This is a genomic window from Ancylobacter polymorphus, from assembly GCF_030813495.1.
GTDB lineage: Bacteria > Pseudomonadota > Alphaproteobacteria > Rhizobiales > Xanthobacteraceae > Ancylobacter > Ancylobacter polymorphus.
On record NZ_JAUSUI010000004.1, the window covers coordinates 169148 to 279246 of the forward strand.

Below are 110099 nucleotides of genomic sequence, written 5' to 3' on the forward strand. Positions count from 1 at the left end.
AAGGCGGCGTGAAGGCAATTGCCAGAGCGTCATCCCGGACGGCCATAGGCCGATCCGGGATCGCCTGCGGGACGGAGAGCGATCCCGGCTCTCCGCTTCGCTGCGGCCGGGATGACGTTCTGTTTGGAGGTCGCCCGCCTATTCCGCCGCCTGCGAATCCGTGCCTTCCAGCGATTCATGCACCATCGCCGCCTTGTGGCGCAGGTGCAGCTTGAGGATGGCGCCGAGGCGGACGCCGTCGCGGGCCTTGAGGGCGGCCATCATCTCCTCATGGTCGTCCACCGCCTCACGCCAACGCTCGCTCGACTTCTGGGCGACGAAGCGCACCGCGTGGATGCGAACCATCAGCGTCTGGTAGAGCTGGGCCAGCGCATGGTTGCCGGCCATGTCGAAGAACGCCTCATGGATTCGCCGGTTGAGGCGCAGATAGGCGGCCGGGTCGCCGGCGCGGTAATGCACCAGCATCTCGTCATGCATCGCCTGCACGCGGGCGATGTCGGCATCGGTGGCGCGGGCACAGGCGGCCTCGCCGGCCAGCGCCTCCATCGCGCCCATAATGGGGAAAAGCTCGTCCACCTCGTCGGGCGAGACGCGGGCGACGCTGGCGCCGCGATTGGGGGAGAGGATGACCAGCCCCTCATTGGCCAGCACCTTCAGCGCCTCGCGCAGCGGGGTGCGGGAGACGCCGAAACGCTGGCACAGCGCCTGTTCGGAGATCTTGTCGCCGGCCTTCAGATCGCCGCGCATCAGCATGTCGCGCAGCTGCGCGGCCAACTCGTCATGCAGGCTGCGCCGCGGAATGATGGCCGTGTCCGACATCGCCATATGGCGAATCTCCAAATGGCCGCGCACCCGGCGCGGCACCTGCGCAAATCTACCCCTAAATCGCTCCGGCCGGCGAATTTCGCAAGGTCAACGAAGGTTGCGCGGCCGGAGCGTGAGGATCACGCGGCGGCGCTGAGCGTGCCGCGGGCGCAGTCGGTGAGGTAGTCCATCGCCGCTTGCACGCCACCCTTCCTGTGCGGCACGCCGGCGACCGACAGGCCCATCTCGACGCCCGACAGCGCGCCGAGAATGGTGAGGTCGTTGGTATCGCCGAGATGGCCGATGCGGAAGACGCGGCCGGACAGCTTGGTGAGGCCGGTGCCAAGCGACATGTCGAAATGGTTCAGCGTCTTCTCGCGGAAGGCATCGGCGTCGTGGCCCTCGGGCATGAGCACGGCGGTCAGTGAGGACGAGTAGTATTTCGGATCGCGGCAGAGCACTTCCAGCCCCCAGGCGCGCACGGCGCGGCGGGTGGCCTCGGCATGGCGGTCGTGGCGGGCGAAGACATTGTCCAGCCCTTCCTCGTGCAGCATGTCGATGGCCTCGGCGAGGCCGTAGAGCAGGTTGGTGCCGGGCGTGTAGGGGAAATAGCCCTTCTCATTGTGGGGGAGCATCTCCTCCCACGACCAGAACAGCTTGGGCATGGTCGACTTCTTCGCCGCCGCCAGCGCCTTGGGCGAGAGGGCGTTGAAGGAGAGGCCGGGCGGCAGCATCAGCCCCTTCTGCGAACCGGAGACGGTGACATCGACGCCCCATTCGTCGTGGCGGAAGTCGATCGAGGCGAGAGAGGAGATGGTGTCGACCAGAAGCAGCGCCGGATGGCCGGCGGCGTCGATGGCCTTGCGCACTTCGGGAATGAGCGAGATGCAGCCGGTCGAGGTCTCGTTATGGACCACGCAGACCGCCTTGATGTCGTGGTTCTTGTCCTCGCGCAGCCGCGCCTCGATGGCGGCGGCATCGGCGCCGATGCGCCAGTCCGAGGCGATGAATTCCGGGTGCAGGCCGAGCTTGATCGCCATGTTCTTCCACAGCGTGGCGAAATGGCCGGTCTCGAACATCAGCACCTTGTCGCCGGGCGAGAGCACGTTGGCGAGGGCGGCTTCCCACGCGCCGGTGCCGGAGGCGGGGTAGATGATGACCGGGTTGGCGGTCTTGAAGACGCTCTTCATGCCTTCCAGGACGCGCTTGCCGAGCTTCTGGAACTCGGGACCGCGATGGTCGATGGTCGGCATGTCCATCGCGCGCAGGATGCGATCAGGCACCGGCGTGGGGCCCGGAATCTGCAGGAAATGACGACCCGCCACCCGGGCGGCATTGCTGGACATCTTTTTCTCTCCCTTGGTCGGCGCTGATGCGCGCGCCTCTTCACGGCTGCGAGCGGGCGGCTGGTGACGACCCGCTTCCACGCCCCATCTTGCATAAATGAATTATGAATGCAAAATGCGTTTCAGTCCATGGCGGCGCGCCGGCGTCGCGAAAAAGGACATGAGGGAGCGAGACCATCATGGCGGCACGGCTGACGCCCGGACTGGAGCGGCGTCTGAAGGCGGAAGTTTCGGGAGATGTGTGGTTCGACCGCTTCAATCGCGGGCGCTACGCCACCGATGCGTCGTTCTACCAGATCATGCCGCTGGGCGTCGTCGTGCCGCGCACGACCGAAGAGGCCGAACGTGCCATCGCCCTCGCGCGGGCCGAGGGCATTCCCGTCACCCCGCGCGGCGGCGGCACCTCGCAATGCGGCCAGACGATCAATGATTCGCTGGTCATCGACGGGTCGAAGCACCTCAACCGCATTCTCGAACTCGATGTGGCGAACCGGCGCTGCGTGGTCGAACCGGGTATCGTGCTCGACGACCTCAACCGGTCGCTGAAGAAGCACGGGCTGTGGTTTCCGGTCGACGTGTCCACTGCGTCGCGCGCCACGATCGGCGGCATGGCCGGCAATAATAGCTGCGGCGGCCGCTCGCTGCGCTACGGCACGATGCGCGACAATGTGCTGTCCATCGACGCCATGCTGGCGGATGGGGCCAAGGCGCATTTCGGCCCGGTGGACCACAACCTTTCCAGCCTGCCGCCGGACGCACCGCTGGCGCCGCTCGCCCGCGACCTGTTCGACCTCGGCGCGCGCGAGGCGGACGAGGTGGCGGCGCGCTTCCCGGCCGTGCAGCGCCGCGTCGGCGGCTACAATCTCGACGCGCTGGTGCCGAAGGCAAACGGCACCAACCTCGCCCATATTCTCGTGGGGTCCGAGGGCACGCTCGCCTATTCCACGCGGATCGAGCTGAAGCTGTGGCCGCTGATCGGCAAGAAGGTGATCGGCGCCTGCCATTTCGGCAGCTTCTACCAGGCGATGGACGCGGCGCAGCATCTGGTGAAGCTGAAGCCCATCGCGGTCGAACTGGTGGATTCCACCCTGCTGGCGCTCGCCAGCGAGATCCCGATGTTCCAGGCGACGCTCAAGCAGTTCGTGCGCGGCACGCCCGACGCCATCCTTCTGGTCGAGTTCGCCGAGGACGAAGCTGAGAATGAGCGGCGGCTGAAGCTTCTGGACGACACGATGGGCGATCTCGGCTTCGGCTGGGACCGCGCGGGCGCGCGCTGGGGCGGCGTCGTCCCGGTGCGCGAGGCCGGTCTGCAGGCGGCGATTGCCGATGTGCGCACCTCCGGGCTCAACATCATGATGTCGATGAAGCAGGCGGGCAAACCCGTCTCCTTCGTCGAGGACTGCGCCGTGCCGCTGCCGCACCTCGCCGACTACACGGCGCGGCTGACGCAAGTGTTCGAGAAGAACGGCACCAAGGGCACCTGGTACGCCCACGCCTCCGAGGGCTGCCTGCATGTGCGGCCGGTGCTGAATCTGCGGCTGGAGAAGGACGTGAAGGCGATGCGCGCCATCGCCGAGGAAGCCTTCGCCATGGTGCGCGAATACAAAGGCTCGCATTCCGGCGAGCATGGCGACGGCATCGTACGCTCGGAATTCCACGAGACCATGTTCGGCAGCCGGTTGGTGCGCGCCTTCGAGGAGGTGAAGGACCGCTTCGACCCGAACGGGCTCTACAATCCCGGCAAGATCGTCCGCGCGCCGAAATTCGACGACCGCACCATCTTCCGCTACGCGCCCGACTACAAGGTGGCGCCAATCGCGGCGGCGCTCGACTGGTCCGGCTATTCCGGCGAGGGCGGCGGCCTGCAGGGCGCCATCGAGATGTGCAACAACAATGGCGCCTGCCGCAAGGCGGTGGGCGGCGTCATGTGCCCGAGCTACCGCGTCACCCGCGACGAGAAGGATGTGACGCGCGGGCGCGCCAACACGCTGCGTCTCGCCATCTCCGGCCGGCTGGGTCCCGACGCGCTGGCCTCGGACGAAATGATGGAGACGCTGAAGCTGTGCGTCTCCTGCAAGGGCTGCCGGCGCGAATGCCCGACCGGCGTCGACATGGCCAAGATGAAGATCGAGGCACTGGCGGCACGAGCCAAGGCCAAGGGCATCAGCCTGCACCAGCGGCTCGTCGCCTATCTGCCGCGCTATGCCGGCCTTGCCGCGCGCGTGCCCTGGCTGCTCAACCTGCGCGACCGGTTGCCGGGGGCGGCGCAACTGTCGGAGCGGATCGCCCAGTTCAGCGCCCGCCGCTCGCTGCCGCGCTGGCGGGCGGATGCCTTCCGCGAGGAGGCGGTAGCCTTCGGGCCGGAGGGCGGGCGCGAGGTGGTGCTGTTTGCCGACACCTTCAACCGCTGGTTCGAGAAAGAGAACATCGTCGCCGCGCTGGAGGTGCTGACCGCGGCCGGCTATCGCGTGCACATGCCGCGCCCGGTCGACGGCAACAAGCGCGCTTTGTGCTGCGGGCGCACCTTCCTTTCCGCCGGGCTGGTGAATGAGGCCAAGGCCGAGGCGCGGCGCGTGGTGGAGACCTACGCCCCGTTTGTGGCGCGCGGCGTGCCGGTGGTGGGGCTGGAACCGAGCTGCCTGCTCGCCTTTCGCGACGAACTGCCCTCGCTGCTGCCCGGGGAGGGGACGCAGACGCTTTCCGCCCATGCGCTGCTGATCGAGGAATTCATCGCCCGCGAGATCGATGCCGGGCGCTTCGACCTGCCGCTCGCCCCGCTGGGGGAGAAAGCGCTGCTGCACGGCCATTGCCACCAGAAGAGCTTCGGCGCCATGGGCGCGGTGGAGAAGGCGCTGCGGCTGGTGCCGGGGTTGCAGGTCGAGACGGTGGAGTCGAGCTGCTGCGGCATGGCCGGCGCGTTCGGCTATCACAGCGAGACCATCGACACCTCGCTTGCCATGGCCGAGCTCTCGCTGCTGCCGGCCGTGCGCAAGGCGGAGCCGGGAACGCTCATCGTCGCCGACGGCACCTCCTGCCGCCACCAGATCCATGACGGTGCCGCCCGCGACGCGGTGCATGTGGTGCAGGTGCTCGCGCAAAGCCTTGCGGCGGCACGTCTTGGTCTTCCCCATCGGCAGCTGGAGGCGGCGGAGTAGGGGGAAAACTCCGCTTGATATGACGCGTCGATTCTGCATTATGAATGCATAACTCAAAAAATAATACGGAAACGCTGTGGTGCCGGCCCGTTCCGGCTCAACGACAAGAGAGGAAATGTCCATGCTGGAGAAGCTCGTCTCCAAACGCGCCGCGCTGGTCGCGGCCTGCCTGTCCGGCTTCACCGTCTCGTCCGCCATGGCGGCGTGGGAGCCGACCAAGCCGATCGAGATCATCGTTCCCGCCGGTGCCGGCGGCGCCTCGGATCAGATGGCCCGCATGATGCAGGCGGCGATCCAGAACAATAAGCTCTCGCCGACGCCGATCGTGGTGACGCTCAAGGGCGGCGCCAATGGCGGCGAGGGCCTGATGGACATGCAGGCGAGCGCCGGCGACCCCTACAAGATGGTCATCTCCAATTCGGCCATCTACACGCTGCCGCTGGCCAACAAGCTGCCCTTCGACTGGCGCAAGCTGACCCCGGTCAGCATCCTCGCCTTCGACAATTTCGTGCTGTGGGTGAATGCCAATGCGCCCTACAACACGGCGCAGGAACTCGTCGAGGCGATGAAGAAGGAGCCTGCCGGCGCCTTTAAGCTCGGCGGCACCGGCTCCAAGCGCGAAGACCACATTCTCGCTGCCGCCGTCGAGCGGATCTCGGGCGTCAAGTTCAGCTACATCCCCTACAAGTCGGGCGGCGAAGCGGCCACCCAGCTGGTCGGCGACCACATCAAGGTCAACGTCAACAACCCGTCCGAAAACGTCGCCGTGTGGCGCGCCGGCCAGGTGAAGGCGCTGTGCGTGTTCGACAATGAGCCGATGGACTACCCGGCCAAGGTCGCGGGCGACAAGTCGTGGAAGGACATCCCGACCTGCAAGTCGCAGGGCATCGACTTCCAGTGGATCATGCTGCGCGGCGTGTTCCTGCCGGCGGGCGTGACCCCCGACCAGGTGGCCTTCTACCAGGATATGCTGGGCAAGCTGGTCGAGACCAAGGAATTCAAGGAATATCTTGAGAAGCAGGCGCTCAAGCCGTCCGATCTCAAGGGCGCCGAGATGGTCAAGTTCCTGGAGCAGGACGAGGCTCTCTACAAGGACCTGATGACCCAGTCCGGTTTCGTCGCCAACTGAACCTTGCGGCCGCCGGCGCGCCTTCGGGCCGCGCCGGCGCTTGCCTTGATGCGATGACGCCAGCGCCGGGCGCGGCGTCCTGCCGGCTGCACTTTTCTCTGGAGAATACCGATGTCCGATGACCCGAACGTGGGAGTGGATCCCGCGCTGGTGTCGACGCGCAGCGTCGAAGTCGTGGTAATGGCGCTGCTTCTAGGCGTCGCTGTGTTCCTGGGCTGGGACAATCTGCGCATCGGTGCCGGCTGGGCACCGGACGGCCCGCAGGCCGGCTACTTCCCCTTCTATCTCTCGGTGCTGCTCGGCGGCGCCAGCGTCGTCGGCATCGTCTCGGCGCTGCGCCATCCCGACCTGAAGGACGAGATCTTCGTCGGCCGCAGCGCCTTCGGCCGCGTGTTGCGGGTGTTCATCCCGACCATCCTGTTCGTGTTCCTGGTGCAGGTCATCGGACTCTATGTCGCCAGCTTCATCTTCGTGGCGCTGTTCATGATCGTCATCGGCAAGCTCTCGCCGTGGAAGTCGGTGCTCACCGGCCTGATCTTCTCGGCGCTGATGTTCTACGTCTTCGACGTTCAGTTCAACGTTCTGCTGCCCAAGGGCCCGCTCGAAGCGGCATTCGGTTTCTGAGGAGGGCCCGATGGAAGCACTTGATTCCCTGTTCCACGGCTTCGGCGTCCTGCTGACCTTCCACAATATGGTGCTGATGCTGATCGGCATCTGCCTCGGCATTCTGGTCGGCGTGCTGCCGGGCCTCGGCGGCCCCAACGGCGTCGCCATTCTGCTGCCGCTGACCTTCACCATGGACCCGACCTCGGCCATCGTGCTGCTCTCGTGCATCTATTGGGGCGCGCTGTTCGGCGGCGCCATCACCTCGATCCTGTTCAACATTCCGGGCGAGGCCTGGTCGGTCGCCACCACTTTCGACGGCTATCCGATGGCACAGAAGGGCGAGGCCGCCGAGGCGTTGACCGCCGCCTTCACCGCCTCCTTCGTCGGCTCCATCGTCGCGGTGATGCTCATCACCTTCCTCGCGCCGTGGATCGCCAGCTTCGCGCTACGCTTCGGCCCGCCGGAATTCTTCGCCGTCTACATGCTGACCTTCTGTTCCTTCGTCGGACTCGGCAAGGAAGCGCGCCACAAGATCGTCATCTCGCTCACCATCGGCTTCCTGCTGGCGGCGGTCGGCATGGACACGGTGTCGGGCGAACTGCGCATGACCTTCGGCTCGGTCGAACTGCTGCGCGGCTTCGACTTCCTGGTGGCGGTCATCGGCCTGTTCGGCATCTCCGAAATCCTGCTGGCGATGGAAGAACATCTCGCCTTCAAGGGCCAGGAGGCGAAGATCCGCTTCACCGTCGTCTGGCGCACCTGGATGACGCTGCCGCGCTACTGGATGACGCTGCTGCGCTCCAGCGCCATTGGCTGCTGGCTCGGCGTGACGCCCGGCGGCGCCATCGCCGCCTCCTTCATGGGTTATAACCTCGCCAAGCGCTTCTCCCGCGACGGGGCGAGCTTCGGCAAGGGCAAGATCGAGGGCGTGCTCGCTCCCGAGACCGCCGCCCATGCCGCCGGCACCTCCGCGCTGCTGCCCATGCTGGCGCTCGGCATTCCCGGCTCGGGCACGGCGGCGGTGCTGCTCGGCGGCCTGATGGTGTGGGGTCTGCAGCCCGGCCCGCTGCTCTTCGTCGAGCAGAAGGACTTCGTCTGGGGCCTCATCGCCTCGATGTATCTCGGCAACATCGCCGGCCTGATCATCGTGCTTGCCACCGTGCCGCTGTTCGCCTCCGTTCTGCGCGTGCCCTTCGCCACAATCGCCCCGATGATCATCGTGTCCTGCGCGGTCGGTGCCTTCGCGGTGCAGAACGCCATGTTCGACATCTGGCTCATGCTCGGCTTCGGCATTGTCGGCTATGTCTTCAAGAAGATCGGCATTCCGCTGGCGCCGATGACGCTGGCGCTGGTGCTGGGCGACAAGGCGGAGGACGCCTTCCGCCAGTCCATGATCGGGCTCGATGGCGGGCTGGGCATCTTCTGGTCCAACAAGCTGGTCGGCACCATCTCGACCCTGGCCTTGATCATGCTGTTCTGGCCGCTTATCGGAAAAGCCATCGACATGATCCGTGGTTCGGGCCGCTCGGCGCCGGGCGCGGCCAGCAGCGGGAGCAGCCGTCCATGAGTCTCACCCTCGACGCCGCCCAGACCATCCTCTCCACCGCGCTCGGCCATTGCCGCGCCGGCAACTTCAAGCCGATGGCCGTGGTCGTGCTCGACGCGCGCGGCGCCGTGAAAGTGTCGGCGGCCGAGGACGGCACCAGCCTCAAGCGCTTCGAGGTTGCCCATGGCAAGGCCTATGGCGCGCTGGCGCTCGGCATGGGTTCGCGCTCGATCTTCAAGCGGGCCAAGGAACAGGCCTTCTTCGTCGCCTCGGTGACCGATGTGGTGGGCGGCGCGCTGGTTCCGGTGCCGGGTGGCGTGTTGATCCGCGACGAAAGCGGTGCGGTGATTGGCGCTGTCGGCATTTCCGGCGACACGTCGGAGAATGACGAGGCGGCGGCCAGTGCCGGCATCGCGGCGGCGGGCTTTGCCGCGGACCCCGGCGCGGACTGACCTTCGTTCACACGGCCTTGATACCGCCAGTTGAGGGCGCGCGGGAACTCCGCGCGCCCTCATGCGTTTGCGCTTCTGGAATGCCGTGTCTGACTATTCTGAACGCAGGTTCAGAAATCTGAAATCTTGCTGCAGATTTCGTTCAGGGAGCATTCATGGAGCAGCCGCTACATCCTGTGTAACGGTTGTAATTCGGAGGAAGCTACTATGAAGAAGCTCTCTATTGCTATTGCGGCGGCGGCGATGGTCATCACCTCAAGCGTGATGCCGGCAATGTCCGCGCCATTCATTCCGCAGCCGGTGGCCCAGTCGACCTCGAATATCGAGCCGGTGCAGTACCGTCCGGGCTATCGCCAGGGCAACCGACAGGGCTATCGCCAAGGCTACCGTCAGGGTTACAGGCAGGGGAACCGCCACGGCTATTGGCGCAGCGGCCGCAACCACTATTACAATGGCTATCGCGGCTACAATTACTACCGCCCCGGCTATCGCCAGTATAATGGCTGGTGGTTCCCGGCCGGTGCCTTCGCCGCTGGCGCGATCATCGGCGGTGCGTTGGGCGCGGTGGCGAACCAGCCGACCTATTCGGGCGGCGGCAACGCGCACGTCCAGTGGTGCGCCAACAAGTACCGGTCGTACCGGGCGTCGGACAACACCTTCCAGCCCTATAACGGCCCGCGCCAGCAGTGCGTCTCGCCCTACTGAGCCGCGCCAGCACCAAAACGAAAAGCCCGGCTTCGGCCGGGCTTTTTGCGTTTCTGACACATCGTCACAGAGAGGATTGTGGTAGCGGGAGAGGGACTTGAACCCCCGACCCCAGGATTATGATTCCCGTGCTCTAACCAGCTGAGCTACCCCGCCACAGCGAACCGGCGAACCGATGCGCGAAGTGGCGCGATATAAGGAAGCGGGCCGGACGGTGTCAAGGCGGGAAAGCGCATTGCCCCCGACAGTGTCACCAGTGCGCGGCGGCGGGCCGGCTCTCCAGCACTTCCGCAAGGCGACGCCGGGTTGCCGGGGAGGTGTCCGGCGGCAGGGCGGAGACGGGGAAGAAGCCGATCTCGGCGATTTCGAGGTTCGGCCGCCACTCGGGGCGGCGCTCGAAATGCTCGACAATGTAGACCGCGACATGGTCGCGCGCGCCAAGATGGCGGTTGAGCAGCAGGCCGTGGAGGCGGGGCGCGGCGGTGACGGTGATTCTCGCTTCCTCGAACAGTTCCCGCACCACGGCATCGACGGCGCTTTCGCCGCGATCGACGCCGCCGCCCGGCAGGTGCCAGCCCGGCACATAGGTGTGGCGCAGCAGGAGAAAGGCGCCGTCCTCGTTTCTCACCACGGCCCGCACACCGAGGGTGACGCTGCGGGTAAGGCGGGTCCAGCGATGGGCGAGCCGTACGAAAAGCCGCTGGAAAGCCGTCATGCGGGATGGCGGGCTGCCGAAAGCGTGACCGTCGGCGCTTTCCTTTCCCCGCTCCGGGCTGATAAGGATGCCCGCGTGTTTGTTCTCGCCCATGTCACCGACGCTCATCTGGGACCGCTGCCACGCGCTCGCTTCGCCGAGCTGGCGGGAAAGCGGGCGCTTGGCGTGCTCAACTGGCGGCGCGGCCGCCAGCACCGTTTCTCCGTCGCCACGATCGACCTGCTGGTCGACGACATCAAGGCGATGGCGCCCGATCATATCGCGGTGACCGGCGATCTCGTGAATGTCGGCCTCGCGGCCGAATTCGCCACCGGGCTGAACTTCCTCAAATCGTTGGGCGACGGCCTTGATGTGACGGTCGTGCCTGGCAATCACGACGCCTATGTCCGCTCCACCGCTCACCATTCGCTCCTCAACTGGGGCGACTATATGCGTGGCGACGGGGTGAATGGCGATGTGACCGATGAAAGCGCTTTCCCTTTCGTGCGCCGGCGCGGCGAGGTGGCGCTGATCGGCGTGTCCTCCGCCATTCCCACCCGCCCCTTCATGGCGACGGGCAAGGTGGGACGGGCGCAGTGCGAGCGGCTTGGCGCGGCGCTGGACCACCTCGGCGCCGAGGGGCTATTCCGGGTGGTGATGATCCACCATCCGCCTGCGGGCCTGCGCGCCGGGCACAAGCGGCTGATCGACGAGGAGCGCGTGCGCGAGGTTCTGGCCCGCCACGGGGCGGAACTCGTCATTTGCGGCCATGACCATGTGCCGATGGTGGAGATGATTCCCGGCCCGCATTCGGGCCTGATCCCGGTCGTCGAGGCGCCGTCCTTCGCCGCCGGTCCGGAAGACCGCCACTGGCCGGGGGGCTACCACCTCTACCGCATCGAGCGCGTCTCGGGCGCCGGCTTTCCGTGGCGCTGCACGCTGGAGGCGCGCGGCTTCCAGCATGGCGAGACCACCGTGGCCTCGCGCGGGACACGGGTGATCACGGAAGCGATAAGCGGGCGGTGATCTCAGGGTAGAGGCTGGTCAGCGCCAGCATGACCAGCGCGCCGAGAACGAGGCCCAGCAGGAAGGGCAGGGTGCGTCCGCCGCCCTCGGTCCGTCCCGCTTGTATGGCGTCGGGCGGCGCCGGGGCGGGGTGGTGCGGCGCCGGGTGCGGTTCGGCCGCCGCGATCTCCGGCGGCGCGCCGACGCTCACCATCGCCTGTTCGCGCGCGATCAGCCGGCGGGCGATGTAGCGCGTCACCGCGTCGACAATGTCGTTGGGGTTAGGGCTCTCGGCCAGCACATGCCGGCCTGAGCGCGTATCTTGCAGGAAGCGGTAGGTGCGCCGGTCGCGCGCCAGCGTCACATGCGCGACCATGTCGATGAACAGACGCGGGATTTCGCCCGGCATCAGGCCGCGGTCGAACAGGTCGACATGCTCCAGCGGTACCTGGGCGAAGACCGGGTCGAGCAGTTCATTCAGCATGGAAAGGCGGGCGAGGGTGGCGTCGCGCAGCTCGACGATGACGCCGGAACGCTCGGCCGCCTCCATCCGCGCGGCGCGGATTGCCTCGCGCAGCGACAGGCCGGGCGTCTCGCCCCGCAGGCGCTCGTCGTCCATTGCGCTTTCGTCCCCGTTTCCCGTGCGTCCCATCATGGCGGCATCGGGTTAATGGGCCGTTGGCGGGGGCGCCGCTCCGCGCGATTGCGGCCTCAGTACAGCGTGGCGCGATAGCGTTCCAGCATCTCGGCCTGCGTCTCGGCCGTGGCCATGCCGAGCTGGTCGCGCATGATCTCACCCATGCTCGGCAGCCGGTCGCGCGGCAGGAAGCTGTCCGGATTCCACGCGCCGGACCGCATGAAGGCCTTGGCGCAATGGATATAGACCTCCTCCACGGTGATGCGCAGCACCGTCTTCGGTGCCTTGCCGTCGACGATGAAGCGGGCGAGCAGGTCGGCGTCGTCGCGGATTTCGGCGCGGCCATTCACGCGCAGCGTCTCGTCGACGCCGGGAATGAGGAAGAGCAGCCCCACCGCCGGATTACCGATCAGATTGCTGAGTGTGTCCAGCCGGTTATTGCCCGGCCGGTCCGGCAGCAGCAGGGTGGAGGGGTCTTCGACCACGACGAAGCCGGGCGCGTCGCCGCGCGGGGTGACATCGGCGCGCCCATCCGCGCCCATTGAGGACAGCATGACCAGAGGGGAGAAGCCGATGAAGGTGCGCGAGTGCGGATCGATGGCCGGCAGCACCTTGCGGCGGCTGCGCTCGCGCACCTCGCCATAGAGCGCACGGAGGTCCTCAAGGCGTGTGAGGGCGGCCATGATCTGTCCTTTCAGTTCTTCACCACAAGCTGCACCCGGTCGGCGCAGAAGCGGGCACGCGAATATTGAATCGGGCGGCGCTGGGCGTCGCCGTTGATGGCATCCAGTATCATGACGGTGCGCCCGGCGGGGAGGGCGAGCAGGCGGCAATCCTCCTCATCGGCGGGGCGGGCGGTGATGCGGGTTTCCAGCCGGCGGTAGTCGCCGAGGCCGAGCGTTTCCAGCGCCCGCGTCACCGAGCCGGTGGCGGCGACCAAGAGATCGAGATCGCGGCAGCGGTCGGCCTCGTACCAGTGCGAGGCGACGGTGATCGGCACGCCGTCCGCCTCGCGGATCATGTCCACCCGCAGCACCTCGGCGCCGGGGGCGAGCCCCAGAGCCTGTGCGATCTCGGCCGAGGCCGGCTCGATGCGCGAGCCGATGAGCCGGCCGCCGGGTGCGCGGCCTTCGCGCGAGACGATCTCGGAAAAGCGGGTGCGCGGCCCGATCGGGTAGCGGATCGGCGGTTCCTTGACGAAGGTGCCGCGCCCGGGCGTGGCCTCGATCAGTCGCCGCTCGGTGAGGTGGGCCAGTGCCCGGCGCAGCGTGTGGCGATTGACGCCAAAGCGTTCCGCCAGCTCGTTTTCTGTCGGCAGGCGGGCGCCGGCGGCGAGGCGGCCTTCGACGATGTCGGCCTCGATCCGCTCCGCGATCTGTTTCCACAGCGCGACGCCCGTGCCGCGCGCCACGTCTTCCGCCGGGGAGGGGGGCGTCGTCACGGCGCTGTCGTTTGTCGGGTCCATATTTCTACCGCGCTGCAAAACCGCTCTTGCCTATTTGTATAGATGAATATACAAATCCGCCGAAATGTAAACGGCCTTGACGGCAGGTCAGCGGATTTTTCCCATGCAGCCTTCCCCTTCAAAACCCAACAATGGCGCGGCTTCCCGCTCGCCCCGGCAGGACGCGATGGCGTTGATGGCACGGGCCGAGGCGGGCGAGCTTGAAGCCGTTCTGGCCGGCTTCGCCCCGCTGCCGGCGGCGTCCGATCTCAAGCCGCCGGAGGTCGGGCTGGTGATGCTGCGCGGCCGTACTGGCGGCGACGGCGCCCCATTCAATCTCGGCGAGGCGACGGTTTCCCGTGCCGCCGTGCGGCTGGAGGGGGGCGCCAGCGGCTTCGCCTATCGCCTCGGGCGCGATGTGAAGGCGGCCCGCGCCGCCGCCATCCTCGACGCGCTGTGGCAGGACGAGGCGCGCCGGGCTGAGGTTGACGCCGCGCTGGCGCCGGTGCGGGCGCGGCTGGCGGCGGAGGCGGCGCAGGTGCGGGCCGAGACGGCGGCCACCAAGGTCGATTTCTTCACCCTTGTGCGCGGGGAAGATTGATATGTCTCAGATACTTATGGCCGCTGGCTTCGCCGATCCCGTCTTCGACCAGCAGGCGACCTTCCGCGCTGCCATGTGGGCGCTGTCACGCCCCGGGCGGGTGGAGCCGATCCGCGCTGGGCTCGCCCCGCCGGCACCGCTCAATGCGGAAGCGGCGGCGCTGGTACTGGCGCTGTGCGACTATGAAACCCCGCTCTGGCTCGACCCCGCGCTCGCGGGCGCGCCCGCCGTGGCCGACTTCCTGCGCTTCCATACCGGCGCGCCGATCGTGGCGGAGGCGCGCGAGGCGCGCTTCGCGCTGATCGCCGAACCCGTTGACATGCTTGACTTTTACGACTTCGCGCAAGGTTCGCCCGAGTTTCCGGACGCCTCCGCGACGCTGATCCTGCAGGTGGACGCCTTCACCGCCGGGCTGGTGCTGGAAGGGCCGGGCATCAACGGCCGGACGGCTTTCGGCGCGGCGCCGCTGCCGGCGGACTTCATCGAGCGGATGGCGGCCAATCGGGCGGGCTTTCCGCTCGGGGTCGACCTTCTGCTGGCGGGGGCGGGCGGGGTCGCCGGCCTGCCGCGTTCCGTCACCGTGAAGGAGGGTTGAGCCATGTATGTGGCGGCCAAAGGCGGCGAAAAGGCCATCCGCAACGCGCACGCGCTTCTCGCTAAGCGTCGGCGTGGAAACAAGAATCTGCCCTCGATCAGCCTCGCCCAGATCGCGCAGCAATTGACGCTGGCGGTGGACCGGGTGATGGCGGAGGGGTCGCTTTATGACGTGGAACTGGCGGCGCTGGCGGTGAAGCAGGCGCGCGGCGACCTGATCGAGGCGATCTTCCTCATCCGCGCCTTCCGCACCACCCTGCCGCGCTTCGGCTACGCGCAAGCCCTTGATACGTCTGAGATGCTGGTGCGCCGGCGCGTCTCCGCCACCTATAAGGACCTGCCCGGCGGCCAGCTTCTCGGCCCCACTTTCGACTACACCCACCGGCTTCTGGATACCTCTCTCGGCGTGGCCGATGAGGCCGGTGAGGTGGACGATGAGGCCAGACAGGCCGATCCGGCCGACGCGGCCCCCGTGGCCATGCCGCGCGTGACCGACCTGCTCGGGCAGGAGGGGCTGATCGAGGCCGCCCCCGCCGATGAGGGCGCCGAGCCCTTCGACATCACCCGCGCGCCCGTGTCCTTCCCCGTCGACCGCTCCACCCGGCTGCAGACGCTGGCGCGCGGCGATGAGGGCTATTTGCTGGCGCTCGGCTATTCCACCCAGCGCGGCTATGCCCGCTCGCACCCCTTTGTCGGCGAAATCCGCTTCGGCGATGTCGAGGTGATCTTCGAGGCGCCGGAACTCGGCTTCGAACTCTCGCTCGGCACGGTGCAGGTGACGGAGTGTCAGAGCGTGAACCAGTTCAAGGGCTCGGCGACCACGCCGCCGCAGTTCACGCGCGGCTATGGCCTCGTCTTCGGGCAGTGCGAGCGCAAGGCGCTGTCCATGGCGCTGGTGGAGCGGGCGCTGCGCTGGAAGGAACTGGGCGAGGAGCCCGGCGCCCCGGCGCAGGATGAGGAATTCGTGCTCTCCCATTGCGACAATGTGCAGGCGACCGGCTTCGTCGAGCACCTCAAGCTGCCGCATTACGTCGACTTCCAGGCGGAACTCGACCTCGTGCGCCGCATGCGCGCGGAACAGGCGGCCGAGCGGCCGGCGGACGGGATCAAGGAGGCGGCGGAATGAACGCCCACGCGACCGGGGCCATGCCCGAAATCACCTATAATTTCGCCTATCTCGACGAGCAGACCAAGCGGATGATCCGCCGCGCGATCCTCAAGGCGATCGCCGTGCCGGGCTATCAGGTGCCGTTCGCCGCCCGGGAAATGCCCATGCCCTATGGCTGGGGCACGGGCGGCGTGCAGGTCACCGCCGCCGTGCTGGGCCCGGACGACGTTCTCAAGGTCATCGACCAGGGTGCGGACGACACCACCAATGCGGTGGCCATTCGCGGCTTCTTCGAGAAGACGGCGCGGGTCGCTACCACCACCTCGGCACGCGAGGCGACCGTCATCCAGACCCGGCACCGCATTCCCGAAACGCCGCTGACCGAAAACCAGATCCTCGTCTACCAGGTGCCGATCCCCGAGCCGCTGCGCTTTCTGGAACCGCGCGAGACCGAGACGCGGCAGCTGCACGCGCTGGCGGAATATGGCCTCATGCATGTGAAGCTGTATGAGGACATTGCCCGCCACGGCCATATCGCCACCACCTATGCCTACCCCGTGGAAGTGGCGGGGCGCTATGTGATGGACCCGTCCCCTATCCCGAAATTCGACAACCCCAAGCTCGACGACTGCCCGGCGCTGCAACTGTTCGGTGCGGGGCGCGAGAAGCGCATCTACGCCATTCCGCCCTTTACCCGGGTGCGCTCGCTGGATTTCGAGGACCACCCCTTCCGGGTGCAGCGCTTCGCCCAGCCCTGCGCCCTGTGCGCGGCGACGGGCGTCTATCTCGACGAGGTGATCCTCGACGACAAGGGCGGGCGGATGTTCGTCTGCTCCGACACCGATTACTGCAACGAACGGCAGGAAGCCGGGCATCGCGGCGAGATGGCGGGGGAGGCGGGCCGCGCTTCCCCCTCACCCCAACCCTCTCCCCTGCGGGGAGAGGGAGCAGACGGCGCGCTTAACCTCTCCCCGACGGGGAAAGGTCGGCCCGAAGGGCCGGGTGAGGGGACGTGGGGCGTGCCGACCACGCCGTCGTCCGCGGGCGATCCCGGATCGGCGCGTGCCGCGCCGTCCGGGATGACAAAGTAGAGGAGAGGCGCGTCATGATCGAACAACCCCTTCTCATCGCCGAGGGTCTTTCCAAGAATTACGGCGCCCGCATCGGCTGCCGCGACGTGTCGCTGGAGGTCTATCCCGGCGAGGTGCTGGCCGTGGTCGGGGAATCCGGCTCCGGCAAGTCGACGCTGCTCGGCCTGCTTTCCACCGAGCTGGAAGCCAGCGCCGGCCGCGTCTCCTACCGGCTGCGCGACGGGCGGCTGGCCGATCTCGCCAGCCTCGGCGCCGCCGAGAAGCGGCTCCTGATGCGCACCGACTGGGGCTTCGTGCGGCAGAACCCGGCGGACGGGCTGCGCATGGCGGTCTCCGCCGGCGGCAATGTCGGCGAACGGCTGATGGCGGTCGGCTGGCGGCACTATGGCCATATTCGCGATGAGGCGATCGACTGGCTCGGCCGGGTCGAAATCGCCGCCGACCGGGTGGATGACGACCCGCGCGCCTTTTCCGGCGGCATGCGCCAGCGGCTGCAGATCGCCCGCAACCTCGTCACAAGGCCGCGCCTGGTGTTCATGGACGAGCCGACCGGCGGGCTGGATGTCTCGGTGCAGGCGCGCCTGCTCGATCTCATCCGCCAGCTGGTGGCGGAACTGGGGCTGGCGGTCATCATCGTCACCCACGACCTCGCCGTCGCCCGGCTGCTCTCGCACCGCATGGTGGTGATGCGGCACGGGCGGGTGATCGAGACCGGCATCACCGACCAGGTGCTGGACGACCCGCGCGAGCCCTACACGCAGCTGCTCGTCTCCTCGGTTCTGGCGGCGTGAGCATGGCGCCCCCCTCTTCATCGTCATCCCGGACGGCGCGGCGCGCGCCGAGCCGGGATCGTCTGCCGACGGGAGCGCGCGGTCGGCCCGCGATCCCGGCGCTCCGCTTCGCTTCGGCCGGGATGACAAGGAAGACACGACATGGCGACTAAACCCATCCTTTCCGTCTCCGGCGTCGCCAAGACCTTCATCCTGCATCTGCGCGAGGGGGCACGGCTGCCGGTCGTGAACGGCGCCGGCTTCGACCTCTATGCCGGCGAATGCGTGGCGCTGGGGGGGCCTTCGGGCGCGGGCAAAAGCTCGCTGCTCAAGATGGTGTACGGCAATTACCGTGTCGATGACGGCGCGATCCGCGTGCGCGATGGCGACGAGGTGGTGGATGTCGCCACCGCGCCGCCGCGCCGGCTGATCCGCTTGCGCGACACCACGATGGGCTATGTCAGCCAGTTTCTGCGGGTGATCCCCCGCGTCGGCGCCCGCGACGTGGTGGCCGAGCCGCTGATCCATGACGGGGTGGCGCCTGAGGAAGCCACCAAGCGGGCCGGCGAGCTGCTCGCCCGGCTCAACCTGCCGGAGCGGCTGTGGGCCCTGCCGCCCGCCACCTTCTCCGGTGGCGAGCAGCAGCGCGTGAACATCGCGCGCGGGCTCATCGCCCATCGTCCGCTGCTCCTCATGGACGAGCCGACCGCCTCGCTGGACGCGGCCAACCGCGCCGTGGTGGTGCAGCTGATCGAGGAGAAGAAGCGGGCCGGTGTCGCCATTCTCGGCATTTTCCACGATGCGGAAGTGCGCGAGGCGGTGTGCGACCGGGTGATCGACGTGACGAGCTTCGGCCAGATGGCGGCGTGAGCGGCGCAGATGTGACGGGCGGCAGCGTGAGGGAATGATGAACGAGACGGTCTACGCCAACGCGCTTCTGGTGCTGGAAGACGAGGTGCGCCCCGGCCATCTCGTGGTGCGGGATGGGATCATCGCCGAGATCGGCGAGGGCGCCGCGCCGCGCGGCGCCATCGACTTGGGTGGCGACCATGTGCTGCCCGGTTTTGTCGAACTGCACACCGACCATGTCGAGGGCCATCTCTACCCGCGCCCGCGCGTGACCTGGAACGCCTTCGCCGCCGTGACGGCCTATGACGCGCAGATCGCCGCTTCCGGCATCACCACCGTGTTCGACTCGCTGCGCGTGTGGCCGGACAAGCGCGCCGCCGGCATGGATGGCGACGCGGCGCTGCTTACCGCCACGGTGCGCGCGGCGAGCGCGGCCGGCGTGCTGCGGGCGGAACATTTCGTGCATCTGCGCTGCGAGGTGACCGCCGACGGCGTGGTGGAGGAAGCGGGGGCGCTGCTCGACGAGGCCGGCGTGCGGCTGATCTCGCTGATGGACCACACGCCGGGGCAGCGCCAGTTCATGACCGAGGCGCAGTTCCGCAGCTATTACAAGAAGAAGAGCGGCATGAGCGACGCCGAACTCGACCTCATCGTTTCCGAGCGGCAGGAGGCGCATGCCCGCTACGCCCGGCCCAACCGCGCCCGGCTGGTGGAGATGGCCCGCGCGCAGGGCATCGTGCTGGCGAGCCATGACGACGCCACCGACGATCACGTCGCCGAGGCGATCGGGGACGGGGTGGCGATCGCCGAATTTCCCACCACCGACCGCGCGGCGGACGCCTCGCACGAAGCCGGCATCCGGGTGCTGATGGGCGCGCCCAACATCGTGCGCGGCGGCTCGCACACCGGCAATGTCGCGGCCGAGAGCCTGGCGCGGCGCGGCGTGCTCGACATTCTCTCCTCCGACTATGTGCCCGGCAGCCTGCTGCTGGCGGCGTTCGACCTGCCGGCGCGCACGGAGGGCGTCATCACCCTGCCGCAGGCGGTGGCGATGGTGAGCGCCAACCCGGCAGCGGCGGCGGGGCTCAGCGATCGCGGCCGGCTGGCGCCGGGGCTGCGGGCGGATTTCATCCGCGTCTCGGCGGCCGGGGCCGGCCCGGCGGCACGGGCGGTGTGGCGGCAGGGGGAGCGCGTGGCGTGAACGGCGAGGCGGGTGTGGCGCAGGCTTTGGACGCGGGCGAAAAGCTCGGCCCCGGCCTGCTGGTGCTGGTGGTCGGCCCCTCGGGCGCCGGCAAGGACACGCTGCTCGCCTATGCCCGCGCGCGGCTGGCCGAGCGCACCGACCTACGCTTCGCCCGCCGGCGCATCACCCGGCCGGCGGATGCCACCGAGAACCACATCGCGGTGGATGAGCGCGATTTCGCCCAGGGCGTCGCCCTCGGCAGCTTCCCGCTCTACTGGCGGGCCAACGGGCTCAGCTACGCGCTGGGGGCGGAGGTGGCGGAGGATATTCTCGCCGGCTGCACCGTCGTCGCCAATGGCTCGCGCGCGGCCGTGAGCGAGGCGCGCCGCCGCTTCGCCCGGGTGAAGACGGTGCATGTCACCGCGCCGGTGGAGATGCTGGCCGCGCGCATCGCCGCGCGGGGGCGCGAGAGCGCGCAGGACGTGCTCGCCCGGCTGAAGCGCGAGCCCGCGCTCGACGCCCCGCCGGACCTCACCGTGCTGAATGTCGGCACGGTGGAGACCGCCGGCGCGGCGCTGGCGGATTTCCTCGGCGGGCTCGGCTGAGGGATCGGTTTTCGCGAACGATGGCGCGGCTGCGCGGGCTCTCTCACCGCGCCGCTTCCGCTATGATGAGGCCATGATCCGCGCGTCGCTCCTCGATTTCCTCAATACCGGCTGCCTCGGGCCCGTCCGGCCGGGGGCTTCGATGGAGGAGATCGTCGCTCTGCTGGGAGAGCCGACCAAAGCGATCGGGGAGCCGGCGCCGCATGCGACACAGCAGCCCTATTGGCTTTACGGCGATCTTGAAATCAGCTTCGCGCAGCCCGAGGGAGCGGCGCCTTTTGTCGAGTTCCTGCAGATCGACAGGCCGGAGCGGCTGCGCGGGGCGGCGCGGCGCGTGGCGCCTCGCCTCATGCTGGACCTTCACGGGTTCAATGCACGCTCACGTCCCACCGCGTTCATCCGTGCGGTGACCGAGATCGACAAGGTGAGCGTGTGTCTCGTCGACATCGCCCAGTATCCCGCCGTGACGGTCCATGTCGGGGAAGAAATGGAGATTAATTTCGACCTTGGGGCCGACGATCCTGTCGAGACCTTGCCGCCGCTTGCCGCTTACGTGCAACGGCTTGATGGCGACGCCAGGTGGCAGGACCTGTACGTCTACGATCCCCGCTGCCGAACCAGCCAGCGCGCGCGGGAAGAGACCTGGCCCGGCCGCTATGCACCGTTCACGCTGACGGGGCGCGACTATCTCGCGGCGCTGGAGCGCTGACGCGGCGGCTTTGAGGCGGGCTGTCGTGGGAGAAGGACGTCGGGCGGCGGCGGCCGGAAATGTCGGACGCCGTCGCCGCTTTACTGCCGGTATTGCTGGATGCGCGTGGTGCGCAGGCCGGCGAGGCCGTGGCGGTCGATGGAGGCCTGCCAGGACAGAAATTCTTCCGTGGTCAACGTATAGCGGCTGCAGGCTTCCTCCAGGCTGAGGAGCCCGCCGCGGACGGCGGCAACGACTTCCGCCTTGCGGCGGATGACCCAGCGCCGGGTGTTCGGCGGGGGCAGATCGGCAATGGTCAACGGACTTCCGTCCGGCCCGATTACATACTTCACCCTCGGGCGATAGGGTTCTGTCATGTTTCACTCACTCAATACACACGACCAATGAAAGTGAGCATAGCGATGGAGATTTAAATATTCTCCTAAGCGAATCACCACCCTGTGAGCGCTAAGTGATTGCTGCTTCGTTAATAGTTGCGAAGGAGTTTGTTTACTTTTCGTGCCGCAACGGCAATGCCTCCGGTGTCTGCGCCTGGGCAAAATGTTACCGCAGGCGTCAGGGCGTGCCGCGCAGGGTTCATGAAATCGCCGAGGTGCCCTATATAGTGCGTCGCACGCGCCCTTTTTCCTCCCGGTTTCCGCCCCGCCATGATCCGTCTCGACGACACCGACCGAGCCCCCAGCCAGACGCGCGTCGTGGTCGCGATGTCGGGCGGCGTGGATTCCTCCGTCGTCGCCGCGCTTTACGCGCAGGCGGGCTATGACGTGGTGGGGGTGACGCTGCAGCTCTACGACCATGGCGAGGCGATGCACCACCGCCCCGGCGCCTGCTGCGCCGGGCAGGACATCTACGACGCGCGCACCGTGGCGGAGAAGCTCGGCATTCCCCATTACGTGCTGGATTATGAAAGCCGCTTCCGCCATGCGGTGATCGAGCGCTTCGCCGATGCCTATGCGGCGGGCGAGACGCCCATTCCCTGCGTCGACTGCAATCGCACGGTGAAGTTCCGCGATCTGCTGGAGACCGCGCGCGACCTCGGCGCCGACATTCTCGCCACCGGCCATTATGTCGCCAGCCGGACGATGGAAGGCGGGCGGCGCGGCCTGTTCCGCCCGCTGGATGAGAACCGCGACCAGAGCTATTTCCTCTACGCCACCACCCAGGCGCAGATCGACATGCTGCGCTTTCCGCTCGGCGAAACCACCAAGCCGGAAGTGCGGGCGCTGGCGGAGAGCTTCGGGCTGAAGGTGGCGGACAAGCCGGACAGCCAGGATATCTGCTTCGTGCCCAATGGCCATTACACCGCCATTGTCGAGAAACTGCGGCCGGAGGCAGCCGAGCCGGGCGAGATCGTGCATCTCGACGGGCGGGTGCTGGGCCGGCATGCCGGGGTGATGCGCTTCACCATCGGCCAGCGCAAGGGGCTGGGCATCGCCGCGTCCGAGCCGCTCTATGTGGTGGGTATCGATGCCGCCCGCCGGCAGGTCGTGGTGGGCCCGCGCGCGGCGCTCGGCGTTTCCGCCATCCGCATCGACGAGGTGAACTGGCTCGGCGAGGAAACGCTTGATGAGGCCGCCGCGCGCGAGCGCGAGCTTTATGTGAAGGTGCGCTCCTCCCGTGCGCCGGTGCCGGGCCATCTCGCCCCTGCCGAGGGCGGCGGCGTGGAGGTGCGGCTGCACGGCACCGAGGAAGGCGTGGCGCCGGGGCAGGCCTGCGTGTTCTATGAGGATGGCGAGGCCGGCACCCGCATGCTCGGCGGCGGCGTGATCCGCCGCAAGGTGGCGCCGTTCACCACACTGACACGTGACGCGGAGATGATGGCACGTTCGGCCTGAGTCGACGTTACGCTAGAGCCCTTTCCGGTCAGGCGAATTCACCTGATCGATAAGAAAGTGCTCCAAGATCAGGAAGCTGGAGCCGCTTCGCGTCGCGAGAAAGCTGCAGGCAATGGGCGCGCCGGCCCGGGGTTGTGCAAGGGGAACTGCATGAAGACCGATCTCGATCACGCCACCGTTCAAGAGGCTTATGCCGGCTGGGCCCCGATTTACGACATCGTGTTCGGCGCGGTGTTCGAGCCCGGCCGCAAGGCGGCGCTGCAGGCGGCGGAGAAGATCGGCGGGCGCATCCTCGATTTCGGCGTCGGCACCGGCTTCGCGCTGCCGGCCTATAAGCGCACCAACCGCATCGTCGGCGTCGATATTTCCGAGCCCATGCTGCGCAAGGCGCATGAGAAGGTGGCGAAGGAAAACCTCTCCCATGTCGAGGGCCTGTGCCTGATGGACGGCGCCCATATGGGTTTTGCCGACAATTCCTTCGATGTGGTGATGGCGCAGTTCGTCATCACCGTGGTGCCGCACCCCGAAGAGACGCTGGACGAGATGGCCCGCGTGCTGAAGCCCGGCGGCGAGATCATTCTGGTGAACCATCTCGGCGCCGAGGACGGCCCGCGCGCCGCCTTCGAGCGCTGGTTCGCCCGCCGCGCCCGCAAGCTCGGCTGGCGCCCGGAATTCCAGTTCGCCCGGCTGCACAATTGGGCGGTGCGCAACGGCACGGTGGACTTGCCGGTTAAGCGCGACGTGGCGCTCGGCATGTACACCATGGTGCGTTTCCGCAAGCGCACCGAGGCGGAGATGGCCTCCGCCCACGAGAGCGTGGCGCTGGTCGGCTGAGGGTGGTATTTGGCGGGGGCGTGCCGGCGCTCCGCCGGCGCGCGGCCCGCCACCCCCCAGCTTCCGGCAGATCATGGCCCTGTTCACCCGCCGTCGCGGCATCGCCGCGCCTTTCGCCCTGTTCTTCAGCCTGCTCGTTCTCGCCGTCGCCGCGCCGGCGCGGGCGCAGGAGACCGGCGCCGTCACGGTGGCCGGCGGCGTGCGCTATGAGTTTCTCGAACGCTGGGATGTCGCGCGCCTGAACGAGGTGCTGACCAGGGACATCCCGGCCTTTGCCGGCATCGGCGTCACCTACACGCCGGCGAAGAACGCGGTGAAGCTCTACCGCGTGACCTATCCCAGCGTCATTCCCGAACGCGGCAACCGGCCGACTGTGGCCACGGGCCTGATCGCCATTCCCGATGTCGAGGGCAGCCGCTTCCCGCTGGTGTCCTACCAGCACGGCACGGTGTACGGGAAACAGGAGGTGCCGTCCTTCATCGCCCAGTCGCCGGAGACGGCGCTGATGGTCGCCCAGTTCGCCGGGCAGGGCTATGTGGTGATCGGCGCCGATTATTTCGGCCTCGGCCTCTCCACCGAGCCCGAGGGCTACATGGTGAAGGCGAGCCACCAGCAGGCCACCGCCGACATGCTCGCCGCGAGCCGGCAGGTGCTGGCGGCGCTGAAGATCGACACGCCGAAGCTCACTCTCGCCGGCTGGTCGCAGGGCGGCTTCGTCACCATGGCGCTGCTGGAAAAGCTGGAAGCAGAGGGCGTGAAGGTCGATGCCGCCGCCACCGCCAGCGCGCCGGTGGACATCTATGTCGCGCTGAGCGGCTTTCTCGACTTTCCCCGCGCCAATGATGCCAGCTGGGTGACCTCGCTGTTCATCCTCTCCTCCTTCTCGTTCGAGAATTACTACGGCGTGCCGGGGCTGGCGCGGGCACTGCTGACGGAGGAGAGCTATGAGATCGCGCGCAAGGCCTATGCGCGCGAGCCCTATGACCCTGCCGCCATTCCCACCGACCTCAAGAAGCTGATCCGCCCGGCCTATTTCGACCCGCAGTTCTTTGCCGAGTCGGCCTATGGCCGGCTGGTCAAGGCGACCACCGCCTATCGCTGGGTCATCAAGTCGCCGGTGCGGAACTATTATGGCGAGGCGGATGAGGTGATCACCCCCGGCCTCGGCCAGCTGGCCCAGACCTATCAGCGGGCGATGGGCACCGGCAATCCGGCGGTGGAGGCGGTGTCGACCGGCAAGACCACCCACCGCGGCACCTTCGCCACCGCCGTGCCGCAGTGGAAGGCGTGGTTCGACGGGAAGTGAGGGACTAGGGGCGCCCGTCGCTGGCGACCCATTGCTTCATCGCCACCAGCAATTCAGCGGTCGGATAGTCCCTGATGTCGCGCTCGGAGAACCCTGCCGCCAGTTGCTGCTCATAATACCACGTCTGGAAGTCTTCATAGGCAGCGAGTATGCGCGTGGCGCCATCGGCACGGATGTCGGCTTCGCTCACCAGCCAGTTGCGAACCTTCCGGATGGCGGTGGCAAACTGTCCCGCATGAACCTGGATATCGCAGCCGGCGAGATCCGAAATAGCGGCCTGATAACGATAAGGCTTTTCTTCCAAAATGAGGATTCTCTTGGCCCGGTGCTCGCCACCCGAGAACTGCCGGCAGCCATAGTCGAGGCCAAGCTCGAACGGCATGTTGAGTCGAAAATGCTCGCCCCGGCGGCGCGCCTGAATGCGGCTGAGATCGTGGATCGAGTATTTCGACTCCGCGATAAGCGTTTTGATTTTCTCTAGCCGCACCGCTCCAGAATCGGCGCTTTCCGTGGCGATCCGCGGTGTAAAGCCGAGATAGATCGTGCAGAACAGCACCGCCTGAAGGATGGGCTCGAATTCTTCATCGAATGGGCAGTTGATGAAGACGCTTCTGGCGAAGTCCGACAAGGATCACCCCTTAGGCGGGAAGGGATCCTTGCCGTAGGACAAACGCTCGCGAATACGACCATCGGTGCCGTGAATGTAAAGCTCGGTGCCGCGCTCCTTGGCAATCGAGCGTGCGCGCGCAACGGCTTCCTGTTGGGTGGCGAAGGTCGCACTGGCGCGGCCGGCACCCGTCGTCCGGACGATCCACTTGTCGCCACGCGGCGCGACATGTTGCGATTTCGTCGACATGGCCATGCCCGATCTGGTCGATGCGTCTAACGGAAATATAGGCGCCGGTTCGCACCGCGCAATCGAATTCCGGTCGGGGAAGTGGCTCAAGCGGCCCCTCACCCCCACCACATCTCCGGCCCCACCGGCACCACGCCTGTGGGGTTGATGGTCTTGTGGCTCTCGTAATAGTGCCGCTTGATGTGGGTGAGGTTCACCGTACCGGCGACACCGGGCAACGCGTAGAACGCCCGCACATAGCGCGACAGGTTCGGGTAGTCGAAGATCCGCCGGACATTGCACTTGAAGTGGCCGACATAGACCGGATCGAAGCGGATCAGCGTGGTGAACAGGCGGATATCGGCCTCGGTCAGCGCCTCGCCCATCAGCCAGTCGCGGCCGGCGAGCCGGGCTTCCAGCGCGTCCAGCTCCTTGAACAGGGCGGCCACCGCCTCCTCATAGGCGTCCTGCGTGGTGGCGAAGCCGGCCTTGTAGACGCCGTTGTTCACCGCGTCATAGACGCGGGCGTTCAGCGCGTCGATGTCCTCGGCGAGGGCGGCGGGGTAATAGTCGTGCCGGTCCTCGGTGAAGGCGGCGAAGGCGGTGTTGAGCATGCGGATGATTTCCGCCGACTCGTTGCTGACAATGGTGCCGCGCTTTTTGTCCCACAGCACCGGCACGGTGACGCGGCCGGAAAAGGCGGGATCGGCGGCGAGATAGACCTCGTAGAGCCGCTGCTTGCCGAGCACGGCATCGGTGGTGGCATCCTCGCTGCGGCGCTCGGCATGGTCGGCGAACACCCAGCCTTCCGCGCCCATGAAGGGATCGACCACCGAGACGGAGATGATGTCCTCAAGCCCCTTCAACGCCCGCATGATGAGGGTGCGGTGCGCCCAGGGGCAGGCGAGCGAGACATAGAGATGGTAGCGCCCGGCCTCGGCGGGAAAGCCGCCCTCGCCGGAAGGGCCGGGGCTGCCGTCCGCAGTGATCCAGTTGCGGAAGCGGGTCACGGTGCGCACGAAGCGCCCGCCCGTGCTCTTGGTGTCGTACCATTTGTCGACCCAGTGGCCGTCGACCAGCAGTCCCATGCGCGCCTCCCTGTGTGCGGCAGACAATAGGGCGCGCGGCGGATGAGGCCAGCTTTCCCGTTTGCACGAAGGAGAGGGCGGTCTTGCGCGGATGCCCGGCGGTTCAGGCCGGCAGCAGGCGCTTCACATAAAGCAGCGTCGCGGTGAGCCCGCCATGCGGCTTCAGCGCGAAATCCGGGATGGCGCCGACGCGGACAAAGCCCGCCTTCTCATAGAGGCCGGCGGCGCCTTCCTCTTCGGCGGTGTCGAGCACCAGCAGCGTGCGGCCGCGCGCGGCGGCTTCCCGCTCGGCCTCGATGAGCAGCGCGCGGGCAAGGCCCCGGCCGCGAAAGGCGGGGGCGGTCATCATCTTGGCGATCTCGGCGCGGTGCGGCTGGTTCTCCGGCAAGGCGAGCAGCAGCGTCACCGTGCTCGCCAGCACGCCGTCGACAAAGGCGCCGAAGACGATGCGCTCGCCCCGCGCCGCCGCTTCCAGGCTGGTGCGGGCGAAGGCGGCGGCCTTGTCAGGCGCTACCGGGTGCATGAAGCCGACCGAGCCGCCGCCCGCCACCGTCTCGATCAGCAGCGCGGCGAGGGCGTCGATGGTGGCGGGGTCGGTGCTGAGGGGGCGGATATCGGGCGCAGTCATGGGACCAAGCCTATTGCATGCGCTCCGTGCCCGGCAACGGCTCGACCTCGCGCGCGGTCCGTGCTATCGGGCGCGTCCGATCGAGGAAAGCCCGATGTTCCGGTTGCCGGCCCAGCGACGACGAGACGAGCGAGCCCGCCGCGCCCTTGCGCGCGTGTGCCTGCCCGTTCGCGCCCGCCGGCGGCCGTGATCCACGGCCGCTCGGTGCGGCGAACCGCCGATCCTGAGCGCCGAGAGTCCCGATGACCGAGCTTTCCATTTCCCTGCTGCCCGAGACCCCCGCCGACGATGCCGCCATCGAGCGGCTGATCGCCCGCACTTTCGGCCCCGGCCGCTATGCCCGCACCGCCTTCCGGCTGCGCGAGGGCAACCCGCACCGGCGCGACCTCTCCTTCACCGCTTCCATCGGCACCATGCTGGTCGGCTCGGTGCGGCTGACGCCGATCGTCATCGGCGACTTGCCGGCGCTGCTGCTCGGCCCGCTGACCGTGGAGCCGCCCTTCCGCTCGCACGGCATCGGCCGGCGGCTGGTGGAACGGGCGCTGGAGGCGGCGAAGGCGGCGCTGGCGCAGGGCGACGGCGCGGCGCGGCTGGTGCTGCTGGTGGGCGATGAGCCCTATTATGGCCGCATGGGCTTCCAGCGCGTGCCGCGCGGGCAGGTGAGCCTGCCCGGCCCGGTGGACCCGGCGCGGGTGCTGGTGTGCCCGCTCGACGCCACGCCGCTGGACGAGGTGCGCGGCGCCGTGCGCAAGGCCTTCGCCCCGGCGGCGCTTCAGGAAAGCGCGTAGCGCAGCCGCGTCATGCCATTGGCGTAGCGCTCGGTCTCCTCAAGCTGCAGCCGCCGGGCCGGCGTCGCCCCCGGCGGAAACAGCGCAATGCCGCCGCCGAGCAGCACGGGGATCACGAACAGGTCCAGCCGGTCGAAAGCGCCGGCGGCGATGAAGGCCGCCTGCAGCCCGCCGCCGCCGACCACCCAGGCCGCGCCCTCGCTCTCGCCCCCGCGCACATGGTCGATGAGCGCCGGGACGCCTTGCGTCCAGGCCGCGACCCCGGCAGGGGCGTCGGGCAGCGGGCGCGAGGTGACGATGAGCCCGCGCTTTCCCGCGTAGGGCCAGCCGCCCGGCATCGCCCGAACCGCCTCATAAGTTGCCCGGCCCATCACCACCGTGCCGATTTCGGCGATGAAGGCGCCATAGCCGGAATCGACATCGTCGAACGGGGCGAGCCAGTCGAGGCCGCCATTGCGATCGGCGATGTAGCCGTCGAGACTGGCGGCGATGAAGCCATAGATGCGGGTCATGCGGTGCTCCGAGTCGTTGGCGCACGAACATGACCGGACGGGGGCGCCGGGGCCAGCCCCGGCGCGCGGCTCATGAAGAGGGCAGCCGTTCGCGCGGGGCTTACCGCCCCTCGCGGGCCCAGGCGGCGGCGACGCCGGCGAGCAGGATGAGCAGGCCGGACAGGCCGGCAAACAGCGGGAACAGGCCAAGCCCGCGCACCACGGAGACCTCGCGCATCTGCAGGCCCATCCAGTCCTCGCCGGCGAAGCGCTCGCCCGAGCGCACCGCGACGACGCGCGGCACGAGGCCGGCGAGGTCCGCCATGCGCCAGACGCCGCCACCGGTCGCTTCCAGGATCGGGCGCAGCGTCTGCGTGGTCGAGGTCACCTCGGCGAATTCGAGCGGGTTGAGCGGGCCGATATTCACCAGCGCCGTGTGAGTGCCGTCGCTGGCGCGCCACAGGCCGAGCATGTCGGCGGGGAAAGTGACGCGGAACAGGCCGGGCGCGGCGGGTTCCAGCGTCACGCGGCGGGTGGCGCCGGTGGGCGTGGTGATGGTGACGGGCGGGGCGCTGTCGCCCATGGTCTGGCGCTCGACCATGATGTCGCCGCCGCTGGCCACCATGCGCAGCCGCTCCTCCTCCAGGTCCGGCTCCTTCATCAGCCAGTGCGACAGCCGGCGCAGCAGGTCGATATGCGGGCCGCCGCCCTCATAGCCGCGCGCCCACAGCCAGAAATGATCAGACAGCAGCAAGGCCACGCGGCCCTCGCCGACGCGGTCGAGCAGGACCACCGGCTTGCCGTTCGGCCCGTCCATCACGCTGGTGCCGCGCGCGGCGTCGGTGTCGACCAGACGGAAGAAGCGCGACCAGGCCGGCGGCGTGCTCTCCGAGCCCGGCAGAGCGCGGGTGACGGGGTGGCGCTGGCCGGCCTCGGTCAATTGGGGGCGGTAGGGCGTCTCGGTCATCTGCCCCGTGGGGCCGGCGGGCAGGATGGAATCGAGCGGGGTGTAATAGACCGAGCCGTCGGAGATGTAGTCGGTGCCGGCGGAGACCAGCAGCGCGCCGCCCTCCTGCACATAGCGCACGATATTGTCGAAATAGATCATCGGCAGCACGCCCTGCTGGGCGTAGCGGTCGAAGATGATGAGATCGAAATCCTTGATCTTCTGCTGGAACAGCTCGCGCGTGGGGAAGGCGATGAGCGACAGCTCGTTGATCGGCGTGCCGTCCTGCTTTTCCGGCGGGCGCAGGATGGTGAAGTGGACGAGATCGACATTCGCGTCGGATTTCAAGAGGTTGCGCCAGGTGCGCTCGCCGACATGCGGCTCGCCGGAGACGAGCAGCACGCGCAGCTTGTCGCGCACGCCGTCAATGGAGACGGCGGCGCGGTTGTTGACCGGGGTGAGTTCGCCCTCCAAGCCGGCGGCCTCGATCTCGACGATGTTGGCCCCGGCATGGGTGATCTCGACATCCACCTGCGCCGGCTGGCCCGATGTGACGATGGGCCGTGCCACCACCTCGCCGTCGCGGCGCACGGTGACGGACACGCGCGCCCCGGCCGGGGCGCCCTCGTCCTCGACGCGGTAGCCGATGGTCTGGTTCTGCCCGACAATGCCGAAGCGCGGGGTGGAGGTGAGCGCCACGCGGCGGTCGCGCTCGCCCTCATGGCCGGAGATGATGGCATGCACCGGCGCGCGGAAGCCGAGGGCGGCGACGGTGGCGGGAATGTCGTGCACACGCCCGTCGGTGAGGAAGATGGCGCCGGCCACCCGCTCGGGCGGCACATCGGCGAGGCCGGCGGACAGCGCCGTGAACAGGCGCGTGCCGTCCACCTCGCCGGCGCCGCCGCCGGCGTCGATGAAGCGGATCTCGGCGCCCTGTTCGCGCAGCCGGGCGAGGCGGCTGTCGAGCTCGGCGCGGGCGGCCTGCGTCATCTGCGTGCGCTCGCCGAAATCCTGGCTGGCGCTCTGGTCGACCACCACCGCGACCACGGTGGAGAGCGGCTCGCGCTCCTCGCGGGTGAGCGAGGGGTTGGCCAGCGCCAGCACCGCCAGCGCAATGGCGAGCGCGCGCAGCAGCGAGCCGCGCGTGCGCGAGACGACGACCAGCAGCGCCACCGCGCTGGCGATCACCGCCGCGGCGATGAGCCAGGGCAGCGGGATCAGCGGATCGAAGGCGAGGCCGAGATTCATGGGAGGCATCCGTCGGCGCGGGTGTTACCCCCTCTCCCCTCGGGGGAGAGGGATGGGGTGAGGGGGCTGCGCCCACCGGCAACGTCGTCGCCCCTCACCGACCCGCTGCGCGGGCCACTTCTCTCCGACGGGGAGAGGGAGGCGGGACGGGCGAGCTGAGAACAACTCATTGCCCCAGCCTTTCCAGCAGCGCCGGCACATGCACCTGATCGGCCTTGTAGTTGCCGGTGAGCACATACATGACGAGGTTGGCGCCGGCGCGGAAGGCGAGTTCGCGCTGGCGCGGGCCGCCATCGGAGACCGGGAGCATGGGCTGGCCGTACTCGTCCAGCGCCCAGGCGCCGGCGAGGTCGTTGGAGGTGATGACAACCGGCGACACGCCGTCGCCGGCACGGGCCGGGCGTTCCTCGGCCTCGTCGGCGGCGGGCAGCGCCTCCACCCAAGTGGTGCCACCGGTGAAGCGGCCGGGGAAATCGCGCAGGAGATAGAACGCCTTGGTCAGCACATGGTCGCGCGGCACCGGCTCCAGTTCGGGAATGTCGAGCCCTTCCAGAATGGCGCGCAGCGTCGCATTGGCGGGCGAACCGGCGCCGCTGGAGCCGGGCAAAGTGGTCTCGGCGTCGCGCGTGTCGAAGATGACGGTGCCGCCCTGCTTCATGAAGGCATCGACGCGGGCCAGGGTCTGCGCGCTCGGGCGCTCCGTGCCGGGCACGATCGGCCAATAGAGCAGCGGGAAGAACGACAGTTCGTCGGTGGCGAGGTCGACGCCCATCGGCTCGCCGGCTTCCAGCGCGGTGCGCTCGCCGAGGAAATCGGTGAGCCCCTTCAGCCCGGCGCGGCTGACCGCGTCGGTCTCGGCATCGCCGGTGACGACATAGGCGAGGCGGGTGGAATTGGTCGCCTGCAGCGCGAAGTCGATCTCACCCGGCGTCATCGGCTTTTCCGGCGCAGCGGCTGCCGGGGCGCTTTGGGCGAGCGGCGGGTTCACCGGCTTGGGCTGGGCATGGGCGGGGTCGGGCGCGCCGGTGGCGAGGCCGAGCGCCAGCAGCAGCGCGGCGGCTCCTCCGGCAGTCCGGCGGGTGGTGAGGCGGGAGGCACCGCCGGCGAGCAGGAACACGATCATGGCGTCGATCAGCAAAAGGGCCAGCAGCGCCACCAGCAGCGGCGCGCGCAAATCGCGCGGGGCGGCGTCGCGGTAGGGCTCCAGCCGGCCGAGGGCGGAGAGGTCCAGCGCCACCAGCCGGTCGCGCGGCAACAGGGCGTTGACCGCCACCAGCCCATCGGGCGGGCCGTAGAAGCCGGGCGGATGGTCGGCGCTGGCGCGGCCGCGATAGCCGACGGGGATCGCCTTGGCGGTGGGCAGGGTCGGGCGGAAGGCGCCGAAACCGTCGAGCAGGCGGGTGGGGGCGAGCGTCTCGCCGTTCAGCACCGGCCCGCCGGCCGCGTCCGTCGCGGCTTCGCTGGCGGTGGCGCCGCCCAGCGCCACCACCCGGCGCAGCATCTCGACAAAGGCGCCCGAGATCGGCAGGTTCGACCACGACGTGTCGGCGGTGACGTGGAACAGCACCAGCGTGCCGGCGCCGCGCCGCTCGCCGGTGACGAGCGGCGTGCCATCGGTGAGCGTCGCCCAGGTGCGCGCGGCGAGCAGCCCGTCGGGCTCGGCCAATACCTGGCGGTTCACGGTGATGTCGTTCGGCACTGCCACGTCGCGGAACGGGCCGTCAGCTGAAAAGCCGCCCAGCGCCTGCGGCTGTTCCCAGGACAGCGAGCCGCCGAGCACCCGCCCGCCGCGCCGCAGCGTCACCGGCACCAGTTCGTCCGAGCCATTGGCGAGGCGCGGGCCGGCGAAGCGGATGAGCACGCCGCCGCCCTCCACCCAGCGGGCGAGGCGGGCCTGCGTCTGCGCCGGCAGGGTGCCGACATCGGAGAGGATGATCACCGGCAGCTTCTGCTCGATGAAGCGGTCCACCGCCTCGGCAGTGGAGGTGCCTTCGGCGGTGCGGATATCGGCGAAGGGGGCGAGCGCCCGCGTGAGGTAATAGGACGGTGCGAGCAAGGGCTGGCGCTGGTCGGCGGCGACGCCGGAGACGACGCCCACGGTGCGGCGGCGCCAGCGCTTGTCGAGCAGCTGCACCGCGCCGGCGGAGGCCTTGTCGCGAATGTCGAGCCGCGCCACCTCGTTGCGGATCTCCACCGGCAGGTCGAAGCGCGCCTCGCTCTCCCCGGCGCCGGCGGTGAAGGCGAAGGGCGCCTCGCCCAGCGGCAGGCCGCGCATGTCATAGGCGCGCACCATGCCGGCGCGGGGCGTGCTCTCGCGCCCGGCGCGCAGCACCTTCACGGTGAGCGCGTCCACCGCATTGTCGGCCGCCGCCAGCGCCAGCGGCTCGGTGACGCCATCGATGAGCGTGGTGAGCGGGCGGTTGCCGACAAGGGCGGCGAGATCGGCCGGGGCGGTGCCGGCGCTGTCGAGGGCGACGCCGTCGGAGAGATAGATCACGCTCGCCTCCGGGGCGGCGGCCAGCGCCTTGGCCAGGCTGGCGAAAGCGGGGGCGCGGTCGGGCACGAAGGCCGCGGGGCCGAGCGTGCGCAGCCGCTCGCGCGCCTCGTTCGGCGCCATGACGCGCGGCTCCAGCGGCGGCTCGCCGGTGGGGATGAGGATGATTCCGCGCCCTTCGAGATCGGCATCGGCGACCACGCCCTCGGCGCTGGCGAGGCGCGCGGACCAGCCGGCGGCGGCGGGCCAGCCGGAATCGATGAGCAGCACCACCGGGCCGGAGGAGGCCGGGCCGGCGACGGGCGGATTCCAGATCGGCCCGGCGGCGGCGAGAATGATGAGCGCGGCCAGCAGGAGGCGCAGCACGGTGAGCCACCATGGCGTGCGGGCCGGGGTTTCCTCCTTCGGCGGAATGTCGAGCAGCAGGCGCATCGGCGCGAAGGCCAGCTTGCGCGGGCGCGGCGGCACGAGCCGCAGCAGGAACCACAGCAGCGGCAGGGCGGCGAGCGCGGTGAGCAGCAGCGGGGTGGCGAAGGCGAGGGGCAGCCCGAACAGTCCGGTCATGCCAGATGCCCCGAAATCTGCCCCGTCTCGTCAGCGGCGCCCTCGCGCGGCGGCACGGCGCCAAGGCCGCCGCTCATCCGCGCATGCAGCGCCAGCAGCACCTCGCTCGCCGGCCGGTCGGTGCGGTGGACGAGAAAGCTCCAGCGATGGCGCTCCGCCTCCCGGCGAATGGCGTCGCGATGGGCGCCGACGCGGGCGACATAGTCCGCCCGCACCGTCTCGGCCCGGCCGATGGTCAGCGTGGCGCCGCTTTCCGGCTCGCGGAACTCGACGCGGCCGGAATAGGGGAAGGTCTCTTCCGCCGGATCGCACACCTGCACCACATGGCCGTTGGCGCCGGAGGAGGAGAGGCCGCCAAGGCTCGCCACCACCTCCCGCGTCGGGCTCCAGAGGTCGCCGAGCAGCACCACTTCCGCCAGCGGCGAGGGGGCGAAGGCGGGCGGCAGGCTCTGCGGCAGGCTGGCGGCATGGATGAGCGATTCCGCCATCTTCTCGACAATGCGGCGCGAGGCGGAAGGCCGCATGACGCCGGGAATGCCGACGCGTTCGCCGCCGCGCACCAGCAGGTCCGCCAGCGCGAAGGCGAGCACGAGCGCGCGGTCGCGCTTGGTCTCCCACACCAGAGGCGAGGCAAACACCATGGAGGCCGAGAGGTCCGGCCAGATCCACACCGTGTGCGCGGCTTCCCATTCACGCTCGCGGACATAGAGATGATCGTCGCGGGCCGAGCGGCGCCAGTCGACGCGGGCGGAAGGCTCGCCATCGTTGAAGCGGCGGTACTGCCAGAAATTCTCGCCCGTGCCGGCGCGGCGGCGTCCGTGCAGGCCGTGATAGACGCTGGCGGCGATGCGGCGTGCTTCCAGCACCAGCCGGGGCATGGCCGCGACAAGGCCGGCCGCGTCCTGCGCGGCGCCTCGCACGGCGGTATCGGCGTCGAATTCCACCCGGTCAGGTCTCCGTCACACGCTTGGCGGCTCGCGCCGCCGTCACAAACAGCTTCAGCCGATCCGCTTCGCCAGCTTGGCGATCACGCCCGGCACCGTCTCGCCATCGGCACGGGCGGCGAAGGTGAGCGCCATGCGGTGCTTGAGCACGGGTTCGGCCAGCGCCACCACATCGTCCACCGACGGGGCGTAGCGCCCGTCGAGCAGCGCGCGGGCCCGCACCGCCAGCATCAGCGACTGCGAGGCGCGCGGGCCGGGGCCCCAGGCGATGAACTTGGAGAGGTCGCCCGCCTCCGACCCCGGACGGGCGGAGCGGACCAAAGTGAGGATGGCTTCGACCACGGATTCGCCCACCGGCAGCCGGCGCACCAGCCGCTGGGCGGCGGCGAGTTCCTCGGCCGTCATCACCGCGCGCGGCTTGGTTTCCTCGGCGCTTGTGGTGTCGAACAGGATCTTCCGTTCCGAATCGCGGTCGGGGTAATCGACATCGATCTCCATGAGGAAGCGGTCGAGCTGGGCTTCGGGCAGGGGATAGGTGCCCTCCTGCTCCAGCGGGTTCTGCGTCGCCAGCACATGGAAGGGCTTTGGCAGGTCATGGCGCACGCCGGCGACCGTCACATGGCCTTCCTGCATCGACTGCAGCAGCGCCGACTGGGTGCGGGGCGAGGCGCGGTTGATCTCGTCCGCCATCAGGAGCTGGGCGAAGACCGGGCCGGGAATGAAGCGGAAGGAACGGCGCCCGCCGGCGCTTTCCTCCAGCACCTCGGCGCCGAGAATGTCGGAGGGCATGAGGTCGGGCGTGAACTGCACGCGCCGGGCGTCGAGCCCCAGCACCACGCCGAGCGTTTCCACCAGCTTGGTCTTGGCAAGGCCCGGCACGCCGACCAAGAGACCATGGCCGCCTGACAGAAGGGTGATGAGCGTGCGCTCGACCACCGCCTCCTGGCCGAAAATCACCGCGCCGATGCCGGCCCGGGCGGCGCGGACATTGGCGGCGGTGGATTCCGCCGTGCGGATGATCATGTCATCGAGGGATTCGAAATTCTCGCCGGTGGCGGATGTCATGGCGTGCTCCTGCAATTCCAAATCCCGCGTCCCCGTCCGGCCCGAAGGCCGCACCGCGAGACGCCCCGTCGCTTCCGCCCCGTGCCGATTGTGCGCTGCAACACGAGCGAGTGCAACGCGTGGAACGCACAACCGCGCGAGGGACTCGCGCGCCGGCTTGGGCTTCCGCAGGGCTGAGCTTACGCTATCCTGCAACCGCGTCGACTATCGGGCGGGGGATCACGACTGCGCGATTGCATGCGTATGACAGGGATTTCCCCATGACTTCAGAAGCTTCCGCGCGGATTGACGATTTGGTGCGCGCGCTCGGAAACAGCCCCGCGCAAGCCCTGCCGCCGGTGGAGCGGTGGAATCCGCCCGATTGTGGCGACATCGACATCGTGATCGACCGCGAGGGCGGGTGGCACCATGAGGGCCAGCCGATCCGCCGGCCGGCGCTGGTGCGCCTGTTCGCCTCGGTATTGAGGCGCGAGGGGGAGCGCCATGTGCTGGTGACGCCGGTGGAGAAGCTGGGCATCCGGGTGGAGGACGCGCCCTTCCTCGCCGTCGCGATGGCGGTGGAGCCGGAAGGGGTGGGGGAGGGGGCGCCGCGCCTCGTCTTCCGCACCAATCTCGACGATGTTGTCGCCTGCGACCGCGACCATCCGCTGCGGGTCGACATACGGGCGGATGGCGAGCCGCGACCCTATGTCTATATCCGTCGCGGCCTGTGGGCGCGGCTGACCCGCGCCGTCTTCCTCGATCTCGCCGAGCGGGCGGAGGCGCGCGTGGTAGAAGGGCGGCGCGTCTTCGGCGTCGCCTCGGGCGGGGCGTTCTTCGCGCTGGCGCCCGACGAAGAGCTGAACGCGGAGGGATGAACGCCTTGCCTGTGAACGTGCTGACCCTGCCGGAGACGACCGACGCGGCGCCGCTCGACCTCGGCGACTTTCTCGCCCGCGCCCGCGCCCGCCTGCTCGCCGTGCCCGATCTTGATGGCGACCCGGTGCGCGGCGACCATGAGCTGACGCCGGAATTCCGCGCGCTGGTCGATGCCCGCCCCGTGCGCGGGGCGGCGGTGCTGGTGCCGATCATCGCCCGCGAGCGGCCGACCGTGCTGCTCACCCTGCGCTCGGCGCATCTCTCCAGCCATGCGGCGCAGATCGCCTTTCCCGGCGGCAAGATCGACCCCGAGGACGACGGCCCGCTCGGCGCGGCGCTGCGCGAGGCGCAGGAGGAGGTGGGGCTGGCGCCGGGCCTCGTCGACCCGCTCGGCTATCTCGACCCCTATCTCGCCCGCACCGGCTATCGCATCGTGCCTGTCGTGGGGCTGGTGCAGCCGGATTTCGGGCTGACGCTCAACCCCGGCGAGGTGGACGAAGCCTTCGAGGTGCCGCTGGATTTCCTGATGAATGACGGCAACCACCAGCGCGAAAGCCGCGAATGGCTCGGCATGGTGCGCACCTTCCACGCCATGACCTATGAGAAACGCCGCATCTGGGGCATTACCGCCGGCATATTGCGCAGCCTCTATGAGAGGATCTACGCCTGATGGCCCGTATCCTCGCCCAGCTCGCGCTGTTCGTTCTGCCCTTCCTCGCCTTCGCCCTCTATCTGCGCTACGGCCGCAAGGTGGATTCCTGGCTTTCCGGCTGGTCGCTGCGGGCGATGATCGGCTGTTCCATCATCGCCGTGCTGCTGGTGGCGGGCAGCCTCTACGTGCTGGAATCCTCCTCGCGCGGGCCGACCACCGGCCGCTATGTGCCGCCGACCTGGAAGGACGGGGTGATGGTGCCGGGGCATATCGAATGAACCCGCTCGTCGAAGGCCGTCCCGGCCTTGCCCGCGTGCTCGCCGCGCTCGATGGCGCGGGCGAGGAGGCGCGTATTGTCGGCGGCGCGGTGCGCGACTGGCTGATCGGGCGCGGGCTGCGGGCCGATATCGACATCGCCACCACCGCCTTGCCGGACGAGATCACGCGCCGCGCCCACGCCGCCGGGCTGAAACCGGTGCCGACCGGCATCGAGCACGGCACAATCACGGTCATCGCCGAGGGCGAGCCTTATGAAGTGACCACGCTGCGCGAGGATGTGGAGACCGACGGGCGGCGGGCGCGCGTCGTCTTCGGCCGCAGCTGGGAGCATGACGCGCAGCGGCGCGACTTCACCATGAACGCGCTCTACCTCACCCGCACCGGCGAGGTGGTCGATCTCGTCGGCGGCGTGGCGGATGCGAAGGCCGGGCGTGTGCGCTTCATCGGCGATGCCGACACCCGCATCCGCGAAGACTATTTACGCATCCTTCGGCTGTTCCGCTTCCACGCCTCTTTCGGCCGGGGAGCGCTCGATGCGGATGCGCTGGCGGCGGCGGCGCGCCACCGCGCCGGGCTCGACCAGCTCTCGCGCGAGCGGGTGCGGGCGGAAGTGATGAAGCTGCTCGTCGCCCCCCGCGCCGCCGAGACGCTGGCGCAGATGCAGGCGGCGGGGCTGCTGGCGCCGGTGCTGGGGCGGGAGGGCGAGGACACCACCTTCGCCCGCCTCGCCGGGGTGGAGGCGGCGCTGGGGCTGCCGCCCGACGCGGTGCGGCGGCTCGGTGCGCTCGCCGTGCGGGCCCCGGCGGATGCGGAGGCGCTGCGCGAGGGGCTGCGGCTCTCCAACACGGAGGCCGCGCGGCTCGCGGCGCTTGCCGGCCCGGCGCCGACGCCGGGCATGTGCGAGAAGGGGCAGAAGGCGTTTTTGTACCGCATGGGCCGGCAGGCGTTTCAGGACCGGGCGCTGATCGCCTTCGCCCGCTCCGGGGCGCCGCTCGACGATGAAGGCTGGCGCGCTCTGGCCGCGATCGCCGCCGGCTGGCCGCTGCCGGTGTTTCCGCTCAAGGCGGCGGATTTCCTCACGCGCGGCATGACCCCCGGCCCGGCGCTCGGGGCGGCGCTGAGGCGGGCCGAGGAAGCCTGGGTCGAGGCCGGCTTCCCCTCCGGCGAGGCGGCTCTGGCGGAGATCGTCACAGAGGCCGTGGGCTGAACGTCCACCCGTTGGCTGCTTCCGTTCCCTCATGCCCGGGCTTGACCCGGGCACCCAGAGACGGTTCCCCCCGGGGCTGAGATGTGAGTGGTGGAGCGGCGGCAAGGCTGGGTCCCCGGCTCAAGCCGGGGGATGAGGGGCGGCACAAATGCAAAAGGGCCCCTAGCGGGGCCCTTCGCGTGTCGGCGTCTGGCGGGAGGCGGTCGCTTTAGTGAGCGACGTCCTTCCACACCTTCTTCTTGGTGAAGTAGAGCAGGCCGGCGAAGATGATGAGGAAGATCATCACCTGGAAACCGATGCGCTTGCGCGCTTCCAGATGCGGTTCCGCCATCCACATCATGAAGGCGGTCACGTCGCGCGAATACTGGTCGAGCGTCTCCGGCGAGCCGTCGGAATAGGTCACCTGCCCGTCGGAAATGGGCTGCGGCATCTTGATGGCGTGGCCGGGGAAGTACTTGTTGTAATGCGCGCCTTCCGGCAGCGTGAAGCCCTCCGGCGGCTCCTCATAGCCCACCAGCAGGGCGTGGATGTAGTCCGGGCCCTGCTCCTGATACTGGGTGAATATGTCGATCAGGAAGCCGGGGAAGCCGACTTCATAGGTGCGCGCCTTGGCGAGCGTCGAGAAGTCCGGCGGGTAGGCGCCGCCATTGGAGGCGCGGGCCGCCTGCTCGTTCGGGAAGGGCGAGGGCCAGCGGTCGGACAGCCGGCCGGGGCGGTCGAACATGTCGCCCGCATCGTTCGGCCCGTCCTGCACCTGGTAGCTCTCCGCCACCGCCTTGGCCTGCGCCTCGCTGAAGGAGGGGCCGCCGGGCTGGGCGAGGTTGCGGAACGAGAACAGGTGCGCCGCGTGGCAGGAGGCGCAGACTTCCTTGAACACCTGGAAGCCGCGCTGCAGCTGCGCCTGATCGAACGTGCCGAACGGACCGGCGAAGCTCCACTCCTCGCGGGGGGGCTTGGGCGCGCCCTCGGCGGCGAGCGCCGGGGCGGCCAGGCCGAACGCCAGCGCGGCGACGGCGAGCGGACGGAGAAGGGTGGAACGGAAGGACATGGTGGTGCTCATGATGATCCGCTCAACCCTTGGTCTGCGGCGCCGAGACGCCCGCCGAGGCCGGTGCCGCGCCCTTGTTCTTGCCCAGCACGGCCTCGGTGATGGAGGCCGGCACCGCCTTCGGCTTCTCGAACAGGCCGAGCAGCGGAAGGATGATGAGGAAATGGGCGAAGTAGTAGATGGTCAGGATGCGGCCGGCGATGACATAGCCGCCTTCCGCCGGCTTGGAACCGAGCCAGCCGAGACCGATGCACACCGCGATCCAGATCCAGAAGAACTGCTTGAACAGCGGACGGTACACGCCCGAGCGCACCTTCGACGTGTCGAGCCACGGCACGAAGAACAGCACGATGATCGCGCCGAACATGGTGAGCACGCCGCCGAGCTTGTCCGGCACCGCGCGCAGCATGGCGTAGAACGGCAGGTAGTACCATTCGGGCACGATGTGCGCCGGCGTCACCAGCGGGTTGGCCGGGATGTAGTTGTCGGCATGGCCGAGATAGTTCGGGATGTAGAACAGGAACCAGGCGAAGAAGATGAGGAAGCACACCATGCCGAACGCGTCCTTGATGGTCGCGTAGGGGGTGAAGGGCACGGTGTCCTTGGCGCTCTTCGGCTCGACGCCGGTCGGGTTGTTCTGGCCGACCACATGCAGCGCCCACACATGCAGGACGACGACGCCCGCAATCATGAAGGGCAGCAGATAGTGCAGCGAGAAGAAGCGGTTGAGCGTCGCGTTATCGACCGAGAAGCCGCCCCACAGCCATTCCACGATGGTCGGGCCGACGACCGGGAAGGCGGAGAACAGGTTGGTGATGACGGTGGCGCCCCAGAAGCTCATCTGGCCCCACGGCAGCACATAGCCCATGAAGGCGGTGGCCATCATCAGCAGATAGATGATGCAGCCGAGGATCCACAGCACCTCGCGCGGAGCCTTGTAGGACCCGTAATAGAGGCCGCGGAACATGTGGATGTACACCGCGATGAAGAACATCGAGGCGCCGTTCGAGTGGATGTAGCGGATCAGCCAGCCATAGCTGACATCGCGCATGATGTGCTCGACGGAATCGAACGCCAGCGTGATGTGCGGCGTGTAGTGCATCACCAGCACCACGCCCGACAGGATCTGGCAGACCAGCATCAGCGACAGGATGCCGCCGAAGGTCCACCAGTAGTTCAGGTTGCGCGGCGTCGGATAGGCGACGAAGGAGGAATGGATCAGGCCGACCAGGGGCAGCCGGCTCTCGAACCACTTGAGCGCCGGGTGCTTCGGCTCGAACGTGGAATGTCCGCTCATCTTTGAATATCCCTGAACGCCGGCTCAGCCGATGGAGATCTTCGTGTCGGACACGAACTTGTAGGGCGGGACTTCGAGATTGGTCGGCGCCGGCCCGCGACGGACCCGGCCGGCCGTGTCGTATTCCGACCCGTGGCAGGGGCAGAACCAGCCGTCATATTCGCCGGAATGGCCGATCGGCACGCAGCCGAGATGGGTGCAGATGCCGATGACGACCAGCCACTTCTCGTGGCCCTCGCCGGCGCGGTTCTCGTCGGTCGCCGGGGCGTCCGCCGCGAGATTGGCATTGCGGGCGATCGGGTCGAGCAGCGCGGTGAGCTGCACGCCCTTGGCCTCGGCAATGTCCTTCTCCGTGCGGTTCCACACGAAAACCGGCTTGCCGCGCCACTTCACCGTGACCATCTGGCCTTCGGCGACCTGCGACAGGTCCACCTCGGTGGAGGACAGCGCGAGGACTGAGGCGTCGGGCTGAAGCTGGGAGATGAAGGGCCACACGAGTGCGGCGGCGCCGACCGCGCCCATGGCGCCGGTGGCGATGTAGAGAAAGTCGCGGCGCGTGGTACCCGCCGTCTCAGTTGCTGCCACGATGGTTTCCTTTCCCCTCGAACCCGTCACCGCTGCCTCGGCCCGCCGTCCGTCGCGGCGCCCAGCGCTCGCACGAAACAGGCAGGCGTCCGCGTGGCACGCGGCCGACCCTACCTTCGATTGCCTCTAATTGCATCCGGGCCGTCCCTTGTCCAGATGAACCCAGTGCGGCAACCCGTCCTGCCCCCAGCGCGCGAGGGGTCTTCGTGCCCGGCGGCGCGGGCCGGCCGGCAGCCTCGGGCGCCGCGTGCCGCGCGGCGTGCGCGGATTCCGCCGCCACCAGCCTTGCCGCCGGGCCGGCGGCTGGCCTAGGCAACGCGCTCCTGCCGCGTCGCGGCCGGGTGAGGGAGGGGTTTCTCATGGCGCTGGCGCTGGCGCTCTATCAGCCGGATATCGCGCCGAATGCCGGCACTCTGGCGCGCATGAGCGCCTGTTTCGGCCTGTCGCTGCACATTATCGAGCCGGCGGGTTTTCCTGTCGGCGATGCCGGTTTCCGCCGGGCGGGGATGGACTATCTCGACCGCGCCGCCATCACCCGCCATGCGAGCTTCGCGGCGTTCGAGGCGTGGCGGGAAGGGGAGGGGCGGCGCCTCGTTTTGTGCACCACGCGCGGCGCCGTGGCCTATACCGCCTTCGCCTTCGCGCCCGACGACGTGCTGCTGCTCGGCCGTGAAAGTGCCGGCGTGCCGGAGGAGGTGCATCAGGCGGCCGATGCGCGAATCGTCATCCCGCTGGTGGCGGGCGCCCGCTCGCTCAATGTCGCGCTGGCGGGGGCGATGATTCTCGGCGAGGCGCTGCGGCAGACGGGGGGATTGGCGGCGGTGCGGAACTGATGTTGCGCGACGTATCATATTGAGATACGTTTGCTGCGTCGTTCACGCCGCACGCCACGATGATCGTCAGTTTCAGGGACAAGAGAACGGAGGCGGTGTGGAATGGCCGTGTCGGCAAGGGTTTTCCTGCCGATCTGGTGCGGGTGGCGCAGCGCCGGCTCGCCATGCTCAACGCCGCGGTGACGCTGGAGTCGCTGCGCGCGCCGCCGGCCAATCGGCTGGAAGCGCTGAAAGGCGACCGTGCCGGCCAGCATTCCATTCGCATCAATGACCAGTTCCGCATCTGCTTTCTCTGGCGGGACGGCAATGCGGCCGAGGTCGAGATCACCGACTATCACTAAGGAGCGCGCGATGATCGGTCCTACTCCGCCCATCCATCCCGGCGAAATCCTGCGCGAGGAGTTTCTGATGCCGCTGGGGCTCAAGCCCTATGGCCTTGCCAAGGCGCTGCACGTGCCGCGTACCCGCATCGAGCGGCTGGCGCGCGAGGAAGTGCCGGTCACGGCTGACACGGCTCTGCGGCTGGGCCGCTATTTCGGCACCGGCCCGGAATTCTGGATGAATCTCCAGACCGCGTTCGACCTCGCCAAGACGCAGGCGGAACGGCCGGAGCTCGCGAACATAACCCCGCGCGAGGCTGCCTGAGCCTTCGTGCTCGGTATACGGCCCATAGCCCGCCCGCCCCGCGCGGTGCTAGCTGTGGGCCAACACATGGTGAACGCCTGACAGGAGCCCGGCGACGTGAGCGTTGCGTTTGCGAAGGAAGAGAGCGCCGAGGCGGCGTCGGAGACGATTCTGCCGCCGCGCCCGATCTCCGGCCGAATCAATCTGGTGACGCAGGCGGGGCTCGCGAGGCTGCAGGCGGAACTCGCCGCCGCGCAGCAGGCGCTGGCGGCCGCGAACGCGCTGGACGATGTCAATGAGCGGCGCCGGCAGGCGGCGATTCCCCTGCGCGATGTCAGCTACTATGCCCAGCGCGTGGAGACGGCCCAGCTTTCCCCGCCTCCCGCCTCGCACGAGGTCGTCGCCTTCGGCCACACGGTGAGTTTCGAGCGCGAGGATGGCCGGGTGCAGACCTACCGCATCGTCGGCGAGGATGAGGCCGACCCGTCGCGGGCGACGATCTCGCATGGCTCCCCCGTCGCGCTCGCCCTGATGGGCAAAGCCGTGGGCGACGTGGTCGAGTTCGGGGGGCGCAGCCTCGAAATCCTCTCCATCGCCTGGGTCGACGAGGCCGGCGGCCAGAGCGCCCTTATTCCGCCGCCGCCTCGACCTCATCCGCGTCGATGAAGCCGCCGGACTGGCGGTGCCAGAGGCGGGCGTAAAGACCACCCTTCGCCACCAGTTCGGCATGGGTGCCGCTCTCGACGATGCGCCCGTGCTCCATCACCACCAGCCGGTCCATGCGGGCGATGGTGGAGAGGCGGTGGGCGATGGCGATCACCGTCTTGCCGGTCATCAGCTCGTCGAGATTGGCCTGGATCGCCGCTTCCACCTCCGAATCGAGCGCCGAGGTCGCCTCGTCGAGGATGAGGATCGGCGCGTCCTTCAGCAGCACCCGGGCGATGGCGATGCGCTGGCGCTGGCCGCCGGAGAGCTTCACCCCGCGCTCGCCGACATGGGCGTCGAGCCCGATGCGGCCCTGCGGGTCGGACAGCGTGTCGATGAAGCTGTCCGTATGCGCGCGCCGCGCGGCGGTGCGGATGGCGTCCTCGCTGGCGTCCGGCCGGCCATAGGCGATGTTGTCGCGCACGGAGCGGTGCATGAGCGAGGTGTCCTGCGTCACCACGCCGATCTGCGCGTGCAGCGAATCCTGCGTCACGCCGCGCACATCCTGCCCGTCGATCAGCACGCGGCCCGACTCGGGATCGTAGAAGCGCAGCAGCAGGCTCATCAGCGTCGACTTGCCGGCGCCGGACGGGCCGACCAGCCCGACGCGTTCGCCGGGGCGGATAGTGAGCGAGAGGTCGTCGATGACCCCGCCGCCCTTGCCATAGTGGAACGACACGCGCTCGAAGCGGATCTCGCCTTCGCTCACCCGCAGCGCCGGGGCGGCGGGCGCGTCCGCCACGTCGCGCGGGCGCGACAGGGTGGTGATGGCCTCCTGCACCGTGCCGACATTCTCGAACACGCCTGTCACCACCCACATGATCCAGCCGGACATGTTGACGATGCGGATCGACAGGCCGGTGGACAGCGCGATGGCGCCGAGATTGATCGCGCCCACCGACCACAGCCAGATTCCGAGCGCGCCGACCGCGCCCAGCATCAGGCTGTTCAGCACGCTGATGGTGAAGGCCATGCGCGAGATGTGGCGCTGCTGGCGGCTGTTGTCGTCGACATTGCGCGCCAGCGCCGCGCGGACATAGCTGTCTTCGCGGTCGGAATGGGCGAACAGCTTCACGGTGAGGATGTTGGTGTAGCTGTCCACCACCCGGCCGGTGAGGGCCGAATTGCTCTCGGCGGTGCGCTTGGACAGATGCCGGATGCGCGGCACGAAGACGACGAGCGCCAGCACATAGAAGCTGATCCACGCCACCATCGGCAGCGCGAGCCGCCAATCGGCCTCGGCGAAGAGTAGCACGGCGCTCACCGCGTAAATGCCGGCGTACCACAGCGCGTCGATCACCTCGACCACCGAGCCGCGCAGGGCCGGACCGGCCTGCAGCACCCGCGTGGCGATGCGGCCGGCGAAATCATTGTTGAAGAAGCCGACGCTCTGGCGGATGACCCAGCGATAGGACTGCCAGCGGATCATCGGCCCGACCTTGGCGGTGATCGTCTGGCGCACCAGCAAATCGTGCAGCAGATTGGCCAAGGGGCGGGCGACGACGACGACGAAGGCCATCCACAGCAGCAGCCTGCCATGGTCGGCGAAGAAGGTCTGGGGGCTGGACGCCTGCAGAAGGTCGACGATCTGGCCGATATAGCGGAACAGCGACACCTCGATCAGCGCGACGACAAAGGCCGCGCCGAGCGCCGCGACATAGACCCAGCCGGTCTGGCGCACGAAGTGCCAGTAAAACGCGATCAACCCCTCCGGCGGCTGCCCGATGGGCGCGGGATGGAAGGGGTCGACCAGCTTCTCGAACAGGGTGAAGATGCGCGTCAGCATGGGCCGCCTTCTGCGCTCGCGATGCGGCACCTTTGTGTCCCCCGGCGGGGGACGGTTTCCCACAGGCGCCGGCGGTATCATAAGAATGTAATGGTTCCGGCGCAGCCTCCCGCGCCTTGACCGACGGAGACCCCGCATGCGCCCGCGCCACACCGAGAATCACTATGTCGACCGTGCCGGCTGGCTGCGTGCCGCCGTGCTGGGGGCCAATGACGGCATTCTCTCCACCGCCAGCCTCATCGTCGGCGTCGCCGCCGCCAATGCCGAGCGCGACGCCGTGCTGCTCGCCGGCATTGCCGGGCTGGTGGCGGGCGCCATGTCGATGGCGGCGGGCGAATATGTCTCGGTCTCCTCGCAATCCGACACTGAGCGCGCCGACCTCGCGCGCGAAACCGCCGAGCTTGCCGCCGATCCCGCCGGCGAGGAGGAGGAACTGGCGCAGATCTATGTCGGGCGCGGGCTCGATCCGGCGCTCGCCCGCCAGGTGGCGCGGCAATTGATGGCGAGGGACGCGCTGGAGGCGCATGCGCGCGACGAACTCGGCATGAACGAGATTACCGCCGCCCGCCCGGTGCAGGCGGCGCTGGCTTCCGCCGCCAGCTTCGCCGCCGGCGCGGCGCTGCCGCTGGCGACCGCGCTGCTGATGCCGCTCTCCGGCCTGCCGCTGACGGTGTCGGGCGCCGCGCTGGCCTTCCTCGCCCTGCTCGGCGTTGCCGGGGCGAAGGCGGGCGGGGCCGATCCCGTGAAGGCGGCGCTGCGCGTCACCTTCTGGGGCGCGCTGGCCATGGCCGCCACCGCCGCCATCGGCGCGGTCTCCGGCACGATGGTGTAGCCCGCCCTTCCGGCGCGCGGCGGGAGAGGCTAGAAGCGGGCCTGCGTCCATCCGCAGGAGCAGCCGTCATGAGTGCCGAGACCGCCGCCGCCATCGAGGCCCGCAAGGCCGCCGCCCGCGCCTGGTTCGAGGAATTGCGCGACCGCATCTGCGCCGCCTTCGAAACGCTGGAGGACGAGGCACCGGAAGCGCTCTATCCCGGCGCCCCCGGCCGCTTCGAGCGCACCCCGTGGCAGCGTACCGACCATTCCGGCGCGCCGGGCGGTGGCGGCGTGATGTCGCTGATGCGCGGGCGGCTGTTCGAGAAGGTGGGTGTCCACTGCTCCACCGTGCATGGCGAATTCGCGCCCGAATTCCGCAAGCAGATTCCCGGCGCGGAGGAAGACCCGCGCTTCCACGCGACAGGCATCTCGCTCATCGCCCATATGGCGAACCCGCATGTGCCGGCGGTGCACATGAACACGCGTTTCGTCGTCACCACCAAGGCGTGGTTCGGCGGCGGGGCGGACCTGACCCCGGTGCTGGAAGCCCGCCGCACCCAGGAAGACCCGGATTCGGTGGCTTTCCACGCGGCGATGCGCGGCGCCTGCGAGGGCCGCCCGCACATCGACTATGCCCGCTACAAAGAGTGGTGCGACGAGTATTTCTATCTGCCGCACCGCAAGGAAATGCGCGGCATCGGCGGCATTTTCTACGACTGGCTGGACTCGGGCGACTGGAACGCGGACTTCCACTTCACCAAGGCGGTGGGGCTTGCCTTTCTCGATGTCTATCCCCGTCTCGTGCGGGCGAACATGGCGACGCCGTGGAACGAGGCGGCGCGCGAGGAACAGCTGATCCGCCGAGGCCGCTATGTCGAGTTCAACCTGCTCTATGACCGTGGCACGCTGTTCGGGCTGAAGACCGGGGGCAATGTGGATTCGATCCTCTCCTCCATGCCGCCGGTGGTGAAGTGGCCGTGACAGCGCGAGCGCTGAATCCCCTTCTGCCCCCTCATCCCCGGGCTTGACCCGGGGATCCAGCTTTCCGCATCCGCATGGCTTGCTCGAGGGCTTGGCGAGCGGAGCCGTCTCTGGGTGCCCGGGTCAAGCCCGGGCATGAGGCGGAGCGCAGGTCCCCAGCTACACACGCCCTCATCCCCGGGCTTGACCCGGGGATCCAGCCTTTCGGCCGTCACAGCAGGTCGTCGTAAAGGTCCCGCCAGTCGGGATTGTCGCGCTCGATCAGGGCGAGCTTCCAGCGGCGCGGCCAGTGCTTGAGGTTCTTTTCGCGCTGGATCGCGGCCATGGCGGTGTCGTGCGGCTCGGCAAAGACAAGCGTCTTGACCCCGTATTGCTCGGTAAACCCGCCGAACAGGCCTGTCCGATGCTCGTGCATGCGCTTGGGAAGATCTCGGGTCACGCCGACATAGAGCGTCCCGTTACGTTGGCTGGCGAGGATATAGACCCAGTGCGGCTTCATGGCCTGTCACGCCCCGCCGGTCAGAGTGTGAAGTCTGGGTGCCCGGGTCAAGCCCGGGCATGAGTCGGAGCGCAGGTCCCCAGCTACACACGTCCTCATCCCCGGGCTTGACCCGGGGATCCAGCTTTCCGCATCCGCATGGCTTGCTCGAGGGCTTGGCGAGCGGAGCCGTCTCTGGGTGCCCGGGTCAAGCCCGGGCATGAGGGGGCGGTCAGGCCCCCGTCACCCCTCCAGCCGTTCCACGAACAGGCTGTTGGTGAACTCCAGCACCCGCGTGCCGGCGGGGTCGGTGGCGGTCTCAAGCGTGAAGACGAGGCCCCATTCCGGACGGCTTGCGCTCGGCTTCTTCGCCGTCACCTCGCTGAGAAAGGCCAGCGTGTCGCCGGGGCGCACCGGGCGCAGCCAGCGCAGATCCTTGAAACCGGGGGAGGGACCGAGGCGCGGCACCGGCCTTCCCTCGCGCCGCAGAAGCTCATGCTCGCGGGCCCAGGCCTGCGCCCGCAGCCGGGCGGAAATCGCCACCACATGCCAGCCGGAGGCCACCAGCCCGCCGAAATGGGTGCGCGCGCCCGCCGCCGCGTCGAGATGGAAGGGTTGCGGATCGAAGGCGCGGGCGAAGGCGACGATTTCGCCTTCGGTGAAGCTGTGCGCGCCGAGCCGGGTGCGGGCGCCGATCTCGATATCCTCAAAGAACCGCATGACACCCCCTCAGGCTGGCCGGAAGCCGGGATTGCGCCGGCCGAACAGGATGGTGCCGACAAGGTCCGCCATCACCTCGCCGGCGGCGTCCAGCAGTTCGAAGCGAAATTTCACCAGCCCCATTTCCGGCCGGCTTTTCGAGGAGCGGGTCTCCAGCACCTGCCGGCGCAGGCTCAGCACCGTGCCGGGATGCACCGGCTTGAGGAAGCGCACCTCGTCGAGGCCGGGCGAGCCGAGGCAGTCGCTGCCGATGAGGAAGCCGTCGGCGGCGAGGCGCATGAAGATGCAGCACAGATGCCAGCCGGAGGCCGAGAGCCCGCCGAGCCGCGTCGCCTCGGCGGCGGAATCGTCGAGATGGATGGGCTGGGGGTCGTAGTCGCGGGCGAAGGCGAGGATTTCCTCGCGCCCGACCACATAGCGCCCGCAGGTGGCCACATGCCCCTCCTGAAAATCCTCCCAGAACAGCATCGCGTCCCCCCCTGCGCCCGTCCATGACAGGCGAGCGGCGCGGCAAGGTCAAGAGCGGCGAGGGGCGGGTCGGCTACAGTTCCATCTTCACGATGGCGATCGGGTCGCCGCCGACGCCGTGGGAGAAGAAGCCCCGGCCGATGGGGCGGAAGCCGTGGCGGCGGTAGAAGCCTTCGGCGTTGGCGGTCGCTTCCACCTTCACCGGGCCGTCATGGCCGCGCCGGGCGGTTTTGAGGCCGATCTCCAGCAGGCGGCGGCCGAGACCTGCCCCGGCGGCGTCGGGGAGCAGGAACAGGCGGGTGATCTCGCCCGGCTCGGCATCGACGAAGCCGACCACCGCGCCGCCACGGTCGGCCACCACCACGCCGCCCCGGGCGATGAGCGCCTCATAATAGGCGGGCGTGCGCTCCCCCATCCATCCCTCGATCTGCGCGGCGGAATAATGTCCGCGCGCGAGGCCGGCGACGGAAAGGCGCGTCACCTCGAACAGCGCGCCGCCCTCGCCGGGGCGGGCGGGGCGGAGCACGGGAGCGCCGTCGTCAGCCGTCATGGGCGCGCGGTCGTCGCGGGTCAGGTGTTGAAGCGGAAATGCAGCACGTCGCCATCGGCGACGACATATTCCTTGCCTTCCAGCCGCAGCCGGCCGGCATCGCGCGCGCCGGCTTCGCCCTTGCCCTTGACATAGTCGTCAAAGGCGATGGTCTCGGCGCGGATGAAGCCCTTTTCGAAGTCCGAATGGATGACGCCGGCCGCGCCCGGTGCCTTGGTGCCTGCCGTGATGGTCCAGGCGCGGGCTTCCTTGGGGCCGACGGTGAAATAGGTCACGAGCTTCAAGAGCTCATAGCCGGTGCGGATGATGCGGTTGAGGCCGGGCTCTTCGAGGTCGATGGCTTCGAGATAGTCCTTCTGCTCCTCGGCCGGCAGCACGGCGATCTCGCTCTCGATCTTGGCGGAGACGACGACGGCCTTGGCGCCTTCCTCCGCCGCGCGGGCGAAGACCTCAGCCGAGAGGGAATTGCCGTTCTTGGCCGAGGCTTCCTCGACATTGCAGACATAGAGCACGGGCTTGGAGGATAGCAGGCCGAGCATGCGGAAGGCCTTCTCCTCCTCCGGCTTCACCTCGACGAGGCGCGCCGGCTTGCCGTCGCGCAGCAGCACGAGGGCGCGGTTCATCAGGTCGAGCAGCTCCTTGGCTTCCTTGTCGCCGCCCTTGGCCTTCTTCTCCAGCGCGCCGGCGCGCTTTTCCAGGCTTTCGAGGTCGGCGAGCATCAGCTCGGTCTCGATGGTCTCGATGTCGGACACCGGGGCGAGCTTGCCCTCGACATGGGTGACATCGGAATCCTCGAAGCAGCGCACCACATGGGCGATGGCGTCGCATTCGCGGATATTGGCGAGGAACTGGTTGCCGAGCCCTTCACCCTTGGAGGCGCCGCGCACCAGGCCGGCAATGTCGACGAAGGTGAGGCGGGTGGGGATGATCTGCTGCGAGCCGGCGATCTGCGCCAGCGTCTCCAGCCGCGCATCCGGCACCGCCACGTCGCCGACATTCGGCTCGATGGTGCAGAACGGGTAGTTCGCCGCCTGCGCCGCCGCCGTCTGCGTCAGCGCGTTGAAGAGGGTCGACTTGCCGACGTTGGGCAGGCCGACAATGCCGCATTTGAAGCCCATGATGCGATGCTCGGTCGAGAGGAACAATTGCCGCCGTGGTTAGGCAGAATGGCGGGCGAGTGCAAGTGAGGCCCTGCGAAGTGAGGCCCTGCGAAGTGAGGCGCCACCGGCGGGGAAGGCGCCCGGTGTTCAGCCCGGCTTCTTGCCGGGCTTTTCCGCCGGGCCGACGCCGCGCGCTTCCAGAAACAGGTGCATGCGGTTCTGGAACTCGTCCAGCCGGTGGGTGGCGAGCAGGCCGGCAAGTTCGGCGCAGCCGTCGCACACCGCCTCCACCCAGTCGCGCTCGGCCTTGGCGAAGTCGCTCAGCACGTAATTGTGCACCAGCGCCTTGTCGCCGGGATGACCGATGCCGAGGCGCACGCGCGCATAGTCATTGCCGCAATGGGCGGTGATGGAGCGCAGGCCATTATGCCCGGCATTGCCGCCGCCGACCTTGTAGCGCACCTTGGCAGGGGGCAGGTCGAGTTCGTCATGGAAGGCGAACACGTCGCGCAGCTCGATCTTGTAGAAGCGCTGGGCTTCGGCGACGGCGCGGCCGGACTCGTTCATGTAGGTTTCCGGCAGCAAAGCGAGCACCTTCTGGCCCTCGATCTCGCCTTCGCAGGCGGCGCCCTGAAAGCGGCGGCGCCAGGGCGAGAAACGATGCCGGCGGGCGATGGCGTCCACCGCCATGAAGCCGATATTGTGCCGGTTGCCGGCATATTTGGACCCGGGATTGCCGAGCCCGGTGAACAGCAGCACCGCGCGCCTCCTGCAGTTCATGCCTCGCCGCGAAACGACAAAAGCCGGAAGCGGGCTTCCGGCTCTCCTCGCGGGATGGGCGGGCGGCACCGCGAAGGGCCGCCCGGATCAGCCGTTTCAGCCGTAAAGGCGTCAGCCCTTGGCGGCGTCCGCCGCGGCAGCCGCGGCTTCGTCTTCCTCGGCTTCCTTCAGGCCCGACGGGGCGGTGATGGTGGCCAGCGTGTCGTCGCCATGGCCGGCCCAGGTCACGCCCGCCGGCAGCTTGACCGCCGAGAGGTGGATGGAGTCGCCGAAATTGTAGCCGGAGAGATCGACCTCGATCGCGTCGGGGATCGAGTCCGCCGGCACGTTGAGGGAAACGGTGTGGCTGACGATGTTCAGCGTGCCGCCCTGCTTGATCGCCGGGGCCGTCTCGGCGTTCAGGAAGTGCACCGGCACGTCGACCGACAGGGTGGCGCCAACGGCGACGCGCAGGAAGTCGATGTGCAGCGGGAAGTCCTTGACCGGATCGAGCTGATAGTCGCGCGGGATCACCCGGTGCTTCTCGCCCTCGACCTCGACGTTGAACAGCGTGGTCAGGAAGTGGCCGGCATAGATGATCTTGTTGATCTCGATATGATCGAGCGTGATGCCGACGGGGGCCTTGCCGTCGCCATAGATGACGGCGGGTACGCGACCGGCGCGGCGTTCTGCACGAGCGGCCCCCTTGCCGACCTTCGTGCGCGCCTGCGCCTTCAGTTCCTTGATGGCGGTCATGATTGTCCTCAAATGGTTGCAAAAGGAGAAGGCCGCTTGCGCGGCCCGTTCCTTCAGGCTCGGTACGGTGAGCCCCGGCGCGCCTCCAGGGGTGCGGAAAGGCCGGGGCCGGGCGGGCTCATAGCAGCAAAAGCCTTGGCCGGCAATGCGCCGCCGGCGCGGCGGCTTCAGAACTTGCCGAGCACCCCGGCCTTGACGAGGCCGCTCGCCTCCGAACCGGGCGCCTGCGAGCGCTCCACCGAGATGTAGCGCTCGGCGCGGCCGGCCGGCGCGCGCAGCTCCACTCCGGTGCGCACCGTCTGCCCCTTGTCCACCTCGACCGTCGTGCCGAGCTGTTCCGCCCCGAGGCCGAGCGGCGCCAGCGGCACCGACACGGTGCTGCCGACGGCGATATTGTCATAGAGCGTCGCGGAGGCCGGGTTCGGTCCGGCGGAGGCGCCCAGAGTGCCGGTGCTGTAGACGGTGAGATGGTCCTGCTCCAGCCCGAGCCGGCCTTTCAGTTCGCCCGAACCGCTGGTGCTGGTGGTCGCGAGCGCGCCTGAGGCGGGAGCGGTGGCGCTGGCGCTGGAGGAGACCGACATGATCGCCGCGCCCTGGCGCAGCTCCATCTGCGTCGGCAGCTGGGTCCGCGCCCGCTGCACGGGGGCGCTGCGCTTTTCGATCAGCTGGTAGGGCGTGGGCGCTTCCGGCTCCGGCTCTTCCGGCGGTCCGCCGAGGCCGAGATCGATGCTCTCCCACAGCGAGGGCATGACGGCGGTTTCCTGCGCGGGATCGAAGGTCACGGGCGCCGCCGCAGCGGCAGGCGGGGGCGGGGCGGGCTGTGCCGCTTCCGCCGCCGCATCGGCCGCGTCGTGAGCGGCGTCATAGGCCGAGCCCCCGGCGGCTGCCTCGTCATAGGGCGAGATCATGATCACCCCGAACCACGGGTCCGGCAGGCCGGGCTTGGTCACGGTGCCGATGGACTGGGCGGCGGCCGGCAAGGCGAGGGCGAGCAGCAGGCCCGTCGCGGGCGCGACGCGGCGGGTGAGGGGCGCGAGGCGGATCCCGAAGGGGCGCGGCAAGGAGAGACGCGGCAAGGGAGTACGCGGCATCAGAACAGTCCGGTCGATTTCAGCGAGCGGACAGGGTGCAGCCGAACTGTGGACGCAAGATGGCGCAGCGCAGCATCTTGCCACTGCGCGTTCATCATCAACGAGTTAGGCGGTGTTTCCGCGCCCGCTCAGTCGAACAGGCTGGAGACGCTTTCCTCATGCGCCGTGCGGCCGATGGCCTCCGCCAGCAGGCTGGCGATGGAAATGACGCGGATGTTGCGCGCCACCCGCACCGCCTCGGTCGGCTGGATCGAATCGGTGATCACCAGTTCCTTGAGATTCGAGGCGGTGACGCGCGAAACCGCGCCGCCCGACAGCACGCCATGGGTGATATAGGCGTAGACTTCGGTGGCGCCGCGCGCCAGCAGCGCGTCCGCCGCGTTCACCAGCGTGCCGCCGGAATCGATGATGTCGTCGACAAGGATGCAGCGCTTGCCCTCGACATCGCCGATGACGTTCATCACCTCGCTCTCGCCCGGGCGCTCGCGGCGCTTGTCGACGATGGCGAGCTGGGCATCGATGCGCTTGGCCAGCGCGCGGGCGCGCACCACGCCGCCCACGTCGGGCGAGACGACGGTGATGTCGGACAGTTCGAAACGCGACTTGATGTCCGCCACCATCACGGGGGCGGAGAACAGGTTGTCGGTCGGGATGTCGAAGAAGCCCTGGATCTGGCCGGCATGCAGGTCGACGGTGAGCACGCGGTCGGCGCCGGCATGGGTGATGAGGTTGGCCACCAGCTTGGCGGAGATCGGCGTGCGCCCGGAGGAGCGACGGTCCTGGCGGGCATAGCCGAAATAGGGCAGCACGGCGGTGATGCGGCGGGCCGAGGAGCGGCGCAGCGCATCGGTGATGATGAGCAGCTCCATCAGGTGGTCATTGGTCGGGAACGAGGTGGACTGCAGGACGAACACGTCCTTGCCGCGCACATTCTCCTGAATCTCGACGAAGATCTCCATGTCGGCGAAGCGGCGGACCACGGCCTTGGTCATCGGCGTGCGCAGATAGGCCCCGATCGCTTCCGCCAGCGGGCGGTTGGCATTGCCGGCGACGAGTTTGATCGAACCGTTATTGTCAGACATTCCGGCGCGCTCCCAGCCGTCACCCTTCCGCCGGCCGTCTTATGGCCGTCGCGCAGACCTGATAGGCGGGCCGGCACGGCCTGTAAAGCTTCCAGAGCCGCGTCGCGCCCGCTTGTCCCATGCGTTGCCGCATAGGTGCCACGCGGCTTCAGGGATGGGAGGCGAAGGTGAGGGCGCTGCTCGCGCCTTCGGTCGCCGAAGGTGCCGTTACGACATCGGCGGGGATATCGTCCGGCACCGCGCTGGCGACGACCGGACCGTCGCCGGGGTTGACCGGCGGCGCATCCGCCGGGTCGAGTTCGGGCGCGGCCGCCGGGGTCGTGGACGCGCCCTCAGGCGTGCCGCCGGCGAGGCGGGTCGAGATTTCGGCAAGGCTCTGGGCGGCGATGCGCTGCACCGTGGCGTCATCGAGATTGTTCCAGACATCCTTGCCGGGGCCGACCTTCTCGCGGCCGGCGACGCGCAGCACGCGGTCGCTATCGGCGTCGAACACGTCCCACACCCAGTCGACCTCGCCCTTGCCATTGGCGACGGTGGCGGCGAGATAGCCGCGCACCCGGTAGGCCGCCTGCGACCCGCGCGAGACGACGGGCATCTGCCGGGCCTTGGCCTGATCGGAGAGGTCGGCCACCAGCCGGTTGAACACCGGCTCCGGCGGGCCGTCGATGGATTCGAAGGCGATGGTCTTGTTGCCCGAGGAGATGGCGTTCGCCGCCACCGGCTTGTTGCCGCCGCCATTGGTCTGGCAGGCGCCGAGGGCGAGGGCGGCAAGAAGAACCGCAGTCGTCGTGAGGCGTCGGCCCAGAGGGCGGAAGCGAGCGAGCATGAACCATTCCCTGTGGGCCGGTCGCGCCGCGTGTCCCTGCCGAAGCAGGGCCGCGAACGTCGCCGGCGGACGGGAAAGGGTTAAAACTAATTAACGATCAGGTCCAGAGGGGCGGGCGTTAAGCCCTCGTTAGTGTTAACGCCGACGAGATAGGTGCGCCCCAGGCACATGGCGGTGCCGGTGTCGCTGTCCATCAGGATCATGTGCGCGAACAGCACCATGCCGGGCTCCAGAACCCAGGGATTGTTCTCGTAGAACATCGGCGGGTCCATCCAGGAGGGGGTGAATTTGGCGCCCAGCGAATAGCCGCAGGCCGCCAAGCGGTGCTTTTCCAGCCCGTGCCCGTCCATCACATGCGCATGGGCGGCGAACACCTCGCCGGCGGTACGGCCCGGCACCATGGCATGGGCGCAGGCTTCCAGCGCCTGTTTCGCCGCCGCGAACAGCTCCAGATGCCGGTCGCGCGGCGGGCCGATCACCACCGTCTCCATCATCGCCGCATGGTAGTGGCGATAGGCGCCGGCCCATTCCAGGGTGAGCTGGTCTTCGTCGCCGAGCACGCGCCGGCCGCTCTTGTAGCGGCAGAGCAGCGCGTCCGCGCCCGAGCCGATGATGAACTCATTGGCGGGATAGTCGCCGCCGCCCCTAAAGATGGCGCCCTGCATCGCCGCCAGCACCTCGCCCTCGTCGACGCCCGGCGCGATGGTGGCGAGCGCCGCCTCGCGCGCGGCCAGAGCGAGCTTGCCGGCCTGCCGGACATAGAGAATCTCGGCCGCCGATTTCACCGCCCGCAGCCGGTCCACCAGACGCGAGGCGTCGATGAGCGTGGCGATGCCGTCAAAGGCGGCGTCGAGCTTCTTTCCATTGGCGGCGGTGAGGCCGTAGCTCTCATATTCCACGCCGATGCGCCCGCCCGCGCCGCCCAGCTCCGTCACCATGGCGCGCAGCTGCTGCTGCGGCGTGGCGTCGGCGCGGTCGGTCCAGACGCGGATGTCCTGGATCAGCGAGGTGTGCTGCGCCTGCCGCAGATCCGCCGAGCGGGTGAGCAAAGCGAGCCGCCCATCCGCGCCGAGCCACAGCGCCTGGAAGAAGCAGAAGCCGAACGTGTCATAGCCGGTGAGCCAGTACATGGACTCCTGCTGGAACATCAGCAGCCCGTCGAGCCGCTGTTCCGCCATGACGGTGAGCAGGCGCTGGCGGCGGCGCTCGAATTCGGGTGCGGTGAAATGCAGGGTCATGGCGAAGCTCACACCAGGGTGATGGCGGCGATCAGGCGTCCATAGTCGGGCTCGCCGCGATGGGTGGCGCGGCGATAGGAGAAGAATCGCGCCTCGTCGGCATAGGTGTCGAGGCCGAGATCGTCGATGGTGCCGACGCCGAGCGCGGTGAGCCGGGCGGCGATGTAGCCGGGCAGGTCGAACAGCGCATGGTCCGGCCGGGGCGAGGGGACGAGGAAGCGCGCATTGCCGGCGTCGAGGCCGGTGAGCGTTTCAATGAAATCCGGCCCGACCTCATAGCTCGGCTGCCGGATCAGCGGGCCGATGGCGGCGACGATGTTTCCGCGCCGGGCGCCGAGTTCTTCCATGCGGGCGAGCGTGGCGTCGAGCACGCCCCCGACCGCGCCCTTCCAGCCGGCATGGGCGGCGCCGACGACGCGGGCGTGCGGGTCGGCGAACAGCACCGGCCCGCAATCGGCGATGGTGACGGCGGCGGCGATGCCGGGCGTCGCGGTGGCGACCGCATCGGCCTTCGGCCGCTCGTCCCACAGCCGGTCCACGATCACGCAATCGGGCGAATGGATCTGCCAGGCGGTGAGCAGATGACCGGACGGCACGCCGAGCGCGGCTTCCATGCGGGCGCGGTTCTCCGCGACATGGGCGGGTTCGTCGCGCGAGCCGGTGCCGCCATTGAGCCCGGCATAAATGCCCTGCGACACGCCGTCCTCGCGGGTGAAGAAAGCGTGGCGGATGCCGGGCAGGGCGCTCAGCGCAGGAGATTCGACCTTCATGCGGGATTGTCCTCGAACAGCTCGGAAGGGGCGAATCCGGCCGCCATGTCGAGGGCAGGATGCACCAGGGCGAGCGCCTTGAAGAGGGCGCCCATCTGCCCCTCTTCCGTGCCGGCGAGGCGCAGGCGCGCCGCCTCCACCATTTCCCGGTCGGCCTCGCTCGCCGCGCGCTTCAGCCGGAAGGCGCGCTCGTCCAGGCCGAGCCGCTCCAGCAGCAGGCCCTGTCCAATGGGGCCGAAGACCCGTGCGCCGGCCGTGCGGGCGGCATGGGCGAGAGCGGCGAAATCGACATGGGCGGTGAGGTCCGCTTCGCCGGGATGGGCCAGCACATCGTCAAAGGATTGGCGATGAAGCGCCTGCAGCGTATCGCCGAAGCCGCCGCCTCGCTCCCGCTCGCCGGCATGGCCGTAATCGACCAGCAGCGCCGCGCCGCCACTCAGGGCGATGCGGGCACCGAGCGTGGCGGCGATGGAGAGGCCGAGCGGACAGGTTTCCAGCACCGCGCCCAGCGGGGCCGCGGCGAGGCGGGCCTCGCCGCGCGCGTCGAGACGGGCGCCGGGGCGCAGGCCGAAAGCGAGCGTGCCGGCGGAATCGAGGCCGACCATGCGCTCGGCGATGCCGTCCGGCGTGCGGACGAACTGGCGGATCGGCAGCGCGTCGATGAACTCGTTGCCGAGCGCGATCAGCGGGCCGGGCGGCAGCGCCTCGATCCGCTCCACCCATTCGACGGCATGGCCGCGCAGCGTTTCCGCCTGCCGGGCGCGCAGCCGGGGCGAGGCTTCCACCAGCACCACGCGCGCGGCTTCATGCAGGCCGGGCACGCGGGCGGTGGCGCGCAGCATGTCGGCCATCATCGTGCCGCGGCCGGGGCCGAATTCGGCGAGGACGAAAGGCGCGGGCGAGCCGAGGCGCAGCCAGGTTTCCGCCGCCCACAGGCCGATGAGTTCGCCGAACATCTGGCTGATTTCCGGCGCGGTGATGAAATCGCCCGATGTGCCGAAGGGCTCGCGCGTGGTGTAGTAGCCGAGCGTGGGGTGGAACAGGCACTGTTCCATATAATCGGCGACGGTGATCGGGCCGGTGAGGGCGATCTGCCGGGCGAGCTGTGCCGCCAGCGCGCTCATGCGGCACCTGCGCGGAGCGCCGGGCGCTGGCGGGCGCGCCAGACGAGCCAGCTCCCCAGCGCCAGCATGGGCAGGGAGAGCAGCATGCCCATGGTCAGCCAGCCGCCGAAGAGATAGCCGAGCTGCGGGTCCGGCTCGCGGAAGAACTCGACGAAGATGCGGGCGCAGCCATAGAGGAACACGAACATTCCGGCCACCGTGCCCGGCCGGGTCAGCGCGCCGGCGCGGATGGCGAGCTGCAGGATGAGGAAGATCGCCAGCCCCTCCAGCCCGGCTTCATAGAGCTGGCTCGGATGGCGCGGCTCCGGCCCGCCATGCGGGAAGACGAAGGCCCAGGCGACATCGGTCGGCCGGCCCCACAATTCGCCATTGATGAAATTCGCCAGCCGCCCGAGCAACAGGCCGACCGGCACCACCGAGGCGGCGATATCAAGCATGGAGACGAAGGGCAGGCCCCGCCGCCGGCAGAACAGGTACATGGCGAGGATGGAGCCGAGAAAGCCGCCATGGAAGGCCATGCCGCCATGCCACAGGGTGAAGGCCTGCAGCGGGTTTTCGGCATAGAAGGGCAGGTTGTAGAACAGCACATAGCCGATGCGCCCGCCGAGGATGACGCCGACCGCGATCCACACCACCGCGTCGTCGAACTCCTCCGGCTTGATCGGCGCCTGTCCGCCCCACAGCGCCGGGCTGGAACACAGCCGCTTGGCCATCCACCAGCCGAACAGCAGGCCGCCAATATAGGCCAGCGCGTACCAGCGTATGGCGAAGGGGCCGAGCTCGATCAGCACCGGGTCGATATTGGGAAAGGGCAAAGCGAGCAGCGGCGGTGTGAGCAGCATCGGACCTCTCGGCGGAAGGGCGCGCGGCCGGCGGCGGACGTGCGGAAGGCGGCATCTTCGCTTTGCCCCCGTTGCGTGACGGGATCAAGGCGCCTGTGCCCGCCGCGCACCGCGCAGAGGCCGCTCCCCTTGCGATCACCGCCCGGCCGCCCCATTGTTTCTGCAAAGGCACGGCATTGGTCCGGCCTCATCCCGGGAGATGACCATGACCCAGACCACCGGCCGGATCTTCGACGATTTCGCCAAGCTGATGAACGACGCGGCCGGCGTCGCCACCGGCGTGCGTCGTGAGGCGGAAGGCGTGATGCGCGCCCAGGCCGAGCGCATCCTGCGCGAGCTCGATGTCGTCACCCGCGAGGAATTCGAGACGGTGAAGGAACTCGCCGCCGCCGCGCGCGAGGAGAATGAGCGGCTCGCCGCCCGCATCGCCGCGCTGGAGGCCCGCGAGTCCAAGCTTGAGGCGACGATCGATCCGCCCGATTCGCTTGGCTGAGCCATTCGTCCGCCTGGCTTGTGGACGCTTCGACACGGCGCTTGCCGCGCCGGGCCGAATCCCGCGACAAGTCAATAGTGCCAATTTTCGCCATGGCCCGTTTTTATACGGACCATGGTACAACGGTCGTAGCGAGGTACGGATTCAGCGCGATATAGTTGGGACGACGGCGATTCGTTCGATTCTTGAACGGCTTGCCGCAACCGTCGCGTTGCGTGCGTTCGACCCCCTCCGCGTCCCACCCTCGCGAGGTCGAGCATGACCCATACTAGTGACTTCGAGACCGACATCAGCCTCAACCCGCTGGATCTCGTCGAGCGCATGGCCGCGCTCAACGAATGGGCCTTCGAGCGCTCGGCCGAGGACGAGATCACCATCTCCCTCGAAGGGCGCTGGACGGATTGCCATGTCTCGTTCCAGTGGATGGACGAGGTCGAGGCCCTGCACATCGCCTGCGCCTTCGATCTCAAGGTGCCGGAGAAGCGCAAGACCGAGGTGCTGCGCCTGCTCTCGCTCATCAACGAACAGATGTGGGTCGGCCATTTCGACCTCTGGTCGAAGGAAGGCGTCATCATGTTCCGCCATGCGCTGCTGCTGGCCGGGGCGGAAGCCACCGACCGCCAGTGCGAGGTGCTGATGGAATGCGCCATCGAGGCGGTGGAGCGCTATTTCCCCGCCTTCCAGTTCGTCGTCTGGGCCGGCAAGACCGCCCGCGAGGCGATGGACGCCACCCTGTTCGAGACCGTCGGCGAAGCCTGAGCGGCGTCGCCGGCGCACTTCCCACCATTGCCAAAGACGCGCGCGGGCGGCACTAAGGCCGCGTGACGGCGCGCGGGGGCGCGCGGGCAGGGGAGTTCCACGATGGCCACACTTTCCGACATTCCCGGGCGGGTGCTGCTTGTCGGCGCCGGCAAGATGGGCGGCGCCATGCTGGAAGGCTGGCTTGATCTCGGGCTCGATCCGGCGCGGGCGGCGGTGATCGACCCGGCGCCGCCGGCGGAAGTTGCTGCCCTCATCGAGGCGCGCGGCGTGGCGCTGAACCCGCTCAATGGCGGCCCGCCGGCGGTGATGCTGCTGGCGGTGAAGCCGCAGGTGGCCCCCGACGTGCTCGCCCGCGTGGCGGGGCTGGCCGATGCCGGCACGCTCATCGTCTCCGTCATGGCGGGGCGCACGCTCGGCTTTCTCCAATCCTACTTCCCCGCCGGGGCGGCCGTGGTCCGCTCCATTCCCAATACGCCGGCGGCGATCGGGCGCGGGGTGACGGTGGCGGTGGCCAATGGCGCCGTGAGCCCCGACCAGATGAACATCGCCGACGCGCTGCTGCGCGCCACCGGCGGGGTGGAATGGGTTGAGGACGAGGCGCTGATCGATGTCGCCACCGCCGTTTCCGGCTCCGGCCCGGCCTATGTGTTCCTGCTGGCCGAGGCGCTGGCGGCGGCGGGGGCGCAGGCGGGCCTGCCCGCCGACATGGCCGACCGGCTGGCGCGGGCGACGGTGGCGGGCGCGGGCGAGCTGATGGTTCGTACCGGCATCGACCCGGCGCAGCTGCGCCGCAATGTCACCTCGCCCAACGGCACCACGGCGGCGGCGCTCGCCGTGCTGATGGATGAGGAAAAGGGCTTCGGACCGCTGCTGTCCGAGGCGGTGGCGGCCGCCGCGCGGCGTTCGCGCGAACTCGCGGGCTGAGCGCTCCCGCTTTCGTGCGCGGACCCTGCCGGGATTTGCCGCGCGGGGGCTTCTCCAGTGCCGTGCCGCGCCTTACATCAGGGTAAGGCAACGTTCAGGACTGGAGGTCATCATGGCACGCTCCGCGGGAACGAAGGCAACCACCGACAGGCCGAGCGAGGGCCGCGCCCTCGCCCTCGACAGCTTTATGCGGCTGCTGGCGCGCAAACCCTTCGAGCGCATCAGCCTCGGCGAGGTGGCGGATGAGGCGAAAATGCCGCTTGCCGAGCTGCGCGCCGCTTTCGGCTCCACCTTCGACATGCTCTCCGGCTTCCTGCGCGAGGTCGATTCCAAGGTGCTCGCCGCCCCCACGGACGACATGGCGGACGAGCCGGCCCGCGACCGGCTGGTCGATGTGCTGATGCGCCGGCTCGATGTGCTGGCGCCGCACAAGGCGGCGCTGCGCTCGCTGATGGACTCGGCCCGGCGCAACCCGTTCTTCGCCCTGGCGCTGAACAAGCTTTCCGTGCGCTCGCAGCAATGGATGCTCGCGGCGGCGCGCATCGATACGGCCGGCCTCAAGGGCGCGGTGCGGGCGCAGGGGCTGGCGCTGGTGTTCGGCCGCGTGCTGCAGACCTTCCTCAGCGACGACGACCCCGCGCTGGCCCGCACCATGGCGGCGCTGGACCGCGAGCTGGCGCGCGGCGAGCGGGCGCTCGGCCTGATCGAGGGCGCGGTGTGCCTCGCCACCGGCGGACGCCGTGGGCGTCGCGGCACCGACACCCCCGCCGAGGCGGCCACCAGCGAGGCGGCGTCGCCCGCGCCGCCGGACGCGCCGGTCATGGCGTGACATCGGCGCGGGGCTTTCGCGTAGACTGACCGCCGGAATCACCCCGCGCGCGTATGGCGCGGGGTTCGCGGCGTTCAGCTTGAGGCGTTCATCATGAGTCTTGCCCCCATCGAACAGATCACGATCGCGGATTTCCTCAAGGTCGACATCCGCGTCGGCACCATCATCCAGGCCGAGCCCTTTCCCGAAGCGCGCAAGCCGGCGATCAGACTGGTGATCGATTTCGGCCCGCATATCGGCTGCAAGAAATCCTCGGCGCAGATCACCGTGCATTACGCGCCGGAGGACCTCATCGGGCGGCAGGTGGCGGCGGTGGTGAACTTTCCCCCGCGCCAGATCGGCCCGGTCATGTCCGAAGTGCTCACCCTCGGCTTTCCCGACGCCGACGGCGCTGTGGTGCTGTTCAAGCCGGACCAGGATGTGCCCAACGGCGCGCGGCTGTTCTGAGCATTAGCCGTCATCCCGGCCGAGCGACGCGAGAGCCGGGATCGCGTCCCCATTTCCGCCTACGATCCCGGCTCGCCCTTCGGGCGTCCGGGATGACGGGTGAATGGGGGGCGAGGCGCGGCGTCCTACACCGGAATCCGGATCGTCGCGCGCAGGCCGCCGAGCGGGCTCTCGCCAAGGATGACATCGCCGCCATGGGCGCGGGCGGCGTCGCGGGCGATGGTGAGGCCGAGGCCGGAGCCGCCGGCATCCTGGTTGCGCGCCTCATCCAGCCGGAAGAACGGACGGAACACATCCTCGCGCAGATCGGGCGCGATGCCCGGCCCGTCATCGTCGACGGTGATGGTGAGCCAGCGCTCGTCGCGCGTGCCTGTGATTTCGATGCGCGCGGCGTGGCGGCCGGCATTGCCGACGAGATTGGCGAGGCAGCGGCGGAAGGCGTCGACACGCACCATCACCAGCGGGTCGCCGCTATAGCTGGCGCTCACCCTGGCGCCCTCCCGCTCGGCATTGAACCGCGCGTCCTCGATCAGCCGCGCCATGTCGGCGAGCGCCGGCGTTTCCGCCACATCCTCGCGGGCGAAGGCGAGATAGGCCTCCAGCATGCTCTGGAGATCGTCGACGTCCTTGCGCAGCGCCTCGGTGTCGGCGCTGTCGCCGAGCAGCGCCAGTTCCAGCTTGAACCGGGTGAGGATGGTGCGCATGTCGTGGCTGACGCCGGCGAGCATGGTGGTGCGCTGCTCGATCTGCCGCTCGATGCGCCGTTTCATTTCCAGAAAGGCCAGCGCCGCGCCGCGCACCTCGCGCGCGCCGCGCGGGCGGAAGCCGGGCACGTCGCGGCCCTTGCCGAAGGCGATGGCCGCATCGGCCAGCGCCTCGATCGGCTTGATCTGGTTGCGCAGGAACAGGATGGCCACTGCCATCAGCACCAGCGCGGTGCCTACCATCCACAACAGGAAGATGTGCGAATTGGACAGGTAAGCCTGGCTGCGGCGGGCGAACACCCGCAGCACCATGTCGTCCAGCTGCACCCGCACCTCGATGAGGTTGGAATTGCCCACCGTGTCGGTCCAGAACGGCCGGTGCAGGCGCTTGGCGAGTTCGCTGGTGAAGGCGGAATCGAGGGTGGAGAAGAAGGGTTTCGGGCCGGGCGGCGGCAGGCGTTCCCCAGGCAAGAAGTCCACGGTGAGGCCCAAAGTGAGCTGGGCGATGCGCTTGATCTTGTCCTGGTCTTCCTCGGTCGGGAAGGCCACGGCGAGCTGGGTGACGGCGGTGATGTCCTGCGACACCGCCGCGGAGAGACGGCGCGTCACCGTGTTGTAGTGCCGCTCCATGAACACGAAGGCGAGCACCGATTGCAGGATCACGACCGGGGTGACGATGATGATCAGCGAGCGGGCGAACAGGCCCTTCGGCATGACGCGGTTGAACCACGCGCCGAAGCGGGCATTGTTCTCCCGCATGCGGCGCTGGGTGAGGCGCAGCCGCGCCCGCGCGGCGCCCACCACGCTGGTGTCGCGCGGCCTCAAGGAGCGACGACCAGCCGGTAGCCGACGCCGCGCACCGTCTGCACATAGGCGGGATTGGCCGGGTCGCGCTCGATCTTGCGGCGCAGCCGGTTGACCTGCACATCCACCGCCCGGTCGCCGGCCGCGACGCCGGGGGCGACGAGGTCCTGGCGCGGCACGGTCTGGCCCGGCGCCTCGCCCAGCACCCGCAGCATGTCGCGCTCGCGGTCGGTGAGGCGCACCAGCTCGCCGTCGCGGGTGAGTTCGCCGCGCGCGAGGTGGAAGGTGAACGGCCCGAAGCGCACCGCCTCGATGGCCTGCGCCGGCGGCGGGGCGGCGCGCTTGATGATGTTGCCGATGCGCAGCAGCAGTTCCCGAGGCTCGAACGGCTTGGCGAGATAGTCATCGGCGCCGATCTCCAGCCCCTCGATGCGGTCGCCCGGCTCGGAGCGGGCGGTGAGCATGAGGATGGGCACGGGAGAATCGGCGCGCACCGAGCGGGCGAGGTCGAAGCCGTTCTCGCCCGGCATCATCACGTCGAGGATCAGGAGGTCGAAGGTGAGGCCGCCGAGCCGGGCGCGGGCGTCCGCCGCGGATTCCGCCGTGGTGACGCGGTAGCCGTGCTCGGTAAGGAAGCGCGACAGCAGGTCGCGAATGCGGCGGTCGTCATCGACGATGAGCAGGTGGAAGGCGTCGTCGGCAGGCATGGTGCGGGATTCCCTTGCCGCTTCGGCCGGGCTCAGGCGGGCGTCGAGCATGGCGGTCCTCCCGTCAGCCGGCCGTCCGGCCGCGGGCGGCGCTGCGCGCCTCCACGGCCTGGTCGGCGCGGGCGATCAGCTTCTCGGTCGAACTGCGATCTTCCGGGTCGATCATGGCGACAAGAAAGCGGCGCACCAGCTCGCGCGACTCGCCGCCGCTCTCCTCCAGCGCCCGGCGGATGCGGCGGGACTGGATGGCGACGAATTCCTGGGTCAGCGCCTCGCCCTTCGGGGTGAGGTAGAGCAGGCGCTGGCGGCGGTCGGAGGCACCGGCGCGGCTGTCGATGAAGCCCTGGTCCACAAGCTCCCGCAGCACCCGGCCGAGGCTCTGCTTGGTGATGCGCAGAATGTCCAAGAGGTCGGTGACGCGCATGCCGGGATGGCGATTGACGAAATGCAGCACCCGGTGATGCGCCCGGCCGAAGCCGAAGCCCTGCAGGATCTCGTCGGGATCGCTGACGAAATTGCGATAGGCGAAGAACAAGAGCTCGATGAGGTCGAGCATCGGCTCGCCCTCGGAAGGCGAAGAGCCACGCGCCACCCCCGGCTCGCTCTTGCCGGTGCGCGCTGTCAGCGAGACATTTATGTCAGCCATGTTGACTTTTTTCGTTATGATCGTTACCCAGATGTCCCGTTCAACGAAAGGATCGTTCGGCTTGCCGCCCGATCCGCCTCGGAACAGGACAAAGTCGTGCCCGCTCGTGCAGAGCCGCGACGATAACGGGACTTCGGCCGCGAGGCAAAGCGTTGCGCTCTCGCCGGGCAGGCCGTAGCCACCATGCCGAAGGAACAGAAGGGCTCCGGCGCCTCCCATGGCGCGTCGGCGCCCCGGTTGGGAGACTTAACCATGGCGAGCGAACCTTTCGACAAACGCAGCGGCTGGATCTGGTATGACGGCGCCTTCGTGCCCTGGCAGGACGCGCAGGTCCATGTACTGACCCACGGGCTGCACTATGGCAGCTGCGTGTTCGAGGGCGAGCGCGCTTATGGCGGCGAGATTTTCAAGCTCGAAGAGCACACGGCGCGGCTGAAGCGCAGCGCTGAACTGCTCGACTTCGAGATTCCCTACAGCGAGGACGAGATCAACGCCGCCTGCCGCGAATTGCTGACCCGGCAGAAGCTGGTGGACGCCTATCTGCGCCCCGTCGCCTGGCGCGGCTCGGACATGATGGGCGTTTCCGCCCAGCACAACCAGATCCACCTCGCCATCGCGGCGTGGGAATGGCCGAGCTATTTCGACCCGGCGCAGCGGCTCAAGGGCATCCGCATCGGCATGGCCAAGTACCGCCGTCCCGATCCGCAGACCGCGCCCTCGACCTCGAAGGCCGCCGGCCTCTACATGATCTGCACCATCTCCAAGCACGCCGCCGAGCGCGAGGGCTTCGCCGACGCGCTGATGCTGGACTGGCGCGGCCGCGTCGCCGAATGCACCGGCGCCAATATCTTCTTCGTCAAGGACGGCGTGGTCCACACGCCGGAAGCCGACGCTTTCCTCAATGGCATCACCCGCCAGACGGTGATCGCGCTCGCCAGGCGGCGCGGCATCGAGGTGGTGGAGCGGGCGATCATGCCGGAGGAACTGCCGAGCTTCGACGAGTGCTTCATCACCGGCAGCGCCGCCGAGGTGACGCCGGTTTCCGAGATCGCCGGCCAGCACTTCCAGCCCGGCCCGGTGACCAAGACGCTGCTGGAGGACTACATGTCCGAAGTGCAGCCGAAGAAGGCGGAAGCGGCCTGAGGGCTGCAAAGATCGCCGAATGGAAATGCCGGCCCTCGGGCCGGCATTTTTCGTTTGCCTGGCTCTTTCGCCGTCATCCCGGCCGCCGCCCGCAGGGCGGAGGCAAAAGAGGCGCCTAGTTCCAGCGCTCCGCCGCGTCGTCGTCTTCATCCTTGGCGGCGACCCAGGCCGTGCCCTCGTCGCGCTCCTCCATCTTCCAGAACGGCGCGCTGGTCTTCAGCCAGTCCATCAGGAATTCGGCCGCCTCGAAAGCGGCGGCGCGGTGGGCGGAGGCGGTGACGACGAGCACGATATTGTCGCCCGGCACCATGCGGCCATAGCGGTGGATGACGGTGGCGCCGATGAGCGGCCAGCGGGCGCGGGCCTGCTCGACCAGACGGCCGATCTCCTCCTCCGCCATGCCGGGATAATGTTCCAGCGTCAGCGCGATGAGCGGGGCGCCGCCAGGGGCGTCCTGCGCGCGGCACAGGCCGGTGAAGGTGACGACGGCGCCGATGTCGGTGCGCCCGCGCGACAGGGCGGCGGCCTCCTGCGCGGGGTCGAAATCCTGCGCCTGGATGCGGACGGTGAACATGCTCACCTCGCTCGTTCAGCCGCCCGTCATGGGCGGGAAGAAGGCAATCTCGCGCGCGCCGCCCAGCGGCGTGTCGGGCCGGGCGTGCCGCCGGTCGAGCGCCGCGCGGACGATGCGCGGATTCTCGAAGGCGCGGGCATAGCCCTCGCCGCGGGCGGCGAGATGGGCGGCGAGTTCGGCGACGGTAGCGACGCCTTCCGGCACCGCGACCTCCTCCGCCTCCAGCCCGATGCGCTCGCGCACCCAGGCGAAATACAGCACCTTCACGCGTCGTCCCCGATCAGATGGCGGGCCCCGGCGCGGAAATAGTCCCAGCCGGTATAGAGCGTCAGCAGCGCCGCGATCCACAACAGGCCGATGCCGAACAAGGTGATGCCGGGCACCACGAGGTCCGCCGCCGGGCCGGCCAGCAGCACGCCGACCGCGACCAGCTGGGCGGTGGTCTTCCATTTGGCGAGGCGGGTGACGGGAACGCTGACGCGCAGTTCGGCGAGAAATTCGCGCAGGCCGGAGACGAGAATCTCGCGGCACAGGATCACCAGCGCCGCCCACAGCGACCAGCCGCGAATCGTGCCGTCCGAGGCCAGCATCAGCAGCGAGGCGGAGACCAGAAGCTTGTCGGCGATGGGGTCGAGCATGCGGCCGATGGCCGATTGCTGCGACCAGGCGCGGGCAAGATAGCCGTCGAAGAAATCCGTGATGGCGGCGACCGCGTAAAGCGCCACGGCCACCCAGCGCAGCCACAGGCCGCCTTCGAGAATGTCGGACCAGAACAGGCACGCCGCCACCAGCGGCACCGCCACGCAGCGGCCATAGGTGAGGATGTTGGGCAGCGACATGGCGTGTCCGCGCGTCACCTTGGCCGGCTCCCGATCCGTCTGCGGGTTAGATGCGACATCGACCATACTGCGCCGGCTCCCTCACAGGCAGGTAAACATGCGAGCCGGCCGCGTCAATCGCGTCCCGGTCCCCAGCCTTGCCTGCCGCAGGCTTATCACGATGCGTCAGGGCTGTGGCCATCACATGACGCGCATGGCCGTTCCGGTCCTTCATGTCGCCTTGGCATGAAAGAAGTCGTAAACCGCCCGCGCCGTCGCCGCGTTCACCCCCGGCACGCCTTCGAGATCGGCGAGCGAGGCGCGCTCAATGGCCTTGAGCGTACCGAAATGGTGCAGCAGCGCGCGCTTGCGGGTCGGGCCGATGCCGGGAATCTCCTGCAGCCCGGCCTGGGTCAGGTCCTTCTTGCGCCGCGCGCGGTGCGAGCCAATGGCGAAGCGGTGCGCCTCGTCGCGCAGGCGCTGGACGAAATACAGCACCGGGTCGCGCGGCTCCAGCCGGAAGGGCTCACGCCCCTCGACATAGAAGGTCTCGCGGCCGGCATCGCGGTCCGGCCCCTTGGCGACGCCGACCATGGGCACATCGGTGACGCCGAGGCCGGCGAGGGTCTCCTGCGCCGCCTTCAACTGGCCGGGGCCGCCGTCGATGAGCAGAAGGTCCGGCCAGGCGGAGGAGGCGGCGGAGACCTCCTCGCCGTCGCCGGCCGGGGATGGTGGCGCCTCTTCTCCCTCGGGGAGAGGCGACGCGCCCGCGCGCGGATTCTCCTTCAAGAGGCGGGAGAAGCGGCGCGTTAGCACTTCGCGCATCATGCCGTAATCGTCGCCGGGGGTGAGTTCGGTCGAGCGGATGTTGAACTTGCGGTACTGGCTCTTGGCGAAGCCTTCCGGCCCGGCGACGATCATGCCGCCGACGGCGTTCGAGCCCATGATGTGGCTGTTGTCATAGACCTCGATCCGCTTCGGCGAGCCCTGGAGAGCGAAGGCGCGGGCGAGTTCCTCCAGCAGCCGGGCCTGGCTGGCGCTTTCCGCCAGCTTGCGGCCGAGCGCCTCGCGGGCGTTCTGCAGCGCGTGCTCCACCAGCTCGCGCTTCTCGCCGCGCTTGGGGGCCGCGATCTCCACGCGATGGCCGGCGCGGGTGGAAAGCGCCTCTTCCAGCAGCTCACGCTCGGCGATGTCGTGGCTGAGCAGGATGAGGCGCGGGCAGGGCTTGTCCTCATAGAACTGGGCAAGGAACGATTCCAGCACCTCGCCGATCTCCAGCGTCCGGTCGGCGCGGGGATAGAGCGCGTGGTTGCCCCAGTTCTGGCCGGTGCGGAAGAAGAACACCTGCACGCAGGTCGCCCCGCCTTCCTGATGGATGGCGAACACGTCCGCCTCTTCCACCGAGCGGGGGTTGATGCCCTGCGTGCCCTGCACGGCGGAGAGCGCGGCGAGGCGGTCGCGCAGGGCGGCGGCGCGTTCGAATTCCAGCTCCTGCGAAGCGGCTTCCATCTCGCGCGCGAGCTGCTCCTTCACCGCCTTGCTGCGGCCGGAGAGGAAGTCGCGCGCCTCGCGGACATATTCGGCATAGTCGGTGTGGCTGACCTCGCCGGTGCAGGGGCCGGCGCAGCGCTTGATCTGGAACAGCAGGCAGGGGCGGGTGCGCGCCTCGTAGAAGCTGTCGGAGCAGGAGCGCACCAGAAACGCCTTCTGCAGCGCGTTGATGGTGCGGTTGACCGCCCAGACCGAGGCGAAGGGCCCGTAATAATCGCCCGGCCGGTTGCGGGCGCCGCGATGCTTGGTGATCTGCGGCGAGACATGGTCGCGGGTGATGAGGATATAGGGAAACGACTTGTCGTCGCGCAGCAGCACGTTGAAGCGCGGGCGCAGCTGCTTGATGAGGTTCGCTTCCAGCAGCAGCGCCTCGGTCTCGGTGCCGGTGGAGACGAATTCCATCTCGGCCGTGGCCGCCACCATGCGCATGATGCGGGCGGTGAGCCCGGTCGGGCGGGTATAGGCGACGATGCGGCGCTTGATGCTCTTCGCCTTGCCGACATAGAGCACCGTGCCGTCCGGCCCCAGCATGCGGTAGACGCCGGGCCCGCTCGGCGCGTGCTTGAGGGCGCGCGCAATAGCGGCGCGGCCCATGGCGACGGAGCCCGGCGCGGGTTCGGCCTCCTCGGCAAGGTCGGCAATGAAGGCCTCGTCCTGGTCGAGCTCGGCGATGTCGGCATCGTCGGCGTCGAGGTCGGGCATGTCGCGGGTCGGTCGGGCAATCATAATTCCCTAGATACGCATCTGCGGCGCGGGCGAACAGGGGCCGGGCGCCTCTTCCCCGCGCCTGTTCGCGTTCCGGCACGGGGTGGAACATGCGCCGGGCGCCGGGCCGTCCTGCGCCGGGGGAGGATGCGTGGGCTGGAAAAAGCGCCTATGGGAGCTTCATGTCCGCATCGAGCCAAGCCGTCTCCACCCCGCCGCTGCCCTGGGCCGGCTATGCCTTCGGTGCCGCCGGGGCCACCTTGTTCGCGTCCAAGGGCATCATCATCAAGCTCGCCTATGCCGAGGGCATCGACCCGGAGACGCTGCTGGCGCTGCGCATGGCCTTCTCGCTGCCGTTCTATCTCGTCATCGGCGCGCTGGCGCTGCTGCGCCTGCGCGGCATGGGCGAACCTCTGCCGAGCGGAAAGCTGGTGGTGCAGTCGATGCTGGTGGGCGCGCTCGGCTACTGGCTGGCGAGCTATCTCGACTTCGCCGGGCTGCAATATGCCTCGGCCTCGTTCAGCCGGCTCATCCTCTTCACCTACCCCATCTATGTCGCGCTGTTCGGCGCGCTGCTGTTCGGCCAGCCGATCCGCCCCAAGGCGATGCTGGCCTTCGCGGTGTGCTATGGCGGGCTGGCGCTGATCTTCCTGCAGAATGTCAGCGTCATGGGCTCGGATGTGGTGAAGGGCGCGGTGCTGGTGACGCTGGCAGCGATCAGCTTCGCGCTCTATCTGCTGTGCGCCCGCTCGCTGCTGCAGAAGGTCGGCTCGGCGCTGTTCACCTGCATCGCCATGATTGCGGCTTCGGTGATGGCGATCGGCCAGTTCGCGCTGGTGCGGCCGGTGGACGCGCTGATGGTGTCGCCGCACGGGCTGACGCTGGCGGTGATGGTCGCCATCGGCGCCACGGTGCTGCCGACCTTCCTGATGAACGCAGCGCTCAAGCGCATCTCGGCGCAGGCAAACTCGATGATCAGCACGGTGAGCCCGGTCGCGACCATGGTGCTGGCGGTGCTGTTTCTCGGCGAGAGCGCCAGCCCCGCCGAGATCGCCGGCGCGGTGCTGGTCATGACCAGCATCGGCTGGTTCACGCTGAGCGACGCGCGCAAGCGCTGAACGCCGGCGGCGCCGGGCTCAGTCCTCTTCCACGTCGGGGGTGCGCCAGGCGAGATGCTGGCCGCCATCCACCGCGATCATCTGTCCGGTGACGCTGGCGGCGCGGGCGAGATAGGCGACGGCATCGGCGATCTCCTCCGGCTGCGGGCCGCGCCCCAGCAACACAGAGGCGGACTGGCGGGCAAAGGCCTCATCGTCCTGCCGGCCATTGGCCAGCGTCGGGCCGGGGCCGACGGCATTGACCCGCACGCGCGGCGCCAGCGCCTGCGCCATCATGCGGGTGGCGGACCATAGCGCTTCCTTGGCGACGCTGTAGGAGAAATAGGCCGGTGTCGGCTTCAGCACGCGCTGGTCGATAATGTTGACCACGCCGCCGCGCGCGCCCTCTGGTAGCTGCGCGGCGAAGGCGCGGGCCAGCTGCACCGGCGCGCGCAGATTCGCCGCCATGTGGCGCTCCCACAGCGCGAGGTCGAGCGTCTCCAGCGTGTCGGGCTGGAATTCCGAGGCGTTGTTGACCAGCAGGCTGAGCGGCCCCAGCGCCGCCACGGCGGCGGGAATGAGCGCGTCCACCGCCTCCGCCTCCACTAGCTCGGCGGTGAGGATGACCGCGCGTCCACCCAGCCCCGCGATCTCCGCCGCCGTGGCCTCGGCCGCCGGACCGGACCGGCGCACATGCAGGGCGATGTCATAGCCCTCCTGCGCGAGCCGCAGAGAGATGGCGCGGCCAATCCGCACCGCGCCGCCGGTGACGAGGGCGACGGGGCGGGGAGAAGACGGGGCGGAGGCGGGGGAAAGGGACATGCGGTCTCAGGGGTGTTGGCAGGGGCAGGGTAGGGCGACGCCTCGCCCGGCCAACAATACGGGTGAGGCGCGATGCTGGATGAGGGCGTGGAGTGCGGATGGGTATTTTCCTGCCGCGCCTTGGTACTTCCATGCCCGAAAGGCGCGCTTTCTTACCGCTCCGCGCGGCGCGAGGCCATAGAGTGCCTGCGCCGGGATTTTGACCGATGGTCCAATGCGCGCATCGTTTGGCGGTACTTTCGTATACATGAAGTATACGATTCATTAAGCATAATATTGCCTTGCAGATTTCCGCGAAATTTCGGCCGCATCTTTGTCGTCTCTTCTGAATTGTTTCAGCGAAGGCGAGATGTGTTGGCTCGCCGGTGGCTGAGCCAGGTTTTCAGGAGACGACTATGAACAACAGCATCCGTGCCGGCCTCGGGCTTGTGGCCCTGATGGCCGTTCCTGCCGCGGCGGCGGACATGTCCTATCCCGCGCCCGCCCCGGTGGCCTCCTATGCGCCGGCGCCGGTGTTCACCTGGACCGGCTTCTATCTCGGCGCCAATGCCGGCTATGGCTGGGGCGAAGCCGACTCCTCGCCGGATGTCGACGGTTTCCTCGGCGGCCTGCAGGCGGGCTATAACTGGCAGGGCGCCGGGCCGCTGGTGTTCGGCGTGGAGGCCGACATCCAGTATGCGGATGTGTCGAGCTCGGTGTTCACGCTCGATTATTTCGGCACGGTGCGGGCCCGCATCGGCTACGCCTTCGACCAGTTCCTGATCTACGGCACCGGCGGCTTCGCCTATGGCGGCGGCAGCTACCAGCTGCTCGGCCTCTCCAATGACCGCAACCATCTCGGTTGGACGCTCGGCGCCGGCGCCGAATATGCGCTGGGCGGCAATTGGAGCGTCAAGGGCGAGTATCTCTATATCGACCTCGGCGACGAGACCTATGCCAGCTTCTTCGGCCCGCGCGATGTCGGCATGAGCGCGAATGTGCTGCGCGCCGGCGTCAATTACCGCTTCTGAGGCTCGACGGAGCGCACGGCCGCCCCGATTCCGCGCCGTCGTCCTGTGCCGACGGTGGCGGAGTGGCGAGGTTTGTGACATGCACGACACACCCCGTTTAGGATCGTCAGTCGATCATGGCGGAATTGTTGCGCGGTTCACCGTTCTGTGAGTGGCCTCCCGAGGCGCGAGAACCGTTGCACGCGAACGGTTTTCCGCCTCTTCCGGCCTCTCACTTGGATGGTGGGAGCCGAAAATGCGGCGAGGCTGCCCCAATCCAGCCCTTGGCCTGCCCATCTGCGCTTCTACTTCATGCTCCGAGACGCAAGCCCAAGGGGTTGCGCACGCCTTTCCTGGTTTCAGGAATCTTTCGGAGAATAGCCATGAAGAAGATCCTCTGCTCGGGCGTCGCTGCGGCCGCCCTCCTCGCCGCCGCCCCCGCCTTCGCGGCCGATCTGGCGCGGCAGCAGCCCTATCCCACCAAGGCTGCGCCGATGATCGTCGAGCCGGCCTTCACCTGGACCGGCTTCTATCTCGGCGCCAATGCCGGCTATGCTTGGGGTTCGGGCGAAGGCGGCGCGGGCATCGTCAATCTCGATGGGTCGGGCTTCCTCGGCGGCGGTCAGATCGGCGTGAACTACCAGTTCGCCAATAATGTCGTGGTGGGCGTCGAAGCCGACTTCCAGGGCTCCGACATCAAGGACACCTATGCCGGCTTCGAGTCCAAGATGGACTATTTCGGCACCGTCCGCGCCCGCCTCGGCTATGCCTTCGGCAACATTCTTCCCTACGTGACCGGCGGTCTCGCTTACGGCCACACCGAAGTGCGCGACAATCTGTACGGCCTGTCCACGGACAAGACCCAGACCGGCTGGACGGTCGGTGGCGGCGTGGAATACGCCCTCACCAACAACTGGACGATCAAGGGCGAGTATCTCTACATGGATCTCGGCGAGGACTATTACGACAGCATCGGCTACAAGTCCGGCCTGACGGCCAACATCGTCCGCGCGGGCGTGAACTACAAGTTCTGATGCGCGGCTGACGCTGCCTCCAGAAAGAAGGCCCCGGATCGATGATCCGGGGCCTTTTTCTTGGCCGGGTGGCGGTGCGAAAGATCCGGGCGAAAGGTCAGGCCTGCGGCGTCGTTGCCTCGAAAGCGGGCACACGCGCGGCAAAGGCGTCGAGCCAGGCCACCAGAGCGGGATGGCCGGCGCGCCAGGCGCCGGCAAAGCGCAGGTCGAGATAGCCGAGCGCGCAGGCAACCGCGACCTCGCCGATATGCGCGGCAGCGCTTACCGGCAGTGGCTGCGGCGGCGCGGCTTCGAGCGCCGCCAGCCCGCGCGCCACCTTGCCCGCCTGATGGTCGAGCCAGCGGGCGCTGTGGGTGTCGGCGTCGCGGAAGCGGCTCTCATAGATCTGCAGCAGCGCGGCGTCGGAAATGCCGTCGCCGAGCGCGAGCATCGTCAAGGCCGCGATGCGGTCCTCGCCGCTCGCGGGGATCAGCACGCCGCCGCCCGCCACCATGTCGAGATACTCGACGATGACGCGGGAATCGTAGATCGCCGGACCGTCCTCGCGCAGCAGCACCGGAATCTTGCCGAGCGGGTTCTGCTCCCGCAGGGAATCGGCGGGGTCGGTCGTGTCGGCCGGCACGACATCGAGATGGATGTCGCACAGAATGGCGCCGATCTTGACCTTGCGCCCGAACGGAGACAGCGGGGAGGAGCGAAGCTTCATCGGGTTCGGCACCTTCTGAGGGGCCAGCCGCCCCCGTGCCGGATGCCCGGTGACGCCTGCGCCCGGCCGCGGCGGCGCCGCAGCTTCGGCCGGCAGGCTTATCAGTCGGCCGGCTGCAGGTCGATGGCCTTCGGCCCCTTGCCGCGCTTGTCCGGCTCGATCTCGAAGCTCACGCGCTGGCCTTCCATCAGCGTGCCGAGGCCGGAACGGGTGACGGCCGAGACATGCACGAACACGTCGCGGCCTCCATCATCCGGCCGGATGAAGCCATAGCCCTTGTCGGTGTTGAAGAATTTGACGGTGCCCATCGTCGCCATGCGCCTGCTCCTTACCCCCGGACGGGCGTGCCCATCCGCCGGTTACGTCGGTCCGGGCCAGGATGAAGCAAGACCGATGCCGGATGATGACGGGGCGGGGCCAGAGCAGTTCCGGTGAATGCAGATTCACCGGAACTGCTCTGGCTCTCTGGCTATACGCAATTCCTATCGCAAAACCGCTACGCACTTTTGCGGGAATTGCTCTACGGGGCGCCGGACCCGCGCTCCGGCGTCAGCCAGCCGACGCGCACGCGCCCGGCGCCGTCGGTGGCGAGCGCCGGGGCGAGGGCGCCGAGCACGGTGCGCAGTTCCTCGGCGAGGGTAAAGGGCGGGTTGACCACGATGAGGCCGCAGCCGGTCATCGTGTCGGCCTGCCGCACGGCGCGCAGGTCGAACTGGATGTTCAGCGTCTTCGGGATGCCGGCGCGCTCGATCTCGCGGCGGAAGGCGTCGACCGCGCGCACATCCTTGATTGGGTACCACAGGAGGTAGATGCCGCCCGCCCAGCGCTTATGCGCCTCGGCGAGGCCCTGGGCGAGGCGGTGGAACTCGCCCGGCTCCTCGAAGGGCGGGTCGACCAGCACCACGCCGCGCCGCTCCTTGGGCGGCACATAGGCGCTGAGCGCCTGCCAGCCATCGGTCGCCAGCACCTTGGCGCGGGCATCGCGGCCGACCGATTCCTCCAGCGCCGCGCGCACGCCGGGCTGGGTTTCGCACAGCAGCAGCCGGTCCTGCGGGCGGGTCAGCGCCTGGGCGATGAGCGGCGAGCCAGGATAGCGGGAGAGGCTGGCGGCCAGTGCCGCATCGTCCGCGGCCGACGGATTCACCGCCCGCACCGCGTCGAGCCAGGGGGCGAGCAGTTCGGTCACAGCAGGGCTGAAGCGGGCGCGCAGCACGGCGCCGATGCCGCCCTCCCACTCGCCGGTGCGGCGGGCCTCGTCGCCGGTGAGGTCGTAGAGGCCGGCGCCGGCATGGGTGTCGATGACGCGATAGGCGGCATCCTTGCGCCCGAGATAGGCAAGGATGCGCGCGAGCACGACATGCTTGACGACATCGGCGAAATTGCCGGCATGGAAGGCGTGGCGGTAGTTCATTCGGTCCTCTGTGGCGCCCCTTGGCCCTCGCGCTGCGGCGGCACCGCCACCCGTTCGGCCCGGCACGCGCGGCGGTCGACGTCCGGGCAGGGGGTGAAATCCAGCGTCCGGCTGAGGCAGATGCGCACCTCGGTCAGCCGGCGGCCGTCGCAGGCGACGGCGATCATGTCGGGTTCGAGGCCCGGATTGGCGGCGCGGAAGGCGGCTTCGACCTCGCCGGGCGAGACCATGCGGTAGTCGTCGAGCCGGCGGAAGGCCTCGGGTATCGTCACCCGCTCATAGGCGCGGCGGACGGTGGCGAAATAGCCGGCCGAATCGGTGCCGTCGCAGGTGCCGTGCTTGCGCCACTGGTGCAGCACCAGCCGGCGGCTCGGCATCACATCGAGCATCGAGCGCAGCAGCGGCTCGGGGAGGAAGGGCGCGGGGGCGACACAGCTTTCCGGCCAGCCGCGCTTATATTGCGGCCACAGCCCGTGCACGACGAAGGCGAAGGGGCGAGCTGGGGCGCATTGCGCCGGCTCGGCGCGCGTGCCCATCGCCTCGCAATAGGAGGGCGACCAGGAGAGGGCGAGAACGTAATGGTCGAACTGGCCGGGTTCGCCCTTGTTCTGGGCGCTGGCGGCGAGCGGCGCGAAAAGCAGCGCGGCGAGGGCGAGCCCCGCCGCCCATGCCCGCGTCACGGACGGGCCATGCGGCAATTCGGGGCGTAGGTCCAGGAGCGGTCGAAGCCTTCGACGCAGAAATCCACGCCCCAGGAGGCGCCGAGGAAGCCGCCATCCTCGATGATCGAGTACCACACGGTGTGGGTGCGCGGCAGGCCGGGCGCCTTGCCATGGGCCTTGCCGATCGGCTGAGCCGCCGGCTTGCCGGTGATGTGGCCGTCATAGGCGCCGCTGCCATAGGCGCCTTCGCTTTCGAAATGCGGCGTGCCTTCGATGCCGGAGATGATGACTTCGGCGCGGCAATAGCGGCGCGGCATGTACTGCTCGCCCCAGGGGCGGAACGCCACCTCGCGCACATGGTCGATGCGGTCGATGGTGAGCTTGGAATTCCAGAAGCGCGATTCGGTGGTGGCGAAGTCGCTCTGGATCTTCGACAGCGCGCCGGGCGTGTCGCAGGCCGGCACGTTGCCGCTGTAGTTGGGGCCCGACAGCCAGAAGTTCTTCTCGAAGAAGTTCGCGGCCTCGGCGCTGCCGAGCGAGGCGGCGAGCAGGAAGAGCGCGGCGGTGCCGGTCGCGGCTCGCGCCATCGCCCGCGTCACCCGTCCCTTGGCATGCTTCATGTCGGCCGGCATCGCGCGTCTCCTACAGAGTCTGCGGCGAAGATGCGTCGCGCCTGCCGCGCGGTCAATGACGGCAAGGCCACACTTCGCCGGATTTGCGCACCGCCGTCAGATCAGGCGGATGACATAGTGCTTGCGGGTGGTCTCGACGACTTCCCACACGCCCTTGAAGCCCGGCCGCAGGGCGAAGGTGTCGCCCGCCTTCACCGTCACCGGCGCCTCGCCATCCTCGTGCAGGATGGAGACGCCTTCGAGGATCGAGCAGAACTCCCACTCCTCATAATCCACCCGCCAGGCGCCCGGGGTGGATTCCCATATGCCGGCGAACAGCGCGCCGTCCGGCAGCGTTTCGGCGTTCCAGGTGCGGTGGCGCGGATCGCCGGAGAGGAGGCGGTCGGCGGGCGGGGCGGTTTCCTCCGGCGCGCCGAGTGTGGCCGGGTCGAAGGAAAGCAGGAACGACATGGAGACCTCGCGGACGGCAGGGGCGGGAGCGGTCCGGCTTCCTGAAGGGGCCGGAAGCAAGAGCGGCGCGGGACATCCTGCGGGATGTGCCGCGCCGTCTCAAGCTGCTTCGACACCCCCCAGCATCGAAGCGAAGGTCTATTCCGCCGGTGCCGGCTGCGGCCCTGCTGCCGTCTCTCCGGCGGGCGCCCCCTCCAGCGCCGCGTATTTGGCGCAGGCGAAGAGGAAGCCGGCAACCAGAAGGTAAGCAAATGCTACCGCCGGTGTCACGCCGAATCCGACACTTTCCCCGTGCATGAAGCCGAAAAAGGTGAGGACGGCGCCGGCAAGGGCGAAGGCGGCGGCATTGACGAACTGCCGTTCGACCACGAACACACCGATGGCGCCCAGCACCAGGCCGACCAGAATGGCGCCGCCGCCCATCACTTCCAGCCCGTGATAGAGCACGCCGACCGCGCCGAGCTTCTCCAGCCCGAGCGCGGCGGCCGAGGTGCCGGCGACAGCCAGCGAATTGTCGATCAGCAGCTTGGCCCAGGCGGCCAGATGCGGGGTGAGCGCCAGCACCACGGCGGGGGCGTGCTTGGCGGGCGTGGTCTGGAACGCCTGCGCCCCGATCAGCATGCCGATGTACAGAAGGATCGGCGAGATGGCGACGACGGGGATCAGCGCCAGCAAAAGGGCAATGATGCCGAACCAGGACAGCACGATCACCATCAGCCCGGTGGCGGCGGAATAGCCGATGCGCCCGCCCATCGATTTCCAGCCGGGGTGGCCGATATAGACGGCGTTGATGAAGGGGTTGCCCATCAGGCAGCCGATGAGGCTGACCACGCCATCGGCGGTGAGCACGCGGGTGGTGGGGTAATGGTCGCCCGCCGCCTCGGCGCTTTCCACATTGTCCATCGCCTCGACAAGATCATAGATGCCGAAGGGGATGGCGGTGACGAGGATGACGCCGAGATAGCTGAAGCCGTGAAACACATGGTCGAAGGCCGGCAGCGGCACCGCGAAGCCGAAGGTGGCGAGGGCGGCGCCGACATTGGCGAGGCTCATGCCGCCATAGTTCAGCCCGACGAGGTTCGAGCCCCAGGCGATGGCCATGCCCACCGCGATGGCGATGAGGCCGGCGGGGATGCCGCGCGGGTATTTCACCCCGCCGAACCAGCTCACCATGATGATGGCGAAGCAGGTGAGGCCGATTACCGGCGTGGCGAAGATCTCGAAGGCGGGGCGCATGGAGATGAAGGCGATGGACACGCCCGCCAGCGTGCCGAGCAGCGCCGCGCGGGGAGTGATCTTGCGGATATAGGGCGCGACGAAGCCGCCGATCATCAGGATGAAGCTCTGGAAGAACACCCAGACCAGCCCCGCCTCCCAGCCCTGGATCGGATCGCCGGTCGCCGCGCCAATCGGCAGCATGATGACGAAGGTGACGACGAACATATGCGGCACGGAAATGCCGGAGGGGAGGGCGCAGACATCGTCGCGCCCGGTCTGCTTGGCCAGCTGGTAGCCGAGCCAGGCGTAATAGGCGGTGGAGAGGAACATCATCAGCCCCACCGCCGGCAGGATGCGGCCGAAGACGATGTCGGGCGGCATTTTCAGCACGAATTGCAGCAGGCCGGTCAGCACCAGCATGTTGACGAGGATGTTGGTGCCGAAGCCGAACAGGGCATTCCAGTCACCGCGCGTCCACAGGGTCGGGCGCATGCCGGTGCGGGCGGGTGAGATCGGGGTCATTTCAGTCGCGGACATGCTCGGTATCCCTCGAAGAACGAATGACGGGGACGCGGTGAAAGCGGCGCCGGGCGCCGGAGGCGGCAGGCGGGTTCAGGCGGCGCTGGCGGAGGCCGCAATCGCGGGTGAGGTGTCGAGCGCGGCGAGCAGGGCGGCGGAATCCGACACCCAGCCGAAAATGCCGCCCTGCGCCTTGATCATCTCCAGCCCGACGCGGTGGAATTCGGGGATGTAGGAGGCGCAGCAATCGGCCAGCGCCACGCAGCGATAGCCGCGGTCATTGCCCTCGCGAATGGTGGTGTGGACGCAGACCTCGGTGGTGACGCCGGCCACCAGCAGCGTGTCGATGCCTCGGTTCTTCAGCATCAGTTCGAGGTCGGTCTGGTAGAAGGCGCCCTTGCCGGGCTTGTCGAGCACCGGCTCGCCCGGCGCGGGGGCGAGTTCGGCGATGATGTCGTGGCCGGGCTCGCCGCGAATGAGGATGCGCCCCATCGGGCCGGCGCAGCCGATGCGGGCCGTGGGGGAGCCGCGCTCCACCTTGGCCGGCGGGGCGTCCATCATGTCCGGGCGATGGCCCTCGCGGGTGTGGATGACGAGCAGCCCGGCGGCGCGGGAAGCCGCGAGCACGGCCTTGCAGGGCTTCACCGCCGCCTGCAGACGCGACACGTCATTGCCCAGCGTCTCGCCGAAGCCGCCCGGCTCCAGGAAGTCGCGCTGCATGTCGATGATGATGAGTGCCGCGCGGGCCGGGGTGAAGGCGAGCGGCGTGGGCTCGGCGGCGAGGAGGGGCTGGGGCATCGGCATCTCCACGATGGAGGAGGGGGTCCGACGGTGCCATGGCGCCGTCACATGCATACACTCAGGTATGCATGTGACGTGCCAATGCCGCTAAATTAGTCACTACATTCTAGCGCATTGAAATGGTGCGGGTTCTTTCGGGCTGGCTCGGTAGTGCCCAAGACGCCCGCACATGTTTCCGGCATCGCTCCCATGCGTTGCCGAGGCGACAGGCACTTTATGCCCCCGCACGGCGCCCCGGAGCCCGCGCGGGCAGATCGCGACCGGGATGCATTGACAACTACAAATGGTTTCCTAGTAATTGTCTATCTCTGGTAGTGGGGAGCGAGCATGCGATACGGGGTATGGGCGGTGGCTCTGGCGTGCGTCGCCATGGCGGGGTGTAAACCTACCGGATTGGCGCCGGAGCTAGGAGCGCGGGAAATCCGGCCGCCGCAGACCGGAATCTATGTCGGTTCGCTCTATTACGCGGACGAAGCCCCGACCCGAGAGCTTAGCCGGCCGGTCTCGATCGAGTCCCTGTGCCAGGTCGTCGACCTGAGACCGTTCGAGGTCAATAACCCGACCGAGGGGCGGGTGGATGCCATCAATATAGCGGACCGGCTATCGATCGACGCCTCGGCCTCGGGCATTTCCAACGCACTCGCCAGCGTCGGACTGACCGGCGCCTTCACCAGCTATTTCGACTACAAGATGGTCAACGTGACCAAATATAGCATCCCGGCGACCGACGCCGACGTCGTGTTCGAGGGCCTCATGGGCCAGAAGCGTTGCCGCGCGTCCGTCGCCTCACGCACCGGCAGCCTCGCCATCTATCAGGTGAAGGCGGTCTATGTCGGCGATATCGTGTTCGAGCGAAAGCGTGGCGCCAGCCTTTCGGCCGATGTTGAGATGAAGCTGAAGGCGGTCCAGCCCAAGATCGCGGCCGCGCTGAAGCGGGAGTACAGCGTCGGCGTCGCCGGCCGGGGCGTCGTGTTCTCCTTCGTGCCGATCCAGCGCAACCTGGCCGGCTCCTGATCTTTCCATCCGGGCGGGGCGGCCCCATATTGCGGCCATGGCCAAAGCAGCACGTCCCGGCGGGTTCTCCGAGCGCTCCCAGCGCGCTTTCGAGCCCGCACAATCCGCCACGCTCGATCCCGCCCTTGCCGAAAAGCTCGGCGTGGCGCCGACCTCGGGCGCTTCCGCTACTGTTGCTGCGCTGTCGGCGCTGATCGAGGGCGGCCGGCCCGAAGTGGACGGCCAGCTCTGGGTGCCGCATCGGCCGGCGCGGCCGGAGAAGTCCGAAGGCGGCGTCAAATTCGTGCTGAAATCCGACTACACGCCCAATGGCGACCAGCCGCAGGCGATCGAGGAACTGTGCCGGGCGGCGCAGCAGGGCGAGCGCGACCAGGTGCTGCTCGGCGTCACCGGCTCGGGCAAGACCTTCACCATGGCCAATGTCATCCAGCGGCTGCAGCGCCCGGCACTCGTGCTGGCGCCCAACAAGACGCTGGCGGCGCAGCTCTATGGCGAGTTCAAGAGCTTCTTCCCCGACAATGCGGTGGAGTATTTCGTTTCCTATTACGACTATTACCAGCCCGAAGCCTATGTGCCGCGCACCGACACCTTCATCGAGAAGGAATCGTCGATCAACGAGCAGATCGACCGCATGCGCCACTCCGCCACGCGCTCGCTGCTGGAGCGCGACGATGTCATCATCGTCGCCTCGGTGTCCTGCATCTACGGTATCGGCTCGGTCGAAACCTATGCCTCGATGACCTTCAAGATCGAGGTGGGCGAGCGCATCGACCAGCGCGCCCTGCTCGCCGATCTCGTGGCGCTGCAATACAAGCGCACCCAGGGCGATTTCGGCCGCGGCACCTTCCGTGTGCGCGGCGACGTGATCGAGATTTTCCCGGCGCATTATGAAGACCGCGCCTGGCGCGTCTCGCTGTTCGGCGACGAGGTGGAGAGCATCCAGGAATTCGATCCGCTGACGGGTCAGAAGTCGCAGGACCTGAAATTCGTCAAGCTCTACGCCAACTCCCATTATGTCACGCCGCGCCCGACGCTGATTCAGGCGATCCAGGGCATCAAGGCCGAGCTGAAGATGCGGCTGGATGAGCTCAACGCCATGGGACGGCTGCTGGAGGCGCAGCGGCTGGAACAGCGCTGCACCTTCGATATCGAGATGATGGAGGCGACGGGAAGCTGCGCCGGCATCGAGAACTATTCGCGCTGGCTCACCGGCCGCCAGCCGGGCGAGCCGCCGCCGACCCTGTTCGAATATGTGCCCGACAACGCGCTGATCTTCTGCGACGAAAGCCATGTCACCGTGCCGCAGATCGGCGCGATGTATCGCGGCGACTTCCGCCGCAAGGCGACGCTGGCGGAATATGGCTTCCGCCTGCCGAGCTGCATGGACAACCGGCCGCTGCGCTTCGAGGAATGGGAGGCGATGCGCCCGCAGACGGTGCATGTCTCCGCCACGCCCGGCAAATGGGAGATGGAGAAGACGGGCGGCGTCTTCGTCGAGCAGGTGATCCGCCCGACCGGCCTGGTCGACCCCGAGGTCGAGGTGCGCCCGGCCCGCACCCAGGTCGACGACCTGCTCGGCGAGGTGCGCGCCACGGCGGCGAAGGGCTACCGCACGCTGGTGACGGTGCTCACCAAGCGCATGGCCGAGGATCTGACGGAGTATCTGCACGAGAACGGGATCCGCGTGCGCTACATGCATTCGGATATCGACACGATCGAGCGCATCGAAATCCTGCGCGACCTGCGCCTCGGCGCCTTCGACGTGCTGATCGGCATCAACCTGCTGCGCGAGGGCCTCGACATTCCCGAATGCGGGCTGGTGGCCATTCTCGATGCCGACAAGGAAGGCTTCCTGCGCTCGGAAACCTCGCTGATCCAGACCATCGGCCGCGCCGCGCGCAATGTCGACGGCCGGGTGCTGCTCTATGCCGACACCATCACCGGCTCGATGGAGCGGGCGATGGCGGAAACCCAGCGCCGACGGGAGAAGCAGATCGCCTGGAACACCGAGAACGGCATCACCCCGGAAACGGTGCGCAAGGCGATCGGCGACATTCTCAACAGCGTCTATGAGCGCGACCATGTGACGGTCGATACGGGCCTCGCCGAGGGCGCGGCCACCTATGGCAACAACCTCGCCACCGTGATCGCCGACATGGAAAAGCGCATGCGCAAGGCGGCGGCCGATCTCGATTTCGAGCAGGCCGCGCGGCTGCGCGACGAGATCAAGCGGCTGCAGGCGACGGAACTGGTGCTCTCCGACGATCCGCTGGCGCGGCAGGACAGCGTGGACGAGCGCACCGGCGGCTATCGCGGCGAGCGCAAATATGGCCGCGCCGCCAATCTGCCGGAGAAGAAGGGCAAAGGCGGCGCGTCCGGCCGGCGCTCCTCGCCCGGGCACGTCTCATCAGGGCATGAGGCGCGGGCCGACGAGGCGCAGGCGGCCTATGAGCCGGGCGAGCCGTCCATCTTCGGCCCGTCGGGCACGTCGCGCATCGTCAAGCCATCGCTCGACGACATGGGCCCCGGCACGGACCGGGTGGAGCCGCTGCGGGTGGAGGACTGGGTGCGCCCGGAACGGCCGGACCCGATGACCAAGGGCCATCGCAAGGGCGGACGGCGCGCGCCGAAGCGGTAGGGCGAGCGCTCAGAAGCGCTTCTTCAACCAGATATTGGAATGGCCGGGCGGATAATCGTCGATCTGGCCGAAGCGCTCATAGCCGTGCCGCGCGTAGAAATCCGGCGCCTGGAAACTATAGGTTTCCAGATGTACCCCGGTGCAGCCGCGTGCGCGGGCCTCTGCCTCGGCGGCATTCAAAAGGGCGCTGCCCAACCCGCCGCCACGCGCCTGCGGCGACACCCATAGCCAGGCGATGTGCATCCAGCCGAAATAGGTGCTGGCCTTGACCCCGCCCGTGGTAGCCCCGGCGTCATCGCGGGCGATAACCCAAAGCTGCGACGCCCCCAAAGGGCCGGCCTTGGCCTCGTTGAAAATATCGAGGCCACGGTCGATGAGGTCGCGGACCTCGGCGCCCGGGTTGGTTTCAATGGTGATCTTCAAAGCCGTTCCTCCCACAGACCGGCGCCGGGCGAGGCGGCGCGGGGGTGGTGTTCCGCGGCTTTCGTGCCAAGAATATGGCTTCGCGCCAATGGGGCACGGGGGAAGACATGAGTTTCACGCAGGCGGTTTCCAGCGTTCTCGGCAAGTACGCCACCTTTTCCGGGCGCGCCCCGCGCTCGGAATATTGGTGGTTCGTCGTGTTCCAGATTCTCGTCAACATCGCCGCCGGCGTGCTCGACACCGCCCTGTTCGGGGCGTTCTCGCTGCTGACCTTTGGCGAGATCGACGCCTTCACCCCGCTCACCACGCTGGCGACGCTCGCCCTGCTTATCCCCTCGATCGCGGTGAGCGTCCGGCGCTTCCACGACATGGATTTCTCCGGCTGGTGGCTGCTGCTGATCCTTACCGGCATCGGCGCCATCGTCGTGTTCTTCTGGTTCATGGTGCGCGGCACGCGTGGGCCGAACCGCTTCGGGCCTGACCCGCTGGAACTCTGACGCGCATGAAAAAGGGCGGCCCCGGGCCGCCCTTCCGCTTCTCTCGAATGTAACGCCGCTCAGCCCTGCTGGATGGCGCTGAGCTTCCATTGGCCGCGCGGGGGGCGGGCGAAGGTCCAGAACTCCACCGCCTGTTCCAGCCGGTCCGGATCGCCCTGCACGACGCGGCCGGTGGCCTTGTCGAGCGTCACGTCCTTCAGCTCGTAGCGCATGGCGACGGTGGCGTATTCGGCGTCGCCTTCCGACCAGGCTTCCGACAGGTCGCCCTGCAGCAGCTTCACGTCGGTGACCCGGTTTTCAAGGCCGTCGCGCGCCAGCTCGTCCAGCTCCTCGCCCATATAGCCGGCCATTTCCGGCGTCAGCAGCGTGGAAAGAGCGGCCTTGTCGGCGCGGCTATAGGCAGCCTGCACCTCGGCGAGAGTGCGCTCGAACGTGTCGAAGTCCGTGCCTTCCAGCTTGATCGGCTTGCCACGCGGCGCGGTGCCGAAGCCCGCGCGCGGTGCGGCCGTGCCGCCGCTCATGGCGCCCGGCTGCGGCGCCTGGCCGCCGCCATTCATGGCGTCCCGGTTCATGGCGTCCCGATTCATCGGGTCGGGCCGCGCGCCGCCGGCATAGGAAGGCTGGTTGCGCGAGCGCAGCCAGCCCATGACCAGCCGGACGACGATGAAGATGAGCGCCACCTGCAGCAGCAGGCCGAGAATGCCGGAGAGGCTGCCAAGGCCGGAGAAGAAGCCGGAGCCCATCAGCAGGCCGAAAAGGCCGGCGCCGAGCAGGCCGCCCATCAGCCCGCCCATGAAGCCGCCACGGTTGAAAAAGCCGCCGGGCTGCGCGCCGGGAGCGCGGGCCGCCGGCGCGGCCTGATTCTGCGGCGTCGCGGAGCGCTGCAACGGCTGGGCGGTCGGGGCGGTGGGGGTGGGCGCGGGCGTCGAATAGCTGCGCGTGCCACGGCTGCCGAAGCTGCCGCTGCGGCCGGCGCGGGCCTCGGCGAAGTCGGTAGCCACCAGAACGCCGGCGGCGACGAACAGCGCGCCGATCATCAGACGCAGGGCGAAGGGACGCGAACGCGGGAAAAGCAAGGGCTTGGCCTCTCTCGAAGGGTGTTGTGCGGAGTTGCCGCAACGTCACCCATATGGGAAGAGGCCGCCCGGAATCCAGTCCCTCGGGCCTGCACCGCTGGCGCGCAGGGGCGGCGGAGCGGAGCGAGCCGGTGCAAAACCGCGCTTTGCGGGCGACACACAATCCTGTGATGAGGCGCCCGCGGACTCGGGGCGCCGGCTCATTCAGGATCGAAGCGCGGCGCCGTTTGTGGCGTCGCGCGTGGCGGGGTCCGCAAGGGGCGCGGCGTCAGAAGCCGAGCTGCGATTCGATCGCGGCGATCGAGCCCACGGGCACGTTCACGGCCTTCTTCTCGCGCGCGTCGGCCGGACGCAGCGGCGAAACGGCGCCGGTGTAGGAAGCCTTGGATTGGGGGGATGCGAGGGGAGCCTGAACCTCGTTGCGGTTCATGACGGGAGGCATTTTCGTCGTCCTTGCTGATACGCGTTACACTGTGAATGTCACCGGCCTCGCGGCCGGCCTTGTCGGGTCAACACGGATTTCGGCCGGTTGTTTCGAAAAGCACCGCCGCAGGTCGGCGCTCCTGATGCTCTTTATGAACCCTCAACCATGAAGCTTTCCTGAGCATGGCGTTCATCCTGACGGGGGATTCGTTCACAATCGCGGCGGCTCTGGGGCGAGGCTGAGAAACCTCTAGGTGTGTGGCCCGCAAGCCTCACCTTCCCGTGGGCCCCGCCACCCGCAGGTAACGCGATCCCGCCCGTGACGGTCTGCCGCCGCGATGCGCCCCGCCTTGCCGGGGATAAGCGCGCCCGCACGGGTGTCATCGACGGCATGCTAATTGCTAAGTTGCCTACGCCTTAAGGAGTATCGCCATGTCCGTTGCCCTGACCATCGCCCTTTCCGATGCCGAGCCTGAAGCCGATGGCGAACTCGACCTGTCGCTGCGCGAGGACATCCGCATGCTCGGCCGCGTGCTGGGCGACACGCTGCGCGACCAGGAAGGCGAGGCCATCTATGAGCTGGTGGAGCATATACGCCGCGTCTCCACCCGCTTTCACCGCGAGGAGGACGAGGGCGCCCGGCACGAGCTGGAAGCGATCCTGAGCGATCTCGGCCCGGACCAGACCATCTCCATTGTCCGCGCCTTCTCCTATTTCTCGCATCTCGCCAACATCGCCGAGGACCAGAACGTCATCCGCCGCATGCGGGCGGCGGCGGCCAATGGCAGCGCGTCCGGTCCCGCCACGGTGGCGCGGGCGCTGGAGCGGGCGCGCGAGGCCGGTATTTCGACCGACGATCTGCGCGCCTTCTTCGCCACTGCGCTGGCGAGCCCGGTGCTCACCGCCCACCCGACCGAGGTGCGCCGCCGCTCGACCCTGACGCATGAAATGAAGGTGGCGGAGCTGCTCGCCGACCGCGCCCGCCGCGACCCGACGCCGGAAGAGCAGGAAATCGCGGCGGCGGAACTGCGCCGCCGGGTGCTGATGCTGTGGCAGACCAATCTGCTGCGCCGCACGAAGCTGACCGTGCTGGACGAGGTGGCGAACGGGCTTTCCTATTACGACTACACCTTCCTGCGCCAGCTGCCGACGCTCTATGCCGCGCTGGAGGACCGGCTGGCGGCGATGGAAGGCCGCACCGGGGAGGCGCCGGAAATTGCCTCCTTCCTGCGCATGGGCAGCTGGATCGGCGGCGACCGCGACGGCAATCCCTTCGTCACCGCCGAGGTGACGCGCGAGACGATGCGCATGCAGTCCGCCCAGGCGGTGCGCTTCTATCTCGAAGAGCTGGACAGTCTCGGCGCCGAACTCTCCATCAGCACGATCCGGGTGAGCGTGTCGAGCGACCTGCTGGCGCTGGTGGACGCCTCGCCCGATCTCTCGCCGCACCGGCGCAACGAGCCCTACCGCCTCGCGGTGACCGCCATCGCCTCGCGCCTGCGCGCCACCGCCTTCCGGCTGGAAGTTGCCGATCTCTTGGGCATTACCCAGATGCCGGCGGCCCGGCCCTATGGTTCGGCGGCCGAATTGCGCGCTGATCTCGACATTATCGACGCGTCGCTGAAGGCGCATAAGTCCGGCGTCATCGCCGGCGGCAAGCTGCGGGCGTTGCGGCGGGCGGTGGATGCGTTCGGCTTCCACCTCGCCGTGCTCGATTCGCGGCAGAATTCCGACGTGCATGAGCGCTGCGTCGCCGAGCTGTTCGAGGTGGCGGCGCCGGGCACGAACTACAAGGCGCTGCCGGAGGGCACCCGCGTCGCGCTGCTGCTGCGTGAATTGACCACGGCGCGCCCGCTCACCTCGCCCTTCGCCGCCTATTCCGACGAGACGGTGGGCGAACTCGCCATGCTGCGCACCTGCGCCCGCATCCACGCGATTTACGGGCCGGAAGCGATCCAGACCTGCATCATCTCCAAGGCGGAAAGCGTCTCCGACATGCTGGAGCTGGCGCTGCTCTTGAAGGAGGTCGGCCTGGTCGAGCCGGCCGGCGCCTCGGCGGTGCATATCGTGCCGCTGTTCGAGACCATCGGCGATCTGCGCAACGCCGCCAAGGTGATGGAGCAGATGTTCCGCCTGCCCGAATACCGCAAGCTGGTGGACAGCCGCGGCGGTGTGCAGGAAGTGATGCTCGGCTATTCCGACAGCAACAAGGATGGCGGCTTCCTCACCTCGGGGTGGGAACTCTACAAGGCCGAGATCGAGCTGATCGAAGTGTTCAAGCGCCATGGCGTGCGGCTGCGCCTGTTCCATGGGCGCGGCGGTTCGGTGGGGCGCGGCGGCGGGCCGAGCTACGACGCCATTCTCGCCCAGCCGGGCGGGGCGGTGCAGGGGCAGATCCGCATCACCGAACAGGGCGAGATCATCTCGTCCAAATATTCCAACCCGGCGGTGGGGCGCGGCAATCTCGAAATCCTCGCCGCGGCGACGATGGAGGCGACGCTGCTTTCCGGCGACGCCAAAGCGCCGCGCGAGGAATATCTCACCGTCATGGAGGAGCTCTCCGACGCCGCCTTCGCCGCCTATCGGGCGCTGGTCTACGAGACCCCGCGCTTCGAGGATTATTTCTGGGAATCGACCGTGATCAACGAAATCGCGACGCTGAACATCGGCTCGCGCCCGGCCTCGCGCAAGAAGACGCGGCGGATCGAGGATCTGCGCGCGATTCCCTGGGTGTTCTCCTGGGCGCAGTGCCGGCTGATGCTGCCGGGCTGGTACGGCTTCGGCACGGCGGTGCGTCACTGGCTGGACGCGCACCCCGATGGCCTGCCGCTGCTGCAGGAGATGTACCGGGAATGGCCGTTCTTCCGCACCCAGCTGTCCAACATGGACATGGTGCTCTCCAAGAGCTCCATCGCCATCGCCTCGCGCTATGCCGCGCTGGTGGAGGACGCGGAGCTGCGCGAGAGCATTTTCGGCCGCATCCGCGCCGAGCACCAGGGCGCCATCGACGCGCTGCTGGCGATCTCGCAGCAGCCGGCGCTGCTGGGTTCCAACCCGCTGCTGGAACGCTCGATCCGCGCCCGCTTCCCCTATATCGACCCGCTGAACCATGTGCAGGTCGGCCTCTTGCGCAAATACCGCGCCAGCGATACCGACGAGAAGGTGCTGCAAGGCATCCAGCTCACCATTAACGGCATCTCCGCCGGGCTGCGGAACTCGGGATAAATCTCATGGCGTTCGCCTGCACCATTCCCGCCGTTGCGACCCAGCTGGCGGACGATGCGCGCGTGCGCATCACCCGCTGGGATTTCGCGCCCGGCGCCACGACAGGCTGGCACGAGCACGCCATGGACTATGCCATCGTCTTCGTCACCGACGGGCTGATGGAGATCGATGTCGACGGGGTGGTGACGCAAATCGCCATGGCGGCTGGGGCCGCCTATTCGCGCCCCGCCGGCATCCGCCACGATGTCCGCAATGCCGGCGATGCGCCGATGAGTTTCGTCGAAGTGGAGATGAAATAGGCGGCGGTGTGGGCCGGCGTCGAGTGCCGGCAGCCGCCATCCCTGCCGGGGTTTGTCATGTATACGCCGCCCGCCTTCCGCGAAGACGACCCCGCGATCCTGCGCAGCATCATGCGCGAGGCGCGACTGGCGACGCTGGTCACCGCCACCGCCGAGGGGCTGATGGCGACACCGCTGCCGCTGTTTCTCGACGCGAGCGAGGGGGAGCACGGCGTGCTCTACGGGCATCTCGCCCGGGCCAATGGCCAATGGAAGGCGGCGCCGATAGGCGAGGCGCTGGTTCTGTTTTCAGGACTGGATGCCTACATCACACCCAGCTGGTACGCCGCCAAGGCCGAGCACGGCAAAGTCGTGCCGACCTGGAATTATGAGGCCGTGCACGCCTATGGCGTGGCCGAATTCTTCGACGATCCCGAGCGGCTGCTGGCGGCGGTGACGCGGCTCACCGCACTTTATGAGCAGAAGCGCGCCGAGCCCTGGTCGGTGAGCGATGCGCCCGAGTCCTTTGTCGCCGCGCAGCTTCGGGGCATTGTCGGGCTGCGGCTGCCGATCACCCGGCTGGAAGGCAAGCGCAAGATGAGCCAGAACCGCTCCGAGGCCGACCGCGCCGGCGTGGCGGCAGGGCTGGCCGGCAGCGAGCGTCCGGACGAGCGGCGCGTGGCGGACTTGATCCCGGCGCCGCGGGGCTGAACGGCCCCCGCTTCACCCCGCCAGCGGCGGCACGGCTTCCGGCGGCAGGTTCGGCGGCACGCGGGCGAGGCGGAAGGCGGCCTTGATGAGGGCGGCATTGTCGGGCGCCTCGCTGCCATCGGGCAGGTGCTTGCCGTCCTCCAGCCCGATGCGCCCGTCCAGCCCGCGCATCAGCGCGTCCTGGTAGAGCGGCCAGACGGTCGCGTCATAGCCGTGCTGCAGCACCGGCACGTCGAGGCTGGCGCGGGCCAGCAGCTTGCGGATGGCGGCGGCGACGGTAAGCCCTTGCTCGATATCCTGCTCGTTGATTTCGATGAGGATACGCAGGCATTTCTTGGCTTCGGGCAGGGCGATGTAGCGCTCCGTATCCCCCACCGACCACAGCCCCGCCTCGACGCCGATGCCGCGCGACAGAGCGAGGGCGATCATCTCGGGCGCGTCGTCCTCGATCAGATTGACCGACACATAGTCCGGCAGAACCGTCCAGCCCTTCACTGCCTTCAGCCGCGCCGCGCCGCCGGGGGCGATGCCGGCATGGGTGGAGAGGCCGATGGGCACGCCCGGCACGCGGGCGCGGATGGCGTCGAGCGCGGCGGCGACATGGGCGGGGTCGAGCGTTTCGGCGCCGGAGGGATCGCGCGGGTGCAGGTGCAGCTCGTTCGCCCCGGCCGCGACCACGGCGGCGGCGTCCGCGGCGAGGCGGGCGGGGGTGAGGGGCGTGTAGGCATGGAAGGCGCTGTCGCGCGATCCGTTGAGGCAGGCTTGCAGCATTGCGGTCTCCCTTTTCCTTGCTCCCTTCAACCCGCCAGAAAGCCCTTTCGTTTCAGGCGTTGCACAGAGCGCTCCAGCGCCTGCAGAAATTCCGAGCGGTCGCGCGGCGAAAAGGGGCGGGGGCCGCGTGTGATCTCGCCGGCTTCGCGCAGATCCGCCATCAGATTGCGGGTCGCCAGCTGCATGCCGATGGAGGCGGCAGTGAAGGGTTTCCCTGTCGGGCCGATGGCCTCCGCCCCCTTCGCCACTACCCGGGCGGCCAACGGCACGTCGGCGGTAATGACGAGGTCGCCCTCTTCCACCCGCTCGACGATCCAGTCATCGGCGACATCCGGCCCGGCGGCGACGATGACGCGCTCGACCTCGGCGTCGCGCGGGATGGCGATCCAGGAATTGGCGACCAGAAACACCTTCAGCCGGTGGCGGGCGGCGACGCGATAGGTCTCGTCCTTCACCGGGCAGGCGTCGGCGTCGATATAGATGAGGATCGGCTTCGGCAAAGTAGTCCTTGCGGTGAGATGCGGGGAGACAAGCAAGAAGGGCTGCCCGCGAGGGCAGCCCTTCCCATGTCAGACCGCGGTTCGGTCCGTTAACTGCCTAGAAGGGCAGCGCGACGTATCGCATCACGCGGAACGAACCTCAGAAGAGGCAAGCGTCCAGGTCACGGATACCGACGACCGCGGATCAAGACGATCAGACACTGGATCACCTCCTTTCGATTGTTGACGACAACTGAAGCTTAGACCGATTCGTGGAAAGGTCACGCGCTTGTTGCAGTGCGGGGCAGGAATCGGCTGTTCACTTCGCGTTACGGCGCGCAATCTTGAGTGCACGACAGGCGGGAGGGCGGCGGACATGAAACTCTGGCACGGGCTTATCGCGCTGGTGCTGATCGCCACTCCGTTGCAGGCGCAGCAGGCCTCCGACGTGCGGGCGCCGGAGGCGGCGGGCGCGCTGGCGATCGCGCCGAAATCCGCCACCGGCCGGAACTGGATGGTGACGGCGGCGAACCCGCTGGCGGCGGAGGCCGGCGCGCAGATGCTGCGCGCGGGCGGCAACGCCGTCGACGCCATGGTCGCGGTGCAACTGATGCTCGGCCTCGTCGAGCCGCAATCCTCCGGCCTCGGCGGCGGCGGCTTCCTGGTCTATTGGGATGCCGCGACCCGCACGCTCACCAGCTTTGACGGGCGCGAGACCGCGCCGCGCGCGGCGACGCCGACCCTGTTCCAGAACGCGCAGGGCCAGCCGCTTGCCTTCATGGAGGCGGTGGTCGGCGGGCGTTCGGTCGGCACGCCGGGCACGCCGGCACTGTTGGAGACGGTGCACCGGCGCTATGGGCGCCTCAGCTGGAAGGCGCTGTTCGCCCCGGCGCTGGAGCGGGCGGAGAACGGCTTTTCCGTCTCGCCCCGCCTTGCCGGGCTGATCGCCGGCGAGGTCGACACGCTCGCGCGCGATCCCGCGGCGAAAGCCTATTTCCTCGACGCCGCCGGCGTGCCGCTGGCGGCGGGCACGCTGCTGAAGAACCCGGCCTATGCGCAGACGCTGCGCCTGCTCCGGGAAGGTGGTGCGGCGGCGTTCTATGACGGCGCGCTGGCGAAGGCGATCGTCGCGGCGGTGCGCGGCGCGGCCAATCCTGGCCTGCTGGAGGACGAGGACCTCGCCGATTACCGGGTGAAGGAGCGCGCGCCCGTGTGCGGCGCCTATCGTGGCCTGGAGGTCTGCGGCATGGGCCCGCCGGGCTCGGGCGCGCTCACCTTGGGCCAGATCCTCGGCCTGCTGGAGCCCTATGATTTGAAGACACTCGGCCCGACCTCGCCCGGGGCGTGGCGGCTGATCGCCGATGCCTCGCGCCTCGCCTTCGCCGACCGCGAACGCTACATGGCCGATAGCGACTATGTGCCGATGCCGACCAAGGGGCTGCTGGCGCGCGATTATCTCGCCCAGCGGGCCAGGCTTCTGCAGGGCGATGATGCGCTGCCGCAGGTCGCGCCCGGCAAGCCGGCCTGGGACCACGCCTCCATCGTCCCGGAGCGGGCGGACGGGCTGGCGCCGGAACTGCCTTCCACCACCCAGATCACCATCGTCGACGCGCAGGGCAACATCGTCTCCATGACCTCGACCATCGAGGCGGGTTTCGGGTCGCGGCTGATGGTGGGCGGCTTCCTGCTCAACAATGAGCTGACCGACTTCTCCTTCCGCTCGCACAAGGACGGTGTGCCGGTGGCCAACCGGGTGGAGCCGGGCAAGCGGCCGCGCTCCTCGATGAGCCCCACCATCGTGCTGAAGGACGGGCGCCCGGTGCTGGCACTGGGTTCGCCCGGCGGCAGCCAGATCATCGGCTATGTCGCCAAGACGCTGATCGCCCATCTCGACTGGGGCATGAGCCTGCCCGACGCCATCGCCGCGCCCAATGTGCTGGCGCGCTTCGACGCGGTGGAGATCGAGGCGGGAACGGCGGCGGAGGCGCTGGCGCCGGGCCTCGCCGCGCTCGGCTTCAGCGTGAAGACGGGGGCGATGACCTCAGGCGTACAGGCGGTGGCGATCACGCCGCAGGGGCTGGTCGGCGCCGCCGACCCCCGCCGCGAGGGCGTGGCGATCGGGGAGTGAGAGCGCGCCCGGACGGCATCCTTCGAGGCTCGCTCCGCTCGCACCTCAGGATGACGGTGCGAGAGGCGAAGGCCGCAGGAGACGTGTCGCTTCGCACCACCTTTCACCCTCATGGCCGGGCTTGACCCGGCCACCCAGCGGCGACATCGCACACGGCCGAAAGGCTGGATCCCCGGGTCAAGCCCGGGGATGAGGGCGCACACGGCCTCAATGGCTGATCATCCACGGCCGGGCGGAGGGGAAGCTCTTGGCGCCTGAGGCGGCGGTGGCGGTCTTGGATTTCTTCGAGCGGCTCTTCATGCCGCCCGAGCAGCAGGAGCAGCTCGACGGGTGCCGCTTCGCCGCATATTCGCCCGTGGTCATCGGCGCGTGGCTGGCGCGCTCATTGGTGGCATGGGCGGTCAGGCTCTCGCGCGACATGCCGGAAAAATGCGGGGCGGTGAGCATCACCCGCGGCGCCAGTGCGCCGCAATCGGGGCAGGGCTGCGGGGCCTGATATTCGCTCATCGGCCGCATCGCGGTGAAATCGCCGCAGCTTTCGCATTCATATTCATAGACGGGCATCGGCATGTCCCTGTGTACGGGTCTTGAGCGCGACCCCTTGGGCGTTTCCTCGGAAGGGGAAGGAATGGGCGGCGCACATCCTTTGTGATGGAGGGCGGGGCGATGCCTTGGCATCGCCCCGCATGCACCGGACGTAAGAGGGGGTCAAAGGTCCGGTGACAGCGGCATGTCGATGGAGCCGTCGAGGAATTTCGTCGGTCCGGCCGCGGTCGGGTTGATGTCGAAGTCGAAGATCTCGGTCGGCAGCCACAGCGTGGCGCAGGCATTCGGAATATCGACCACGCCGGAGATGTGCCCCTGCACCGGCGCGGTGCCGAGGATGGAATAGGCCTGGGCGCCGGAATAGCCGAACTTCTTCAGGTACTCGATGGCGTTGAGGCAGGCCTGGCGATAGGCGATGTGCACATCGAGATAGTGCTGGCCGCCGGCCTCGTCGACCGAGATGCCCTCGAAGATCAGATAGTCCTTGTAGTTCGGCGTCACCGGCGAGGGCTTGAAGATCGGGTTCTTGATCCCGTACTTGGCCATGCCGCCCTTCAGCACCTCGACCTTGAGATGCACCCAGCCGGCCATTTCGATGGCGCCGCAGAAAGTGATCTCGCCGTCGCCCTGGCTGAAATGCAGGTCGCCCATGGAGAGGCCGCCGCCTTCGACATAGACCGGGAAATAGATCTTGGAGCCGCGCGACAGGTCCTTGATGTCGCAATTGCCGCCATGTTCGCGCGGCGGCACGGTGCGCGCGCCGGTGGCGGCGGCGGCGTCCCGCGCGTCGCCGGTCAGCCGGCCCATATGGGCGGTGGCGGCGAAGGGCGGGACGGCCAGCGCCGGCACGCGGGTCGGGTTGGTGTCGATCAGCGCCTGCTCGCGGGTGTTCCAGGTCTCCAGCAGCTTCGGGTCGGGCAGGCAGCCGATCAGGCCGGGATGGATCAGCCCGGCGAAGTTCACCCCCGGCACATGGCGCGAGGAGGTGTACATGCCCTTGAAGTCCCAGATCGACTTCTGCGCCAGCGGGAAATGGTCGGTGAGGAAGCCGCCGCCATTCTTCTTGGAGAAGAAGCCGTTGAAGCCCCACTGGCTGTCCGGCATGGCGCCGATGTCGAGCAGGTCGACCACCAGCAGGTCGCCGGGCTCGGCGCCCTTCACCCCGATGGGGCCGGAGAGGAAGTGCACGATCGACAGGTCGATATCGCGCACATCGTCGGCGGAATCGTTGTTCTTGATGAAGCCGCCGGTCCAGTCATAGGTCTCGACGATGAAATCATCGCCCGGCTTCACCCAGGCCACCATCGGAATGTCCGGGTGCCAGCGGTTGTGAACCATGTCGTTTTCATAGGCCGACTGGTTCAGGTCGACTTTGATAAGCGTCTCGGTCATGCGTCTCACTCCCCGTGGACAAGCTGGGATCTTGGGCAAGCGGTAAAGGCGGGCGGAGCGGTCCGGCCGGGCTCAGACCGACAGGAAGCGGGCGACCTTGGCCTCGTCGACATCGGCGCGCCGGTCCTCGTGGACGATCTCGCCGTTCTCGATCACCAGCACGCGGTCGGCGATGTCGAGGGCGAAGGACAGCACCTGTTCCGACACCACGATGGACAGCCCGCGCTCGTCGCGGATGCGCTTCAGCGTGCGGGCCATGTCGCGGATGATGGAGGGCTGGATGCCCTCGGTCGGCTCGTCGAGCAGCAGCACCTTCGGCGCGGTGGCGAGCGCCCGGGCGATGGCGAGCTGCTGCTGCTGGCCGCCGGAGAGGTTGCCGCCGCGCCGGCCCTTCATTTCCAGGAGCACCGGGAACAGCTCGTAAATGTCGGGCGGCACCTTGCTTTCGCCGCGCGGGATCAGCCCGGTCTCTATGTTCTCCTGCACCGTCATGGTGGAGAAGATCATGCGGCCCTGCGGCACATAGGCGACGCCGTTCTTGACGCGCTCATAGCTCTTCAGCCGGGTGATGTCGGTGGCGCCGACGCTCACCGCGCCGCTCTTGGTCGGCACGATGCCCATGAGCGACTTCATGAGCGTGGTCTTGCCCATGCCGTTGCGGCCCATGATGGCGATGATCTCATTCGGCGCCACGGTGAAGTTGAGGCCGTGCAGAACCTCGCTCTCGCCATAGGAGACGTGCAGCCTGGATACGTTCAGCATGATCCGCCCCCTTTAATGGCCGAGATAGACTTCGATGACCTTCGGGTCCGCCTGGACCTTGGCCATGGAGCCTTCCGAGAGAATCTTGCCCTGGTGCAGCACCGTGACCTTGTGGGCGATGTCCTCGACGAACTTCATGTCGTGCTCGATCACGATCACCGATCGGTTCTTGATGATGGTGTTCAGCAGTTCGGCGGTCTTCTTGCGCTCGGAGACGCTCATGCCGGCCACCGGCTCGTCGAGCATCAGGAGTTCCGGGTCCTGGATCAGCAGCATGCCGATCTCCAGCCACTGCTTCTGGCCGTGCGAGAGATATTCGGCGCGCTGGTCGAGCTGGTCGGCGAGGAAGATGGTCTCGGCCACCTCCTGCACCCGCTCCTTCACCGCCCGGTCGCGGCGGAAGGTCAGCGCGCCCGGCACCGAGCGTCCCTTGGGATAGGAGATTTCGAGATTCTCGAAGACGGTGAGGTCCTCATAGATCGACGGGTTCTGGAACTTGCGTCCCACCCCGGCGCGGACGATCTCGTGCTCCTTCATCCGGGTGAGTTCGCGCTCCTTGAACCGGATCGAGCCCGTGGTCGCCTTGGTGCGCCCGCAGATGAGGTCGAGCACCGTGGTCTTGCCGGCGCCATTCGGGCCGATGATGACGCGGATTTCGTTCTCGTCGACATAGAAGGACAGGTCGTTGACCGCCTTGAACCCGTCGAAGGAGACGGTGAGTCCTTCCACCGCCAGGACGAAGTCCTTGTTCATGGAGTCGGTGATGACTTGGCTGTTCATGGCTCCGGCTCCTATTCGGCGGCGGCGGGGGCGGCCGTCCCGGAGGACGGGGCGGCGGGCGGCGTCGCGGCGGGGGGCGTCGTGCGTCGGGCCGCGCCGCCGAACAGCGGGCCGAGGCGCGGGGCGATGTAGCTCTGCCAGAGGCCGGCAATGCCGTTCGGGAAGATCAGCACCACGGCGATGAACAGGCCGCCGAGGCCGAACAGCCACAGTTCAGGGAAGCTTTCGGAGAACGAGGTCTTGGCCCAGTTCACCAGCAGCGTGCCGTAGATGGCGCCGAGGATGGAGAGGCGGCCGCCCACCGCGGTGTAGATGACCATTTCGATCGACGGCACGATGCCGACGAAGGACGGCGACATGAACCCGACCTGCAGCGCGAACATGGCCCCGCCAATGCCCGACAGCGCCGCCGCCAGGCAGAAGACGAAGATCTTGAAGCTGGCCACGTCGTAGCCCGAGAAGCGGACCCGGTCCTCCTTGTCGCGCATGGCGACGAGGATGCGGCCGAGCTTGGACGACTTCACGTAGAAGGCCAGCAGGATGCAGGCGAGCAGCAGGCCGACGCAGACGAAATAGAGGATCGTCTTGGCGCTGTCGGTGCGGATGTCCCAGCCGTGCAGGGTGCGCAGATCGGTGATGCCGTTAATGCCGCCGGTATAGCCCTGCTGGCCGATGATCAGGATGGTCATGATCGCGGCGAGCGCCTGGGTGATAATGGCGAAATACACGCCGCCCACGCGCCGCTTGAACAAAGCGAAGCCGAGGATGAGGGCGAAGAAGGCCGGCACCAGCACGACGGCGACGGTGGAAAAGGCGAAGCTCTTGAAGGGTTCCCAGAACCAGGGCAGGGCGGTGATCTGGTTCCAGTCCATGAAGTCCGGAATGCCGGGCGTGGTCTGGATCTTGGTGTTCTCGACGCTGGAGGCTTCCAGCTTGAGGAACATGGCCATGCAGTAGCCGCCGAGACCGAAGAACACGCCCTGGCCGAGCGAAAGAATGCCGGCATAGCCCCAGCACAGCACAAGGCCGAGCGCGACGAAGGCGTAGGTGAGGTACTTGCCGACGAATTGCAGGCGGAAATTGTCCAGCGCCAGCGGAAGCACGACGAGGAGGATGAAGGCCAGGATCGCGATCCCGATCATGTCCTGCGGGCGCAGGAAGAAGGTGCGGCCGGATGACTTGCTCATATGCGCCTCCTCAGCGACGGACCTTGATGACGAACAGGCCCTGCGGCCGCAGCATCAGGATGATGACCACGCCGAGCAGCGTGAGGACCTTGGCCATCGAACCGGAGAGGAAGAACTCCATGGTCGACTGGGCCTGCGAGATGGTGAAGGCGGAGGCGATGGTGCCGAGCAGGCTCTGCGCGCCGCCGAAGACGACGACCAGGAAGGTGTCGACGATGTAGAGCTGGCCGGAGGTCGGGCCGGTCGAGCCGATCATGGTGAAGGCCGAGCCGGCCACGCCGGCGATGCCGCAGCCGAGGCCGAAAGTATAGCGGTCGATCTTCTCGGTATTGATGCCGACGGCGCCGGCCATGACGCGGTTCTGCACCACGGCGCGCACCTGCTTGCCCCAGGCCGACTTGTACATCAGCAGGGCGACGGCCACGGTGATGGCGATGGTGAGGCCCATGACGAACAGGCCGTTGATCTGCACTTCGATCGAGTCGGTGAGCGAGATCGAGCCCATCATCCAGTTCGGCAGTTCCACGCCCACTTCGCGCGGGCCGAAGACGGAGCGGTAGACCTGCTGAAGAATGAGGCTGAGGCCCCAGGTGGCGAGCAGCGTGTCGAGCGGGCGCTTGTACAGGCGCCGGATCATCAGCCATTCCACCGCCATGCCGAGCGCGCCGGCGGCGAAAAAGGCGAGCACCATGGCGACAAAGAAATAGGCGCCGAACAGGCCCGGCACATAATTCAGGAAGAATTGAGATGTAAAATAGGTGACATAGGCGCCGAGAATCATGAATTCGCCATGCGCCATGTTGATGACGCCCATCTGGCCGAAGATGATGGCGAGGCCGAGCGCCATGAGCACGAAGACCGAGAATAGGATGAGGCCGGCGAAGCCCTGCATCACGAAAATCGAGCCGAGTTCGGCCAGCGAATAGTCAGCGAACATTCAACAATCCCCCGGCGGGCGCGCGAGCGCGCGCTTGGCATCAACGGCGTGAAGTCCCGGAGAGGGCGCGGCCCTCTCCGGGTGGGAGCGTCAGCCGATCACTGGTAGCCCTTGGGGAACGGATCGGGCTCGATCAGGTCCGGGGTCTCGAACACCACCTTGAACTGGCCGTCCGGCTGGGCGAGGCCAACGCGGGTCTTCGACCAGAGGTGATGGTTCGGGTGGATCTTGACGTAGCCTTCCGGCGCCTTGGTGAACTCGATGCCGGCCGAGGCCTCGGCGATCTTGTCGATGTCGAAGGAGCCGGCCTTCTCGACGGTGAACTTCCACAGCCACGGGCCGAGATAGGCGGCCTGCGTCACGTCGCCGATCACGGTCTTCTCGCCCCACATCTTCTTGAAGGCGGCGACGAAGTCCTTGTTGTTCGGGTTGTCGAGCGACTGGAAGTACTTCATGCAGCTATAGGCGCCGGCGAAGTTCTCGCCGCCGATGCCGTCGATCTCGTCCTCGGTGACGGAGATGGTCAGCAGCGTCTGCTTGTTGAGGTCGATGCCGGCGGCCTTGAGCTGCTTGTAGAAGGCGACGTTGGAGCCGCCGACGACGGCGGCGTAGATCACGTCCGGCTTCTTCAGCTTGATCTTGTTGATGACGGAATTGAACTGGGTGTGGCCGAGCGGGAAATATTCCTCGCCGACGACCGAGGAGTCCTTGAGATGCCCTTCGATGTGCTTGCGGGCGATCTTCATCGAGGTGCGCGGCCAGATATAGTCCGAGCCGATGAGGTAGAAGGTCTTTCCGGCCTTGGTCTTCTGTACCCAGTCGAGGCCGGCGAGGATCTGCTGGGTGGCTTCCTGGCCGGTGTAGATGACGTTCTTGGACTGCTCAAGGCCTTCATAGAAGGTCGGGTAGTAGAGCATGCCGTTATACTGCTCGACCACCGGCAGCACCGCCTTGCGCGAGGCCGAGGTCCAGCAGCCCATGATGGCCGCGACCTTGTCGTTGACCAGCAGCTTCTTGGCCTTCTCCGCGAAGGTCGGCCAGTCGGAGGCGCCGTCCTCCTGGATGAACTTGATCTTGCGGCCGAGCACGCCGCCCATGGCGTTGATCTGCTCGATCGCCAGCTTTTCCGCCTGCACCGAACCGGTCTCGGAGATGGCCATGGTGCCGGTCACCGAGTGCAGGATGCCGACAGTGACTTCCGTGTCGGTCACGGCGAGGCCGGTGGTGTTCACCGCCGATGTCGCCGGGGCCTGCGCCTGTGCCGGGGTGGAAAAAAGACCGGTCGACGCAAGAACAGGCACGGCCGGGAGCGCGGCAATACCCATCAAGAGCTTGCGCCGCGTCGCTGAAAACGTGTTCGTCGGATCATTCTTCGAAGACATACGATTCCCCTCCACGGGTTTGACGTGGCCTCAACAAGCTTCTCTTGTGCTTGCATTGGCCGGATCGTGGCGGTCGATGTCGCGATGCAGCAATACGTCGATTGACGTATAGGGGAAACGTCGTCGCTCCTGCACAGTGAAGGCGAGAATGGGATCGTGTTTCCGACGCGAAGGTTTTTCCATCGTGTCGGGCAGATTTTTTCGCGCGCGCGCGAGATAACAGTAGAGAAGTTGAACGAATTCGATGCCGGTTAGCCCGATTATTGGGCATTTCATGCTGTGCTGATGGATCGGAAGGTAATCTAATGCAGGGGAATTCGTCGTATTAATTTATGAGCGGGCTGTCCGGCGAGTGGAATGATTTATGCTTGGGGGGTAGTGTCGGCGCGGGTGGCAGCCTTCCGCCGACGCGGTGCAACAACACGAAAAGCCCTGGGGAGGGTGAGCACGGAAGCATGTCTGGCGTTGGCACGGCGAGGCACACCCCCATGGCGGCGGAGCAGAAGATTGTTCGCGTTCGGCGTCGCTACAATCAGTGGGTCGTCAACGAGACGCTGGAGGATTACGCGCTTCGCTTCACGGCCAAGAGCGCGCGCCGCTGGTCGGCGCTTCGCGTTGCCAATACCGCGCTTGGCGCGGTGTCTTTCCTCGCATTGGAGGCCATCGGCGGCGCGATCACGCTCGCCTATGGCTTTGAAAATGCGGTGGCGGCGATCCTTGTCGTCTGCGTCGTCATCTTCGCCGCCGGCCTGCCGATCAGCTATTACGCCGCCAAGTTCGGTGTCGACATCGACCTGCTGACCCGTGGCGCCGGCTTCGGCTATATCGGCTCGACGCTGACCTCGCTCATCTACGCCTCCTTCACCTATCTGTTCTTCGCCATCGAGGCGGCGATCATGGCGCTGGCGCTGGAGATGTGCTTCGGCGTGCCGCTGATGGTGGGCTATTTCATCAGCGCCCTGGTGGTGATCCCGCTGGTGACGCACGGCATCACTTTCATCAGCCGGTTCCAGCTCTGGACCCAGCCGGTCTGGCTGGTGCTGAACATCATCCCCTTCGTGTTCATCCTCGCCCTCGACGACAACCCTTTCGCCGGCTGGACCGCCTATACTGGCCGCTTCGGCCATCCCGACGGCTCCTTCGATCTCGTGCTGTTCGGTACGGCGACGACGGTGGTGTTCGCGCTGGTCGCGCAGATCGGCGAGCAGGTGGATTTCCTGCGTTTCCTGCCGCGCCGGGCACCCGGGCGCACCGAGGCACGGCGGAATGCGCTGTGGTGGGTGGCACTGCTCAGCGCCGGACCGGGCTGGATCATCCCCGGCGGCATCAAGATGCTGGGCGGTTCGTTTCTGGCCTATTTCGCCGTCACCCAGGGCATTCCGTTCCTGCACGCGGCCGAGCCGACCCAGATGTATCTGGTGGCGTTCAAGACCGTGTTCTCGCCCGAGGTCGCGCTGGCCTTCACCGGGGTGTTCGTCATCCTCGCCCAGCTGAAGATCAATGTGACGAATTCCTATGCCGGCTCGATCGCCTGGTCGAACTTTTTCTCCCGGCTCACCCACAGCCATCCGGGCCGGGTAGTGTGGCTGGTGTTCAACGTCACCATTGCGCTGATGCTGATGGCGCTCGGCATCTACAAGGTGCTGGAGCAGATCCTCGGCCTCTACGCCATCGTCGCCGTGGCCTGGGTGGCGGCGCTGGTGGCGGATCTCGTGGTCAACAAGCCCATGGGCTGGAGCCCGCCGGGCATCGAGTTCAAACGGGCGCATCTCTATGACATCAACCCCGTCGGCGTCGGCGCGCTGCTGGCCGGCACGCTGGTGGGCGTCATCGCCTTCGCCGGCTTTCTCGGCCCGGCGCTGAAGGCCTTCGCGCCGTTCCTCGCTCTGGTGGTGTCCTTCGTCACCGCCGCGGGCATCGCCTATGCCACGGGCGGGCGCTACTACATCGCGCGGCGGACGGCGAAGAACTGGGAAGCGCGCCACACGCTCAAATGCTGCATCTGTGAGCACAAATTCGAGCCGGAGGACATGGCGCACTGCCCGGTCTATGCCGGGCCGATCTGCTCGCTGTGCTGCTCGCTCGATGCGCGCTGCAACGATCGCTGCAAGGAGGAAGCGCGCTTCCCCGACCAGATTCTGGCGGCGCTGCGGGCGACGCTGCCGGCCTGGATGGTGACGCAGCTCAATTCCCGCCTCGGCCATTATATCGGCGTGATGGCGCTGCTGGCGACCGTCATCGGCGGCATATTGGGCGTGATCTATTTCCAGTCGACCTTCGCCCCGCCGGATCAGGCGGAGACGGTCGGCAATGTGCTGTTCACGCTCTACTTCATCCTGCTCATCATCGCCGGCGTCGCCGCCTGGCTGTTCGTGCTGGCGCAGGAAAGCCGGCGGGTGGCGCAGGAGGAGAGCAACCGCCAGACCGCGCTGCTGATGCGCGAGATCGAGGCGCATAAGCGCACCGACGCCAAGCTGCAAAAGGCGAAGGAGGCGGCCGAAGCCGCCAATCTCGCCAAGAGCCGCTATGTCGTCGGCATCAGCCACGAATTGCGCACCCCGCTCAACGCCATTCTCGGCTATGCCCAGCTGCTGGAGCGCGATGTCGCCATTCCCCCGCACCGGCGCGACGCCATCCGCGTGGTGCGCCGCTCCGCCGAGCATCTCTCCGGCCTGATCGACGGACTGCTCGACATTTCCAAGATCGAGGCGGGCCGGCTCTATCTCACCCGCGACGAGGTGCGGATCGGCGAGTTTCTCGACCAGCTGGTCGACATGTTCCGGCTGCAGGCGACCGCCAAGGGCATCGATTTCGTCTATGTGCGGCCGGAGCGCCTTCCGGCCGTGGTGTTCACCGACGAGAAGCGGCTGCGGCAGATCCTCATCAATCTGCTGTCCAATGCCATCAAGTTCACCGACCGTGGCCGGGTGGCGCTGCGCGTTTCCTATCGCAACCAGGTGGCGGAGTTCGAGATCGAGGACAGCGGCATCGGCATTCCCGCCGCCGACCACAAGCGCATTTTCGAGCCGTTCGAGCGGGGGGAACGAGCCGGCACCTATTCCACCGCCGGCATCGGCCTCGGCCTCACCATCACCAAGCTGCTCACCGAGATCATGGGCGGGGAAATCTCGCTGAAATCGGCGCCGGGGGAGGGCAGCGTCTTCCGCGTCAAGATGATGCTGTCGGAGGTGACCAACCCCTCGCGCCTCGGCCCGATCCAGCACCGCCACATCGCCGGCTATACCGGCCAGCGCCGCACCGTGCTGGTGGCCGATGACGATGTCGCCCATCGCGACCTCATGCATGAATTGCTGGTGCCGCTTGGATTCACCGTGCTCGCCGCCGCCGATGGGGTGCAGGCGCTGGACATGGTGCGCGAATGGGAGCCGGACCTCCTGCTGCTCGACATCTCCATGCCGGGACTGAATGGCTGGGAGGTGGTGCGGCAGCTGCGTGACGAAGGCTTCGGCCGGCTGCGCATCATCATGATCTCGGCCAATGCCGGAGAAATCCATGGCGACGGCCTCGCCCAGCATGACGACCATCTGGTCAAGCCGGTGCATCTGCGCACGCTGCTGGAAAAGATGGCGGCGCTGCTCGACCTCGAATGGGTGGGCGATGGTGAACTCGCGGCGCTGGCCGCCGGCGAGGCCGCCAAGCCGGGCGAATTGCGGGCACCGGCCGGCGTGCATCTCGACGATCTGATGAAGCTGGGGGAGATCGGCTATGTGCGCGGCATCCAGGCCAAGCTGCGGGAGATCGAAAGCGCCTCGCCCGACAGCAAGGCCTTCGTCGCCCATATGCGCGAGCTGATGGAAACCTTCGATCTCAAGCAATACATGTCCGTTCTGGAGGCGATGCGCGCCAATGATGCCTAGCGTGGAGCGCCGCGACATCGTCCTTGTGGTGGATGATTCGCCCGAAACCCTCAGCCTGCTCACCGACGCGCTGGAGGCGGCGGGGACCACCGTGCTGGTCGCCACCGAGGGCGCCAATGCGCTGGCGCTGGTCGAGCGCATCACCCCCGACGTGATCCTGATGGATGCGATCATGCCGGGGATGGATGGGTTCGAGGCGTGCCGGCAGCTCAAGCGCAACAAGGCGGTGGCGCATGTGCCGGTTATCTTCATGACCGGCCTGTCGGAGACCGAACAGATCGTGAAGGGGCTCGAGGCCGGTGGGGTGGATTATGTGACCAAACCGATCGCACCGGACGAGCTGATCGCCCGCATCCGCGTGCATCTCGCCAATGCACGGCAGACGCACAGCGCCCGGGCCGCGCTGGATGCCGCCGGGCGCTATCTGCTCTCGGCCAATCGCGCCGGGCGCGTCCTGTGGTCGACGCCGCAGGCGACCACGCTGCTGACCGCGCTCAGCGCCGCCGCGCCGGGCGACAGCTTCACCCTGCCGGAACCGGTGCGCCGCTGGCTGGAGGGGCGCAACGGGGATGGCAGCGGCGGCGAGATGGCGGCGGTGGAGGTGTCGGTCGAGGGTTCGCCGCGGCGGCTGAAGCTCTCCTATGTCGGGCAGATCGGCCCGGAGGAGCTGCTGCTGCGTATCGTCGAGGATTCGGGCATTCCGCCGGAGCAGGTGCTGAAATCCAAGCTCAATCTGACGCTGCGCGAGGCGGAGGTGCTGGTGTGGCTGGCGCGCGGCAAGGCCAATCGCGATATCGGCGAGATTCTCGGCCTGTCGCCGCGCACGGTGAACAAGCATCTGGAGCAGATCTACGCCAAGATCGGCGTCGAGAACCGGGCGGCGGCCACGGCGCTGGCGGTGACGGCGCTGACGCCGCGCTAGAGCCGTTCCGGTAAATTCACATTCACCGGAACGGCTCTAACTCTCTGATTAGACGCAATTGCCGTCGCAAAGCCGCGAGGCACTTTTGCGGGAATTGCTCTCGCTCCCCCTCGCTCAGGCGTCCGGGCCATAGGCGAGCGGGGCGAGGCGGTCCAGCTCGTCATCGGTGAACAGACGCGAGCGGGTGAGGAAGCGCACGTCCCGTCCATTTTCCAGGCTGAACATGCCGCCGCGCCCCGGCACCACGTCGATGATAAGCTGGGTGTGCTGCCAGTATTCGAACTGCGACGGGCTCATATAGAAGGGCGAGCCGCCGATGACGTCCATCCGTACGTCGCGATCGGCCAGCATGTAATCGCCCTGGGCGTAGCACATGGGCGAGGAGCCGTCGCAGCAGCCGCCGGACTGGTGGAACAGCAGCGGGCCGTGCTGCGCCCGCAAGGTCTCGATCAGCGCCAGCGCCGCCTCGGTGGCGAGCACGCGGGGGATGGCGGCTTCGGTGGCAGGCGGCGGCGCGGTCTGCGTGTCCATGGGGGCTCCCGTGAAAGCGCCCTCTCCCCGACGGGGAGAGGGCCGGGGTGAGGGGCGTTCGGGCCGCCCCTCACCGACCCGCTTCGCGGGCTTCCCTCTCCCCGAGGGGAAAGGAAAGCCCATGCCGGCTTGCTCAGAAGAAGCCGAGCTTCTTCGGGGAGTAGCTGACCAGCATGTTCTTGGTCTGCTGGTAGTGATCGAGCATCATCTTGTGGTTCTCGCGGCCGATGCCCGACTGCTTGTAGCCACCGAACGCCGCATGGGCGGGGTAGGCGTGGTAGCAATTGGTCCACACGCGGCCGGCCTCGATGGCCCGGCCGAAGCGATAGGCGCGGTTGCCATCGCGGGTCCACACGCCGGCGCCGAGGCCGTAGAGCGTGTCATTGGCGATGGACAGCGCTTCCGCATCGTCCTTGAAGGTGGTCACCGAGACGACCGGGCCGAAGATCTCCTCCTGGAAGATCCGCATCTTGTTGTGGCCCTTGAACACGGTGGGCTTCACATAGTAGCCGCCGGCGAAGTCGCCGCCGAGATTGTTGCGCTCGCCACCGATGAGAACCTCGGCGCCTTCCTGCTTGCCGATGTCGATATAGGAGAGGATCTTCTCCAGCTGCTCGGAGGAGGCCTGGGCGCCGATCATGGTCGCCGGGTCGAGCGGCGAACCCTGGATGATGGCTTCCACCCGCTTCAGCGCCTTCTCCATGAAGCGGTCATAGATGCTTTCCTGGATCAGCGCGCGGCTCGGGCAGGTGCAGACCTCACCCTGATTGAGCGCGAACATGACGAAGCCTTCGATCGCCTTGTCGAAGAAGTCGTCATCCTCGGCCGCCACATCGGCGAAGAAGATGTTCGGCGACTTGCCGCCCAGTTCCAGCGTGACGGGGATGAGGTTCTGGCTGGCATACTGCATGATCAGCCGGCCCGTCGTCGTCTCGCCGGTGAAGGCGATCTTGGCGATGCGGTTCGAGCTGGCGAGCGGCTTGCCGGCTTCGAGGCCGAAGCCGTTGACCACGTTGAGCACGCCCGGGGGCAGCAGGTCGGCGATCAGTTCCACCAGCACCAGGATGCTGGACGGGGTCTGCTCGGCGGGTTTCAGCACCACGCAGTTACCTGCCGCCAGCGCGGGAGCCAGCTTCCACACCGCCATCAGGATGGGGAAGTTCCACGGGATGATCTGACCGACCACGCCGAGCGGCTCGTGGAAGTGATAGGCGATGGTGTCGTGGTCGATCTCGCTGATGCCGCCTTCCTGCGCGCGCACCGCGCCGGCGAAATAGCGGAAATGGTCGATGGCGAGCGGAATGTCGGCCGCCGTCGTCTCGCGGATCGGCTTGCCGTTGTCCCAGGTCTCGGCCAGCGCGAGGAGGTCGAGATTCTCCTCCATGCGGTCGGCGATCTTGTTGAGGATCAGCGCCCGTTCGGCGGCCGAGGTCTTGCCCCAGGCGGCCTTGGCGGCATGGGCGGCGTCGAGCGCCTTGTCGATGTCGGCGGCTTCCGAGCGCGCGACTTCGCAGATCTTGCCGCCGGTCACCGGCGAGGTGTTGTCGAAATAGCGGCCGGACACCGGCTCGACGAACTGGCCGCCGATGAAATTGCCGTAGCGGGCCTTGAACGGGGACTGCTTGGTGATGGCGAGTTCTGGCTTGTTCATTGGATCCTCCCTGATAGGGACACTCAAGATTGCACCGCCCGTGCCAGTCCGTCTCTCGCAATGCACAAAATCGTCGTTGCGACACGGCAAAATATTGAAATACCTCAGCTTAGCTCAGTACTCGCGAGGGCGTGAGGATTCTACCGATAGACGCCGCCGGAAAACTTGGTAGAAACTGTCGGAAAGAACAACAAGACCTGCGACATGTGTGGCATTTTGCAACACTCCGGGAGGATCGCATGCGCCAAGAGGTCTCGCCGCGCGCCGTGCTGGCCGCGCGCCGGCAGTTCTTCCAGCAGGGTCTGCACGACCGGCCGCTGGCGGCGCTGCTGCCCGAGCCGATCCTGCGCTCCTGGAAGCGCTGCGCGGAGCGTGGGCTCGACAACGCCGCCCTGCCGCGCCTCGAACCACTGACCGCGCATGAGCTCAGCGCCATCGCCGAGCGGCATGAGCGGCTGCGCCGGTTGTGCCGGCCGGAGGTAGAAAGCCTTTATGCCGATGCCATGCAGACCGGCTGCGTGGTCATTCTCACCGATGCGGAGGGCATGATCCTCGACGCGCTCGGCAATGCCGATTTCGCCGCGCGTGCGGCGCAGGTGGCGCTGCGGCCCGGCGTGTTGTGGGGTGAAAGCTCCACCGGCACCAATGCGGTGGGCACGGCGCTGGTGGAGGGGCGGCCGATCGCCGTGCATGGGGGCGAGCATTATTACGACCCGCACGCGATTCTGAGCTGCTCGGCCGCCCCGATCCTCGACCCCTATGGCCACACGGTCGGCGCGCTCGACATGTCCGGCCCGGCGGCGGTGGACCACCGCCATGCGCTCGGCCTCGTGCGGCTGGCGGTGGAGCAGATCGAGCACCGTTTCTTCGACGAGGGCTTTTCCGACCGCCGTGTGCTGCGCCTCCAGGCCGACCGGGCGCTTCTCGGCACCTCGCGCGAGGGCGTGCTGGTGTTCGAAGACGACCGGCTGGTGGCGGCCAACCGCGCCGGGCTCGGCCTTGTCGGCGCCGATTGGTCGGCGCTTGGCGCCAGGCGGGCCGGCGAATTGCTGGAACAGCTGCCGGGTTCGGACGGCGACACCCACGCCTTGCGCCAGCCGGGCGGGCGCACTCTGTTCGGCCGCTTCGAGGGCGCCCGCCCCCGGCCGCAGCCGGCGCCGCGTCCCCGCGCGCCGCGCGAGGAGGGGCCGCTGCTCGCGGCGGAGGAGCGGGCGGCGCTCGGCCGCGCGGTGCGCATGGTGGCGGCGGACGTGCCGGTGCTGATCCGCGGCGAGACCGGCACCGGCAAGGAGATGGCGGCGCGTGAGATTCACCGCCAGAGCGCGCGCGCCGGCGGGCCGTTTGTGGCGGTCAACTGCGCCGCCATTCCCGAGACGCTGATCGAGTCCGAACTGTTCGGCTATGAGGATGGCGCCTTCACCGGCGCCCGCCGGCAGGGGCGGCGCGGCC

113 protein-coding genes, 1 tRNA gene and 1 pseudogene (2 of these 115 running past the window's edge) are annotated in these 110099 nt (G+C 68.2%); 50 read left to right on the forward strand and 65 right to left on the reverse strand.

The genetic code is table 11. The features are described from left to right. Positions 1-12, forward strand: partial view of an FMN-dependent NADH-azoreductase gene (locus J2S75_RS10450; protein ID WP_307019801.1) — the 3' portion only. 585 nt of this gene lie to the left of the window's left edge; 12 of the gene's 597 nt are visible here — the last part of the coding sequence; its start codon lies beyond the left edge, outside the window; its stop codon occupies positions 10-12. A 126-nt stretch (positions 13-138) separates the two neighbouring features. Here the strand turns inward: J2S75_RS10450 and J2S75_RS10455 are convergent, their stop codons facing one another. Continuing rightward, entirely contained in the window at positions 139-825 is a 687-nt protein-coding gene (locus J2S75_RS10455; protein ID WP_307019802.1) for a GntR family transcriptional regulator, read from the reverse strand. Positions 826-944: 119 nt separating this feature from the next. After that, positions 945-2150, reverse strand: a complete 1206-nt coding sequence (locus J2S75_RS10460; RefSeq protein WP_307019804.1) for a pyridoxal-phosphate-dependent aminotransferase family protein — start codon at positions 2148-2150, stop codon at positions 945-947. Between the two features lie 179 nt (positions 2151-2329). Between J2S75_RS10460 and J2S75_RS10465 the strand changes: the two genes are divergently transcribed. The 6 genes from J2S75_RS10465 (at position 2330) to J2S75_RS10490 (ending at position 9743) form a co-directional block, all read left to right on the forward strand. Next, positions 2330-5305 carry an FAD-binding and (Fe-S)-binding domain-containing protein gene (locus J2S75_RS10465; protein ID WP_307019805.1) on the forward strand — a complete coding sequence of 992 codons (2976 nt, stop codon included), beginning with the start codon at positions 2330-2332 and terminating at the stop codon, positions 5303-5305. Positions 5306-5420: 115 nt separating this feature from the next. After that, positions 5421-6434, forward strand: coding sequence for a Bug family tripartite tricarboxylate transporter substrate binding protein (locus J2S75_RS10470; RefSeq protein WP_307019806.1), 1014 nt, complete (start codon positions 5421-5423; stop codon positions 6432-6434). A 111-nt stretch (positions 6435-6545) separates the two neighbouring features. Further along, positions 6546-7058 (forward strand): tripartite tricarboxylate transporter TctB family protein, encoded by a 513-nt coding sequence (locus tag J2S75_RS10475; RefSeq protein ID WP_307019807.1) that lies wholly within the window; start codon positions 6546-6548, stop codon positions 7056-7058. A gap of 10 nt (positions 7059-7068) precedes the next feature. Beyond that, the gene (locus tag J2S75_RS10480) at positions 7069-8607 is read left to right on the forward strand and encodes a tripartite tricarboxylate transporter permease (RefSeq protein WP_244375559.1); all 1539 of its coding nucleotides are present in this window, start codon (positions 7069-7071) and stop codon (positions 8605-8607) included. After that, a complete protein-coding gene (locus tag J2S75_RS10485) occupies positions 8604-9038 on the forward strand; it encodes a GlcG/HbpS family heme-binding protein (protein ID WP_307019808.1) in 435 nt (144 codons plus the stop codon). The genes J2S75_RS10480 and J2S75_RS10485 overlap by 4 nt, the downstream gene beginning before the upstream one ends. A 207-nt stretch (positions 9039-9245) precedes the next feature. Then, positions 9246-9743: a BA14K family protein gene (locus J2S75_RS10490; protein WP_307019809.1), complete on the forward strand. Its 498-nt coding sequence runs from the start codon at positions 9246-9248 to the stop codon at positions 9741-9743. Positions 9744-9822: 79 nt separating this feature from the next. On the opposite strand, the gene J2S75_RS10495 is transcribed toward J2S75_RS10490, so the two are convergent. Together J2S75_RS10495 and J2S75_RS10500 are read right to left on the reverse strand one after the other, a co-directional pair. Then, positions 9823-9899 (reverse strand) — tRNA-Met (locus J2S75_RS10495). Between the two features lie 94 nt (positions 9900-9993). Next, positions 9994-10458 carry an NUDIX domain-containing protein gene (locus tag J2S75_RS10500; protein WP_307020070.1) on the reverse strand — a complete coding sequence of 155 codons (465 nt, stop codon included), beginning with the start codon at positions 10456-10458 and terminating at the stop codon, positions 9994-9996. 75 nt (positions 10459-10533) lie between these two features. Here J2S75_RS10500 and J2S75_RS10505 point away from each other — a divergent pair, with 75 nt between their 5' ends. Then, entirely contained in the window at positions 10534-11463 is a 930-nt protein-coding gene (locus J2S75_RS10505) for a metallophosphoesterase family protein (RefSeq protein ID WP_307019810.1), read from the forward strand. Here the strand turns inward: J2S75_RS10505 and J2S75_RS10510 are convergent. The 3 genes from J2S75_RS10510 to phnF form a co-directional block, all read right to left on the reverse strand. Next, positions 11438-12061 carry a hypothetical protein gene (locus J2S75_RS10510; RefSeq protein ID WP_307019811.1) on the reverse strand — a complete coding sequence of 208 codons (624 nt, stop codon included), beginning with the start codon at positions 12059-12061 and terminating at the stop codon, positions 11438-11440. The genes J2S75_RS10505 and J2S75_RS10510 overlap by 26 nt on opposite strands. Before the next feature lie 92 nt (positions 12062-12153). Next, positions 12154-12762 (reverse strand): pyridoxamine 5'-phosphate oxidase family protein, encoded by a 609-nt coding sequence (locus J2S75_RS10515; protein ID WP_307019812.1) that lies wholly within the window; start codon positions 12760-12762, stop codon positions 12154-12156. A gap of 11 nt (positions 12763-12773) precedes the next feature. Further along, positions 12774-13544, reverse strand: coding sequence for a phosphonate metabolism transcriptional regulator PhnF (gene phnF, locus J2S75_RS10520; RefSeq protein WP_307019813.1), 771 nt, complete (start codon positions 13542-13544; stop codon positions 12774-12776). Positions 13545-13647: 103 nt separating this feature from the next. Between phnF and phnG the strand changes: the two genes are divergently transcribed. The 9 genes and pseudogenes from phnG to J2S75_RS10565 all read left to right on the forward strand — a co-directional run bounded on the left by phnG (position 13648) and on the right by J2S75_RS10565 (position 21033). Further along, positions 13648-14124, forward strand: a complete 477-nt coding sequence (gene phnG, locus J2S75_RS10525; RefSeq protein WP_307019814.1) for a phosphonate C-P lyase system protein PhnG — start codon at positions 13648-13650, stop codon at positions 14122-14124. Position 14125: 1 nt separating this feature from the next. Further along, entirely contained in the window at positions 14126-14719 is a 594-nt protein-coding gene (gene phnH, locus J2S75_RS10530; protein ID WP_307019816.1) for a phosphonate C-P lyase system protein PhnH, read from the forward strand. 3 nt (positions 14720-14722) lie between these two features. After that, positions 14723-15844, forward strand: coding sequence for a carbon-phosphorus lyase complex subunit (locus J2S75_RS10535; protein ID WP_307019818.1), 1122 nt, complete (start codon positions 14723-14725; stop codon positions 15842-15844). Further along, a pseudogene (locus tag J2S75_RS10540) lies at positions 15841-16722 on the forward strand (alpha-D-ribose 1-methylphosphonate 5-phosphate C-P-lyase PhnJ); the annotation flags it as partial. The gene J2S75_RS10535 and the pseudogene J2S75_RS10540, both read left to right, overlap by 4 nt. Positions 16723-16931: 209 nt before the next feature. Next, the gene (gene phnK, locus J2S75_RS10545; protein ID WP_307019819.1) at positions 16932-17708 is read left to right on the forward strand and encodes a phosphonate C-P lyase system protein PhnK; all 777 of its coding nucleotides are present in this window, start codon (positions 16932-16934) and stop codon (positions 17706-17708) included. A 141-nt stretch (positions 17709-17849) separates the two neighbouring features. Continuing rightward, positions 17850-18557, forward strand: a complete 708-nt coding sequence (gene phnL, locus J2S75_RS10550; protein WP_307019820.1) for a phosphonate C-P lyase system protein PhnL — start codon at positions 17850-17852, stop codon at positions 18555-18557. A gap of 37 nt (positions 18558-18594) precedes the next feature. Beyond that, entirely contained in the window at positions 18595-19737 is a 1143-nt protein-coding gene (locus J2S75_RS10555; protein WP_307019821.1) for an alpha-D-ribose 1-methylphosphonate 5-triphosphate diphosphatase, read from the forward strand. Next, positions 19734-20324: a phosphonate metabolism protein/1,5-bisphosphokinase (PRPP-forming) PhnN gene (gene phnN / locus J2S75_RS10560; RefSeq protein WP_307019822.1), complete on the forward strand. Its 591-nt coding sequence runs from the start codon at positions 19734-19736 to the stop codon at positions 20322-20324. The genes J2S75_RS10555 and phnN overlap by 4 nt, the downstream gene beginning before the upstream one ends. Before the next feature lie 73 nt (positions 20325-20397). Continuing rightward, positions 20398-21033, forward strand: coding sequence for a hypothetical protein (locus tag J2S75_RS10565; protein WP_307019823.1), 636 nt, complete (start codon positions 20398-20400; stop codon positions 21031-21033). Between the two features lie 80 nt (positions 21034-21113). Here the strand turns inward: J2S75_RS10565 and sciP are convergent, their stop codons facing one another. Continuing rightward, positions 21114-21389, reverse strand: coding sequence for a CtrA inhibitor SciP (gene sciP / locus J2S75_RS10570; protein ID WP_244375589.1), 276 nt, complete (start codon positions 21387-21389; stop codon positions 21114-21116). A gap of 291 nt (positions 21390-21680) precedes the next feature. Between sciP and mnmA the strand changes: the two genes are divergently transcribed. The 3 genes from mnmA (at position 21681) to J2S75_RS10585 (ending at position 25008) form a co-directional block, all read left to right on the forward strand. Next, a complete protein-coding gene (mnmA, locus tag J2S75_RS10575; protein ID WP_307019824.1) occupies positions 21681-22868 on the forward strand; it encodes a tRNA 2-thiouridine(34) synthase MnmA in 1188 nt (395 codons plus the stop codon). Between the two features lie 150 nt (positions 22869-23018). Then, the gene (locus J2S75_RS10580) at positions 23019-23702 is read left to right on the forward strand and encodes a class I SAM-dependent methyltransferase (protein WP_307019825.1); all 684 of its coding nucleotides are present in this window, start codon (positions 23019-23021) and stop codon (positions 23700-23702) included. A 73-nt stretch (positions 23703-23775) separates the two neighbouring features. After that, positions 23776-25008 (forward strand): alpha/beta hydrolase family protein, encoded by a 1233-nt coding sequence (locus tag J2S75_RS10585; RefSeq protein WP_307019826.1) that lies wholly within the window; start codon positions 23776-23778, stop codon positions 25006-25008. A 4-nt stretch (positions 25009-25012) separates the two neighbouring features. On the opposite strand, the gene J2S75_RS10590 is transcribed toward J2S75_RS10585, so the two are convergent. From J2S75_RS10590 to J2S75_RS10605, 4 genes are all read right to left on the reverse strand, one after another. Continuing rightward, a complete protein-coding gene (locus tag J2S75_RS10590) occupies positions 25013-25636 on the reverse strand; it encodes a hypothetical protein (RefSeq protein WP_307019827.1) in 624 nt (207 codons plus the stop codon). Positions 25637-25639: 3 nt separating this feature from the next. After that, on the reverse strand, positions 25640-25870 hold the full coding sequence (locus J2S75_RS10595) for a DUF2188 domain-containing protein (protein ID WP_307019828.1): 231 nt from the start codon (positions 25868-25870) through the stop codon (positions 25640-25642). A gap of 92 nt (positions 25871-25962) precedes the next feature. Beyond that, the gene (locus J2S75_RS10600) at positions 25963-26931 is read right to left on the reverse strand and encodes a glutathione S-transferase family protein (protein ID WP_307019829.1); all 969 of its coding nucleotides are present in this window, start codon (positions 26929-26931) and stop codon (positions 25963-25965) included. Between the two features lie 103 nt (positions 26932-27034). After that, positions 27035-27559 (reverse strand): GNAT family N-acetyltransferase, encoded by a 525-nt coding sequence (locus tag J2S75_RS10605; RefSeq protein WP_307019830.1) that lies wholly within the window; start codon positions 27557-27559, stop codon positions 27035-27037. Positions 27560-27801: 242 nt separating this feature from the next. On the opposite strand from J2S75_RS10605, the gene J2S75_RS10610 reads away from it, so the two are divergent. Further along, positions 27802-28347 carry a GNAT family N-acetyltransferase gene (locus J2S75_RS10610; protein ID WP_307019831.1) on the forward strand — a complete coding sequence of 182 codons (546 nt, stop codon included), beginning with the start codon at positions 27802-27804 and terminating at the stop codon, positions 28345-28347. Here the strand turns inward: J2S75_RS10610 and J2S75_RS10615 are convergent. The 5 genes from J2S75_RS10615 to J2S75_RS10635 form a co-directional block, all read right to left on the reverse strand. Continuing rightward, positions 28332-28859: a dihydrofolate reductase family protein gene (locus tag J2S75_RS10615; protein ID WP_307019832.1), complete on the reverse strand. Its 528-nt coding sequence runs from the start codon at positions 28857-28859 to the stop codon at positions 28332-28334. The two genes, J2S75_RS10610 and J2S75_RS10615, sit on opposite strands and share 16 nt — an antisense overlap. Positions 28860-28959: 100 nt before the next feature. Beyond that, positions 28960-31032, reverse strand: a complete 2073-nt coding sequence (locus J2S75_RS10620) for a hypothetical protein (RefSeq protein WP_307019833.1) — start codon at positions 31030-31032, stop codon at positions 28960-28962. Between the two features lie 166 nt (positions 31033-31198). Next, positions 31199-34090: a DUF4159 domain-containing protein gene (locus J2S75_RS10625; RefSeq protein ID WP_307019834.1), complete on the reverse strand. Its 2892-nt coding sequence runs from the start codon at positions 34088-34090 to the stop codon at positions 31199-31201. Continuing rightward, on the reverse strand, positions 34087-35034 hold the full coding sequence (locus J2S75_RS10630) for a DUF58 domain-containing protein (protein WP_307019835.1): 948 nt from the start codon (positions 35032-35034) through the stop codon (positions 34087-34089). The genes J2S75_RS10625 and J2S75_RS10630 overlap by 4 nt, the downstream gene beginning before the upstream one ends. Before the next feature lie 54 nt (positions 35035-35088). Continuing rightward, positions 35089-36099 carry an AAA family ATPase gene (locus J2S75_RS10635; RefSeq protein WP_307019836.1) on the reverse strand — a complete coding sequence of 337 codons (1011 nt, stop codon included), beginning with the start codon at positions 36097-36099 and terminating at the stop codon, positions 35089-35091. Between the two features lie 260 nt (positions 36100-36359). On the opposite strand from J2S75_RS10635, the gene J2S75_RS10640 reads away from it, so the two are divergent. Genes J2S75_RS10640 through J2S75_RS10655 form a run of 4 tightly spaced genes read left to right on the forward strand, consistent with a single transcriptional unit; the run spans position 36360 to position 39095 of the window. Continuing rightward, the gene (locus tag J2S75_RS10640; RefSeq protein ID WP_307019837.1) at positions 36360-36956 is read left to right on the forward strand and encodes a DUF1285 domain-containing protein; all 597 of its coding nucleotides are present in this window, start codon (positions 36360-36362) and stop codon (positions 36954-36956) included. Beyond that, positions 36953-37627 carry a CoA pyrophosphatase gene (locus J2S75_RS10645; protein WP_307019838.1) on the forward strand — a complete coding sequence of 225 codons (675 nt, stop codon included), beginning with the start codon at positions 36953-36955 and terminating at the stop codon, positions 37625-37627. Before J2S75_RS10640 ends, J2S75_RS10645 begins: the two co-directional genes overlap by 4 nt. Beyond that, on the forward strand, positions 37627-37887 hold the full coding sequence (locus tag J2S75_RS10650; protein ID WP_307019839.1) for a DUF6111 family protein: 261 nt from the start codon (positions 37627-37629) through the stop codon (positions 37885-37887). Before J2S75_RS10645 ends, J2S75_RS10650 begins: the two co-directional genes overlap by 1 nt. After that, on the forward strand, positions 37884-39095 hold the full coding sequence (locus J2S75_RS10655) for a CCA tRNA nucleotidyltransferase (RefSeq protein WP_307019840.1): 1212 nt from the start codon (positions 37884-37886) through the stop codon (positions 39093-39095). The genes J2S75_RS10650 and J2S75_RS10655 overlap by 4 nt, the downstream gene beginning before the upstream one ends. 208 nt (positions 39096-39303) lie before the next feature. Here J2S75_RS10655 and J2S75_RS10660 read toward each other — a convergent pair whose 3' ends face one another. Genes J2S75_RS10660 through petA form a run of 3 tightly spaced genes read right to left on the reverse strand, consistent with a single transcriptional unit; the run spans position 39304 to position 42025 of the window. Next, a complete protein-coding gene (locus J2S75_RS10660) occupies positions 39304-40155 on the reverse strand; it encodes a cytochrome c1 (protein ID WP_307019841.1) in 852 nt (283 codons plus the stop codon). A 10-nt stretch (positions 40156-40165) separates the two neighbouring features. Further along, positions 40166-41440: a cytochrome b gene (locus tag J2S75_RS10665; protein WP_244375625.1), complete on the reverse strand. Its 1275-nt coding sequence runs from the start codon at positions 41438-41440 to the stop codon at positions 40166-40168. Positions 41441-41464: 24 nt separating this feature from the next. After that, complete coding sequence (petA, locus tag J2S75_RS10670) at positions 41465-42025, reverse strand: ubiquinol-cytochrome c reductase iron-sulfur subunit (RefSeq protein WP_244375627.1); 561 nt, start codon at positions 42023-42025, stop codon at positions 41465-41467. A 359-nt stretch (positions 42026-42384) separates the two neighbouring features. Here petA and J2S75_RS10675 point away from each other — a divergent pair, with 359 nt between their 5' ends. From J2S75_RS10675 to greA, 4 genes are all read left to right on the forward strand, one after another. Further along, complete coding sequence (locus J2S75_RS10675) at positions 42385-42858, forward strand: tRNA (cytidine(34)-2'-O)-methyltransferase (protein ID WP_307019843.1); 474 nt, start codon at positions 42385-42387, stop codon at positions 42856-42858. Positions 42859-42917: 59 nt separating this feature from the next. Next, positions 42918-43199 (forward strand): type II toxin-antitoxin system RelE/ParE family toxin, encoded by a 282-nt coding sequence (locus tag J2S75_RS10680; RefSeq protein WP_307019844.1) that lies wholly within the window; start codon positions 42918-42920, stop codon positions 43197-43199. Positions 43200-43209: 10 nt separating this feature from the next. After that, the gene (locus tag J2S75_RS10685; RefSeq protein ID WP_307019845.1) at positions 43210-43503 is read left to right on the forward strand and encodes a HigA family addiction module antitoxin; all 294 of its coding nucleotides are present in this window, start codon (positions 43210-43212) and stop codon (positions 43501-43503) included. Positions 43504-43599: 96 nt separating this feature from the next. Then, on the forward strand, positions 43600-44148 hold the full coding sequence (gene greA / locus J2S75_RS10690) for a transcription elongation factor GreA (protein ID WP_307019846.1): 549 nt from the start codon (positions 43600-43602) through the stop codon (positions 44146-44148). Here the strand turns inward: greA and J2S75_RS10695 are convergent. Then, the gene (locus J2S75_RS10695) at positions 44111-45973 is read right to left on the reverse strand and encodes an ABC transporter ATP-binding protein (RefSeq protein WP_307019847.1); all 1863 of its coding nucleotides are present in this window, start codon (positions 45971-45973) and stop codon (positions 44111-44113) included. The genes greA and J2S75_RS10695 overlap by 38 nt on opposite strands. Positions 45974-46109: 136 nt before the next feature. Between J2S75_RS10695 and J2S75_RS10700 the strand changes: the two genes are divergently transcribed. Together J2S75_RS10700 and hemF are read left to right on the forward strand one after the other, a co-directional pair. Further along, positions 46110-46805: a VIT1/CCC1 transporter family protein gene (locus J2S75_RS10700; RefSeq protein ID WP_307019848.1), complete on the forward strand. Its 696-nt coding sequence runs from the start codon at positions 46110-46112 to the stop codon at positions 46803-46805. A gap of 68 nt (positions 46806-46873) precedes the next feature. After that, positions 46874-47767, forward strand: a complete 894-nt coding sequence (hemF, locus tag J2S75_RS10705; protein WP_307019849.1) for an oxygen-dependent coproporphyrinogen oxidase — start codon at positions 46874-46876, stop codon at positions 47765-47767. Between the two features lie 211 nt (positions 47768-47978). On the opposite strand, the gene J2S75_RS10710 is transcribed toward hemF, so the two are convergent. The 14 genes from J2S75_RS10710 to lgt form a co-directional block, all read right to left on the reverse strand. Beyond that, positions 47979-48266, reverse strand: a complete 288-nt coding sequence (locus tag J2S75_RS10710; protein ID WP_307019850.1) for a GIY-YIG nuclease family protein — start codon at positions 48264-48266, stop codon at positions 47979-47981. A 222-nt stretch (positions 48267-48488) separates the two neighbouring features. Next, positions 48489-48965 (reverse strand): MaoC family dehydratase, encoded by a 477-nt coding sequence (locus J2S75_RS10715; protein ID WP_307019851.1) that lies wholly within the window; start codon positions 48963-48965, stop codon positions 48489-48491. A 9-nt stretch (positions 48966-48974) separates the two neighbouring features. Beyond that, on the reverse strand, positions 48975-49433 hold the full coding sequence (locus J2S75_RS10720; RefSeq protein WP_307019852.1) for a MaoC family dehydratase: 459 nt from the start codon (positions 49431-49433) through the stop codon (positions 48975-48977). A gap of 73 nt (positions 49434-49506) precedes the next feature. Then, positions 49507-49983, reverse strand: coding sequence for a GNAT family N-acetyltransferase (locus J2S75_RS10725; RefSeq protein ID WP_307019853.1), 477 nt, complete (start codon positions 49981-49983; stop codon positions 49507-49509). Positions 49984-50003: 20 nt separating this feature from the next. Then, positions 50004-51101, reverse strand: a complete 1098-nt coding sequence (gene ychF, locus J2S75_RS10730) for a redox-regulated ATPase YchF (protein ID WP_307019854.1) — start codon at positions 51099-51101, stop codon at positions 50004-50006. A gap of 129 nt (positions 51102-51230) precedes the next feature. Beyond that, positions 51231-51842: an aminoacyl-tRNA hydrolase gene (gene pth, locus J2S75_RS10735; RefSeq protein WP_244375653.1), complete on the reverse strand. Its 612-nt coding sequence runs from the start codon at positions 51840-51842 to the stop codon at positions 51231-51233. Between the two features lie 132 nt (positions 51843-51974). Beyond that, complete coding sequence (locus J2S75_RS10740) at positions 51975-52598, reverse strand: 50S ribosomal protein L25/general stress protein Ctc (RefSeq protein WP_307019855.1); 624 nt, start codon at positions 52596-52598, stop codon at positions 51975-51977. A 167-nt stretch (positions 52599-52765) separates the two neighbouring features. Beyond that, positions 52766-53689: a hypothetical protein gene (locus J2S75_RS10745; RefSeq protein WP_307019857.1), complete on the reverse strand. Its 924-nt coding sequence runs from the start codon at positions 53687-53689 to the stop codon at positions 52766-52768. Between the two features lie 128 nt (positions 53690-53817). Beyond that, on the reverse strand, positions 53818-54771 hold the full coding sequence (locus J2S75_RS10750) for a ribose-phosphate pyrophosphokinase (protein WP_307019858.1): 954 nt from the start codon (positions 54769-54771) through the stop codon (positions 53818-53820). Positions 54772-54919: 148 nt separating this feature from the next. Then, positions 54920-55597, reverse strand: a complete 678-nt coding sequence (locus tag J2S75_RS10755; protein WP_307019859.1) for a hypothetical protein — start codon at positions 55595-55597, stop codon at positions 54920-54922. Between the two features lie 86 nt (positions 55598-55683). Beyond that, positions 55684-56835: a M24 family metallopeptidase gene (locus J2S75_RS10760; RefSeq protein WP_307019860.1), complete on the reverse strand. Its 1152-nt coding sequence runs from the start codon at positions 56833-56835 to the stop codon at positions 55684-55686. 8 nt (positions 56836-56843) lie between these two features. Then, complete coding sequence (gene pgeF / locus J2S75_RS10765) at positions 56844-57605, reverse strand: peptidoglycan editing factor PgeF (protein WP_307019861.1); 762 nt, start codon at positions 57603-57605, stop codon at positions 56844-56846. Continuing rightward, complete coding sequence (locus tag J2S75_RS10770; protein WP_307019862.1) at positions 57602-58729, reverse strand: class I SAM-dependent methyltransferase; 1128 nt, start codon at positions 58727-58729, stop codon at positions 57602-57604. Before J2S75_RS10770 ends, pgeF begins: the two co-directional genes overlap by 4 nt. After that, positions 58726-59571: a prolipoprotein diacylglyceryl transferase gene (gene lgt / locus J2S75_RS10775; RefSeq protein ID WP_307019863.1), complete on the reverse strand. Its 846-nt coding sequence runs from the start codon at positions 59569-59571 to the stop codon at positions 58726-58728. Before lgt ends, J2S75_RS10770 begins: the two co-directional genes overlap by 4 nt. A gap of 205 nt (positions 59572-59776) precedes the next feature. Between lgt and J2S75_RS10780 the strand changes: the two genes are divergently transcribed. From J2S75_RS10780 to J2S75_RS10800, 5 genes are all read left to right on the forward strand, one after another. Then, the gene (locus tag J2S75_RS10780) at positions 59777-60064 is read left to right on the forward strand and encodes an accessory factor UbiK family protein (RefSeq protein WP_244375670.1); all 288 of its coding nucleotides are present in this window, start codon (positions 59777-59779) and stop codon (positions 60062-60064) included. 258 nt (positions 60065-60322) lie between these two features. Further along, the gene (locus tag J2S75_RS10785) at positions 60323-60823 is read left to right on the forward strand and encodes a type III secretion system chaperone family protein (RefSeq protein ID WP_244375672.1); all 501 of its coding nucleotides are present in this window, start codon (positions 60323-60325) and stop codon (positions 60821-60823) included. A 102-nt stretch (positions 60824-60925) separates the two neighbouring features. Then, positions 60926-61750 carry a pyrroline-5-carboxylate reductase gene (gene proC / locus J2S75_RS10790; RefSeq protein WP_307019864.1) on the forward strand — a complete coding sequence of 275 codons (825 nt, stop codon included), beginning with the start codon at positions 60926-60928 and terminating at the stop codon, positions 61748-61750. A 112-nt stretch (positions 61751-61862) separates the two neighbouring features. After that, positions 61863-62579 carry a TetR/AcrR family transcriptional regulator gene (locus J2S75_RS10795; protein ID WP_307019865.1) on the forward strand — a complete coding sequence of 239 codons (717 nt, stop codon included), beginning with the start codon at positions 61863-61865 and terminating at the stop codon, positions 62577-62579. Positions 62580-62672: 93 nt separating this feature from the next. Next, a complete protein-coding gene (locus J2S75_RS10800) occupies positions 62673-63026 on the forward strand; it encodes a tRNA-binding protein (protein ID WP_307019866.1) in 354 nt (117 codons plus the stop codon). Between the two features lie 125 nt (positions 63027-63151). Here the strand turns inward: J2S75_RS10800 and J2S75_RS10805 are convergent, their stop codons facing one another. The 3 genes from J2S75_RS10805 to J2S75_RS10815 form a co-directional block, all read right to left on the reverse strand. Next, the gene (locus J2S75_RS10805; RefSeq protein ID WP_307020071.1) at positions 63152-64489 is read right to left on the reverse strand and encodes an ATP-binding protein; all 1338 of its coding nucleotides are present in this window, start codon (positions 64487-64489) and stop codon (positions 63152-63154) included. Positions 64490-64551: 62 nt separating this feature from the next. Further along, positions 64552-65292, reverse strand: a complete 741-nt coding sequence (locus J2S75_RS10810; RefSeq protein ID WP_307019867.1) for a response regulator — start codon at positions 65290-65292, stop codon at positions 64552-64554. Between the two features lie 13 nt (positions 65293-65305). Continuing rightward, on the reverse strand, positions 65306-65887 hold the full coding sequence (locus J2S75_RS10815; RefSeq protein ID WP_307019868.1) for a MarR family winged helix-turn-helix transcriptional regulator: 582 nt from the start codon (positions 65885-65887) through the stop codon (positions 65306-65308). Positions 65888-66139: 252 nt separating this feature from the next. On the opposite strand from J2S75_RS10815, the gene J2S75_RS10820 reads away from it, so the two are divergent. Then, entirely contained in the window at positions 66140-67030 is an 891-nt protein-coding gene (locus J2S75_RS10820) for a branched-chain amino acid aminotransferase (protein ID WP_307019869.1), read from the forward strand. Positions 67031-67145: 115 nt separating this feature from the next. Here J2S75_RS10820 and J2S75_RS10825 read toward each other — a convergent pair whose 3' ends face one another. The 4 genes from J2S75_RS10825 to uvrC form a co-directional block, all read right to left on the reverse strand. After that, a complete protein-coding gene (locus J2S75_RS10825; RefSeq protein WP_307019870.1) occupies positions 67146-67604 on the reverse strand; it encodes a molybdenum cofactor biosynthesis protein MoaE in 459 nt (152 codons plus the stop codon). A gap of 15 nt (positions 67605-67619) precedes the next feature. Beyond that, a complete protein-coding gene (gene moaD, locus J2S75_RS10830; protein ID WP_307019871.1) occupies positions 67620-67871 on the reverse strand; it encodes a molybdopterin converting factor subunit 1 in 252 nt (83 codons plus the stop codon). After that, positions 67868-68509: a CDP-diacylglycerol--glycerol-3-phosphate 3-phosphatidyltransferase gene (pgsA, locus tag J2S75_RS10835; RefSeq protein WP_370874118.1), complete on the reverse strand. Its 642-nt coding sequence runs from the start codon at positions 68507-68509 to the stop codon at positions 67868-67870. The genes moaD and pgsA overlap by 4 nt, the downstream gene beginning before the upstream one ends. Positions 68510-68653: 144 nt before the next feature. Further along, entirely contained in the window at positions 68654-70699 is a 2046-nt protein-coding gene (uvrC, locus tag J2S75_RS10840; protein ID WP_307019872.1) for an excinuclease ABC subunit UvrC, read from the reverse strand. A 161-nt stretch (positions 70700-70860) separates the two neighbouring features. Here uvrC and J2S75_RS10845 point away from each other — a divergent pair, with 161 nt between their 5' ends. Continuing rightward, on the forward strand, positions 70861-71796 hold the full coding sequence (locus tag J2S75_RS10845) for a DMT family transporter (protein WP_307019873.1): 936 nt from the start codon (positions 70861-70863) through the stop codon (positions 71794-71796). Positions 71797-71814: 18 nt separating this feature from the next. On the opposite strand, the gene J2S75_RS10850 is transcribed toward J2S75_RS10845, so the two are convergent. Next, on the reverse strand, positions 71815-72597 hold the full coding sequence (locus tag J2S75_RS10850) for an SDR family oxidoreductase (protein ID WP_307019874.1): 783 nt from the start codon (positions 72595-72597) through the stop codon (positions 71815-71817). Positions 72598-72992: 395 nt separating this feature from the next. On the opposite strand from J2S75_RS10850, the gene J2S75_RS10855 reads away from it, so the two are divergent. After that, a complete protein-coding gene (locus J2S75_RS10855) occupies positions 72993-73607 on the forward strand; it encodes an outer membrane protein (protein ID WP_307019875.1) in 615 nt (204 codons plus the stop codon). Positions 73608-73969: 362 nt separating this feature from the next. After that, on the forward strand, positions 73970-74620 hold the full coding sequence (locus tag J2S75_RS10860; RefSeq protein WP_307019876.1) for an outer membrane protein: 651 nt from the start codon (positions 73970-73972) through the stop codon (positions 74618-74620). 97 nt (positions 74621-74717) lie between these two features. On the opposite strand, the gene J2S75_RS10865 is transcribed toward J2S75_RS10860, so the two are convergent. The 8 genes from J2S75_RS10865 to J2S75_RS10900 form a co-directional block, all read right to left on the reverse strand. Next, positions 74718-75326 (reverse strand): glutathione S-transferase family protein, encoded by a 609-nt coding sequence (locus J2S75_RS10865; protein WP_307019877.1) that lies wholly within the window; start codon positions 75324-75326, stop codon positions 74718-74720. 101 nt (positions 75327-75427) lie between these two features. Beyond that, on the reverse strand, positions 75428-75643 hold the full coding sequence (locus J2S75_RS10870; RefSeq protein WP_091436046.1) for a cold-shock protein: 216 nt from the start codon (positions 75641-75643) through the stop codon (positions 75428-75430). Positions 75644-75846: 203 nt separating this feature from the next. Next, on the reverse strand, positions 75847-76737 hold the full coding sequence (locus tag J2S75_RS10875; protein ID WP_307019878.1) for a 23S rRNA (adenine(2030)-N(6))-methyltransferase RlmJ: 891 nt from the start codon (positions 76735-76737) through the stop codon (positions 75847-75849). Next, the gene (locus J2S75_RS10880; protein ID WP_307019879.1) at positions 76734-77417 is read right to left on the reverse strand and encodes a ribonuclease T2 family protein; all 684 of its coding nucleotides are present in this window, start codon (positions 77415-77417) and stop codon (positions 76734-76736) included. The genes J2S75_RS10875 and J2S75_RS10880 overlap by 4 nt, the downstream gene beginning before the upstream one ends. Next, on the reverse strand, positions 77414-78031 hold the full coding sequence (locus J2S75_RS10885) for a hypothetical protein (protein WP_307019880.1): 618 nt from the start codon (positions 78029-78031) through the stop codon (positions 77414-77416). Before J2S75_RS10885 ends, J2S75_RS10880 begins: the two co-directional genes overlap by 4 nt. A gap of 96 nt (positions 78032-78127) precedes the next feature. Continuing rightward, on the reverse strand, positions 78128-78481 hold the full coding sequence (locus J2S75_RS10890) for a cupin domain-containing protein (protein WP_244375718.1): 354 nt from the start codon (positions 78479-78481) through the stop codon (positions 78128-78130). Positions 78482-78619: 138 nt separating this feature from the next. Further along, positions 78620-80236, reverse strand: coding sequence for a regulator (locus tag J2S75_RS10895; RefSeq protein ID WP_307019881.1), 1617 nt, complete (start codon positions 80234-80236; stop codon positions 78620-78622). A gap of 75 nt (positions 80237-80311) precedes the next feature. Next, on the reverse strand, positions 80312-81022 hold the full coding sequence (locus tag J2S75_RS10900) for a cysteine hydrolase family protein (protein ID WP_307020072.1): 711 nt from the start codon (positions 81020-81022) through the stop codon (positions 80312-80314). A gap of 324 nt (positions 81023-81346) precedes the next feature. On the opposite strand from J2S75_RS10900, the gene J2S75_RS10905 reads away from it, so the two are divergent. Together J2S75_RS10905 and uvrB are read left to right on the forward strand one after the other, a co-directional pair. Beyond that, a complete protein-coding gene (locus J2S75_RS10905) occupies positions 81347-82033 on the forward strand; it encodes a hypothetical protein (protein WP_307019882.1) in 687 nt (228 codons plus the stop codon). Between the two features lie 37 nt (positions 82034-82070). After that, positions 82071-84671: an excinuclease ABC subunit UvrB gene (gene uvrB, locus J2S75_RS10910; RefSeq protein WP_307019883.1), complete on the forward strand. Its 2601-nt coding sequence runs from the start codon at positions 82071-82073 to the stop codon at positions 84669-84671. A gap of 9 nt (positions 84672-84680) precedes the next feature. On the opposite strand, the gene J2S75_RS10915 is transcribed toward uvrB, so the two are convergent. Beyond that, positions 84681-85094: a GNAT family N-acetyltransferase gene (locus J2S75_RS10915; protein ID WP_307019884.1), complete on the reverse strand. Its 414-nt coding sequence runs from the start codon at positions 85092-85094 to the stop codon at positions 84681-84683. Positions 85095-85201: 107 nt separating this feature from the next. Between J2S75_RS10915 and J2S75_RS10920 the strand changes: the two genes are divergently transcribed. Beyond that, positions 85202-85591, forward strand: coding sequence for a DUF805 domain-containing protein (locus tag J2S75_RS10920; protein ID WP_307019885.1), 390 nt, complete (start codon positions 85202-85204; stop codon positions 85589-85591). A gap of 59 nt (positions 85592-85650) precedes the next feature. Here the strand turns inward: J2S75_RS10920 and J2S75_RS10925 are convergent, their stop codons facing one another. Both J2S75_RS10925 and J2S75_RS10930 read right to left on the reverse strand, forming a co-directional pair. Next, complete coding sequence (locus J2S75_RS10925; RefSeq protein WP_307019886.1) at positions 85651-86667, reverse strand: Tim44 domain-containing protein; 1017 nt, start codon at positions 86665-86667, stop codon at positions 85651-85653. Between the two features lie 268 nt (positions 86668-86935). Further along, positions 86936-87097: a hypothetical protein gene (locus J2S75_RS10930; protein WP_307019887.1), complete on the reverse strand. Its 162-nt coding sequence runs from the start codon at positions 87095-87097 to the stop codon at positions 86936-86938. Positions 87098-87522: 425 nt separating this feature from the next. On the opposite strand from J2S75_RS10930, the gene ppc reads away from it, so the two are divergent. Genes ppc through J2S75_RS10945 form a run of 3 tightly spaced genes read left to right on the forward strand, consistent with a single transcriptional unit; the run spans position 87523 to position 91304 of the window. Further along, positions 87523-90315: a phosphoenolpyruvate carboxylase gene (gene ppc, locus J2S75_RS10935; protein WP_307019888.1), complete on the forward strand. Its 2793-nt coding sequence runs from the start codon at positions 87523-87525 to the stop codon at positions 90313-90315. A gap of 5 nt (positions 90316-90320) precedes the next feature. After that, complete coding sequence (locus tag J2S75_RS10940) at positions 90321-90614, forward strand: cupin domain-containing protein (protein WP_244375737.1); 294 nt, start codon at positions 90321-90323, stop codon at positions 90612-90614. Between the two features lie 57 nt (positions 90615-90671). Next, entirely contained in the window at positions 90672-91304 is a 633-nt protein-coding gene (locus J2S75_RS10945; RefSeq protein WP_307019889.1) for an FMN-binding negative transcriptional regulator, read from the forward strand. Between the two features lie 12 nt (positions 91305-91316). Here the strand turns inward: J2S75_RS10945 and J2S75_RS10950 are convergent, their stop codons facing one another. Further along, the gene (locus J2S75_RS10950; protein ID WP_307019890.1) at positions 91317-92075 is read right to left on the reverse strand and encodes a 3-keto-5-aminohexanoate cleavage protein; all 759 of its coding nucleotides are present in this window, start codon (positions 92073-92075) and stop codon (positions 91317-91319) included. A gap of 26 nt (positions 92076-92101) precedes the next feature. After that, the gene (locus J2S75_RS10955) at positions 92102-92575 is read right to left on the reverse strand and encodes a YaiI/YqxD family protein (RefSeq protein WP_307020073.1); all 474 of its coding nucleotides are present in this window, start codon (positions 92573-92575) and stop codon (positions 92102-92104) included. A 355-nt stretch (positions 92576-92930) separates the two neighbouring features. Here J2S75_RS10955 and ggt point away from each other — a divergent pair, with 355 nt between their 5' ends. After that, positions 92931-94682, forward strand: a complete 1752-nt coding sequence (ggt, locus tag J2S75_RS10960; protein ID WP_307019891.1) for a gamma-glutamyltransferase — start codon at positions 92931-92933, stop codon at positions 94680-94682. Positions 94683-94889: 207 nt separating this feature from the next. Here ggt and J2S75_RS10965 read toward each other — a convergent pair whose 3' ends face one another. The 7 genes from J2S75_RS10965 to urtA form a co-directional block, all read right to left on the reverse strand. Beyond that, positions 94890-95246, reverse strand: a complete 357-nt coding sequence (locus J2S75_RS10965; protein WP_307019892.1) for an FmdB family zinc ribbon protein — start codon at positions 95244-95246, stop codon at positions 94890-94892. Positions 95247-95390: 144 nt separating this feature from the next. Continuing rightward, positions 95391-96620, reverse strand: coding sequence for a formamidase (gene fmdA / locus J2S75_RS10970; protein WP_307019894.1), 1230 nt, complete (start codon positions 96618-96620; stop codon positions 95391-95393). Between the two features lie 72 nt (positions 96621-96692). Beyond that, entirely contained in the window at positions 96693-97382 is a 690-nt protein-coding gene (gene urtE, locus J2S75_RS10975) for an urea ABC transporter ATP-binding subunit UrtE (protein WP_307019895.1), read from the reverse strand. Positions 97383-97394: 12 nt separating this feature from the next. Further along, positions 97395-98162 (reverse strand): urea ABC transporter ATP-binding protein UrtD, encoded by a 768-nt coding sequence (gene urtD / locus J2S75_RS10980; protein WP_244375752.1) that lies wholly within the window; start codon positions 98160-98162, stop codon positions 97395-97397. Positions 98163-98173: 11 nt separating this feature from the next. Next, entirely contained in the window at positions 98174-99349 is a 1176-nt protein-coding gene (gene urtC, locus J2S75_RS10985) for an urea ABC transporter permease subunit UrtC (RefSeq protein WP_307019896.1), read from the reverse strand. A gap of 10 nt (positions 99350-99359) precedes the next feature. Next, positions 99360-100286, reverse strand: coding sequence for an urea ABC transporter permease subunit UrtB (urtB, locus tag J2S75_RS10990; RefSeq protein ID WP_244375756.1), 927 nt, complete (start codon positions 100284-100286; stop codon positions 99360-99362). A 98-nt stretch (positions 100287-100384) separates the two neighbouring features. After that, entirely contained in the window at positions 100385-101668 is a 1284-nt protein-coding gene (gene urtA, locus J2S75_RS10995; protein WP_307019897.1) for an urea ABC transporter substrate-binding protein, read from the reverse strand. A gap of 488 nt (positions 101669-102156) precedes the next feature. On the opposite strand from urtA, the gene J2S75_RS11000 reads away from it, so the two are divergent. Together J2S75_RS11000 and J2S75_RS11005 are read left to right on the forward strand one after the other, a co-directional pair. Further along, positions 102157-105546, forward strand: coding sequence for a hybrid sensor histidine kinase/response regulator (locus J2S75_RS11000; RefSeq protein WP_307019898.1), 3390 nt, complete (start codon positions 102157-102159; stop codon positions 105544-105546). Next, a complete protein-coding gene (locus tag J2S75_RS11005) occupies positions 105536-106468 on the forward strand; it encodes a response regulator (protein ID WP_307019900.1) in 933 nt (310 codons plus the stop codon). The genes J2S75_RS11000 and J2S75_RS11005 overlap by 11 nt, the downstream gene beginning before the upstream one ends. Before the next feature lie 114 nt (positions 106469-106582). Here J2S75_RS11005 and J2S75_RS11010 read toward each other — a convergent pair whose 3' ends face one another. Together J2S75_RS11010 and adh are read right to left on the reverse strand one after the other, a co-directional pair. Next, positions 106583-106999, reverse strand: a complete 417-nt coding sequence (locus J2S75_RS11010; RefSeq protein WP_307019901.1) for a DUF779 domain-containing protein — start codon at positions 106997-106999, stop codon at positions 106583-106585. A 133-nt stretch (positions 107000-107132) separates the two neighbouring features. Further along, positions 107133-108650 (reverse strand): aldehyde dehydrogenase, encoded by a 1518-nt coding sequence (adh, locus tag J2S75_RS11015; RefSeq protein ID WP_307019902.1) that lies wholly within the window; start codon positions 108648-108650, stop codon positions 107133-107135. Between the two features lie 239 nt (positions 108651-108889). On the opposite strand from adh, the gene J2S75_RS11020 reads away from it, so the two are divergent. After that, positions 108890-110099: the 5' portion of a sigma-54-dependent Fis family transcriptional regulator gene (locus tag J2S75_RS11020; protein ID WP_307019903.1), read on the forward strand. Its footprint extends 629 nt past the window's final position; 1210 of the gene's 1839 nt are visible here — the first part of the coding sequence; it begins with the start codon at positions 108890-108892; its stop codon lies beyond the right edge, outside the window.

Excerpts from the sequence above, each read along its gene's own strand:
- J2S75_RS10755 (WP_307019859.1), bottom strand. The coding sequence starts at position 55,597 with ATGCTCGCTCGCTTCCGCCCTCTGGGCCGACGCCTCACGACGACTGCG.
- J2S75_RS10715 (WP_307019851.1), bottom strand. The coding sequence starts at position 48,965 with ATGCGGTTCTTTGAGGATATCGAGATCGGCGCCCGCACCCGGCTCGGC.
- J2S75_RS10485 (WP_307019808.1), top strand. The coding sequence starts at position 8,604 with ATGAGTCTCACCCTCGACGCCGCCCAGACCATCCTCTCCACCGCGCTC.
- J2S75_RS11010 (WP_307019901.1), bottom strand. The coding sequence starts at position 106,999 with ATGGACACGCAGACCGCGCCGCCGCCTGCCACCGAAGCCGCCATCCCC.
- urtE (WP_307019895.1), bottom strand. The coding sequence starts at position 97,382 with ATGCTGAACGTATCCAGGCTGCACGTCTCCTATGGCGAGAGCGAGGTT.
- adh (WP_307019902.1), bottom strand. The coding sequence starts at position 108,650 with ATGAACAAGCCAGAACTCGCCATCACCAAGCAGTCCCCGTTCAAGGCC.
- J2S75_RS10600 (WP_307019829.1), bottom strand. The coding sequence starts at position 26,931 with ATGGGACTGCTGGTCGACGGCCACTGGGTCGACAAATGGTACGACACC.
- fmdA (WP_307019894.1), bottom strand. The coding sequence starts at position 96,620 with ATGACCGAGACGCTTATCAAAGTCGACCTGAACCAGTCGGCCTATGAA.
- J2S75_RS10785 (WP_244375672.1), top strand. The coding sequence starts at position 60,323 with ATGACCCATACTAGTGACTTCGAGACCGACATCAGCCTCAACCCGCTG.
- J2S75_RS10500 (WP_307020070.1), bottom strand. The coding sequence starts at position 10,458 with ATGACGGCTTTCCAGCGGCTTTTCGTACGGCTCGCCCATCGCTGGACC.
- J2S75_RS10580 (WP_307019825.1), top strand. The coding sequence starts at position 23,019 with ATGAAGACCGATCTCGATCACGCCACCGTTCAAGAGGCTTATGCCGGC.
- J2S75_RS10620 (WP_307019833.1), bottom strand. The coding sequence starts at position 31,032 with ATGAATCTCGGCCTCGCCTTCGATCCGCTGATCCCGCTGCCCTGGCTC.
- J2S75_RS10805 (WP_307020071.1), bottom strand. The coding sequence starts at position 64,489 with ATGCGGGAGAACAATGCCCGCTTCGGCGCGTGGTTCAACCGCGTCATG.
- pgsA (WP_370874118.1), bottom strand. The coding sequence starts at position 68,509 with ATGGTCGATGTCGCATCTAACCCGCAGACGGATCGGGAGCCGGCCAAG.
- J2S75_RS10645 (WP_307019838.1), top strand. The coding sequence starts at position 36,953 with ATGAACGCCTTGCCTGTGAACGTGCTGACCCTGCCGGAGACGACCGAC.
- J2S75_RS10535 (WP_307019818.1), top strand. The coding sequence starts at position 14,723 with ATGTATGTGGCGGCCAAAGGCGGCGAAAAGGCCATCCGCAACGCGCAC.
- J2S75_RS10945 (WP_307019889.1), top strand. The coding sequence starts at position 90,672 with ATGTATACGCCGCCCGCCTTCCGCGAAGACGACCCCGCGATCCTGCGC.
- hemF (WP_307019849.1), top strand. The coding sequence starts at position 46,874 with ATGAGTGCCGAGACCGCCGCCGCCATCGAGGCCCGCAAGGCCGCCGCC.
- J2S75_RS10720 (WP_307019852.1), bottom strand. The coding sequence starts at position 49,433 with ATGCTGTTCTGGGAGGATTTTCAGGAGGGGCATGTGGCCACCTGCGGG.
- J2S75_RS10665 (WP_244375625.1), bottom strand. The coding sequence starts at position 41,440 with ATGAGCGGACATTCCACGTTCGAGCCGAAGCACCCGGCGCTCAAGTGG.
- J2S75_RS10905 (WP_307019882.1), top strand. The coding sequence starts at position 81,347 with ATGCGATACGGGGTATGGGCGGTGGCTCTGGCGTGCGTCGCCATGGCG.
- urtD (WP_244375752.1), bottom strand. The coding sequence starts at position 98,162 with ATGAACAGCCAAGTCATCACCGACTCCATGAACAAGGACTTCGTCCTG.
- urtB (WP_244375756.1), bottom strand. The coding sequence starts at position 100,286 with ATGTTCGCTGACTATTCGCTGGCCGAACTCGGCTCGATTTTCGTGATG.
- J2S75_RS10895 (WP_307019881.1), bottom strand. The coding sequence starts at position 80,236 with ATGTCCGCGACTGAAATGACCCCGATCTCACCCGCCCGCACCGGCATG.
- J2S75_RS10510 (WP_307019811.1), bottom strand. The coding sequence starts at position 12,061 with ATGGACGACGAGCGCCTGCGGGGCGAGACGCCCGGCCTGTCGCTGCGC.
- J2S75_RS10800 (WP_307019866.1), top strand. The coding sequence starts at position 62,673 with ATGAGTCTTGCCCCCATCGAACAGATCACGATCGCGGATTTCCTCAAG.
- J2S75_RS10815 (WP_307019868.1), bottom strand. The coding sequence starts at position 65,887 with ATGGCTGACATAAATGTCTCGCTGACAGCGCGCACCGGCAAGAGCGAG.
- J2S75_RS10700 (WP_307019848.1), top strand. The coding sequence starts at position 46,110 with ATGCGCCCGCGCCACACCGAGAATCACTATGTCGACCGTGCCGGCTGG.
- J2S75_RS10555 (WP_307019821.1), top strand. The coding sequence starts at position 18,595 with ATGAACGAGACGGTCTACGCCAACGCGCTTCTGGTGCTGGAAGACGAG.
- phnG (WP_307019814.1), top strand. The coding sequence starts at position 13,648 with ATGCAGCCTTCCCCTTCAAAACCCAACAATGGCGCGGCTTCCCGCTCG.
- J2S75_RS10900 (WP_307020072.1), bottom strand. The coding sequence starts at position 81,022 with ATGCCGATGCCCCAGCCCCTCCTCGCCGCCGAGCCCACGCCGCTCGCC.
- phnH (WP_307019816.1), top strand. The coding sequence starts at position 14,126 with ATGTCTCAGATACTTATGGCCGCTGGCTTCGCCGATCCCGTCTTCGAC.
- J2S75_RS10460 (WP_307019804.1), bottom strand. The coding sequence starts at position 2,150 with ATGTCCAGCAATGCCGCCCGGGTGGCGGGTCGTCATTTCCTGCAGATT.
- J2S75_RS10655 (WP_307019840.1), top strand. The coding sequence starts at position 37,884 with ATGAACCCGCTCGTCGAAGGCCGTCCCGGCCTTGCCCGCGTGCTCGCC.
- J2S75_RS10965 (WP_307019892.1), bottom strand. The coding sequence starts at position 95,246 with ATGCCCGTCTATGAATATGAATGCGAAAGCTGCGGCGATTTCACCGCG.
- J2S75_RS10685 (WP_307019845.1), top strand. The coding sequence starts at position 43,210 with ATGATCGGTCCTACTCCGCCCATCCATCCCGGCGAAATCCTGCGCGAG.
- J2S75_RS10635 (WP_307019836.1), bottom strand. The coding sequence starts at position 36,099 with ATGACATCCGCCACCGGCGAGAATTTCGAATCCCTCGATGACATGATC.
- lgt (WP_307019863.1), bottom strand. The coding sequence starts at position 59,571 with ATGCTGCTCACACCGCCGCTGCTCGCTTTGCCCTTTCCCAATATCGAC.
- J2S75_RS10605 (WP_307019830.1), bottom strand. The coding sequence starts at position 27,559 with ATGACTGCGCCCGATATCCGCCCCCTCAGCACCGACCCCGCCACCATC.
- J2S75_RS11005 (WP_307019900.1), top strand. The coding sequence starts at position 105,536 with ATGATGCCTAGCGTGGAGCGCCGCGACATCGTCCTTGTGGTGGATGAT.
- urtA (WP_307019897.1), bottom strand. The coding sequence starts at position 101,668 with ATGTCTTCGAAGAATGATCCGACGAACACGTTTTCAGCGACGCGGCGC.
- J2S75_RS10845 (WP_307019873.1), top strand. The coding sequence starts at position 70,861 with ATGTCCGCATCGAGCCAAGCCGTCTCCACCCCGCCGCTGCCCTGGGCC.
- proC (WP_307019864.1), top strand. The coding sequence starts at position 60,926 with ATGGCCACACTTTCCGACATTCCCGGGCGGGTGCTGCTTGTCGGCGCC.
- J2S75_RS10930 (WP_307019887.1), bottom strand. The coding sequence starts at position 87,097 with ATGAACCGCAACGAGGTTCAGGCTCCCCTCGCATCCCCCCAATCCAAG.
- J2S75_RS10640 (WP_307019837.1), top strand. The coding sequence starts at position 36,360 with ATGACTTCAGAAGCTTCCGCGCGGATTGACGATTTGGTGCGCGCGCTC.
- J2S75_RS10610 (WP_307019831.1), top strand. The coding sequence starts at position 27,802 with ATGACCGAGCTTTCCATTTCCCTGCTGCCCGAGACCCCCGCCGACGAT.
- J2S75_RS10480 (WP_244375559.1), top strand. The coding sequence starts at position 7,069 with ATGGAAGCACTTGATTCCCTGTTCCACGGCTTCGGCGTCCTGCTGACC.
- J2S75_RS10920 (WP_307019885.1), top strand. The coding sequence starts at position 85,202 with ATGAGTTTCACGCAGGCGGTTTCCAGCGTTCTCGGCAAGTACGCCACC.
- sciP (WP_244375589.1), bottom strand. The coding sequence starts at position 21,389 with ATGACAGAACCCTATCGCCCGAGGGTGAAGTATGTAATCGGGCCGGAC.
- J2S75_RS10740 (WP_307019855.1), bottom strand. The coding sequence starts at position 52,598 with ATGACCGCCATCAAGGAACTGAAGGCGCAGGCGCGCACGAAGGTCGGC.
- J2S75_RS10865 (WP_307019877.1), bottom strand. The coding sequence starts at position 75,326 with ATGAAGCTTCGCTCCTCCCCGCTGTCTCCGTTCGGGCGCAAGGTCAAG.
- J2S75_RS10825 (WP_307019870.1), bottom strand. The coding sequence starts at position 67,604 with ATGTTCACCGTCCGCATCCAGGCGCAGGATTTCGACCCCGCGCAGGAG.
- J2S75_RS10615 (WP_307019832.1), bottom strand. The coding sequence starts at position 28,859 with ATGACCCGCATCTATGGCTTCATCGCCGCCAGTCTCGACGGCTACATC.
- J2S75_RS10810 (WP_307019867.1), bottom strand. The coding sequence starts at position 65,292 with ATGCTCGACGCCCGCCTGAGCCCGGCCGAAGCGGCAAGGGAATCCCGC.
- pgeF (WP_307019861.1), bottom strand. The coding sequence starts at position 57,605 with ATGAAGGTCGAATCTCCTGCGCTGAGCGCCCTGCCCGGCATCCGCCAC.
- J2S75_RS10950 (WP_307019890.1), bottom strand. The coding sequence starts at position 92,075 with ATGCTGCAAGCCTGCCTCAACGGATCGCGCGACAGCGCCTTCCATGCC.
- uvrB (WP_307019883.1), top strand. The coding sequence starts at position 82,071 with ATGGCCAAAGCAGCACGTCCCGGCGGGTTCTCCGAGCGCTCCCAGCGC.
- J2S75_RS10625 (WP_307019834.1), bottom strand. The coding sequence starts at position 34,090 with ATGACCGGACTGTTCGGGCTGCCCCTCGCCTTCGCCACCCCGCTGCTG.
- J2S75_RS10885 (WP_307019880.1), bottom strand. The coding sequence starts at position 78,031 with ATGCCGGCCGACATGAAGCATGCCAAGGGACGGGTGACGCGGGCGATG.
- J2S75_RS10475 (WP_307019807.1), top strand. The coding sequence starts at position 6,546 with ATGTCCGATGACCCGAACGTGGGAGTGGATCCCGCGCTGGTGTCGACG.
- J2S75_RS10870 (WP_091436046.1), bottom strand. The coding sequence starts at position 75,643 with ATGGCGACGATGGGCACCGTCAAATTCTTCAACACCGACAAGGGCTAT.
- J2S75_RS10490 (WP_307019809.1), top strand. The coding sequence starts at position 9,246 with ATGAAGAAGCTCTCTATTGCTATTGCGGCGGCGGCGATGGTCATCACC.
- J2S75_RS10750 (WP_307019858.1), bottom strand. The coding sequence starts at position 54,771 with ATGTCTGACAATAACGGTTCGATCAAACTCGTCGCCGGCAATGCCAAC.
- J2S75_RS10780 (WP_244375670.1), top strand. The coding sequence starts at position 59,777 with ATGACCCAGACCACCGGCCGGATCTTCGACGATTTCGCCAAGCTGATG.
- J2S75_RS10455 (WP_307019802.1), bottom strand. The coding sequence starts at position 825 with ATGGCGATGTCGGACACGGCCATCATTCCGCGGCGCAGCCTGCATGAC.
- phnF (WP_307019813.1), bottom strand. The coding sequence starts at position 13,544 with ATGGACCCGACAAACGACAGCGCCGTGACGACGCCCCCCTCCCCGGCG.
- uvrC (WP_307019872.1), bottom strand. The coding sequence starts at position 70,699 with ATGATTGCCCGACCGACCCGCGACATGCCCGACCTCGACGCCGACGAT.
- J2S75_RS10860 (WP_307019876.1), top strand. The coding sequence starts at position 73,970 with ATGAAGAAGATCCTCTGCTCGGGCGTCGCTGCGGCCGCCCTCCTCGCC.
- ychF (WP_307019854.1), bottom strand. The coding sequence starts at position 51,101 with ATGGGCTTCAAATGCGGCATTGTCGGCCTGCCCAACGTCGGCAAGTCG.
- ppc (WP_307019888.1), top strand. The coding sequence starts at position 87,523 with ATGTCCGTTGCCCTGACCATCGCCCTTTCCGATGCCGAGCCTGAAGCC.
- J2S75_RS10890 (WP_244375718.1), bottom strand. The coding sequence starts at position 78,481 with ATGTCGTTCCTGCTTTCCTTCGACCCGGCCACACTCGGCGCGCCGGAG.
- J2S75_RS10585 (WP_307019826.1), top strand. The coding sequence starts at position 23,776 with ATGGCCCTGTTCACCCGCCGTCGCGGCATCGCCGCGCCTTTCGCCCTG.
- J2S75_RS11000 (WP_307019898.1), top strand. The coding sequence starts at position 102,157 with ATGGCGGCGGAGCAGAAGATTGTTCGCGTTCGGCGTCGCTACAATCAG.
- urtC (WP_307019896.1), bottom strand. The coding sequence starts at position 99,349 with ATGAGCAAGTCATCCGGCCGCACCTTCTTCCTGCGCCCGCAGGACATG.
- J2S75_RS10595 (WP_307019828.1), bottom strand. The coding sequence starts at position 25,870 with ATGGCCATGTCGACGAAATCGCAACATGTCGCGCCGCGTGGCGACAAG.
- J2S75_RS10770 (WP_307019862.1), bottom strand. The coding sequence starts at position 58,729 with ATGAGCGCGCTGGCGGCACAGCTCGCCCGGCAGATCGCCCTCACCGGC.
- J2S75_RS10855 (WP_307019875.1), top strand. The coding sequence starts at position 72,993 with ATGAACAACAGCATCCGTGCCGGCCTCGGGCTTGTGGCCCTGATGGCC.
- J2S75_RS10695 (WP_307019847.1), bottom strand. The coding sequence starts at position 45,973 with ATGCTGACGCGCATCTTCACCCTGTTCGAGAAGCTGGTCGACCCCTTC.
- J2S75_RS10760 (WP_307019860.1), bottom strand. The coding sequence starts at position 56,835 with ATGACCCTGCATTTCACCGCACCCGAATTCGAGCGCCGCCGCCAGCGC.
- J2S75_RS10850 (WP_307019874.1), bottom strand. The coding sequence starts at position 72,597 with ATGTCCCTTTCCCCCGCCTCCGCCCCGTCTTCTCCCCGCCCCGTCGCC.
- J2S75_RS10795 (WP_307019865.1), top strand. The coding sequence starts at position 61,863 with ATGGCACGCTCCGCGGGAACGAAGGCAACCACCGACAGGCCGAGCGAG.
- J2S75_RS10465 (WP_307019805.1), top strand. The coding sequence starts at position 2,330 with ATGGCGGCACGGCTGACGCCCGGACTGGAGCGGCGTCTGAAGGCGGAA.
- J2S75_RS10680 (WP_307019844.1), top strand. The coding sequence starts at position 42,918 with ATGATCGTCAGTTTCAGGGACAAGAGAACGGAGGCGGTGTGGAATGGC.
- J2S75_RS10660 (WP_307019841.1), bottom strand. The coding sequence starts at position 40,155 with ATGAGCACCACCATGTCCTTCCGTTCCACCCTTCTCCGTCCGCTCGCC.
- J2S75_RS10875 (WP_307019878.1), bottom strand. The coding sequence starts at position 76,737 with ATGAACTACCGCCACGCCTTCCATGCCGGCAATTTCGCCGATGTCGTC.
- J2S75_RS10515 (WP_307019812.1), bottom strand. The coding sequence starts at position 12,762 with ATGGCCGCCCTCACACGCCTTGAGGACCTCCGTGCGCTCTATGGCGAG.
- J2S75_RS10675 (WP_307019843.1), top strand. The coding sequence starts at position 42,385 with ATGGCGCTGGCGCTGGCGCTCTATCAGCCGGATATCGCGCCGAATGCC.
- J2S75_RS10745 (WP_307019857.1), bottom strand. The coding sequence starts at position 53,689 with ATGCCGCGTACTCCCTTGCCGCGTCTCTCCTTGCCGCGCCCCTTCGGG.
- J2S75_RS10820 (WP_307019869.1), top strand. The coding sequence starts at position 66,140 with ATGGCGAGCGAACCTTTCGACAAACGCAGCGGCTGGATCTGGTATGAC.
- ggt (WP_307019891.1), top strand. The coding sequence starts at position 92,931 with ATGAAACTCTGGCACGGGCTTATCGCGCTGGTGCTGATCGCCACTCCG.
- J2S75_RS10650 (WP_307019839.1), top strand. The coding sequence starts at position 37,627 with ATGGCCCGTATCCTCGCCCAGCTCGCGCTGTTCGTTCTGCCCTTCCTC.
- J2S75_RS10940 (WP_244375737.1), top strand. The coding sequence starts at position 90,321 with ATGGCGTTCGCCTGCACCATTCCCGCCGTTGCGACCCAGCTGGCGGAC.
- J2S75_RS10565 (WP_307019823.1), top strand. The coding sequence starts at position 20,398 with ATGATCCGCGCGTCGCTCCTCGATTTCCTCAATACCGGCTGCCTCGGG.
- J2S75_RS10725 (WP_307019853.1), bottom strand. The coding sequence starts at position 49,983 with ATGACGGCTGACGACGGCGCTCCCGTGCTCCGCCCCGCCCGCCCCGGC.
- mnmA (WP_307019824.1), top strand. The coding sequence starts at position 21,681 with ATGATCCGTCTCGACGACACCGACCGAGCCCCCAGCCAGACGCGCGTC.
- J2S75_RS10470 (WP_307019806.1), top strand. The coding sequence starts at position 5,421 with ATGTCCATGCTGGAGAAGCTCGTCTCCAAACGCGCCGCGCTGGTCGCG.
- phnL (WP_307019820.1), top strand. The coding sequence starts at position 17,850 with ATGGCGACTAAACCCATCCTTTCCGTCTCCGGCGTCGCCAAGACCTTC.
- phnK (WP_307019819.1), top strand. The coding sequence starts at position 16,932 with ATGATCGAACAACCCCTTCTCATCGCCGAGGGTCTTTCCAAGAATTAC.
- J2S75_RS10710 (WP_307019850.1), bottom strand. The coding sequence starts at position 48,266 with ATGAAGCCGCACTGGGTCTATATCCTCGCCAGCCAACGTAACGGGACG.